Annotated in this window: 103 protein-coding genes, 7 tRNA genes, 1 pseudogene and 1 riboswitch (1 of these 112 cut by a window edge); of the genes and pseudogenes, 41 read left to right on the forward strand and 70 right to left on the reverse strand. The window is 68.9% G+C overall.

The features are described from left to right. Position 1: 1 nt before the first annotated feature. Together E7Y32_RS14365 and E7Y32_RS14370 are read right to left on the reverse strand one after the other, a co-directional pair. Complete coding sequence (locus E7Y32_RS14365; RefSeq protein ID WP_146337715.1) at positions 2 to 1303, reverse strand: FAD-dependent oxidoreductase; 1302 nt, start codon at positions 1301 to 1303, stop codon at positions 2 to 4. Beyond that, positions 1296 to 2654 (reverse strand): aromatic acid/H+ symport family MFS transporter, encoded by a 1359-nt coding sequence (locus E7Y32_RS14370; protein WP_146337716.1) that lies wholly within the window; start codon positions 2652 to 2654, stop codon positions 1296 to 1298. Before E7Y32_RS14370 ends, E7Y32_RS14365 begins: the two co-directional genes overlap by 8 nt. Before the next feature lie 49 nt (positions 2655 to 2703). Here E7Y32_RS14370 and E7Y32_RS14375 point away from each other — a divergent pair, with 49 nt between their 5' ends. From E7Y32_RS14375 to E7Y32_RS14390, 4 genes are all read left to right on the forward strand, one after another. Continuing rightward, positions 2704 to 3525, forward strand: coding sequence for an IclR family transcriptional regulator (locus E7Y32_RS14375; RefSeq protein WP_146337717.1), 822 nt, complete (start codon positions 2704 to 2706; stop codon positions 3523 to 3525). Positions 3526 to 3664: 139 nt separating this feature from the next. Further along, a complete protein-coding gene (locus E7Y32_RS14380) occupies positions 3665 to 4798 on the forward strand; it encodes a cupin domain-containing protein (protein ID WP_146337718.1) in 1134 nt (377 codons plus the stop codon). After that, complete coding sequence (locus tag E7Y32_RS14385) at positions 4795 to 5619, forward strand: fumarylacetoacetate hydrolase family protein (protein WP_146337719.1); 825 nt, start codon at positions 4795 to 4797, stop codon at positions 5617 to 5619. The genes E7Y32_RS14380 and E7Y32_RS14385 overlap by 4 nt, the downstream gene beginning before the upstream one ends. After that, positions 5619 to 6377: a maleylpyruvate isomerase family mycothiol-dependent enzyme gene (locus E7Y32_RS14390; RefSeq protein WP_146337720.1), complete on the forward strand. Its 759-nt coding sequence runs from the start codon at positions 5619 to 5621 to the stop codon at positions 6375 to 6377. The genes E7Y32_RS14385 and E7Y32_RS14390 overlap by 1 nt, the downstream gene beginning before the upstream one ends. Before the next feature lie 206 nt (positions 6378 to 6583). On the opposite strand, the gene E7Y32_RS14395 is transcribed toward E7Y32_RS14390, so the two are convergent. The 5 genes from E7Y32_RS14395 to E7Y32_RS14415 all read right to left on the reverse strand — a co-directional run bounded on the left by E7Y32_RS14395 (position 6584) and on the right by E7Y32_RS14415 (position 11612). Further along, positions 6584 to 7198: a TetR/AcrR family transcriptional regulator gene (locus E7Y32_RS14395; RefSeq protein ID WP_146337721.1), complete on the reverse strand. Its 615-nt coding sequence runs from the start codon at positions 7196 to 7198 to the stop codon at positions 6584 to 6586. Positions 7199 to 7226: 28 nt separating this feature from the next. After that, the gene (locus E7Y32_RS14400) at positions 7227 to 8453 is read right to left on the reverse strand and encodes an NAD(P)/FAD-dependent oxidoreductase (RefSeq protein WP_261382459.1); all 1227 of its coding nucleotides are present in this window, start codon (positions 8451 to 8453) and stop codon (positions 7227 to 7229) included. Further along, the gene (locus E7Y32_RS14405) at positions 8453 to 8647 is read right to left on the reverse strand and encodes a ferredoxin (protein ID WP_146337722.1); all 195 of its coding nucleotides are present in this window, start codon (positions 8645 to 8647) and stop codon (positions 8453 to 8455) included. The genes E7Y32_RS14400 and E7Y32_RS14405 overlap by 1 nt, the downstream gene beginning before the upstream one ends. Continuing rightward, a complete protein-coding gene (locus E7Y32_RS14410; RefSeq protein WP_146337723.1) occupies positions 8644 to 9816 on the reverse strand; it encodes a cytochrome P450 in 1173 nt (390 codons plus the stop codon). The genes E7Y32_RS14405 and E7Y32_RS14410 overlap by 4 nt, the downstream gene beginning before the upstream one ends. Before the next feature lie 62 nt (positions 9817 to 9878). Beyond that, the gene (locus E7Y32_RS14415) at positions 9879 to 11612 is read right to left on the reverse strand and encodes an MFS transporter (RefSeq protein WP_146337724.1); all 1734 of its coding nucleotides are present in this window, start codon (positions 11610 to 11612) and stop codon (positions 9879 to 9881) included. A 255-nt stretch (positions 11613 to 11867) separates the two neighbouring features. On the opposite strand from E7Y32_RS14415, the gene E7Y32_RS14420 reads away from it, so the two are divergent. The 6 genes from E7Y32_RS14420 to E7Y32_RS14445 all read left to right on the forward strand — a co-directional run bounded on the left by E7Y32_RS14420 (position 11868) and on the right by E7Y32_RS14445 (position 18726). Beyond that, entirely contained in the window at positions 11868 to 12875 is a 1008-nt protein-coding gene (locus tag E7Y32_RS14420) for a phosphotriesterase (RefSeq protein WP_146337725.1), read from the forward strand. A 47-nt stretch (positions 12876 to 12922) separates the two neighbouring features. Further along, positions 12923 to 13876: a phosphotriesterase gene (locus tag E7Y32_RS14425; protein ID WP_146337726.1), complete on the forward strand. Its 954-nt coding sequence runs from the start codon at positions 12923 to 12925 to the stop codon at positions 13874 to 13876. 76 nt (positions 13877 to 13952) lie between these two features. Continuing rightward, complete coding sequence (locus tag E7Y32_RS14430) at positions 13953 to 15092, forward strand: NAD(P)/FAD-dependent oxidoreductase (RefSeq protein WP_146337727.1); 1140 nt, start codon at positions 13953 to 13955, stop codon at positions 15090 to 15092. A 4-nt stretch (positions 15093 to 15096) separates the two neighbouring features. Beyond that, positions 15097 to 16035, forward strand: a complete 939-nt coding sequence (locus E7Y32_RS14435; RefSeq protein WP_146337728.1) for an alpha/beta hydrolase — start codon at positions 15097 to 15099, stop codon at positions 16033 to 16035. Positions 16036 to 16043: 8 nt separating this feature from the next. Next, positions 16044 to 17000, forward strand: coding sequence for an MBL fold metallo-hydrolase (locus E7Y32_RS14440; protein WP_261382460.1), 957 nt, complete (start codon positions 16044 to 16046; stop codon positions 16998 to 17000). After that, positions 16993 to 18726, forward strand: a complete 1734-nt coding sequence (locus E7Y32_RS14445; RefSeq protein ID WP_146337730.1) for a CocE/NonD family hydrolase — start codon at positions 16993 to 16995, stop codon at positions 18724 to 18726. The genes E7Y32_RS14440 and E7Y32_RS14445 overlap by 8 nt, the downstream gene beginning before the upstream one ends. Positions 18727 to 18761: 35 nt before the next feature. Here the strand turns inward: E7Y32_RS14445 and E7Y32_RS14450 are convergent, their stop codons facing one another. The 5 genes from E7Y32_RS14450 to E7Y32_RS14470 form a co-directional block, all read right to left on the reverse strand. Continuing rightward, the gene (locus E7Y32_RS14450; protein ID WP_261382462.1) at positions 18762 to 19121 is read right to left on the reverse strand and encodes a metalloregulator ArsR/SmtB family transcription factor; all 360 of its coding nucleotides are present in this window, start codon (positions 19119 to 19121) and stop codon (positions 18762 to 18764) included. 4 nt (positions 19122 to 19125) lie between these two features. Further along, positions 19126 to 20355: an MFS transporter gene (locus E7Y32_RS14455; protein WP_146337731.1), complete on the reverse strand. Its 1230-nt coding sequence runs from the start codon at positions 20353 to 20355 to the stop codon at positions 19126 to 19128. 84 nt (positions 20356 to 20439) lie between these two features. Beyond that, complete coding sequence (locus E7Y32_RS14460; RefSeq protein WP_146337732.1) at positions 20440 to 21195, reverse strand: IclR family transcriptional regulator; 756 nt, start codon at positions 21193 to 21195, stop codon at positions 20440 to 20442. 161 nt (positions 21196 to 21356) lie between these two features. Further along, positions 21357 to 22724, reverse strand: coding sequence for an FAD-binding oxidoreductase (locus E7Y32_RS14465; RefSeq protein WP_261382463.1), 1368 nt, complete (start codon positions 22722 to 22724; stop codon positions 21357 to 21359). A 62-nt stretch (positions 22725 to 22786) separates the two neighbouring features. Continuing rightward, entirely contained in the window at positions 22787 to 24481 is a 1695-nt protein-coding gene (locus E7Y32_RS14470; RefSeq protein WP_146338747.1) for an L-lactate permease, read from the reverse strand. 353 nt (positions 24482 to 24834) lie between these two features. Here E7Y32_RS14470 and E7Y32_RS14475 point away from each other — a divergent pair, with 353 nt between their 5' ends. The 5 genes from E7Y32_RS14475 (at position 24835) to E7Y32_RS14495 (ending at position 30783) form a co-directional block, all read left to right on the forward strand. After that, positions 24835 to 27021, forward strand: a complete 2187-nt coding sequence (locus tag E7Y32_RS14475) for a malate synthase G (protein WP_146337734.1) — start codon at positions 24835 to 24837, stop codon at positions 27019 to 27021. Continuing rightward, positions 27018 to 27446, forward strand: coding sequence for a heme-binding protein (locus tag E7Y32_RS14480; protein ID WP_146337735.1), 429 nt, complete (start codon positions 27018 to 27020; stop codon positions 27444 to 27446). Before E7Y32_RS14475 ends, E7Y32_RS14480 begins: the two co-directional genes overlap by 4 nt. Before the next feature lie 169 nt (positions 27447 to 27615). Beyond that, positions 27616 to 28422 carry an isocitrate lyase/phosphoenolpyruvate mutase family protein gene (locus E7Y32_RS14485; RefSeq protein ID WP_146337736.1) on the forward strand — a complete coding sequence of 269 codons (807 nt, stop codon included), beginning with the start codon at positions 27616 to 27618 and terminating at the stop codon, positions 28420 to 28422. A 100-nt stretch (positions 28423 to 28522) separates the two neighbouring features. Continuing rightward, positions 28523 to 29065: a PadR family transcriptional regulator gene (locus tag E7Y32_RS14490; RefSeq protein ID WP_146337737.1), complete on the forward strand. Its 543-nt coding sequence runs from the start codon at positions 28523 to 28525 to the stop codon at positions 29063 to 29065. A gap of 182 nt (positions 29066 to 29247) precedes the next feature. Beyond that, entirely contained in the window at positions 29248 to 30783 is a 1536-nt protein-coding gene (locus E7Y32_RS14495; protein WP_261382642.1) for an AarF/ABC1/UbiB kinase family protein, read from the forward strand. Here the strand turns inward: E7Y32_RS14495 and E7Y32_RS14500 are convergent, their stop codons facing one another. From E7Y32_RS14500 to E7Y32_RS14555, 12 genes and pseudogenes are all read right to left on the reverse strand, one after another. Continuing rightward, positions 30784 to 31245 (reverse strand): phage tail protein, encoded by a 462-nt coding sequence (locus E7Y32_RS14500; protein ID WP_146337739.1) that lies wholly within the window; start codon positions 31243 to 31245, stop codon positions 30784 to 30786. A gap of 69 nt (positions 31246 to 31314) precedes the next feature. After that, positions 31315 to 32370: pseudogene (locus tag E7Y32_RS14505) on the reverse strand (DNA polymerase IV). A 31-nt stretch (positions 32371 to 32401) separates the two neighbouring features. Further along, a complete protein-coding gene (locus tag E7Y32_RS14510) occupies positions 32402 to 33061 on the reverse strand; it encodes a dihydrofolate reductase family protein (RefSeq protein ID WP_146337740.1) in 660 nt (219 codons plus the stop codon). Positions 33062 to 33119: 58 nt separating this feature from the next. Then, the gene (locus E7Y32_RS14515; RefSeq protein ID WP_146337741.1) at positions 33120 to 33869 is read right to left on the reverse strand and encodes a lytic transglycosylase domain-containing protein; all 750 of its coding nucleotides are present in this window, start codon (positions 33867 to 33869) and stop codon (positions 33120 to 33122) included. Between the two features lie 62 nt (positions 33870 to 33931). Continuing rightward, on the reverse strand, positions 33932 to 34699 hold the full coding sequence (locus tag E7Y32_RS14520; RefSeq protein WP_146337742.1) for a DUF2182 domain-containing protein: 768 nt from the start codon (positions 34697 to 34699) through the stop codon (positions 33932 to 33934). After that, a complete protein-coding gene (locus E7Y32_RS14525) occupies positions 34700 to 35305 on the reverse strand; it encodes a DUF1326 domain-containing protein (protein WP_146337743.1) in 606 nt (201 codons plus the stop codon). A 33-nt stretch (positions 35306 to 35338) separates the two neighbouring features. Next, positions 35339 to 35698 (reverse strand): hypothetical protein, encoded by a 360-nt coding sequence (locus tag E7Y32_RS14530; RefSeq protein ID WP_186466996.1) that lies wholly within the window; start codon positions 35696 to 35698, stop codon positions 35339 to 35341. A gap of 274 nt (positions 35699 to 35972) precedes the next feature. Continuing rightward, positions 35973 to 36974, reverse strand: coding sequence for an endonuclease/exonuclease/phosphatase family protein (locus tag E7Y32_RS14535; protein WP_261382464.1), 1002 nt, complete (start codon positions 36972 to 36974; stop codon positions 35973 to 35975). A gap of 192 nt (positions 36975 to 37166) precedes the next feature. Then, complete coding sequence (locus tag E7Y32_RS14540; protein ID WP_146337745.1) at positions 37167 to 38081, reverse strand: NmrA family NAD(P)-binding protein; 915 nt, start codon at positions 38079 to 38081, stop codon at positions 37167 to 37169. A gap of 363 nt (positions 38082 to 38444) precedes the next feature. After that, positions 38445 to 39713, reverse strand: coding sequence for an amidohydrolase (locus E7Y32_RS14545; RefSeq protein ID WP_146337746.1), 1269 nt, complete (start codon positions 39711 to 39713; stop codon positions 38445 to 38447). Between the two features lie 61 nt (positions 39714 to 39774). After that, complete coding sequence (locus E7Y32_RS14550; protein ID WP_146337747.1) at positions 39775 to 41286, reverse strand: MFS transporter; 1512 nt, start codon at positions 41284 to 41286, stop codon at positions 39775 to 39777. Positions 41287 to 41702: 416 nt separating this feature from the next. Continuing rightward, positions 41703 to 41784, reverse strand: a tRNA-Leu gene (locus E7Y32_RS14555). 208 nt (positions 41785 to 41992) lie between these two features. Between E7Y32_RS14555 and E7Y32_RS14560 the strand changes: the two genes are divergently transcribed. Then, positions 41993 to 42598: an ANTAR domain-containing response regulator gene (locus E7Y32_RS14560; protein ID WP_056739732.1), complete on the forward strand. Its 606-nt coding sequence runs from the start codon at positions 41993 to 41995 to the stop codon at positions 42596 to 42598. 87 nt (positions 42599 to 42685) lie between these two features. Here E7Y32_RS14560 and pyk read toward each other — a convergent pair whose 3' ends face one another. From pyk to hisI, 11 genes are all read right to left on the reverse strand, one after another. Further along, a complete protein-coding gene (gene pyk / locus E7Y32_RS14565; RefSeq protein WP_146337748.1) occupies positions 42686 to 44185 on the reverse strand; it encodes a pyruvate kinase in 1500 nt (499 codons plus the stop codon). A 92-nt stretch (positions 44186 to 44277) separates the two neighbouring features. Beyond that, positions 44278 to 45735, reverse strand: coding sequence for a glutamate synthase subunit beta (locus E7Y32_RS14570; protein ID WP_146337749.1), 1458 nt, complete (start codon positions 45733 to 45735; stop codon positions 44278 to 44280). Further along, on the reverse strand, positions 45728 to 50344 hold the full coding sequence (gltB, locus tag E7Y32_RS14575; protein WP_146337750.1) for a glutamate synthase large subunit: 4617 nt from the start codon (positions 50342 to 50344) through the stop codon (positions 45728 to 45730). Before gltB ends, E7Y32_RS14570 begins: the two co-directional genes overlap by 8 nt. A gap of 263 nt (positions 50345 to 50607) precedes the next feature. Next, the gene (gene lgt / locus E7Y32_RS14580; protein ID WP_146337751.1) at positions 50608 to 51873 is read right to left on the reverse strand and encodes a prolipoprotein diacylglyceryl transferase; all 1266 of its coding nucleotides are present in this window, start codon (positions 51871 to 51873) and stop codon (positions 50608 to 50610) included. 3 nt (positions 51874 to 51876) lie between these two features. Beyond that, on the reverse strand, positions 51877 to 52719 hold the full coding sequence (gene trpA / locus E7Y32_RS14585) for a tryptophan synthase subunit alpha (RefSeq protein ID WP_146337752.1): 843 nt from the start codon (positions 52717 to 52719) through the stop codon (positions 51877 to 51879). Continuing rightward, a complete protein-coding gene (gene trpB, locus E7Y32_RS14590) occupies positions 52716 to 54077 on the reverse strand; it encodes a tryptophan synthase subunit beta (protein ID WP_146337753.1) in 1362 nt (453 codons plus the stop codon). Before trpB ends, trpA begins: the two co-directional genes overlap by 4 nt. 92 nt (positions 54078 to 54169) lie before the next feature. Continuing rightward, complete coding sequence (trpC, locus tag E7Y32_RS14595; RefSeq protein WP_146337754.1) at positions 54170 to 54985, reverse strand: indole-3-glycerol phosphate synthase TrpC; 816 nt, start codon at positions 54983 to 54985, stop codon at positions 54170 to 54172. A 2-nt stretch (positions 54986 to 54987) separates the two neighbouring features. After that, positions 54988 to 55275 carry an HGxxPAAW family protein gene (locus tag E7Y32_RS14600; RefSeq protein WP_146337755.1) on the reverse strand — a complete coding sequence of 96 codons (288 nt, stop codon included), beginning with the start codon at positions 55273 to 55275 and terminating at the stop codon, positions 54988 to 54990. 126 nt (positions 55276 to 55401) lie between these two features. Continuing rightward, positions 55402 to 56028 carry a Trp biosynthesis-associated membrane protein gene (locus E7Y32_RS14605; protein ID WP_146337756.1) on the reverse strand — a complete coding sequence of 209 codons (627 nt, stop codon included), beginning with the start codon at positions 56026 to 56028 and terminating at the stop codon, positions 55402 to 55404. Then, on the reverse strand, positions 56025 to 57593 hold the full coding sequence (locus tag E7Y32_RS14610) for an anthranilate synthase component I (RefSeq protein WP_146337757.1): 1569 nt from the start codon (positions 57591 to 57593) through the stop codon (positions 56025 to 56027). Before E7Y32_RS14610 ends, E7Y32_RS14605 begins: the two co-directional genes overlap by 4 nt. Positions 57594 to 57683: 90 nt before the next feature. Continuing rightward, the gene (hisI, locus tag E7Y32_RS14615; RefSeq protein ID WP_146337758.1) at positions 57684 to 58076 is read right to left on the reverse strand and encodes a phosphoribosyl-AMP cyclohydrolase; all 393 of its coding nucleotides are present in this window, start codon (positions 58074 to 58076) and stop codon (positions 57684 to 57686) included. 144 nt (positions 58077 to 58220) lie between these two features. Between hisI and E7Y32_RS14620 the strand changes: the two genes are divergently transcribed. The 3 genes from E7Y32_RS14620 (at position 58221) to E7Y32_RS14630 (ending at position 61115) form a co-directional block, all read left to right on the forward strand. Further along, the gene (locus tag E7Y32_RS14620; RefSeq protein WP_146337759.1) at positions 58221 to 58865 is read left to right on the forward strand and encodes a TIGR03085 family metal-binding protein; all 645 of its coding nucleotides are present in this window, start codon (positions 58221 to 58223) and stop codon (positions 58863 to 58865) included. A 191-nt stretch (positions 58866 to 59056) separates the two neighbouring features. Then, on the forward strand, positions 59057 to 59638 hold the full coding sequence (locus E7Y32_RS14625) for a DUF2306 domain-containing protein (RefSeq protein WP_146337760.1): 582 nt from the start codon (positions 59057 to 59059) through the stop codon (positions 59636 to 59638). A gap of 181 nt (positions 59639 to 59819) precedes the next feature. Further along, positions 59820 to 61115, forward strand: coding sequence for an alpha/beta fold hydrolase (locus E7Y32_RS14630; protein ID WP_222433447.1), 1296 nt, complete (start codon positions 59820 to 59822; stop codon positions 61113 to 61115). Positions 61116 to 61148: 33 nt separating this feature from the next. Here the strand turns inward: E7Y32_RS14630 and hisF are convergent, their stop codons facing one another. The 14 genes from hisF to E7Y32_RS14700 form a co-directional block, all read right to left on the reverse strand. Further along, a complete protein-coding gene (gene hisF, locus E7Y32_RS14635) occupies positions 61149 to 61925 on the reverse strand; it encodes an imidazole glycerol phosphate synthase subunit HisF (protein ID WP_146337762.1) in 777 nt (258 codons plus the stop codon). Between the two features lie 44 nt (positions 61926 to 61969). Then, positions 61970 to 62812 (reverse strand): ATP phosphoribosyltransferase, encoded by an 843-nt coding sequence (hisG, locus tag E7Y32_RS14640; protein ID WP_146337763.1) that lies wholly within the window; start codon positions 62810 to 62812, stop codon positions 61970 to 61972. A gap of 104 nt (positions 62813 to 62916) precedes the next feature. Continuing rightward, positions 62917 to 63180 carry a phosphoribosyl-ATP diphosphatase gene (locus E7Y32_RS14645; protein ID WP_123254457.1) on the reverse strand — a complete coding sequence of 88 codons (264 nt, stop codon included), beginning with the start codon at positions 63178 to 63180 and terminating at the stop codon, positions 62917 to 62919. Between the two features lie 82 nt (positions 63181 to 63262). Beyond that, positions 63263 to 63748: a 6,7-dimethyl-8-ribityllumazine synthase gene (ribH, locus tag E7Y32_RS14650; protein WP_146337764.1), complete on the reverse strand. Its 486-nt coding sequence runs from the start codon at positions 63746 to 63748 to the stop codon at positions 63263 to 63265. A gap of 64 nt (positions 63749 to 63812) precedes the next feature. Continuing rightward, a complete protein-coding gene (gene ribA / locus E7Y32_RS14655; protein ID WP_146337765.1) occupies positions 63813 to 64508 on the reverse strand; it encodes a GTP cyclohydrolase II in 696 nt (231 codons plus the stop codon). 22 nt (positions 64509 to 64530) lie between these two features. Next, positions 64531 to 65211, reverse strand: a complete 681-nt coding sequence (gene ribB / locus E7Y32_RS14660; RefSeq protein WP_146337766.1) for a 3,4-dihydroxy-2-butanone-4-phosphate synthase — start codon at positions 65209 to 65211, stop codon at positions 64531 to 64533. After that, on the reverse strand, positions 65208 to 65846 hold the full coding sequence (locus E7Y32_RS14665; protein ID WP_146337767.1) for a riboflavin synthase: 639 nt from the start codon (positions 65844 to 65846) through the stop codon (positions 65208 to 65210). Before E7Y32_RS14665 ends, ribB begins: the two co-directional genes overlap by 4 nt. Further along, positions 65846 to 67000, reverse strand: a complete 1155-nt coding sequence (gene ribD, locus E7Y32_RS14670) for a bifunctional diaminohydroxyphosphoribosylaminopyrimidine deaminase/5-amino-6-(5-phosphoribosylamino)uracil reductase RibD (RefSeq protein ID WP_146337768.1) — start codon at positions 66998 to 67000, stop codon at positions 65846 to 65848. Before ribD ends, E7Y32_RS14665 begins: the two co-directional genes overlap by 1 nt. A 156-nt stretch (positions 67001 to 67156) precedes the next feature. Then, a riboswitch (FMN riboswitch) is annotated at positions 67157 to 67307 on the reverse strand. An 86-nt stretch (positions 67308 to 67393) separates the two neighbouring features. Then, positions 67394 to 68050 carry a ribulose-phosphate 3-epimerase gene (rpe, locus tag E7Y32_RS14675; protein WP_146337769.1) on the reverse strand — a complete coding sequence of 219 codons (657 nt, stop codon included), beginning with the start codon at positions 68048 to 68050 and terminating at the stop codon, positions 67394 to 67396. Positions 68051 to 68113: 63 nt separating this feature from the next. Further along, positions 68114 to 69682: an RsmB/NOP family class I SAM-dependent RNA methyltransferase gene (locus E7Y32_RS14680; RefSeq protein ID WP_146337770.1), complete on the reverse strand. Its 1569-nt coding sequence runs from the start codon at positions 69680 to 69682 to the stop codon at positions 68114 to 68116. Beyond that, positions 69679 to 70599 (reverse strand): methionyl-tRNA formyltransferase, encoded by a 921-nt coding sequence (gene fmt / locus E7Y32_RS14685; protein ID WP_146337771.1) that lies wholly within the window; start codon positions 70597 to 70599, stop codon positions 69679 to 69681. Before fmt ends, E7Y32_RS14680 begins: the two co-directional genes overlap by 4 nt. Continuing rightward, the gene (def, locus tag E7Y32_RS14690; RefSeq protein ID WP_146337772.1) at positions 70596 to 71186 is read right to left on the reverse strand and encodes a peptide deformylase; all 591 of its coding nucleotides are present in this window, start codon (positions 71184 to 71186) and stop codon (positions 70596 to 70598) included. The genes fmt and def overlap by 4 nt, the downstream gene beginning before the upstream one ends. A gap of 70 nt (positions 71187 to 71256) precedes the next feature. Then, positions 71257 to 72102: a cytochrome gene (locus E7Y32_RS14695; RefSeq protein ID WP_146337773.1), complete on the reverse strand. Its 846-nt coding sequence runs from the start codon at positions 72100 to 72102 to the stop codon at positions 71257 to 71259. 86 nt (positions 72103 to 72188) lie between these two features. Further along, positions 72189 to 72260: transfer RNA gene (locus E7Y32_RS14700), tRNA-Val, on the reverse strand. 432 nt (positions 72261 to 72692) lie between these two features. Here E7Y32_RS14700 and E7Y32_RS14705 point away from each other — a divergent pair. From E7Y32_RS14705 to E7Y32_RS14730, 6 genes are all read left to right on the forward strand, one after another. Continuing rightward, a tRNA-Gly gene (locus E7Y32_RS14705) sits at positions 72693 to 72765 on the forward strand. A 46-nt stretch (positions 72766 to 72811) separates the two neighbouring features. Next, a tRNA-Cys gene (locus E7Y32_RS14710) sits at positions 72812 to 72882 on the forward strand. A 41-nt stretch (positions 72883 to 72923) separates the two neighbouring features. Further along, positions 72924 to 72998 (forward strand) — tRNA-Val (locus E7Y32_RS14715). Between the two features lie 56 nt (positions 72999 to 73054). Continuing rightward, positions 73055 to 73127 (forward strand) — tRNA-Gly (locus E7Y32_RS14720). 50 nt (positions 73128 to 73177) lie between these two features. Next, a tRNA-Val gene (locus tag E7Y32_RS14725) sits at positions 73178 to 73252 on the forward strand. 155 nt (positions 73253 to 73407) lie between these two features. After that, positions 73408 to 73680, forward strand: coding sequence for an antitoxin (locus E7Y32_RS14730; protein ID WP_395940428.1), 273 nt, complete (start codon positions 73408 to 73410; stop codon positions 73678 to 73680). 82 nt (positions 73681 to 73762) lie between these two features. Here the strand turns inward: E7Y32_RS14730 and zapE are convergent, their stop codons facing one another. After that, the gene (zapE, locus tag E7Y32_RS14735) at positions 73763 to 74800 is read right to left on the reverse strand and encodes a cell division protein ZapE (protein WP_146337775.1); all 1038 of its coding nucleotides are present in this window, start codon (positions 74798 to 74800) and stop codon (positions 73763 to 73765) included. Between the two features lie 214 nt (positions 74801 to 75014). Between zapE and E7Y32_RS14740 the strand changes: the two genes are divergently transcribed. From E7Y32_RS14740 to ybaK, 3 genes are read left to right on the forward strand one after another with little or no spacing between them, the layout of a single operon-like run. Then, positions 75015 to 75932 carry a sulfurtransferase gene (locus tag E7Y32_RS14740; RefSeq protein ID WP_146337776.1) on the forward strand — a complete coding sequence of 306 codons (918 nt, stop codon included), beginning with the start codon at positions 75015 to 75017 and terminating at the stop codon, positions 75930 to 75932. A 10-nt stretch (positions 75933 to 75942) separates the two neighbouring features. After that, entirely contained in the window at positions 75943 to 76413 is a 471-nt protein-coding gene (locus E7Y32_RS14745; RefSeq protein WP_146337777.1) for a SufE family protein, read from the forward strand. Positions 76414 to 76421: 8 nt separating this feature from the next. Further along, positions 76422 to 76919 (forward strand): Cys-tRNA(Pro) deacylase, encoded by a 498-nt coding sequence (gene ybaK, locus E7Y32_RS14750; protein ID WP_146337778.1) that lies wholly within the window; start codon positions 76422 to 76424, stop codon positions 76917 to 76919. Here ybaK and E7Y32_RS14755 read toward each other — a convergent pair. After that, positions 76916 to 78172, reverse strand: coding sequence for a S9 family peptidase (locus E7Y32_RS14755; RefSeq protein WP_261382465.1), 1257 nt, complete (start codon positions 78170 to 78172; stop codon positions 76916 to 76918). The two genes, ybaK and E7Y32_RS14755, sit on opposite strands and share 4 nt — an antisense overlap. Before the next feature lie 229 nt (positions 78173 to 78401). On the opposite strand from E7Y32_RS14755, the gene E7Y32_RS14760 reads away from it, so the two are divergent. From E7Y32_RS14760 to E7Y32_RS14800, 9 genes are all read left to right on the forward strand, one after another. Beyond that, positions 78402 to 78893: a hypothetical protein gene (locus tag E7Y32_RS14760; RefSeq protein ID WP_146337780.1), complete on the forward strand. Its 492-nt coding sequence runs from the start codon at positions 78402 to 78404 to the stop codon at positions 78891 to 78893. Between the two features lie 14 nt (positions 78894 to 78907). Next, positions 78908 to 79441, forward strand: a complete 534-nt coding sequence (gene msrB, locus E7Y32_RS14765; RefSeq protein ID WP_261382466.1) for a peptide-methionine (R)-S-oxide reductase MsrB — start codon at positions 78908 to 78910, stop codon at positions 79439 to 79441. Positions 79442 to 79589: 148 nt separating this feature from the next. Beyond that, the gene (locus tag E7Y32_RS14770; RefSeq protein ID WP_146337781.1) at positions 79590 to 80987 is read left to right on the forward strand and encodes a DUF6421 family protein; all 1398 of its coding nucleotides are present in this window, start codon (positions 79590 to 79592) and stop codon (positions 80985 to 80987) included. Further along, positions 80984 to 81718 (forward strand): SDR family oxidoreductase, encoded by a 735-nt coding sequence (locus E7Y32_RS14775; protein WP_146337782.1) that lies wholly within the window; start codon positions 80984 to 80986, stop codon positions 81716 to 81718. Before E7Y32_RS14770 ends, E7Y32_RS14775 begins: the two co-directional genes overlap by 4 nt. A gap of 35 nt (positions 81719 to 81753) precedes the next feature. After that, positions 81754 to 82857, forward strand: coding sequence for a low specificity L-threonine aldolase (locus tag E7Y32_RS14780; protein ID WP_146338758.1), 1104 nt, complete (start codon positions 81754 to 81756; stop codon positions 82855 to 82857). Positions 82858 to 82938: 81 nt separating this feature from the next. After that, complete coding sequence (locus E7Y32_RS14785; RefSeq protein WP_146337783.1) at positions 82939 to 83583, forward strand: DUF3000 domain-containing protein; 645 nt, start codon at positions 82939 to 82941, stop codon at positions 83581 to 83583. 63 nt (positions 83584 to 83646) lie between these two features. After that, positions 83647 to 85035: an HRDC domain-containing protein gene (locus tag E7Y32_RS14790; protein WP_146337784.1), complete on the forward strand. Its 1389-nt coding sequence runs from the start codon at positions 83647 to 83649 to the stop codon at positions 85033 to 85035. Between the two features lie 139 nt (positions 85036 to 85174). Continuing rightward, complete coding sequence (locus E7Y32_RS14795; RefSeq protein WP_146337785.1) at positions 85175 to 86449, forward strand: acetyl-CoA C-acyltransferase; 1275 nt, start codon at positions 85175 to 85177, stop codon at positions 86447 to 86449. Further along, a complete protein-coding gene (locus tag E7Y32_RS14800; protein WP_146337786.1) occupies positions 86446 to 88611 on the forward strand; it encodes a 3-hydroxyacyl-CoA dehydrogenase NAD-binding domain-containing protein in 2166 nt (721 codons plus the stop codon). Before E7Y32_RS14795 ends, E7Y32_RS14800 begins: the two co-directional genes overlap by 4 nt. 435 nt (positions 88612 to 89046) lie before the next feature. On the opposite strand, the gene E7Y32_RS14810 is transcribed toward E7Y32_RS14800, so the two are convergent. The 11 genes from E7Y32_RS14810 to E7Y32_RS14860 all read right to left on the reverse strand — a co-directional run bounded on the left by E7Y32_RS14810 (position 89047) and on the right by E7Y32_RS14860 (position 103667). Further along, positions 89047 to 90540, reverse strand: a complete 1494-nt coding sequence (locus E7Y32_RS14810; RefSeq protein ID WP_261382467.1) for an ABC transporter ATP-binding protein — start codon at positions 90538 to 90540, stop codon at positions 89047 to 89049. A 10-nt stretch (positions 90541 to 90550) separates the two neighbouring features. Beyond that, complete coding sequence (locus E7Y32_RS14815; RefSeq protein ID WP_146337787.1) at positions 90551 to 91303, reverse strand: energy-coupling factor transporter transmembrane component T; 753 nt, start codon at positions 91301 to 91303, stop codon at positions 90551 to 90553. Positions 91304 to 91307: 4 nt separating this feature from the next. Beyond that, the gene (locus E7Y32_RS14820; protein ID WP_146337788.1) at positions 91308 to 92138 is read right to left on the reverse strand and encodes an ECF transporter S component; all 831 of its coding nucleotides are present in this window, start codon (positions 92136 to 92138) and stop codon (positions 91308 to 91310) included. 64 nt (positions 92139 to 92202) lie between these two features. Next, positions 92203 to 93216: a nucleoside hydrolase gene (locus tag E7Y32_RS14825; protein WP_146337789.1), complete on the reverse strand. Its 1014-nt coding sequence runs from the start codon at positions 93214 to 93216 to the stop codon at positions 92203 to 92205. Positions 93217 to 93260: 44 nt separating this feature from the next. Further along, the gene (locus E7Y32_RS14830; protein WP_146337790.1) at positions 93261 to 94238 is read right to left on the reverse strand and encodes an aldo/keto reductase; all 978 of its coding nucleotides are present in this window, start codon (positions 94236 to 94238) and stop codon (positions 93261 to 93263) included. A 76-nt stretch (positions 94239 to 94314) separates the two neighbouring features. Next, positions 94315 to 94533 (reverse strand): hypothetical protein, encoded by a 219-nt coding sequence (locus E7Y32_RS14835; RefSeq protein WP_146337791.1) that lies wholly within the window; start codon positions 94531 to 94533, stop codon positions 94315 to 94317. An 81-nt stretch (positions 94534 to 94614) separates the two neighbouring features. Continuing rightward, on the reverse strand, positions 94615 to 95172 hold the full coding sequence (locus E7Y32_RS14840; RefSeq protein WP_146337792.1) for a hypothetical protein: 558 nt from the start codon (positions 95170 to 95172) through the stop codon (positions 94615 to 94617). A 94-nt stretch (positions 95173 to 95266) separates the two neighbouring features. Then, positions 95267 to 97240, reverse strand: coding sequence for a 1-deoxy-D-xylulose-5-phosphate synthase (gene dxs, locus E7Y32_RS14845; RefSeq protein WP_146337793.1), 1974 nt, complete (start codon positions 97238 to 97240; stop codon positions 95267 to 95269). A 134-nt stretch (positions 97241 to 97374) separates the two neighbouring features. After that, entirely contained in the window at positions 97375 to 100188 is a 2814-nt protein-coding gene (locus tag E7Y32_RS14850; protein ID WP_146337794.1) for an aconitate hydratase, read from the reverse strand. A gap of 159 nt (positions 100189 to 100347) precedes the next feature. Beyond that, on the reverse strand, positions 100348 to 101694 hold the full coding sequence (locus E7Y32_RS14855; protein ID WP_146337795.1) for a class I SAM-dependent RNA methyltransferase: 1347 nt from the start codon (positions 101692 to 101694) through the stop codon (positions 100348 to 100350). Next, positions 101691 to 103667 (reverse strand): APC family permease, encoded by a 1977-nt coding sequence (locus E7Y32_RS14860; protein WP_186466997.1) that lies wholly within the window; start codon positions 103665 to 103667, stop codon positions 101691 to 101693. The genes E7Y32_RS14855 and E7Y32_RS14860 overlap by 4 nt, the downstream gene beginning before the upstream one ends. A gap of 168 nt (positions 103668 to 103835) precedes the next feature. Here E7Y32_RS14860 and E7Y32_RS14865 point away from each other — a divergent pair, with 168 nt between their 5' ends. After that, entirely contained in the window at positions 103836 to 104507 is a 672-nt protein-coding gene (locus E7Y32_RS14865) for a TrkA family potassium uptake protein (protein WP_146337797.1), read from the forward strand. Continuing rightward, positions 104508 to 105278 (forward strand): TrkA family potassium uptake protein, encoded by a 771-nt coding sequence (locus tag E7Y32_RS14870; RefSeq protein WP_146337798.1) that lies wholly within the window; start codon positions 104508 to 104510, stop codon positions 105276 to 105278. Positions 105279 to 105339: 61 nt separating this feature from the next. On the opposite strand, the gene E7Y32_RS14875 is transcribed toward E7Y32_RS14870, so the two are convergent. From E7Y32_RS14875 to dut, 4 genes are all read right to left on the reverse strand, one after another. After that, entirely contained in the window at positions 105340 to 106044 is a 705-nt protein-coding gene (locus tag E7Y32_RS14875; RefSeq protein ID WP_146337799.1) for a DUF3159 domain-containing protein, read from the reverse strand. Continuing rightward, positions 106041 to 106454: a hypothetical protein gene (locus E7Y32_RS14880; RefSeq protein WP_146337800.1), complete on the reverse strand. Its 414-nt coding sequence runs from the start codon at positions 106452 to 106454 to the stop codon at positions 106041 to 106043. Before E7Y32_RS14880 ends, E7Y32_RS14875 begins: the two co-directional genes overlap by 4 nt. Beyond that, positions 106447 to 107163: a DUF3710 domain-containing protein gene (locus E7Y32_RS14885; RefSeq protein ID WP_146337801.1), complete on the reverse strand. Its 717-nt coding sequence runs from the start codon at positions 107161 to 107163 to the stop codon at positions 106447 to 106449. Before E7Y32_RS14885 ends, E7Y32_RS14880 begins: the two co-directional genes overlap by 8 nt. A 78-nt stretch (positions 107164 to 107241) precedes the next feature. Further along, positions 107242 to 107772, reverse strand: coding sequence for a dUTP diphosphatase (gene dut / locus E7Y32_RS14890; RefSeq protein ID WP_146337802.1), 531 nt, complete (start codon positions 107770 to 107772; stop codon positions 107242 to 107244). A 121-nt stretch (positions 107773 to 107893) separates the two neighbouring features. Here dut and E7Y32_RS14895 point away from each other — a divergent pair, with 121 nt between their 5' ends. Continuing rightward, complete coding sequence (locus E7Y32_RS14895) at positions 107894 to 108376, forward strand: DUF3093 domain-containing protein (protein WP_146337803.1); 483 nt, start codon at positions 107894 to 107896, stop codon at positions 108374 to 108376. A 26-nt stretch (positions 108377 to 108402) separates the two neighbouring features. On the opposite strand, the gene E7Y32_RS14900 is transcribed toward E7Y32_RS14895, so the two are convergent. After that, positions 108403 to 108702 (reverse strand): DUF4193 domain-containing protein, encoded by a 300-nt coding sequence (locus tag E7Y32_RS14900; protein ID WP_138769577.1) that lies wholly within the window; start codon positions 108700 to 108702, stop codon positions 108403 to 108405. A 326-nt stretch (positions 108703 to 109028) separates the two neighbouring features. On the opposite strand from E7Y32_RS14900, the gene sepH reads away from it, so the two are divergent. Beyond that, a complete protein-coding gene (gene sepH / locus E7Y32_RS14905; protein ID WP_146337804.1) occupies positions 109029 to 110471 on the forward strand; it encodes a septation protein SepH in 1443 nt (480 codons plus the stop codon). Between the two features lie 71 nt (positions 110472 to 110542). Here the strand turns inward: sepH and E7Y32_RS14910 are convergent, their stop codons facing one another. The 3 genes from E7Y32_RS14910 to E7Y32_RS14920 all read right to left on the reverse strand — a co-directional run. Beyond that, positions 110543 to 111733, reverse strand: a complete 1191-nt coding sequence (locus E7Y32_RS14910) for an alkaline phosphatase family protein (RefSeq protein WP_261382468.1) — start codon at positions 111731 to 111733, stop codon at positions 110543 to 110545. Between the two features lie 79 nt (positions 111734 to 111812). After that, on the reverse strand, positions 111813 to 112556 hold the full coding sequence (locus E7Y32_RS14915; RefSeq protein WP_146337806.1) for a DUF5998 family protein: 744 nt from the start codon (positions 112554 to 112556) through the stop codon (positions 111813 to 111815). 46 nt (positions 112557 to 112602) lie between these two features. Continuing rightward, positions 112603 to 113890 carry the 3' end of a GNAT family N-acetyltransferase gene (locus E7Y32_RS14920; protein ID WP_146337807.1) on the reverse strand. 1418 nt of this gene lie beyond the right edge of the window, so only the last 1288 of its 2706 coding nucleotides appear in the window; the start codon falls outside the window, past its right edge; the stop codon is at positions 112603 to 112605.

The following is a 113890-nucleotide window of genomic DNA, read 5'->3' on the forward strand; positions in this document are numbered from 1 at the left end:
GTTAGGCGGAAACGCGCTCCGCGTGGGCGGCACGGGCCTCGCGGACTGCCGGCACGCCGTCGCCGTCCTGGCCGTAAAGCCAGTCGTTGTAGCGGAAGTCGTTGTCCTTGCGGCTCTTGAACAGCAGGTTCCTCAGCGTCCGGGCCAGCCCGGAGACGTGCCAGGATTCACCCCAGACGCGGGCGGTGCGCTGGACCCGTGCGGTACGGGCGGCACGGATGCTGTTGAACTCCCGGATCGCGCCGTCCCACGCGTCCGGGTTCACGCCGTCGTCGGTGAAGACCGTCCCCACCGTGGCGTCCTGCAGCACGGCGGCGTCCTCAAGCGCCTGGCAGGCGCCCTGGGCCAGGTACTGGAGCATCGGGTGGGCGGCGTCGCCCATCAGGACCATCCGCCCGGCCACCCAGTTTTCGATCGGATCGCGGTCGTACATGGGCCAGCGGATGCCGGTGGCGAGGTTCTTCAGCGCTTCCTGGACCGCGGGGACACAGTCCTTGTAGGCGGCCTCCAGTTCGTCCACCCCGCCGTACTGCTCCTCGCCGCGTTCGAAGGATGCGGACTTGAAGACCGCCACGGTGTTCAGCAGCTCGCCCTTGCGCAGCGGGTACTGCACCAGGTGGCAGTCCGGGCCCAGGTAGACGATGACGTCCTCGAGGTCGGCCTTGGGCGTGTTTTCGGTGATCGGCACGGTGCCGCGGTAGGCGACGTAAGCCGAGGGGACCGGCTCATCGTCGGCGACGAGCGGGCGGAGCGTGGACTTGAGCCCGTCGGCGCCGATCACGACGTCGGCCTCGTAATCCACTCCGGCGGCAGTGTGGGCCACACCGCGGCCGTTGACGGTTTCAACGCTCTCGACCATCACGTCGTTGACCAGCGTGACGCCGGCGGCCTCGCAGCCCTCGAGCAGGACCCGGTGCAGGTCGCTGCGGTGGATCACGACGTACGGGGCGCCGTAGCGTTCGGCGAATTCCCCGCCGAGGCTCTGGCGGGTGAGTTCCTCCCCCGTGACGGCGTCGCGGAAGACCAGGTGCTTGGGCTGGACGCCGATTTCCAGTGCCTTCTCCAGCAGGCCCCAGCGCTGCAGGACGCGGGACGCGTTCGGGGCCATCTGCAGCCCGGCGCCGACCTCGCCGAATTCGGGCGCGCGCTCCACGAGGGTGACGTTGGCGCCGTTCTCACGCAGCGCGAGGGCGCCGGCCAGTCCGGCCATGCCCCCTCCGATGACGAGGACGTCGGTGGACTGGCCGCCGGAGGGCAGTCCGTCGGTAGACAGGGAACCGGCGGACGGGACGTGCTTAGACATTGCTTGCTCCTGATGGTGACGAGGGGATCGAGAGGTTGGATTTGAGTTTCAGGCCGACGGCGACCAGCAGGGCCGCCGCGATGGCGGCCGCGCCGGCGAAGGCGACGAAGTTGGAATTGACGCCCAGTCCGGCCGCCAGCAGGAGGCCGCCCACCTGGGGTGCGGCGACGGCGCCGATCCGGCCGGTTCCCAGCGCCCAGCCCAGCGCGGTCCCGCGCAGGTGTCCGGGATAGTGGCTCGCGACGGCGGCGATGATCAGGCACTGGGTGCCGTGGGTTCCGACGCCGGCGAGGACCAGCATGAGGTAGACGACCGTGACCGGCGGGCCGGTCACGAGGACCACGAGGGCGACGGCGGCGACGGCGGCCGCGGCGATCGCCGTCGGGATCGGGCCGAACCGGGTCCCGGCCCAGGCCGTGATGACCGAGCCGGCCACCGCGCCAAGGTTCAGGGCCAGGGCAAAGGTCAGGGCGGAGCCCAGGTTGTAGCCAGCCAGCTGCATGAGGTTGGGCAGCCAGGTGCCGAGGCCGTACCAGGCGAACAGGGTGGCGATCGTGGCCACGGCAAACAGCATGCTGATCCCCAGGTAGGGGGCCCGGAGCAGGGACGAGAAGCCGGCCGGCTCCTTGATGCCGTGGGCGCCCGCGGCGGCCCGTCGGCCCGCCCTGCCGGCCGCCCTTGGTGCGGCGCCGGCCGGCGCGAGCGTCTCCGGCAGGTACTTGACGCCGAGCGGCACCACGATCACCAGGGCCAGCACGGCCACCAGGAACATGGATTCCCAGCCGAACGCGGGGATGAGCTGGATGCCGACGAGGGCGGCGATGGAGCCGCCGATCGGGACCCCGGACATCATCAGGGTGGCGATGGTGGACCGCCATTTGGTGGGCACCAGTTCCGCGACCAGGGCATTGGCCGAGGGCACCAGCCCGCCGAGTCCGATGCCCGCCAGCAGGCGCAGTGCGCCGAACACGGGGGCGTTAGGCGCGAACGCGCAGAGAACGGTGAAGAGCGAGAAGACGATGGCGCAGCCGAGGATGGTCCGGCGGCGGCCCCAGGAGTCGGCCATCCGGCCGGCGAAAATGGCGCCGATCATCATGCCGACGAAGGCCATGGATCCGATGGTCCCGGCGGTGGCCTTGCTCAGGCCCCAGCCCGTCTCGGAGATCAGCGAGGACTGGACGGTGCCGTAAACGATCAGGTCATACCCGTCGAAGACCACCAGGAGCCAGCAGACGAGGACCGCGGCCGCCGAGCCTTTGGAAAAACGGGAAGCGGGCCCGTCCGCGCCGGCGGAGGCGGCAGTCCCCGGCGCGGACCGTTGCGGCGCTGCAACAGATGGTGTGTGATTCATGCCACTCACTGTCCTAGCCCCTGCAGGTGAACCACAATACAATTCTGATGTGCAGAATGAGCCAGCGCCCAGGTCAGCCCGGAAGCCCGTGCAGAAGCGGCCCACCTATTCGATCGAGGCGGTCGACAACGCCCTGCAGCTCCTGCAGCTGCTCCGCGACGGCGGAGCGCTGCGGCTCAAGGACGCCGCCGAGGAGCTGGGAGTGGCTCCGTCCACCGCCCACCGCCTGCTCGCCATGCTCGTATACCGGGGCTTCGCCGTGCAGGACGAGACCCGCCGGTACGTCCCCGGCCCGGCCATGGGCGTCGGCCCGGCCGGGCTCGCCTGGACGCGGCTGCTGCGCACCCTCGCCCAGCCGCACATGGAATTGCTCTCCGCCCGGCTCAACGAGACCGTGAACCTGATGGTGCGCGTTGGCACAAAAGTGCGGTTCCTGGCCACGGTGGAGGGAAACAACGTGTTGCGGGTGGGTGACCGGCAGGGAACCGTGATGCCGGCCAACAGGACCTCCGGCGGCAAGGCCATGCTCGCGGAACTGGATCCGCCGATGATCGAGCAGCTCTTCCGCAGCAACAACGCCGAGATCGGCGGGGACACCATCCCGGACGCCGAGTACCCGGCCTTCCTGCGCGAGCTGGAGTCGACCCGCAGCAACGGCTTCGCAGCCAATTTCGAGGGCACCGAGGAAGGGGTGAGCGCGCTCGGCATGGCCCTGCACAACCGCCGCGGCCTCGTTGTGGGGGCGCTCAGCGTCGCCACTCCGGCCACCCGGTTCCGCCGGGTGTTCGACGCCGGGCTCGTCCCCGCGCTGCGGGAGACCTGCCGGCAGCTCGAGATCGACATCGCCGCGAACCCGGCCGAGCCGGACTGAGCCGGACTGAGCCGCGGGCGGCGAGCCCGGTAGCCCCCGCGAGCAATTCTGACCAGCAGAATATGTTGGAGGTCACACCCGGGGCTCCGTATGGTCGAACTACGCCTAAAACCTGTTCTGACCTACCGAGGAGGCCCACGTGTCCATCAGCGCCGAGAACACGACCCATGAATCAGTGGCTGCGGGCCACACAGCCCCCGAACCCACGCCCGAAGAGGCCGCGCAGCTTCAGGAGCTGTACCGCGACTTTGACCGCGAGAACCTGATCCCGCTCTGGACCGAGATCGCGGACCTCATGCCGATGGTCCCGAGCCCGAAGGCCGTCCCCCACGTCTGGCGGTGGAGCGACCTGTACCCGCTGGCGGCCCGCGCCGGCGATCTGGTCCCGGTGGGCCGCGGCGGCGAACGCCGCGCCATTGCCCTCGCCAACCCGGGCCTGGGCAACACCCCCTACGCCACCCCCACCCTGTGGGCAGCCATCCAGTACCTCGGGGCCCGCGAGACCGCCCCGGAACACCGCCACTCGCAGAACGCCTTCCGCTTCGTCGTCGAAGGCGAAGGCGTCTGGACCGTGGTGAACGGTGACCCGGTGCGGATGTCCCGCGGCGACTTCCTGCTCACCCCGGGCTGGAACTTCCACGGCCACCACAACGACACCGATGAGCCGATGGCCTGGATCGACGGCCTGGACATCCCGTTTGTGCACTACGCCGACGCCGGCTTCTTCGAGTTCGGCACGGAGAGGGTCACCGACGAAGCCACCCCGGACATCTCACGTTCCGAACGGCTCTGGGCCCACCCGGGCCTGCGCCCGCTCTCCGGACTGGACGACACCACCAGCTCCCCGATCGCCGCCTACCGCTGGGAATACACGGACCGCGCCCTGCGCGAGCAGCTGCTGTTGGAGGACGAGGGCCACCCGGCCACCGTGTCCCAGGGCCACGCCGCCGTCCGCTTCACCAACCCCACCACCGGCGGCGACGTGATGCCGACCATCCGGGCCGAAGTCCACCGCCTCCGCGCCGGCGCCGGCACCGAGACGGTGCGCGAGGTCGGTTCCAGCGTCTGGCAGGTCTTCGAGGGCCGCGGCTCCGTGGTCCTGGACGGCGAGACCCGGACCCTGGAAAAGGGCGACCTGTTCGTGGTCCCGTCTTGGGCGGCCTGGTCGCTCCAGGCCGAGAGCGAGTTCGATCTCTTCCGCTTCAGCGACGCCCCCATTTTCGAACGGCTGAACTTCAACCGCACCTACATCGAAGGACGCAAGAACGCATGAAACTCCTTACCCTCCGCACCGGAAACGGCTCGACCAAGGCCGTGCGCCAGGACGGCGACACCTTGACCGAGATCGACGGTTTCGCCGACGTCGGAGCCCTGCTCCGCACCGAAGGCTGGGAAGCGACCGCTCGGAACGCCGACGGCGCCACCCACCCGCTCGAAGGCGCGGACCTCGACGCCGTGGTCCCCTCCCCCGGCAAGATCATCTGCGTGGGCCACAACTACCGCAACCACATCAAGGAAATGGGCCGGGAAGTCCCGGAGTTCCCCACCCTGTTCGCCAAGTACGCCGAATCCCTGATCGGCCCGAACGACGACCTGGCCCTCCCGCAGGAATCCGACACGGTGGATTGGGAGTCCGAACTCGCCGTCGTCATCGGCAAGAAGGGCCGCCGGATTTCCGAAGCCGACGCCGCGGACCACATCGCCGGGTACGCCGTCCTCAACGACGTGTCCATGCGCGACTACCAGTTCCGCACCGTCCAGTGGCTGCAGGGCAAGACCTGGGAGAAGTCCACCCCGTTCGGCCCGGCCCTGGTCACCAAGGACGAGTTCAGCGGCGGCCTGATGACCACCGCCGTGGACGGCGAGATCCAGCAGAGCACCCCCACCGGCGACGTCGTCTTCACGCCGGAATTCCTGGTCTCCTACATCTCCACCATCATCACGCTGAACCCGGGGGACGTCATCGCCACCGGCACCCCGGGAGGCGTGGGCCACGCCCAGGACCCGAAGCGCTACCTGCAGGAGGGCCAGCTCCTGATCACAAGCATCGAGGGCCTGGGCGAGCTGAAGAACCGCGTGGTCAAGGAAGCCTGATGGTTGCCCGCCACGACCAGACGACGGACCCGGAGCTGCTGGCGGCCCTGCTGCAGGCGCGCCGGGGCACGGCGTTTTTCGCCCGCAAGCTCAACGAGCTCTCCGACGCGGACCTCGACGGCGACTCGCTGCTGCCGGGCTGGACCCGGCGCCACATCACTGCGCACATCGGCTACAACGCCCGGGCGATCGCCCGGCTCATCGAGTGGGCGGCCACCGGCGTGGAGACTCCGATGTACGCTTCCACCGACGTCCGGGACCACGAGATCGACTTCGGGGCCACGCTGAGTCCGATCGCGCTGCGGCACCTGTTCGACCACTCCGCCGTGCACCTGAACGTGGAATGGCGGGACCTGCCCGAGGACGCATGGCACCACAAAGTGCGCACCATCCAGGGCCGGGAGGTTCCCGCCACCGAGACGGTCTGGATGCGCAGCCGGGAAGTCTGGATGCACGCCGTCGACCTGGCCAACGGCGCTGCCTTCCGTGACATTCCGGTCCCGGTCCTGGAGCGCCTGCTCAAGGACATCACCGGGGCGTGGAAGACCCGCGGCACCGACGCGGGACTCGTGGTCAAAGTCACCGACCACGATCTGACGTTCGGGGACACGGCGTCGGCGTCCCCGACCGTGGTCTCCGGGCCGCTGGCGGGCGTCGTCGAATGGGCCGCGGGCCGCGGCAACGGCGGCGTCACCGCCGTCGTACCCGGCAGTGAGTCAACCAACGCTCCGGTTCCGGCCGCGCCGAAGTGGATCTGAGCAGCACCAAACGACCGATAAAGCGCGAGGCCTCCCCGCCTGAACATTTCAGGTAAGGAGGCCTCCCGCTTGTGCTTAATTTCCGCGGTCAGGGGGCACTTTCAGGGCCAACGTTCGACGCCGGCGCCCTGGCTCACGGCGAGTCCGCGCCAAAGTGCCCCCGGAGTGCAACCGAGGCCGGCGGACGCGAAGATCTTTGGCCCGGATCAGCCCTCGTCGCACAGCAGGTGGAACCAGTTGTCGGCCAGGATCTCGAGGGCGTGTTCGCGGTTGGGTTCGAACTTCCGCCGCGTCCAGAGGGTGGCCACGTAGTCGAGCGAGGTGAAGGCCAGGGTCCCGCGGATGTGGCGGGTCTCCTCCGTGAAGCGGCCCGCCAGCTCCATGCCGCGGACCAGGTCGGAAATGACCTCCTCGTGCCAGCCCTCCACCATCTCGCGCACCTCGCGGTCGACGGCGGCGGCCTCGTCGAGGACGTCGAGGTAGGGCCGGAAGACCGGCCAGAGCGCCGCCCGGGACTCCAGCCAGGCCAGGATCCCCGGGAGCTCCCCGGCGTGCACCACGTCCACCAGGTCCGGCGCGGTCGATCCGCTCTCCGGGCCGTCAGCACGGTCCAGCACGGCGTTGACGCGTGCCATAAAGTCCCGCATCAGATCGCTGCGCGACGGGTAGTAGGCGTAGAACGTCACCCGGGTGGTGCCGGCCGCGGCGGCGATCTCGTCGATGGTGGTCGCGGCGTAGCCCTTCTCGGTAAAGAGTTCCAGCGCCCGTTCCACGATCATGTCGCGGGTGAGTTTCTTCTGGGCTTCTCGCAGCGACGACATGGATCAATCCTAACGGTGCCGTGTGCTGTCAGACCCGGGCAGGCGCCGCCGGGCGCGGCGCGGCCGGGGCGGCACCGGCCGGAGCGGCGTCGGCGAGCCGGCGCAGTTTGGGGATCGGGATCCGGTAGTTGACCGCCGCAGCGGTCCCGGATCCGTCCGGGTTGCTCCAGCGCAGCAGCACCGAGCCGTCCCCGCTGCCCGGCTCGCAGTAACCGGGGGCACCCTCCACCGGGGTGGGGCCGACCGCTTTGAGCGTGAGCCCGAAGCCCTCGGTCCAGAAATAGGGCCGGAAGTTGAGCTCCGGCGCCGCATCGCCGTGCAGCAGGCCGACGGCCGCGACCTTCGCTTGGTCGATGGCGCTCGTCCACAGCGGAACCCGTTGCACGCCGCGGCCGGTGGGGAAGAACGCCACGTCCCCGGCGGCCACGATGTCCGGCCGCACCCTGCCGCGGGAGTCGACGCGCAGCGCCCCGCCGGTGAGCAGGTCCGTGCCGGCCAGCCAGCCGATGTTGGGCTCATCGCCGACGGCGGTGACCACCAGGTCCGCTTCCAGGACGGTGCCGTCGGCCAGGGCAACCCTGGCCCGGTCACCGTCGCCTGCCAGGCGGGCCTTCCCGCCGTGCACCACCCGGAGTCCGTGGCGCAGCGCGGCGGTTGCGAAGATGTCCGCCAGGTGGCCGCCAAGCTGGCGCGCCAGCGGTACGCCGTCCGACACCAGTGTGACCTCGCAGCCCATGTGCAGGCACCCGGACGCGACCTCCATGCCGAGGGGTCCGCCGCCGATCACGATGACCGAGGGCCGGGCTGCGACGCGTTCCCTGAGCAGGACCGCGTCCTCGATGGTGCGCAGGGTCAGTTCCCGGGGGCCGGAGGCTGGCCCGGGCGTCTCGGCTCCCGGCGCGGTGTCCAGGCGCTTCGCCCGGGAGCCGGAGGCGATGACCAGGCCGTCGTAGGGCAGTTCACCGCCTCCCTCCAGGTGGACCAGCCCGGCGTCGGCGTCCAGGCCCGCGGCGCTCACGCCGAGCAGCTCGGTTGCTTCGTGGCCCGGTGCCGGGAGTTCGTGCGCCTGGAGGCCGCCGGCATCGTTCCCGCCGTCGCCGTGCAGGAGCGCTTTGGACAGGGCAGACCGGCTGTAGGGCTGGTGGCGTTCGGCGCCCACCACCGTGAGCTCGCCGTCGAAGCCGGCCGAGCGCAACGAGTCACAGGCGGTGAGGCCGGCGATGCCGTTGCCGACCACCACTATCCTGCGCATCATCAGGCGGCGGCCAGCCGCAGCGCGGCCACCGGGCAGACCCGCACCGCGGCCTTGGCGGCGTCGAGCCCGTCGCCGTCGACCTCGTGCACATCGATCACCAGTTCGCCGTCGTCGTCGAGGTGCATCAGCTTCGGTGCGGCTTCCTCGCACAGGCCGTGGCCCTCGCAGCGCGGCCGGTCCAGTTCGATCCTCACGCCGCCACCACCTTTTCGACCTGCAGCGACTCGTGGCTCCGGGTGATGTTGCTCGGCTCCCGGACCTCCGTCGAGATCTCCAGCGACTTCACCCGGCGGGCGAGGGCCTCGATGATCGCGTGCGCCTCGAGTTTCGCCAGGCCCTGGCCGGCGCAGCCGTGCGGGCCGTAGCCGAAGGAGAGGTGGTCCACCGGGTTGCGCAGGATGTCAAAGGTGTCCGGATTCTCGTAGTGCCTCGGGTCGCGGTTGCCGGCGCCAAAGAGGATGCCCACCTGGGCGCCGGCCGGAATGGTGACCCCGTCAATCTCGACGTCGCGGGTGGCCTTGCGGCCCCAGATGTGGACCGGCGCCCAGTAGCGCAGCACCTCGGCGAAGGCGGCCGGAACGAGGTCGGGGTTGTTCCGGACCAGTTCGAACTGCTCGGGGTGGTGGCCGAGGAGCGCAACGATGTTGCCGATCGAGGCGATGGTCGTGTCCACGCCCGCCCCGAGGTACTGGTGGATGATGTGCCCCGCGGAGCCCTGGGGAATATCGCCGCGAGCCTCGGCGTCGAAAATGCCGCGGCCGATGGAACCGGGGGCAAGGTCCCCGGCGGTAACGGACGAGCACCAACCGTAGAGCTCGCCGGCGATCGGGAAGCTCTCCTGGGTGCGCTGGTTCATTGGGCCAAGGACCTGCATCGCGGCCTGGCCCCAGCGCAGCATGTTGTCCTTGACGTGCCCCTGGAAACCGATCAGGTCGGCAACGATTTCGATCGGGAAGGCCCGGGCCAGCGAATCGATGGCCTCGAAGCTGCCGCTGTTGGCCAGTTCGGCGACGAGCTTGTCAGCCTTTTCGTCGATGACGACCTTCAGGCCGCGCAGCGCGCGGGGGGTGAGGTTCTGCGACAGCGTGGCGCGCAGCTGCGTGTGGACGGGCGGGTCGGAGGCCAGCGAGGTGCCCTGCAGCGCCTCGTTCACCATGGGGTTGAAGCCGATGCTGGTGGACGAGAACGTTTCCGGATCCGCCAGGGCGTTGCGGATGACGTCGTAGCGGGTCAGGACGTACAGCTCGTTCTTGGGCAGGTGGACCACTGCGGCCTGCTCGCGGAGCGCGGGGTAGGTGGGGTACGGGTCGACCAGGATGGCGTCATCCCAGATGTCGATGTCGGATTCGAGGGGGGCAGTCATGGTGTTCTCCTAGGGAAGATTCGGTGGTGTGAAAGAGCAGTAGTGGGTCGGGGCCGTCAGTCTCAGACGGCGGCCGCGGCGCTGGCCTCGGCATTGGCTTCGGTGGTTTCCGCGACGGCGTCGGGCGTCGGCGCCGTCGACCGTCCCGAGATGAAGAGGGTCAGGACGGCGGAGAGGGCTGCGGCGATGCCCGCAACAAGGTAGACGGCCTGGAAGCCCTGGCCGAGGGAGGTGCCGGCGGCGCCCTGGATCTGCTGCTGCGCGGAGCCGAGGGCCTGGACCATGCCGTCGACGGCCTGGGCCGGGGCTCCGGACGCCGCTGCCTGGCCGGAGAACTGCGCGATGACGCCGTCCCAGCCGGAGAGGTAGCCCAGCGGCGGCACGTTCGAGAGCCCCGCGACGGCGTCGGCGGGCAGCCCGGCCGCGCCGAGGATCCCGGCGAGGGGCCCGGCAAAGACGGTGGCCCCGATTCCGAATGCGATGGCCGACCCGATGACCGGGCCCAGGGCGAAGCCGAGGTCGCGCAGCAGGTTGGTCGTCGCGGAGGCCATGCCGATGTGCTGCGGCGGGACGGTGTTGATGGCGACGGCGGTGATGGAGCCGACCGTCAGGGCGAACCCGATGCCCAGCATCAGGAGCGGCGGAATGAACGCGGTCCAGGGCGTTCCGCCGAACGCCTCCGGTGTGCCGAGGGCGTAGGTCGAGAGCCAGAAGGCGGAGACGGCCACAAAGGCGAAGCCGGCCGTGAGGACCCAGCGCGGGGCCACGTGGTGGATGAGCCAGCCCACCACCGGGATGAAGGCAAAAGCGGGCCCCTGGATGAAGACGAACAGCACGCCCACCTTCCAGGCTTCGGCGAGGGCGAGGCCGCCGACGGCGACGCTGGTGCTGTAGCAGACCGCGAGGAAGGCGAACATGCCGGTGACGGCAACAATGCCGGTGATCGAGTAGGCGCTGTTCCGGAACAGGGAGAGATGGATCAGCGGCTGCTTGGTGCGCAGCTCGATGACAACAAAGGCGACAAGGAGGGCGCCGCCAGCAACGTAGCTAGCGACCACCTCGGCGCTGCCGAAGCCGGCGTCGACCGCCTGGACGGTGGCGAACAGGACCGCGATTAGGCCGAGCGCGAGCGTCACCTGGCCGGGCAGGTCCAGCTTGCGTCCCTCGGCCGCGGCCGAGTCCTTGGCGCGGACCGCCACGATGAGGACGGCGACGGCGATCGCGGCGGCGACGTAGTAGGCCACGCGCCAGCCGCTGAAGGCGTTGGGGGCGCCCGCGGCGGGACCCGCCACGGTGAAGGCCGCCGCCGTCACGCCTGCAAGCATCGGTGAAATGACCGCGCCCAGGGACAGGAAACCGGCCCAGGTGGCGATGACCTTCGCCCTGGCCCGGTGGTCGGGGGTGATGGCGGCGATCATCGACAGCGAGATGGGGAAGAGTATGCCGGCACCGATGCCGCCGACTGCCTGGGCCGCGATCATCATCTCGGTGGTGGTGGCCAGCGCCGCGAGGACGGAGCCTGCGACGCTGATCGCGGCGCCCGCGTAGAGCAGCTTCTTGCGGCCGAACAGGTCACCGAGGAGTCCCCAGCTGAGCTCGAACACCACGATGCCCATCATGAACATGCCGGCGATCCAGGTCAGGCCGGCGCCCGAGGTGTGGAACTCCACCGCAAAGGTGCCGTTGAGGGCGCCCGGCAGTGCGTTGGTGATCTGGGCCAGCGTGACCGCGCTGTAGGCGGCCACGAACGTGGCTCGTACAGATCCGCGGCTCGGCACCGGTGTGCTCTGACTCATCGATGAAACTCCTTTGTTTCGGAAGTGATGTGGCGTTCACCACAGTGTGGAGTCAAGCTTTACAGACTGTCAAGAGCGCATACGCAATGTTTCGTTCATGAACGTTCCGATGGCCGCTTGACCGTACGTGCCGATTATTTCCTTGACACGATGTAAAGCATTGTGTGATGCTGGCAACACCGCAACGGAGCGCTGGCACGCAAGGCTCCGCGGCCCCCCTGCACACTGCACCCGATCTTCAAGGGAGAAGCCCCCGTGAGTCACCCCAGCCCCGCCACCGCCGCAGCGCTTGTTGCCCCCGACGGGCGCACCGTCAACACGGTCCTGGGCCCCGTGCCCGCTTCCGACCTGGGGGCGGTGGCGGTCCACGAGGCCCTGCTCTCGGTGCTCCCCGGCGCCCAGTACGCCCCGGATATCTCGATGGACCGGGCCGACATTTTCGACGTCCTGGCGGCGAAGCTCACGGACTTCCGCGAACACGGCGGACAGACGATCGTCGACAGCACCGGCATGTTCCACGGCCGGGACCTCAAGCTCTACGAGGCGCTCTCCCGCTCCACCGGCGTCCACATCGTCGCCTCCACGGGCCTGGGACCGGAGGAAGAACTCGGCGGCTACTTCCTGACGCCGCAAACCAACCCGCCCACGCCGTGGCCGGCGGACAAGTTTGGTGACCTCTTCGGCAAGGAGGTCACCGAGGGAATGGTGGTCCCCCGCGTCGAGCGCCGCGCCGCGGCCGGCATCGTCGCCACGATCGCCGACCGCGCCGGCATGACCCCCACCGAGGAAAGCCTGTTCCGCGGCTCCGCACGCGCCGCCAAGAGCACCGGCGTCCCGCTCTCCATCCGCTTCGGCGCCGACGCCCTGCACGACCTCGACGTCGTCCTGGACGAAGAGCTCGGCCCCGACCGGGTGCTCGTCGGGGACCTGGACCGCAGGGACGCTGCCGGGTCCGCTGCCGGGGTGGCCGGCCGGGGGGCCTTCGTCGGCATTGACCACGTTGGCCTCAATGACGACCCGGACCACCTCACCGACCACGAGCGCGCCGCCCTGGTCCTCGAGCTCGTTGCGGCCGGCCACGCCGACAAGATCATCCTCTCGGGCAACTCGATCGGCGTCGCCAAAGGCCTGCCGGAGTACAACCTGCCATACAGCCACGTCCTGTCCACGTTTATGCCGTTCCTCCAGTCCCAGGGCCTGAGCGATGAGGACGCCCGGCGCATCCTCGTCGACAACCCGCGGACCCTGCTGGCCGTGCGCTGAGCCCGGCGCACCACACCCATTTAGCTTTCGAACCCTGAGGTGAAGAAATGACCAAGGTCAACACGGTGCTGGGAACCATCCCGGCCGAAGAACTGGAAATCGTGGCGGTCCACGAACACATCGGCTACGGCATGCCCGGGTCCGAGCTGGACAGCCGGTGGTGGAAGTCGCCGGAGCAGGCCTACGAGGAGACGGTGCCGAAGTTGCGGAAGTTCCGTGACTACGGCGGCGGCACCTTTGTGGACGCCACGGGCATCTGCAACGGCCGCGACGTCGACTACTACAAGTCGCTGTCCGCCAAAACCGGCGTGCACATCGTCGCCTGCACCGGCTTCGTTGGCGGGGACACCGCTCTGCCGCACTTCTCCCGCGCGTCGGTGGACTACCTGACTAAGGTCTTTATCCACGAGATCACCGTCGGCATCGGCAACACCGGCGCCAAAGCCGGCGTCATCAAGGTCGGCGTCAGCCGCGGCGGCCGCATGACGGACCTGGACAAGCGCATCTACCGGGCCGCGGCCCGCGCCGCCGTCGTCACCGGCGCCCCGATCCTGACCCACCTGGCCATCGATCCCGAACCGGCCGTCACCATCTTCAACGAGGAGGGCCTGGCGCTGGACCGCGTGCTCTTCGGCCACGCCGACGACGGCCTGAACGCACCGATCACCCCGCACGACTGGATCTACGAACAGGGCGGCCGGATCGGCTTCGACACCTTCGGCTACGACCTCGAGCTCCCGGACCCGCCGTTCTGGGGCCGCAAGCGCGCCGAACGCATGGAGCACTTCGTCAAGCTCGTGAACAAGGGCTACGCGGACAAGCTCCTGGTCTCCGCCGACGCGAACTGCAGCCCGCTGGGCTGGCCGGGCGTGAAGGGCCACACCATCAACTACATCTTCGAGGACATGATCCCCGACATGCGCGCGGCCGGCATCGACGACGCCACGCTCAAACTCCTGCTCGAGGACAACCCCGCCGACTTCCTGTCGCTGAGCGCCTGAGCCGCGCAGACCACCACCCCGTACCGTCCCCCTGACCGGCCTCGGCCACGTCAGAGTCAAGAAAGAGGCTTACCCAATGAAGGCTGAAGACATCAAAAACCTCAAGATCGCCATCGTCGGCGCCGGCTACGGCGGCGCCGCTGCCGCCAAGGCCCTGAGCCTGCTCGGCGCCGACGTCACGGTCTACGAACAGGCTCCGCAGATGGGCGAGGTCGGCGCCGGGATCGGCCTGCGCCCGGCCACCATGGCCCGGTTCCGCCAGTGGGGGATCTTCGACGCGGTCGCGAACGTCAGTTCACCGAGCGACTACTTCGAGATCCTCACGGCCACCGGTGAACCGATCATGAAGGACACCTGGCCGGAGTTCGGGGACCAAAAGCAAACCCACCTCATCCACCGCCGCGACTTCATCGAGGCACTGCTCGGCGTGCTTCCCGACGGCATGGTGAAGCTCGGCCACCGGCTGCAGAGCATCGAGGACAAGGGTGGCCGCTCCGTCCTGACCTTCGCCAACGGGGAGAGCGTCGAGGCCGACCTGGTGGTCGGCGCCGACGGCATCAAGTCCGTGGTGCGCGAGCAGCTCTTCAGCACCAAGGGCCCGGTGTTCTCGGGCGAACACGCCTACCGGGTGGTGATCTCCGCCGACGACGCCCACGGCCTGGTGGTCGACGACAATCTGCGGATGTACATGGGCCGGGGCACCAAGGTCTACCTGCTGCCGCTGCGCCACCGCAACCAGATGTCCTTCGACATCACCGCCCTGAACCCGGACGGCACCTGGGCGCCGTCCATCAGCAAGGAAGACCTGCTGAAGACGGTGGAAGGCTTCGACGAGCGGATCGTGGGGATCGCCCGCGGCCTGGACATGGACACCGTCAACATCCGCGCGGTCTACGACATCGACCCCGTCGACACCTGGCACACCGACTCGGTGGTCCTCATGGGCGACGCCGCCCATTCCATGCTGCACCACCAGGGCCAGGGTGCGAACTCCGCCATCGAGGACGCCGGAGCCCTCGCCGACGCCCTGGCCCAGGCTCCCTCGGTCAAGGAGGCGCTGGCCCTGTTCCAGGCGACCCGCAAGCCGGTGACGGACGAGCTGCAGCGCATCTCGCGCCAGGGCTGGTCCGAGGAAGAGGTCAACGACGTCTTCCCCGGCCAGAAGCCCTCCTCCCAGGAACCCTCCACCCGGCAGCCCGCCGCGGCGAAGGCCTGACGCCATGACCATCCACCCCGAAATCGCCAAAATCCTGGCCACACTGCCGGCACCCGATGGTTCCCCTTTGGACCCCGCCGCCATGCGCGCGGGCGAGGCCGCCCAGGTCCCGCCGCTGCAGGAGCGTCTGCCGGTGCACAACGTCCAGGACGCCACGGCCGCGACGCCGTCCGGCGACGTCCCGGTGCGGATCTACACCCCGGCCGAGGCAGATTCCTACGGCCTGCTGGTGTACTTCCACGGCGGCGCGTTCTTCCTCGGCAGCCTGGACACGCACGACCACGTCGCGCGGGCCCTGGCCAAGGAAACCGGCCACAAAGTCATCTCGGTCGGCTACCGCCTCGCCCCCGAGGCCGCCTTCCCCGCCGGGCTCGACGACTGCTACGCCGTGGTCCGCTGGGCCGCCGAACAGGCCGCCGAACAGGGCGCCGCGCTGAAATGGGACGGCAAGACCCTCGCCATCGCCGGCGACAGCTCGGGCGGCAACTTCGTCGCCGCCGTCGCCGCAAAAGCCCACGACGACGGGTTCTTCGGGATCACCCACCAGGTGCTCTACTACCCCTCCCTTGACCTGGACTTCGACGTCGAACGTTACGCCTCCCTACGGGAGAACGCCGAAGGCTACGGACTCGAGACGGCCGGCCTCAAACCGTTCAACGCGTTCTACCTCGACGGCGGAGCGGACCCGGCGGACCCGCTCGTCTCCCCCATCAAGCGCCGGGACCTCGCCGGCCTGCCGCCCGCCCTGGTCATCACCGCCGAGCATGACCCGCTCCGCGACGAGGGCGAACTCTACGGCCGGCGACTCAGGGAAGCCGGCGTGGAGGCCACCGTGAGCCGCTACGCCGGCGCGAACCACGGCTTCGTCGCCAACTTCTCCTGGATTCCGGAGTTCTACGCGGCCATCGAGGAAACCGCTACGTTCCTCGGCGGTGGACAATGACCGGGCCGGTGGCCGTCCACCCCCTGGTCTCCCCGTGGGGACGGTTCGGTCTGTACAGCTTCTTCATCGATGCCCCGGAGCCGGCGATCGTGGACACCGGCATCGCTTCCTCGCCGGCCGAAGGGATGGTGCCGGCCCTTGAGGCGATCGGCCGCCGGATCGAGGATGTGCGCTGGATCCTGCTCACCCACGGGCACATCGACCATATCGGCGGTGCCCATGCCCTGTGGGAGCTCACCGGCCGGCGGGCGCAGGTGGTGATCCACGAGGCCGACGCACCGATGCTGCGCTCGCGCCGGGCCCACGTGGACGAATACCTTGCCGGGCGGGGGCAGTACCTGAACGACCCGGGCGGCGAGGCCGGCCTGGCCGCCGCCGCCAACGCCGTGATCTCCGGCGAGCTGGAGCCCGACGTGCTGGTACGCGGCGGCGAGAAAATCTCCCTCGGCGGGGACGTCACCGTGTCGGTCCACTCGATCCCGGGCCACACCGCCGGGTCCGTCGCCTACGTCCTGGACGGCCAAAACGACGTGTTCGTCGGCGACGCCGTCCAGGTCCACGGCGCCGCCAACGGCTTCCCCGGATTTGTGGACCCGGCCGGCTACCGCTCGTCCCTGAACTACCTCAGGGACACGGTCCGGCCGCGGCACCTCTACCTCGGGCACCCGTACCGCCGCGCCGACGGCACCCCCTACGGCGTCGAGCTCGACGCCGTGCAGGCGCGGGAAGCGCTCCAGGGAAGCCTGGACATTGAAGCGCGCGTCAGCGGCGCGGCCCGCGGCGCCCTGGCCGCCGGGCTGCAGGACACGGACTCGCCCTACTCGCCGTTCGCCGGCGCCGCCGAGGAACTCGGCTACCAGGGCGACCCATGCCTGGAGCCGTCCCCGTTCTTCACGACCCTGCACGGCTACCGCACAACGTTGGACCACACGACCGAAGATGAGGAGCTGCGTGCTCATGGATGACTTTCAACTGGTAACTGCCGGCGGCGAGAAAATTGCCGCCCGCAAGGACCTCCGGGTCCCGATGCGCGACGGCGTCGAACTCGCCGCGGACGCCTACCAGGGCGCCGAGGACAAACCGCGGCCGGCGCTGGTGGCCCTGAGCCCGTACGGCAAGGAACTGCAGGCCCTGGCGCTGACCACACCGCCGCAGCGGCGCCCCAGCCCGATGTGGGACGGCTGCATCGAGGCCGGCGACATCGCCCGCATCGTGAAGGAGGACTACGTCCACGTCATCGGTGACCTGCGCGGCTCCGGCCACTCCGGCGGCGAGCACATCGGCAACTACAACGCCGGCGGCGTTTCCCTGGGCCAGGACGCGTACGACTTCATCGAGTGGGTCGCGGCGCAGCCATGGTGCGACGGCAACGTCGGCATGGTGGGCATCTCATACTTCGGGTCCATGCAGGTCCTGGCCGCCGCCGAGCGTCCGCCGCACCTGAAGGCGATCTTTGTCTCCGGCGGACACTTCGACTTCTACGAGACCACCTACCACGGCGGCATCATGTGGTTTATGCCCCGCGCCGCCCGCGAGGGCCGCGGCGGCGACTCCGGCTGGGCGTTCACCGACGGGGTCAAGTCCCGCATGATCGAGCAGTACTCCCCCGCGCAGCTCAAGGACCTCGTCGCCCAACGGCTTCAGGATCCCGACGTCGCCGCCTGGCCGAACCTGGTCCATGTCCTGCACTACCCGAAGAACCACGAAGCATGGTTCGACATCGTGATGAACGAACTCGACGGCGACTGGTACGAGGAGCGCAACCCCATCACGCTGGCCCCAAACATCGACATTCCGGTCTGGCTGCAGATCGACCAGGGCCGCGGCTGGACCATGGACGGCACGATTGAGCTCTTCAAAGCCCTCAAGGGTCCCAAGAAGCTGGACATCGGCCCGTACCCGCCGATGCAGTCGCGGCCCTTCATCGAGGAGCACGACAAGATGTTCCGCTGGTACGACTACTGGATCAAGGGCGACGACAACGGCGTGATGGACGAACCGGCCGTGAGCGTCTTCGTGGAAGGCTCCCGCGAGCTGGTGACCGCCGGGGCGTGGCCGCCCAAAGACATCGAGTACAGGCCGCTCTACCTGCGTCCGCGGCGCAAACTCTCGGCCGAGCCGGAGCTGATGGGGGCCGAATACGCGGCCCCGGACGGCTTCTACCAGGCGCCGTTGACCGTGACGGACAAGGTGGAGATCCTCAGCTGGTCCACGCCGCCGTTCGAGGAAGACACGGAAATGATCGGCACCGGCGCCGCGCACATCTTCGCCGAAATCGACCAGCCGGATACCAACTTCATCCTGCGTCTGTGGGACTACGCCCCCAACGGGAAGCGGCAGCTCATCACCAGCGGCTACCTCAAGGCCTCGCACCGCGAGCTTGACGAACGGAGCACCGAAGGCAGCCCGGTCCATCCGCACACCCGCGCCGTTCCGGTGGAACCGGGGACGATCGAGGAATACGTGCTGCGCCTCTACCCCTTCGCGAACACGTTTAAGCCGGGCCACACCCTCACGGTGGAGCTGTCCAATGACGAGCCGCTGGCCGACGAGCACAATGCCCTGCTGCCGCCGGACGCCTTCCACCTTCCGGTGGGCCGGCCCGTCACCCACAAGATCTACCGCGACGCCGCGCACCCGTCCCGGCTCCTCCTGCCGTTCACCACGCAGAAGCCGGCCGCGGACGGCTGATCCCGGCGCAGACCACGCTGACCAGGCGCGGACCCTCAGTCGTGCACGGGCTCGCCCGTGACTCGATGGTCCGCGTGGTTCAGGCCCTCCATCACCAGGCGGGCCAAGTGTCCGCCGGCGATGCTGTACACCACGCGGCGGCTGTCCTTTTGGGTGCTCACGAGCCCGCTCATGCGCAGCTTGGCCAGATGCTGGCTGACGGACGTCCTGGACGCGCCGGTGCGCTTCACCAGGGAGGACACATCGGAGGGTTCCTGGGCGAGGAGCCAGAGGATGTGCAGCCGGGTCGGGTCCGAGAGCATCCGGAAGGTGGCCGTGGCGGCGTCGAGGCGCCGGGCGTCAGGTGCCGAGTTATGGTGCAGGCTGGGCTCGTTCGCCCGCTTTACGCTGTCCACCCGTTCACCCCTTCGTGGATGCCGGCGCGTGGCTGGTCTTCGCGGTCGCGGGCCAGAATGCCAGCCCGGCCACGGAGCCGAGGGCCGCCACCGCCGCGAGGGCGGCGGCCGCGGCCGGCTGGCCCGCTGTGGCGCCGATCCAGCCGGCCGCCGGGTAGGTGAGGATGAAGCAGGCGTGGGAGAGGGAGAACTGGGCGGTGAAAATGTAGGAGCGGGTGCTGTCCGTCGCGGCACGGCGCAGCAGCCGGGCCGACGGTGTGTTGATCATGGACGTTCCGGCTCCGAGCAGCACCCACAGGCCCAGCAGCACGGGCCACGGCCCCGAGAAGGCCAGCAGCACGAAGGCCCCGGCGAGGCCGACGGAGAGCAGGACGGCCCCCATGGCCATCAGGGTGCGGTCAGCGGTCCGGTCCAGGATCCTGGGCGCCGCCAGGGCGATCACCATCGATCCGGCGCCGAAACAGGCCAGAGCGACGGCGACGTCGGCGTTGGACCCGCCGAACAGCTCCCGGGCGTACACCACGGTGTTGACCAGCACGAGTGCCGTGGCAGCGGCCACCACGAGGTTCAGCGCCATCAGGCCCCGCAGTTCCGGAGTCCTGGCAAAGATCCGGGCTCCCAAGGTGGTGCGGTGCCACAGCGAACCCTCCAGCGGAGCTGCGTGCGCGGCCGGCAGCGCGGTGGTGATCACCAGCGCCGCCGAGACCAGGAACCCGGCCACGGTGCCGAGGAACAGTTCGTGGAAGGACAGGACCGTCAGCAGGGCTGCAGCGAGGGCGGGGCTGAGCAGGGATTCGAGGTCGTAGGCAAGGCGCGAGAGTGACAGGGCGCGGGTGTAGTGCCGCTCGTCGGGCAGGACCACCGGGATCAGCGCCTGAAAGGCGGGGGTGAACGTTGCCGAGGCACTCTGCAGCACGAAGACCAGCACGTAGATCTGCCAGGCCTGGTCAACCGCCGGCAGCATCAGAGCGATGCCCGCACGGATCAGGTCCGCGCCAACCAGCACCGCCTTCTTGGGCAGCCGCTCCACGAGGGCGGCCATCAGGGGCGCCACAAAAACGTAGGCGAGCATCTTGATGGTCAACGCAGTCCCCAGCACGGCGCCGGCGTCACCGCCGGCCAGGTCAAAGGCCAGCAGACCCAGGGCGACCGTGAGGAGACCGGTGCCAAGCAGGGCAACGATCTGGGCCGAAAAGAGTTTCCGGTAGGCCTTGATGGCCAGAACTTCAAACAACGGGGCTCCCAGTCAGGTTGGCGAAGCGTTCAACGCGTGCACACGTGTGCACTCAATAGCCTACCCGGGAGACGCCCGGCCGGGTCAGCCGAGGCTCAGCTCGTCCGAGATGGCCCTGGCCGCCTCACGCAGGAGCGGAACCGCGCGGTCCGCAAAGGCCTGGTCCACCCGGGACACCGGGCCGGAGACCGATATGGCCATCGGGGTCGGCGCGTTGTCGACGGCCATGGCGAAGCACCGGACGCCAAGCTCCTGCTCCTCTTCGTCGACGGCGTAGCCCCGCTGCCGGATCGTCTCAAGGTCCCGGAGCAGGGAGTCGATGTCCCCGATGCTTTTGGGCGTGGGAGTAGGCATACCGCTGCGCGACACAATCCCCCGGACGGTCGCGTCGTCGAGCTGGGCCAGAATCGCCTTGCCCACGCCGGTGGAATGCATATGCGCCCGGCGGCCCACTTCGGTGAACATGCGCATCGAATGCCGCGACGGTACCTGGGCGACGTAGATGATCATGTCCGCGTCCAGGACAGCCATGTTGGCGGTCTCCCCCAGCCGGTCCACGAGGGACTTCAGCTGGGGCCGGGCCAGGACACCGAGTTGTTTGTTCGCGCCCTCGCCCAGCCGGATCAGCCGCGGCCCCAGCGAGTACCGCCGGTTGGGCAGCTGCCGGACATAGCCCAGGCTGACCAGCGTGCGCAGCAGCCGGTGGATGGTCGGGAGCGGCAACGAGGTGGAAGAGGAGAGTTCGCTCAGCATGACTTCGCCGCCGGCGTCGGTGATGAGTTCCAGGAGTTCAAAAACACGCTCGACCGACTGGACGCCTCCGGGGGCTTTTTCAGCCATCTCGCTCTGTCTCCTGCCGGTCCCTGCCGATATCGAATATCCGCATCGTGAAATTTTTTGCCTGCCGAGTCAAAGATACAACACGGCCGCCTCGGCTCCCCGGGCTCTGCCGCCGCCTGCGCGCACGGCCGCGCGGGCGGCCGTGTGCGCAGGCGATCGTCCTAGATGGCCTTCCCGGGGTTGAGGATGCCGAGCGGGTCGAAGACCTTCTTGATGGCGTGCTGCAACTCGAGGGACTCGCTGCCCAGTTCGTCCCGCAGCCAGTCGCGCTTGAGGATTCCGACGCCGTGTTCCCCCGTGAGGGTGCCGCCGAGGCTACGGGCCAGCTCGAACATCTGGCCGAGTGCGGCCTTGGCCGGGCCTTCCGTGGAGGGCTGGCCGGGCTCAAGCACGATCATCGGGTGCAGGTTGCCGTCGGCGGCGTGGGCGACGGTGAAAATCCGCACCCCGGTGCGGTGCGAGATTTCCTCGATCCCGGCGACCATCTCGGCGAGCCGGCCGCGGGGCACACCGACGTCGCCGATGCAGACGTCGCCGAGCAGTTCCAGGGAAGGAATGGCCTCCCGGCGCGCTTTGAGCAGTTCGGCGGTTGTTTCCGGATCCGTGGCCTTTTCGTAGGACGAAGCGAGCGGTTTGATGGCCTCGATCAGCACCTCCTGTTCCAGGAATGCCCCGTACCCGTCAGTCTGGGCAAGGAGGAAGGCTCCGCCGCGGCTTCGGTAGTCGGTACCCAGTGCCGCGTCGACGGCCGCCAGGGTCGGTCCGTCCATCAGTTCCAGTACGGACGGGGTCACGCGCGACGAAATGATGGCGGAGGCTGCCTGGGCGGCGGCCACGATGTCCGGGAAGAAGGCCGCGACGGTCGCCGTCGCCACCGGAAGCGGGCGGAGCCGCAGCGTCGCTTCCACCACGACCCCGAGGGTCCCCTCGGAGCCGATCATGAGCGCGTTGAGGTCATATCCGGTGACGCCCTTGATCGTTTCCCGGCCGGTCTTAAGGAGCCGGCCGTCCGGCAGGACAACCTTCAGCGCCAGGACGGATTCGCGAGTGACGCCGTACTTGGCGCACCGCATGCCGCCGGCGTTGGTGGCGATATTTCCGCCGATCGAGCAGATGGCCGTGCTGGCCGGATCCGGGGCGTAGAAGAGCCCGTGTTCGCCCGCCGCGGCGTTGACCTCCGCGTTGAGGATGCCGGGCTCGACGACGATGATCTGTTCCAAGGGATCCAGCCGCAGGATGCGGTTCATGCCCGAGACGTCGAGGACGATCTCGCCCGCCTGCGCGGACGAACCCGCGGCCAGGCCGGTGCCGGCACCGCGGGCCACGATCGGCACCCGCGCCGCCGTCGCACGGACCATGGTGTCCACCACGTCGTCGATGCTGGTGGCGTACACGACGCCGTCCGGCAGCGTCTCGGGGGTGTAGCCCGACCGGTCGGTGTTGACGTCCCTGCGGGCAGCTTCCGCCGTCGAACCGTGCCGGGCAGCGGCGACCAGCGTCGCCCCGGCCCCTGAAATGGTCTCACTCACGTTGGTACTCACAAGATCTGCTCTCTATCGGTTACTTCGGTTTCTCGATCGGTGCCGGTTGCTTAGGGAACCATCCAGCCCAGCACCGGGGTGGACTGCAGGACAATAAGGATGGTCAGGAAGGCCAGCAGTGCCAGGCTCCAGCCGATGAGCTTCCGGAACAGGACGCTCTCGGCCCCGTCCAGGCCCACGGCAGCCGAGGCAACGGCCAGGTTCTGCAGGGACAGCATCTTGCCGAGGACCCCGGCGGAGGAGTTGGACGCCGCCATCAGCGTCGGCGACAGGCCCGTTTGCTGGGCTGCGGTCACCTGCAGCTGGCCGAACAGGGAGTTGGACGAGGTGTCCGAGCCGGTGAGCGCGACGCCGATCCAGCCCAGCAACGGGGACAGGAAGGCGAAGAAACCTCCGGCGGACGCCAGGGCAATGCCGAGCGAGTTCGTCTGCCCCGAGACGTTCATAACAAACGCCAGGGCCAGCACCGAGGTAACGGAGACGATCGTCCAGCGCAGCTGGAACAGCGTGTCGCGGTAAATGCGGAGTCCCCGCAGAGGTGCCAGTTTGTACAGCGCCATGGTGATGATGCCCGAGATCAACAGCAGCGTGCCGGTGGCCTTGAGGTGGTCAAGCTTGAACTTGTGGGCGGCAACCGGTTTCCCGTTGGGATCCACCGCGTCGAGCCCGGGCCATTCGAACGTCACCGAGCCCACTGCTGTGAGCCAGTTCTTCACACCCGGCAACTGGGCAATCGAGAACACCGCCATGATGATCAGATAGGGGGCAATCGCCATCCACACTTCGCCGTTGGCAGGCCTGACCGCGGCGTCGCTGCGCTCTCCGGCTGTGCCCGCCCCCGCGGGTGCACCGTTGCGGCTCACGCCACCGAGGCCGGAGGACGTTCCGTAGCCGGTACCGGACTGCGCACCGACGCTGGCCAGTTCGGCGTCGGCGGCCTCGCTGTCGGCGAGGTCGTGCATTCCGATGATCTGTGCCGGCTGCCAGTACTTCAGCATGACCAGAACCACCGCCACGGTGGCGATGGCGGCGACGACATCGGTGAGCTCCACAACCAGGAAGTTCGAGGCAACGAACTGGGCCAGGCCGAAGACGATGCCCGAGACTACGGCCACCGGCCAGGTTTGCCGGACGCCGCGCTTGCCGTCGACGATGAAGACAAGGATGAGCGGGACGATGACGGCGACAAAGGGCGTCTGGCGGCCGGCCATGGAGCTGAGGTCGTGAAGTGGGATGCCGGTGACACCGTTAAGGGCAATGATCGGCGCGGCCATGGCTCCGAACGCCACGGGGGCCGTATTGGCCAGCAGCGCCACGATGGCTGACTTCAGTGGCTTCATGCCGGCCGCCATGAGCATCGCACCGGAAATTGCCACCGGGGCGCCGAAGCCTGCCAGGGCCTCCAGCAGCGCCCCGAAACAGAACGCGATCAGGATCGCCAGGATGCGCAGGTCGTTGGAGATGGAGCGGATGGTCCGGCCCAGTACCTCGAACCAGGGCGTATCCACCGTCAGCTTGTAAATCCAGAGCGCATTGATGAGGATCCAGAGGATCGGGAAGATGGCATAGAAGGCGCCCTGGCCGGCGGCGCTGAGCACCTGGCCAAAGGGCATCTGCCAGCCCACGACTGCGAGCACGATGGACAGCAGCAGGCTCGCGATGGCCGCCTTGGGCGCCTTGACCCGGAAGACGCCCAGCAGGACAAACAGCAGCAGCAGCGGCAGGGCGGCGACCACGGCTGACATGGCGAGGGAACCCGCTATTGGATCGATGACTTGCTGGAACGGCTCAAACCTGGGACTCACAAAAACTCCTTCGTTTTCTCCGAGCTATCGGTGGGCACTGCGGTGGCAGCGTGCGGCAATCCGCTCAGCCTGCGAGAACTATTCCGCATAGTGGAACATATCTTTTGTTCAGTGATATTCAGTGACTGAGAGTATGTGCGATCCAGATCACAGTCAACCGCCCCTCCCGGCGCGCCGCCCCGCAGCGGCGGGGCCCTCGGGCGCCGTTGACATGCAGCAGCGGCGATGGGTAGGTTTTATATATTGGTATTTAACTTCCACAATACGAAATCTGATCCTGAGAGGTGGCCGGTATGCCGAATCACGTGGAGACAAACGGGCTGAGCGTCGCCGAAGAGCTCTACGCCTTCGTCCGGGACGAAGCACTGCCGGGGACGGGAATCGAGGCTGAAGGCTTCTGGGCCGGCGCCGCCGCGCTCATCACCGAGTTCTCGCCAAAGGTGCAGGAACTGCTGGAGGTCCGTGACCGTATGCAGCAGCAGATCGACGAGTACCACCGTTCCCGTGGCGCGGCGCCCGTGGATCCGGAAGAGTACGAGGCATTCCTCCGCTCGATCGGCTACCTCGTCGAGGAGCCCGGGGACTTCTCCATCTCCACTGAGCGCGTTGACCCCGAGATCGCGACCGTCTCCGGCCCGCAGTTGGTGGTACCCCTGCTGAACGCCCGGTTCGCGGCCAACGCCGCCAATGCCCGCTGGGGCTCGCTCTACGACGCGCTCTACGGCACCGACGCCATCGACGACGCGGACGGGCGCAAGCACGCCGGCGGTTACAACCCGGTCCGCGGTGCCGCCGTCGTCGCCCGCGGGCGGCAGTTCCTGGACGCGAACACGCCGCTGGCAGGCGCATCGCACACCGATGTCACCGCCTACCGGATCGCCGACGGCGCCCTCCTGGCCGAGACGCCGGACGGCGCGAAGCCGCTGGCCGAGCCGGGCCAGTTCGTGGGCTTCCGGGGAACCGCGGAGGAGCCCGAGTCCGTGCTGCTGGTGCACCACGGACTGCACGTGGAGATCCAGATTGACCGGGGCCACCCGATCGGCTCGGGCGACGCCGCCGGCGTCAAGGACATCGTGCTGGAGTCCGCCATCACCACCATCATGGACCTCGAAGACTCCGTCGCGGCGGTAGACGCGGGCGACAAGGTGGCGGGCTACCGCAACTGGCTGCAGCTGATGCAGGGCACCCTGAGCGCCGACGTCGAAAAGGGCGGTCGGACGTACACCCGGCGGCTGAACGAGGACCGTGGCTACACCGCCCCGGATGGCTCCGAATTGACCCTGCCCGGCCGCTCGCTGCTGCTGATCCGCCAGGTGGGCCACCTGATGACCAGCGATGCCGTGCTCGACGCCGCCGGCGCACCGGTGCCCGAGGAAATCCTGGACGCCCTGTTTACCAGCCTCGGTTCCGTGCATGACCTCCGCGGTCCGCACGCCGGCCGGAACTCCCGCGCCGGATCGGTGTACATCGTGAAGCCGAAGATGCACGGACCGGGCGAGGTGGCCGTGGCCTGCGCCCTGCTGGCCGGCACCGAGGCCGTGCTGGGGCTCGAACCGCTGACCCTCAAGATCGGCATCATGGACGAGGAGCGCCGCACGTCGGCCAACCTGAAGGCGTGCATCTGGGAGGCGCGGGAACGGGTGGCGTTCATCAATACGGGTTTCCTGGACCGTACCGGAGACGAGATCCACACCTCGATGCTGGCCGGCCCCATGGTCCGCAAGGCCGAAATGCGCAACTCCAGCTGGATCAAAGCCTACGAGGACGCGAACGTTGACATCGGACTGGAGTGCGGCTTCAGCGGACGGGCCCAGATCGGCAAGGGCATGTGGGCGGCACCGGACAACATGGCCGACATGCTCGTTCAGAAGGTCGCGCACCCGCTTGCGGGCGCCGACTGCGCTTGGGTTCCTTCGCCCACCGCCGCGACGCTGCACGCCACCCACTACCACCAGGTCGACGTGGACGCCCGGCAGGCCGAACTCGCCGGGAAACGCCGCTCGACCCTGCGGCAGCTGCTGACCATTCCGGTTGGCGACCCTGCCGGGTGGGACGCCGATGCCCGGCGCAACGAGCTGGACAACAACATCCAGAGCAGCCTGGGCTACATCGTCCGCTGGGTGAACGACGGCGTCGGGTGCTCCAAGGTCCCGGACATCAACGGCACGGCGCTGATGGAGGACCGCGCCACCTGCCGGATCAGCTCGCAGCACGTGGCCAACTGGCTCCAGCACGGCGTCGTGACCCCGGAGGAAGTGGAGGCATCCCTGCGGCGCATGGCCGCCGTCGTCGACGAACAAAACGCCTCGGACCCCGGTTACACGCCCATGTCCCCCGCGTTCGACGGCGAAGCCTTCCTCGCCGCCCGCGAGCTGGTGCTGGAGGGCGCCGCCCAACCATCCGGCTACACCGAGCCGGTTCTGCACCGGCGCCGCGCTGCGCACAAGCACACCGAGAACCTGGCAAGGAGCGCATCATGACCCTGACACTTGAATCAGCCCAGTCCATCATCAGCGACGCCCTCGCGGCCGGGGCGCGGCACGGCTTCAAACCGCTCACGGTGGTGGTTCTCGACGCCGGCGGCCACGTGATCGCCGCCGCGCGCCAGGACGGCGCCTCGAACAACCGCTTTGAGATCGCGCAGGGCAAGGCCTACGGGGCGCTGGCACTCGGGATGGGCTCCCGCGCCATCATGGAGCGCGCCGAACAGCAGGCCTACTTCATCGCTGCGGTGACCGCCGCCGTGGGCGGCCGGCTCATTCCGGTGCCCGGCGGCGTGCTGGTCCGGGGGCAGGACGGCACGGTCCTGGGTGCTGTCGGCATCACCGGCGACACCTCGGACAATGACGAGACAGCGGCGACGACGGCGATTGAGGCCGCGGGCCTGACAGCCCAGGCCGCCTGATCCTGAGCCGCCAACGCGTGGCCGCCTCAGCGTGGCCGCCAAACGGCCATGGCCGGTCCCTTGGACCGGCCATGGCCGTTTGCAACGGCAGGAGGAGAACCTCGCCGCCACCCCGGCCGAGTTTGTAGACTGGCCGGGAAGTCACCTCTTCGGATGGCAGGGGATGGGAATGCACACGGCTACGTTTCAGGAACTCCACCACGCCGCGGCCCCGCTCCTGCTGCCCAACGCATGGGACGCCGGATCCGCCGTCGCCTTCGCGGCAGCGGGCTTCCCGGCGATCGGAACCACCAGTTTTGGCATTGCGGCAAGTGCCGGCATGCCGGACGGCGGCCGGAGCAGCAAAGCGGCAACCGTGGCGCTCGTGGGACAGCTGTGCCGCCTGCCTGTCCACGTCACGGCGGACATCGAAGACGGCTATTCAGACAGCCCTGCCGAGGTGGCGGAACTTGTAGCCCGGCTGTCTGCCATGGGCGTGGCCGGGGTCAACCTGGAGGACAGTACGGCCGGGCACCTCATCGATCCTGCGGCCGCCGCCGGCAAGATTGCAGCCATTAAACGACGCAGCCCGGAGGTGTTCATCAACGCCCGGGTGGACAACTTCTGGTTCCACGAACAAGCCAGCGTGGATGCCGTGCTGCTCCGTGCCGGCGCCTACGCCGAAGCAGGGGCGGACGGGATCTTCGTCCCCGGGCTGGTGGTTCCGGAGGACATCCAGACACTCGCCGCCGGCATTGGGCTGCCGCTGAATGTTCTGGCCCATCCCTCCCTGACGGTCGCCGAGTTGGGCGAACTGGGAGTCCGGCGGGTGAGTTCAGGCTCCCTGCCGTACCGCGCTTCTGTCGACGCCGCCGTGAACGCGGTCACCGCCCTGCGCGAGGGCAAGCCGGCGCCGCAGGCAACTTCATACTGGGAGATGCAATCGCGGCTGCTGGCCTTCAGCCAGCGCCCGCCGCTCCCCCGAAGCCTCCCCTGATCCGGCACGGCGGCCGTCGTCCGACGCGGCCTGGCTCTGGTTTTCGGGTATATCGGGACGTATCGTTAAGTATCGTTCGTGATCCACCGAGGAGAACACCATGCGCAATTCACACCCGATGGGCGGCTTCGGCGGCCCCAACATGGACAACATGTGGCAAGCAGTCGAAGATCTGCGTTCAAGGTTCGAGAAGCGTGCAGGCACCCGTGCCGGGCGGGGCGAGGTGCGCTCGGCCGTGCTGGCCCTGCTCGCCGAACGGCCCATGCACGGCTACCAGATCATCCGCGAAATCGAGGAGCGCAGCAACGGCAGCTGGAAACCGAGTGCCGGCTCCGTCTACCCCACACTGCAGCTGCTCGCCGACGAGGGGCTGATCCGGGCCGAAGAGTCCAACGGACGCAAAATCTACTCGCTGACCGACGCCGGGCGCGAGGAAGTGGCGCACGCCGACGCGTCAGCGCCCTGGGAGGAAACGGGACCCGCCTCCGGCCCGGGCTTCGCGGCACTCCCCAAGGCCGGCGTCGAGCTCGCGCAGGCCGCCGCGCAAGTGGGCCGCACCGGCTCCCCCGAGCAGGTGAAGCAGGCGGTGGCGGTGCTCGACGAGGCACGCCGCCGGCTGTACTCGATCCTCGCCCAGGACTGACAGGGGTGCCGGCGGCCGGTCGGGCCCGGGCAGCTCCGGTGCCAGGCGCCGGGAACACCCGCGCGCGCTACCGCCGCATCCTGCGCTTCGCCGCGTGGCACCTCGCGGTCACCTGGTGGTTCGAGCTGCTCCTCCCCCGCGTCGGCCTGGGCGGAATTGCCGGGCGCACGCGGACGAAGCGGATGCAGAACTTCGCCCGGCGCTTCCACGCGCTCGCGGTGGAACTGGGCGGCCTGATGATCAAGGTTGGACAATTCCTCTCCTCCAGGCTGGATGTGCTCCCGCCCGAGATCACCAAGGAGTTGGAGGGGCTGCAGGACGAGGTCCCGCCCGTCCCCTTTCCGGCCATCCGGGCCCTCGCCGAGGCGGAGCTGGGCGCGCCGCTGGAGCAGGTTTTCGCCTCCGTTGAAGAAACACCCATCGCCGCAGCTTCCCTCGGGCAGGCCCACCGGGCGCAGCTCCTGCCCGCCAATGCCGCCGACGCCGGGCTCCACAGTGTGGTCGTGAAGGTGCAGCGCCCGGGGATCGAGGAGATCGTCGACGTCGACCTGGCGGCGCTGCGCAAGGTGGGCGGCTGGCTCAGCCACGTCCGCCTGGTCTCCGACCGCGCGGACATGCCCGCCCTGGTTGAGGAGTTTGCGCAGATCTGTCTCGAGGAGATCGATTATTTGCATGAGGCGGCGAACGCCGAGCGCTTCGCGGCTGATTTCGCCGACGACGACCGGGTGGATGTGCCCCTCGTCGCCTGGGAATGGAGCACCCGCCGGGTCCTGGTGCTCGAGGACGTCGCGGCGATCAAGATCACCGATGCGGTGGCCCTTCGTGCGGCCGGCATCGATCCGGCCCAGGTGGCTCCGGTCTTCGCGTCGGTGATGTTCGACCAGCTGTTCGCCAACGGCTTCTTCCACGCCGACCCGCACCCCGGCAACATCTTTGTCACCCCGGTGCCTGATTCTTCCGCCGGGCACCCCTGGAAGCTGACGTTCATCGACTTCGGCATGATGGGCGAGGTTCCGCCGGGCACCCGACGGGGGCTGCGGACGCTGCTGATCGCCGCGGCCTCGCGTGACGGCAAGGGCCTGGTCGGCGCGATCAGCGACGTCGGCGTGCTGGTGCCGTCGGCCGACAGGGTGGAGCTTGAGCGGGCGATGACGCAGCTCTTCGCCCGCTTCGGCGGGATGGGTTTCGCCCAGCTCCGGGAGGTGAACCAGCGGGAGTTCCTCGAGTTCGCCGTCGAGTTCGGGGACCTGGTCCGCTCGCTGCCGTTCCAGTTGCCGGAGAACTTCCTGCTCATCATCCGGGCCATGTCGCTGACCTCGGGGGTGTGCAGTTCGCTGGATGCGGAGTTCAATCTCTGGGACTCGGTCGAACCCTATGCGGCACGCCTGCTCCGCGACGAGAGCGGCAACGTGGTGCAGGACGTGGCCCAGCAGGCGCTCGACGCCGCCGGGACCGCCCTGCGCCTGCCGAAACGCCTGGACGGGCTGGTCACCCGGATCGAGGAGGGTTCACTGGCCGTGGCCAATCCGCGGCTGGAGCGCCAGCTGGCACGGCTGGACCGCACGGTGCAGCGGTCAGTCTCGGCGCTGGTCTTCGCCGCCCTGCTGATCGCGGGGTCCGTGCTGCGGACGGACGACGCCGTCCTCGGCAGTGTGCTGATGCTCGCGTCGTTGGTTCCGCTGCTGCACGGGCTGTGGGTGGGGCGCCGCGGCCTGTGATCAGTACTCGCCCTTGATCACGAAGTAGGAACCGCGGATCACACCGGCCAGCTTCGATTTCTGCCGGGCGAACTTGAATGCTGCCAGTTCCTCCGGGACCTCCATGCCATCGGACAGTTTGAAGCCGACGGCACGCTTCCCGCCGTCCTCGATGCTGTACATAACGTTGATGGACAGTCCGGACTCGTAGAAGACGTAGTCCATCCTCAGGCCGTCGACCTCGAAGCCGGTGGCTTCGAGCGGCCGCGAGCCGATGACGATGCCGCGTTCTGTTTGGAGGATGCGGCTCACCCGGTCCACGACCTCCGGAACCTCGCCGGCCGGGCTCACGGTGAAGGCGTGGTCATATTTATTGCGGTAGTAGCGGGCCTCGTTGGCGCGCAGTCCGGCCAGCGCCTCGGCAACCGGGGATGTTTCCAGGCCCACGGTGGAAACGTTCTGGAAATCAACGACGTATGGCATGCGCCCTCCCGGGGTAGACGTGTGGTGGACTAACGATAACGCGGCGCCCGGCTGAAGGCGGCGGCGCCGTCACCAGCCGCCGCGGGTGGGCGTATGCCCCTTGCGGGCATCGTCGGGCATGGCCATCTCGGCCCGCAGGCCCAGGAGCCGGACCGGACGGCCCGCCTCGATTCCGGCGGCCAGGTCCAGGGCCCGGGCGAGGACTTCGCTGCGGTCAAAAGTCTCCGGTATCTTCCGCGCGTGGGTCGTGGTGACGAACGGGGCGTACCTGATCTTCAGGGTCAGTCCAATCACGGGCCGGCCCTCAGCGGCAACATCCTCAAGGACCCGCGCCGCCAGTTCCCGGACGGCGTCGTGCACCTGCCCGGGGTCGGTCAGGTCCTGTTGAAAGGTGGTCTCGCGGCTGTGCCCGCGCGGGATCCACGGGGTGTCATCCACAACTCTGGTGCCGTCTCCGCGTCCGAGTTCCGCGTACCAGGGGCCCATCCGGGGGCCGAACTCCGGGACCAGGCCTTGGGGGTCGGCCGCGGCGAGCTCGGCGACGGTGGTGATGCCGAGTTTGGCCAGCCGGGCGGAGACTTTGGTTCCAACTCCCCACAGCTCCCGGGTGGGCCGGGCGCCCATGACCTCGAGCCAGTTCGCGGCGGTGAGCCTGAAGACTCCGGCCGGTTTGCCGAATCCGGTGGCCACCTTGGCCCGGACCAGGGTGTCGCCGATGCCGACGCTGCAGTGCAGCAGCGTGTGCTCCAGGACGGCGGCCTGGATGTGCCGGGCTTAGGCTTCCGGATCCGCCGTCTCGATGCCAACAAACGCTTCGTCCCAGCCCAGCACTTGGACCGTCGCGCCGGGCTGGGCGCGCAGGGTCGCCATCACCGTCTCAGACGCCGCGAGGTAGGCCTCCTGATCGACGGGCAGGATCACGGCGTCGGGCACTTTGCGGGCCGCCACGCGCAGGGGCATTCCGGAGCCCACGCCGAACGCCCGGGCTTCGTAGGAGGCGGTCGAGACCACGGCCCGTTCGGAAGGGTCGCCCCGGCCGCCGACAATGATGGGCCTGCCCGCCAGTTCCGGCCGCCGCAGCACCTCGACCGCCGCGATGAACTGGTCCAGGTCGACGTGCAGCACCCACCGGATTGCGCTCACGGCACCAGTCTGCCTAATGACGGGGGCGACGGGTGAAGATCATGTGGACGACTCCCGCCGGGGACGGAGTCGTTTCGATGTCGAAGCGCTCTTCGAGTCCCTCGAGGGAATCCCAGAGCCGTTCACCCCGGCCCAGGATGATCGGCACGACAACAATGTGCATGTGGTCGATCAGATCGGCCTCGAGGAACTGCCGGACTGTGCTGACGCCGCCGCCGATCCGGACGTCGAGGTCACCGGCCAGGGCTTGTGCCTGCTTGAGCGCAGTGACCGGGTCGGCGTCCACGAAGTGGAAGGTGGTTCCGCCGTCCATTTCCAGTACCGGCCGGGGATGGTGGGTCAGCACAACCACCGGGGTGTGGAAGACAGGGTTATCGCCCCACCACCCCTTCCATTCCTCGTCCGCCCAGGGGCCGCGCTGCGGGCCGAATTTGTTCCGGCCCATGATCTCCACACCGACACCCGGCCCCCAGCCGCTCGCAAACGCCTCGTCGACGCCGAACGACCCGTCCGACTCCCCGTGGAAACCCATCTGGCGGAAGGTGCGCGTCTCGAAAGCCCACTGCATCAGCCGCGAACCTGCATGGCCGAACGGAGCGTCGAGTTCCTGGCCCTCGCCGGTGCCGAAGCCGTCGAGGGAGATCGAGAAGTTGTGCACGCGGACGAGGGACATATCAGCTCCTGGGGTGCTCGTAGGTTGGAGTCACCTTATGGTGATCGCACCCAACGACTCAAGAGGTGCCCGTCTTGGCGGCGTAGTCCGCCGCCTGGTCCCGCACCTGGCGCAGGTAGGAACCGGACTGGTTGTAGGCGTAGACGGCGTCGGTCCAGCCTTGCGCGGTGGAAAGGTCACGGCCGTGCGCGCACAGATAGGCCGCCGCGCTGAGGGCGGCGTCGTCAATATTGAACGGGTCCGCGATTCCGTCGCCGTTCCCGTCCCGGCCCGCGAGCTGCCACGTGGAGGGAATGAACTGCATGGGTCCGACGGCGTGGTCCCAGCGGACGTCGCCGTCGAGGGCTCCGCCGTCCGTGTCGGCGATGGCGGCGAATCCGGCGCCGTTGAGGCTCGGGCCAATGATCGGCCCGCTCGCCTGCCCTGCGGTGTTGAGGCTGCCGCCGCCGTAGCTTCCGTGGGCCGTTTCGACGAAGCCGACGGCGGCCACCGTGTTCCAGCCGATCCCGCACTTTGGAGTGAGATCGTTGGCCGTGGCCGCTGCGGCAACGTAGGCCCGGAGCGCGCGGGCCGGGATCCCGGTCTGCCCGGCCGCCCGGATCAGCCACTCGGCATCAGCGCTGCGGGTCACGTTGACGGCGGTGGTGAGGCCTGCGGAAGAGGCGGCGAGTTTCGCCCCCGCCCGCGGCGGCGGAGCCAGTGCCCCGCCGGCGTCGGCACCGGGCTGCCGGACAGCCCAGAACGAGAATGCGGTGATGACGCAAAGCGCGAACACGCTGAAGACCAAAAGACGTTTGAGACGGAGCACCGACCAATCAAACCATCCCTGACCGGTGGCCGCCGCCTGGGGGGTGGCTGGGCTGGTTTTCCTCACATGCCCGCGGTCATATAGAGCCCCGGCAGCAGCTCCGGGTGCGCCGGGACGAAGAGCGCGAACACGATCAGGGCGACGCCGGTGACGCGGCTGAGCGCCGGCCCGTACTTCCACGTCTTCTCCAGGAAGATGACGACCGTGATGCCCGCCATCCACGCCAGGTTCATCACGCCAACAGCGATCAGCACCACCATGAGACCCCAGCAGCAGCCCACGCAATACGCGCCGTGGTAGAGGCCGACCCGGACGTCCCGAAGGCGGCCCTTGTACCCCGAGACGTGCAACAGGAATGCCACGGGCGACCGGCAGTGCCTGAGACATAAATCCTTCAGCGGTGTCAGTTGATAAAGGCCTGCCGCCGCGAGCACCCCGGCTCCCACCCAGGGTGCGGCATCTGCCGCGCCCTCAGCGAGCAAACCGGAGAGCTCCGCGGCCGCGTAGGCAACGACCCCGAATCCGATCCACGTCAAGAGATAGCCGCCAACCAGGGCGGTTGTCCGGAGGGCACGGACCCGGCGGCTGCGGACGGCGCGGACCGACCTGAGGTACATCGACGTGAGCGGCGCCAGCGACGGCAGCATCATGGCCGCCATCATCAGCGCCCACACCCCCAGGAATGCCCACAGTCCCAGTCCCATGGTTCCCGGTCCCATGGACATGTCGCCGAGGCCGGAGAACGTGAAATACCACGCCAGAGCGGCGCAACCGATTAGCGCCAGCTCTGCGGCATGGTGGCTGAGCGTCAGGCTGCTCCTGCCCGGCACTTAAGCGGACCAGGCGAAAGGGGCCGAGAAAGAGTTCTTGCCGACGTTGTCCCAGCTCATTCCGAATACGTCCACCCGGGAGGTGCTAGATGTGCCGACTGCCAGCGTGTCGGCCGGGAACCCGACGCCACTGATTTTCACGCCCCGCCCCGTGGGATCCAGGGGAGACACGAAATCCTCGACCACCATGTCGACGGCGCCGCCAATCCGGACCTGGTGAACCCTGCCCTCATCGGCGTAGGCCATGGTGAGGGACTCCATGCCCGCCATTTCACCAATCAAGGGGGCGAGGCCCTCCATCGGTCCGCCGAGCTGGCCACCGAAGACTGCACCGAGCGCTTCGGCCTGCTCGGCTGAGGCGCTGGCGTCCAGGAGAACTCCGACTTTCCAGCCGCCGTCACTCATCAGCGCCGGTGTATCGGCGACAACACAGACTGTCAGACCACCGACGTCGACACCATTCACTTCGCCGGTATCGACGTGGAAGGCCAGTGCCACGTTGCAGCGTTCGTTATCCGCCGGTGCGGTCAGCCCTGACGTTGAACAGGGACAGGCCATGTCGCAATTGCAATTCTCAAAATATGTGCCCTCGATATGCCACGGCATGTCGGGCTCCTTTCGAAGAGGCACCCCCCAAAATTAAGTCTCCTCGCGGCTATGGGTCGGGTCAAGGTCCACGTCGGGCCGGCCGGGCCAGACACGGTCCGCCAGTGAGAGTACGGGCGCAAGTGCCGGGTTGTCCGAGGCCCCGCGCCAGGTCATCCGCAGACAGATCGGCAGCGTCTCGTCAAGCACCCGCAGGAAGCGCACGTGCGGGTCCGTCACGTTCTCCGCCACGGAGGAAACCGGAAGCGAGCACCCGACTTCGGCACCGACCAGGGCCATCGCGGTCCAGGAATCCGGCGCCCTTTGCACGATGTCGGGATCGAACCCGGCTCCAAGGCTGAGCCTGCGCAGCCGGTCGCCGAGGACTGAGCCCTCGTGCGGGGGAAGCGCCACGAAATCCTGCGCATTGGCCGCACCACGCTGTACCGCAAGATGCGCGCCCTGAAAATTGCCGACGATGAACGCATGGTCGCTCCCGGGGCGTAGCCTTCGGGCGGCGACGCGGTCCCCGGCGACTTCGGCGAACCCGGGGGCGTCCGCAGAACGAGGCGTGTTCGCTCATGCAGTAGGCCCGGGGAGCGCCGGCTGACGAAGGGACCGCCGGAACCCGGGCACCACGCGAAGACAGACCACTTGAACAACGGCCGCTAAGCCAGGAGCGTGGGACTTACCCCCGTACCGTGTAGCTCGCCAGAACAGCCTTGTGGTCCGTCGGCCAGGGCACATCCGCCAGCAGGAACGGGTCTTTCCCGGACTCGGCGACCCGCTGATTCCGCACAATCGATTCCCGCGGGCCTACGACCTGCGCATCTTTCAGCTTCAATCGGGCATCCGGGTGGTGGAAGACGTAGTCAATCCGGTCCCGTTCGTCCGCCTCCGGCGCCCAGGTCAGCGATTCGACTGCGGCGTTGTGATTGCTCGCGGGCCACGTGAATCCAGGATGCGTGACCGGGCTGGGGTGTTGGCGCCGATAGGCATCCACGAACCCGGCATCTTCAAGCGCCTGCGTCGAAGCCCAGCGCAGAACTACACCATTGTGGTCGAAAAGCTGCGCAGTTCGGCGCGTCCAATCCAACGTCGAAGGCTCGTTGAAATCACCGCCGAGGATTACGAGGCGTCCACGTTGCCGCTCCTTGCCCGCATCCACGATGAACCGTTCGATCACCTGCGGCCGTCCGGAAGCCGCATTGACCCGGGCAACCGCCGCCACATCGGTGACCGGACCGGTGGGAATCTTGTTCCAGCCGTACCCGGAGTACTCACCGCTGGGAGCGCCCGGGCCATAAGCGCGGGGCAGGTACGTTGCGTACCACTGGTACTGCAAATGGGCCGCATAGGCGGCGATTTCGACAGAGCCCACTGTCACGACCGCCTTCGTCATGTACGGAAGTGCGGTCGCCTCACCGATCGGGTACGCCGAAATGATCGCGTTGTCCCCGGTCCTCCTGTGCTGAAAGTTCAGCCCGGAGGCGTTGAGCTTGGCCACGATATCCGGGGTCGTCTCGCTCGCCTCCGCGATAAAGACCAGAGTTGCGCCGGATTCCTTGATGATGTCAGCGATCATGCCAACACCGCCGGGGACCTGGGTGCCGCCGTGCCAGGCATTGATGACCAGGACCTTGAGCGTGGACTCGGACGACGACGCCGCAGCCGAAGCGGCTCCTGCCATGGACAACGCCCCTAGCGCCGCAGCACCAGTAATTCCTCGGACAACGCTCCGACGTGAGACCTGGTTCATCGATTTCCTTCCTCGCATGGATTGGGTCTCAAACGCTATTGAGCGTGCGTGAATAGGAAGTTCCCTTCGTAGTTGGATTCCGGTTAACGCCATGCGAACGGGCGACGTCGCGGCCGGTGGGGATTAGCGGGTCGGCCCCGACTCCAGCAGGTGCGCTTCCAGGACGTCGCGGACCGAGGTCCATTCGTGGGGCCCGTAGCGGTCGTTGTCGACGTGCCGGAGTTCGGCTTCGCCGCTGAACATGCTGACGAAGTACTGCATGCCCTGCCAGGCGGGGAAGGCCTCGCCTTTGTCTTTGGACAAGCGCCGGCCGACCTTGCTCATCGCCAGCAGGGTCCCGGTCGTTCCGGCCCACTGCGGCGAAAAGGATTCTCCGGTGAGTTCGGTCATGGTTTGGGCGATGCTGCGGGCGGTGACGCGGTCCCCGGCGACTTCGACCACCCGGGGCGCGTCCGCATCGAGGGCCACCAGCGCGACGACGCGAGCGACGTCGTCCTTGGTCGTAAAGTCGAGGATTTGGTCCGGTGAGGACCAGTACAGGACCCGGTGGCGGGAGAAGAGGATCATCGGCGCCTGCCCGGTGAGCATGTCTGCGAACGCGCCGTTGAGCACGGACGTCACGCGAAGAGGTGCGGCGTCGAGTTCCGCGGCGAACTCGCGCCGCAGCTCGAAGTTGCGGTTGCTGCCGGGGGTGATCCGGCGGTAGTCGGCGGAGTAGTCCGACGGGATGAACCGTGGCACTCCGGCTTCGACGGCGGCGGCGAGGAGCGCACGCTGGACGTCGACAATGACCGGGCGCGCGCCGCTGACCGCCGAGACGACGGTGTCGACTCCGGACAACGATGACACAAGGGCGGCCCGGTCCGTGTAGTCGACCTCATGGATCCCCACGCGCTCCTGGCCGCCGTAGATTCCGTGGGCCTTGCCGCTGCCGGGGCGGGTCAGGACCCGGACGAGGGTGTCGCGCCGGAGGAGCTCGCGAACAAGGCGTTGGCCGAGGTCACCGGTGGCTCCGGCGACGAGGACGGTACTGGTCATGGTGTGCTCTTCCAGGTGAAGTTGGTGGCAGGACGCCGGTGGAGCGGCCGATTCGGTCGGCCGGCGGTTACCCGAGACTCTACCCGTGAATCGCGGCCGGATACCGCGCAGCCACCCGGCCTGGACTCAGCATCCGCCCAGTCTTCTGGCCTTCACTTGGGGCGTAAAGTGCATCACCCCCTACCCCGACGGCGGCTGCGCCTGCGCCTGGCCTGGGGAACCCCTGGCTGCCGGAAGACCCGTTAAGGAGTCGTTATACCCCTTGGCGCATTGCGCTGAGCAGAGGTTACCGGACGAGCCTGAGAGGGCGGGCTCCGCAGGTCAATGGTGCCGCCGTGAGGCTGGACGGGTTGCGCCGCCCGATCAGTGTTTCCCGAGCCAGGCCGCTGCGGCGACCACGAGGGCAGCTGTCCCGGAAGTCAGCGTGGGCTGGAGGACGGGTGCGAACTTTGGCGAATGGTTCGCGGGGATGTCCGTGATGATGCGGCCAGCGGCCCCCGCTGCGCGGTAGGTTCCGGGGTCCACGCCGCCGATGCCCCAGTAGGTGTACGGGACGCCGAGTGCGGTGGGGATGTCGCTGAAGTCCTCACTTGCGGTCTGCCGCCCGTAGTTTTCGATGGCTTCGGCCGGGAAGTACTCGGCGAACGCGTCAGCAACCCTGGCGGTGACGTCGGCGTCGTTGTCGGTGAGCGGGTAGCTGTTGTAGAGCTCGATATTTGGCTCCTTGGGTGAGCCCGACGCCACCGACTCGGCCTTGGCGATCCGCTCGATGGCCCTGAGGATCTGGTCCCGGGTGGCCTTGTTGTAGGTGCGGATGTTCAGTTCGAGGACGGCGTGGTCGTCGATGATGTTGCTCTTGGCACCGACGCCGATTTTTCCCACGGTGAGCACCGCGAACTCGCCCGGTTGGACCTCGCGCGAGACGACAGCCTGGAGCCGCACCACGACCATTGCGGCCAGGACTGCCGGGTCGATCGAGAGGTGCGGCATCGAGCCGTGGCTGCCGCGCCCATAGAGGGTGATGTGGATGCTGTCCGCCATCGAGAGAAACGGGCCGGGATACGTGCTCACGGTCCCGGCGGGGTGCGCCAGGACATGCTGGGCGAGAGCAACATCAGGCCGGGGAAAGAGGTCTGCCAGGCCGTCGTCGACCATGCCCCGTGCGCCGTCGCCGAGCTCCTCGGCGGGCTGGAAGAGCACCACAAGGGTGCCGGCCCAGGCATCGAGCTCCTCGCTGAAGAGCCGCGCCGCGCCGAGGAGGCTCGACATGTGGACGTCGTGGCCGCACGCATGCATGACGGCCGTCTGGGTTCCCTGGTCGTCCATTTCCACGGCCGTGCTCGAGTACTCGAGGCCCGTGGCCTCCGCGACGGGGAGCGCGTCCATGTCCGCGCGCACGAGCACGGTCGGTCCATCGCCATTGGTGAGGATACCCACGACTCCCGTGCCGCCGATGTTGGAGTGGACCTGGAAGCCGAAGCTTGTCAGCTGCTCAGCCACGATTCCTGCCGTGCGTTCCTCGCGGTGGCTCAGCTCGGGGTTCCGGTGGAAGTCCTTGTACAGCGATTCCTGCCAGTCTCTGAGGGAATCCTGTCCGGACAGGATCGTGCGTGCAGCTCCGATTGATGCCATTGCTCCTTATGCCTTCCTGTGATCCGCGGCGTCGTCGCGGACACCACTGCTATGTTGCAGGCTACGCCTCGGCGTGCTCCCTGCCTTTGGGGACGGTGGCCATGATCGAGACGACCGCGATGATCACCATGACCACGTTGAACAGGAGCGCGACGACGGCGGCCTGCCGGACCGCAGTGTTGTCGGTGCGGCCCTGGTTGATGAGGACATCGCCGACGAACTGGGCTCCCGAGCTGCTGAAAGCGCTGAAGAGTGCGAGGGAGATCGCGGCCCCGATCGCGCCGCCCAGCGAGGAGGCCATCTTGTAGATGCCGGAGCCGGCACCGGCCTGATCGGCGGGAAGGTTAGCCAGCGCGGCGTCCGTGGACGGCGTTGCGTAGAACGCGAGGCCGAGGCCGAATAGTGCGTAGGCCACGACGGCGAGCCAACGGTACTCGGAGAGCAGGAGGTTGGTGGGCAGCAGCAGAACGCTCGCAACGCCGACGATCAAGGATCCCCAGATCATGGGCTGGCGGGGACCAAAGCGCTGCAGGAGCTTTTCGCCGAGGCGAATGAACGCGATGATCATGATCGCGTAGCCGATGGTCAACAAGCCCGCATCGGAAGCGGTCATGCCTCCGGCGATCTGGAGGAGCTGCTGGGTCACGATGAGCAGGCCGATCGTGCCATTGAGGAGAAAATTCGAGATCGTGGCGCCGGTGAAAGTGCGGTTCTTGAACAGCTCGAAGTTAATGAACGGCTTGACCGCACGGCCTTCGATCCGCACCAGCAAGACAAGGCCTGCGACGGCGACGACGAACAGCCCGATCGTGGTCGGGGTGAGCCATCCAATCTTCGAGCCGAAGATCAGCACGATCATGAGCGCGAGCATCGAGACCATGAAGACCAGTACACCGGCGAGATCGAACGTGAACGTGCCCGTCTGGGCCACCTTGCTCTCCGGCGTGCCGCTCATGAGGAGGATCGAGATGACCGAGATGACGATCGAGGCGATGAAGATCCAGCGCCATCCCACAAACGTCGCCACGTAGCCGCCGAAGATCGAGGCGAGCCCCGATCCGCCCCACGAGCCGATGGACCACATGGATACTGCGCGCTGACGGCCAGGACCGTCCCAGTACGTCTTCACGAGCGCCATGGTGGCAGGCATGATGCACGCCGCCGAGAGGCCCTGGATAGCGCGGCCGCCGAGCAGAAGCGGCAGGGCAACCGGCCCGGCGGCCAGCACGATCATGAGAGATCCAAGGATGCCCAGGCCGTTGCCGATCAAGCTGATCCGGACGCGGCCGATCCGGTCGGCGAGGCCGCCCGCCACCACGATGAACATGCCGGAGAAGAGGGCGGTGATCGACACCGCCAGGTTCATCGCAGCGACATCGACGAGGGGCGTCGCCCAGGTCTTGTGGACCGGGTCTGAATAGGCGCCGTTGATCTCGACGAGGATGTTTGGGGCAACGGTTCCCGTTGTGCCGGCGAACAGCCAGAAGGTGATGACGCCGAGCACGATGCCCAGCAGCAGCTTGTCGTTGCCCTGAAACGTGGTTCGGGCAGGTGCAGGGATGGTGCTTGCCATGACAACTCCTCGTTGCCCTGGCCCAGGCGGACGCGAAATTTGGCTTAGGAGCGTGCTGGACTGGGCGGTACTGCTTGTCGTTGTGAGTTAGGCTCCGGAAGGTATTCTGGGGCGGTGTCTGCCCTCTCGGATGCAGGCGAATTTCAATTGACGGCGCCTGGGCAAACGGGCGCCAACTCATTGGGCTACAGTCCTGATATAGACCCAACCGCCCCTTTTTGCCTAGAGCACACCGGTCCCCCGTGCTTGGGTCAAGCCCGTCCATGAACAGGTACCGCAAGGCAACCCCGTCGACCAACGAGGCAAGGACGCCGGCCTCAGTAAAGGCCCAACAAAAAAGGGCCCCACAGAGGCCCTCATGGGAACAGTCTGTCCACCCCCAGAAGCCCAAAGGCCCCAGACCAATAAAAACACTGTGCCCGAGGTGGGACTCGAACCCACACACCTTTCGATACCGCATTTTGAGTGCGGCGCGTCTGCCAATTCCGCCACTCGGGCGCGGAGTACACCGGCTGTCATATTCGCTTGCCACAGGGGTGCTGTGAGCAACGCGATCGCTTCCGGTGCGCGAAATTACTCTACATGCAGATAGGCTGAATTCCAGAATCGCGCCAGTGACGCCGCATCGATCCCAACCGGCCCCCAGTACCCCGGCGGACTTGCCTACGATGGTCCAGGTCCGCCCGTACCTTTACAAGGAGTTCCCGTGTCAGAACAGACGGAGTCAACCCCCACTTCCCAGCCGGCGCGCCGCGTCGTGGTCGCCGAGGATGAGACCCTCATCCGCCTGGACATCATCGAGATCCTGCGCGGCGAGGGCTACGACGTCGTCGGCGAAGCGGACAACGGCGAGAAGGCCGTCCAGCTCGCCGAGGAACTGAAGCCGGACCTGGTCCTGATGGACGTCAAGATGCCTGTAATGGACGGCATTTCCGCCGCCGAAAAGATCGTCAAGGCTCGGATCGCTCCCGTAGTGTTGCTGACCGCCTTCAGCCAGAAGGAACTCGTCGAGCGGGCCCGCGATGCCGGCGCCATGGCCTACGTGGTCAAGCCCTTCACCCCGGCGGACCTGATCCCGGCCCTGGAGATCGCACTCTCCCGGCACGAGGAAATCAAGGCCCTCGAAAGCGAGGTCAGCGACCTGCAGGAGCAGTTCGCCACCCGCAAGCTCGTGGAACGCGCCAAGAGCCTCCTCACCACCAAGATGGGCCTGACCGAGCCGGAAGCCTTCCGCTGGATCCAGAAGACCTCGATGGACCGCCGCCTCAGCATGCGCGAGGTCGCCGAGACCATCATCAACCAGGTCAACTAAGCCGCCGCCTCGTCGGCAGACAGCAACGAGAAGGGCCCCGCCGCTGGATTCCAGCGGCGGGGCCCTTCTCGTTTTGACGCGGAAGAACTAGATCTTGCTGTTCTTCTTCTTCTTTTCCGGCCAGGGGCCGAGCTTGTCCTTGGCCCCGGCGTTCTCGCCGTGGCTGCCGGCGTCGGCGAGGTCGCCGACCTTGTGGACCTTGAGCATGTTCGTGGAACCGGCCTTGCCGGGAGGCGAACCGGCAGCGATGACCACCATGTCGCCGTCGTCGACGAGGTCCATTTCCAGCAGGCTGCGGTCAACCTGGGCGGTCATCTCGTCGGTGTGGCCCACCATCGGGACCAGCACCGGCTGGATGCCCCAGGTCAGCGCGAGCTGGTTCCAGACGTGCTCCACCGGGGTGAACGCGAAGACCGGACGGATCGGGCGCAGCCGGGACAGGCGGCGCGCGGAGTCACCGGACTGGGTGAAGGTACAGATGTACTTTGCTTCCAGCTGGTCGGCGATTTCGACGGCGGCACGGGTGATCGCGCCGCCGCGGGTCTTAGGCTTGGTGCCCAGCGGCGGGACGCGCTCCAGGCCGTGGACCTCGGTGGATTCGATGATCCGGGCCATGGTCTTGACGGTCTCTATCGGGTACTTGCCCACGCTGGTCTCGCCCGAGAGCATCACGGCGTCGGCGCCGTCGAGCACAGCGTTGGCGCAGTCGGAGGCCTCGGCGCGCGTCGGGCGCGGGTTGTCGATCATGGATTCGAGCACCTGGGTGGCCACAATGACCGGCTTCGCCCAGCGGCGGGCGAGCTCGACGGCGCGCTTCTGCACGATCGGCACTTCCTCGAGCGGGAGCTCCACGCCGAGGTCGCCGCGGGCCACCATAATGGCGTCGAAGGCGTCGATGATTTCCGGGAGCTGCTCCACGGCCTGCGGCTTTTCGATCTTGGCGATCACCGGCACGCGGCGGCCTTCTTCGTCCATGATTTCGTGGACGCGCTTGATGTCCGAGGCGTCGCGGACGAACGACAGGGCCACCATGTCCACACCGCGGCGCATGGCCCAGCGCAGGTCGTCCTCGTCCTTTTCGCTCAGCGCGGGGACGTTGACGGCGACGCCGGGCAAGTTGATGCCCTTGTTGTTGGACACGTAGCCGCCCACGGTCACGGTGGCGACGACCTTGACGTCGTCGACCTCAACGGCGCGCAGGGCGACCTTGCCATCGTCGATCAGCAGTGCATCCCCGGGGTTGACGTCCTCGGTAAGGCTCTTGAGCGTCGTGGAGCAGATGTCCTTGGTGCCGGGGACGTCCTCGGTGGTGATCGTGAAGGTGTCACCGACGGCGAGCAGGTGCGGGCCGTCCACAAAGCGGCCGAGGCGGATCTTCGGGCCCTGCAGGTCGGCCATGATGGCGACGGCCTTGCCGAGCTGCCCGGCGGCCTTGCGCACGTTGTCGTATGTGTTGTCGTGCACGGAGTAGTCTCCGTGGCTCATGTTCATCCGGGCCACATCGACCCCGGCTTCCAGCACGGCGAGCGTGTTCTCGAAGCTCGCGATCGCCGGTCCGAAGGTGGCCACAATTTTAGCGCGTCTCATATACCTACCCTAGTTGTCTCTTGGTTGTTTTAAGTTGTCGCGGGGACGAACGGCCGGTGTCCGGCACGGGCCTGGCGGGCGCCGGGACCGGGCTAGAGGACGGCGATCGCCCGGTCGGTCGGCGCCACGGGCGCCGGGAGAATGGTGCTGCCCATCAGGAACTTGTCCACGGCGGCGGCGCAGGCGCGGCCCTCGGCGATCGCCCAGACAATCAGGGACTGGCCGCGGCCGGCGTCGCCGGCGACGAAGACCCCTTCGGTGTTGGTCATGTAGTAGCCGTCCCGGGCCACGTTGCCGCGGCCGTCGAATTCGGCGTGGACCTGTTCGGTGATGCCGGCGGGTTCGGCGCCGGTGAAGCCCAGGGACAGGAAGACGAGGTCCGCCGGGATGATCCGCTCGGTGCCGGCCTTGGGCAGCCGCTTGCCGTCGACGAATTCGGTCTCCGCGACCTTCACGCCGGTCAGCTTGCCGTTCTCGCCGACGAATTCGACGGTGGACGCCAGATAGGTGCGTTCGCCGCCTTCCTCGTGGGCGCTGGCCACCTCGAACAGGGTGGGGAACGTCGGCCAGGGCTGGTGCGCGGCGCGCTCGGCGGACGGCTGCTTGCCGATCGCGAGTGTGGTCACGGACGCGGCCTGGTGCCGGTGCGCGGTGCCGAGGCAGTCCGCGCCGGTGTCGCCGCCGCCCAGGATCACCACGTGCTTGCCGGCGGCGTTGATCTGGTTCTCCACGGTCTCGCCGGCCACAACACGGTTGGCGGGGACCAGGTAGTCCATCGCGAAGTGCACGCCCTCGAGCTCGCGGCCCGGGATCGGCAGGTCACGCGGGACGGTGGCGCCGGTGGCGACCACAACGGCGTCGTAGCGGCGGCGCAGCTGCTCCCAGGTCACGTCGGTGCCGACGGCGACGCCGGTCCGGAAGCGGGTGCCCTCAGCCTTCATCTGCTCCAGCCGGCGGTCCACGTGCTCTTTTTCCATCTTGAAGTCGGGGATGCCGTAGCGGAGCAGCCCGCCGATCTTGTCGTCCCGCTCATAGACGGCGACGGTGTGGCCCACCCGCGTCAGCTGCTGCGCGACGGCGAGTCCGGCCGGGCCGGAGCCGACGACGGCGACCGTCTTGCCGGACAGGCGGGCCGGCGGCAGCGGGGTGACCCAGCCATTGTCGAAGGCCTGGTCCACGATCGAAACCTCAACCTGCTTGATCGTCACGGCCGGCTGGTTGATGCCCAGCACGCAGGACGCTTCGCAGGGCGCCGGGCAAAGCCGGCCGGTGAACTCGGGGAAGTTGTTGGTGGCGTGCAGCCGCTCCATCGCTTCCTCGCCCTTGTCCCGCCAGACGAGGTCGTTCCACTCCGGGATGAGGTTCCCCAGCGGGCAGCCCTGGTGGCAGAACGGGACGCCGCAGTCCATGCAGCGGCCGGCCTGGCTCTTCAGGACACCCTTTTCCTGGGCTTCGTAGACCTCTTTCCAGTCCATGATGCGGACCGGGACGGGACGGCGCGGCTGGGTTTCACGCTGGCGTACTTTCAGAAATCCGCGTGGATCAGCCACCGGTCACCTCCAGGATTCGAGACCAAACTTCTTCGCCGTCGGGGTCCAGGCCCTCTTCGATGGCGTCAAGACGGGTTTGCAGTACGGCCGCGTAGTCGCGCGGCAGCACCTTGGTAATGCGGGCTGCGGTGTCGTCGAAGTCCTCAAGCAGCCGGGCCGCGTGCTGCGACTCGGTTTCCTCGAGGTGCTTGACGAGCAGTCCACGGACAATTTCGCGGTCCTCGGCGTCGAGTTCGCGCAGCTGCAGTTCGCCGGCATCGAGGGCCTGCTTGTTGACCCGTTCGGTCTGCAGGTCCAGGACGTAGGCGGTGCCGCCGGACATGCCCGCGCCAAAGTTTCGTCCGGTGCGGCCGATCACCAGCGCCTGGCCGCCGGTCATGTACTCGCAGCCGTGGTCGCCGATGCCTTCGACCACCGCGGTGGCGCCGGAGTTGCGCACCATAAAGCGCTCGCCCACCTGGCCGCGGAGGAACAGCTCGCCGCTCGTGGCGCCATAGCCGATCACGTTGCCCGCGATCACGTTCCGCTCCGCGGCGAACACGTTGGTGCGGTCCGGCCGGACGATGATCCGCCCGCCGGAGAGCCCCTTGCCGACGTAGTCGTTGGAGTCGCCGAACATCCGCAGCGTGATGCCGGCCGGCAGGAAGGCGCCCAGCGACTGCCCAGCGGTGCCCGTCAGCGTGATGTCGATCGTGTCGGTGGCCAGCACGTCGGTGCCGAAGGTCTTTGTGACGACGTGGCCGAGCATGGTGCCGACGGAGCGGTCCGTGTTGATCACGTCGACGGCGATCTTCACCGGGGTGCGGTCGCTGAGAGCCTCGGCGGCCATCGCGATAAGGCGCTGGTCGAAGTGCTTGTCCAGCTCGTGGTTCTGGCCCGTCAGGTTGCGCAGCGGGGCGTCGTCGTCGAACTCGAGTCCGTGCAGGATCGGGTCCAGGTCCAGCCCCTCGGCCTTCCAGTGGCTGATCGCCTCCCGGGTGTCGAGCATTTCGGCGTGGCCGATCGCTTCCTCCAGGCTCCGGAAGCCGAGTTCGGCGAGGATTTCGCGGACTTCCTCGGCGAGGAACTCGAAGAAGTTGACCACGAATTCTGGCTTGCCGGTGAAGCGTGAGCGAAGCTCGGGGTTCTGCGTCGCGACGCCCACCGGGCAGGTGTCCAGGTGGCAGACGCGCATCATGATGCAGCCGGAGACCACCAGCGGCGCGGTGGCGAAGCCGTACTCCTCGCCGCCCAGCAGCGCGGCGATCACCACGTCGCGGCCGGTCTTGAGCTGGCCGTCCACCTGCACCACCACACGGTCGCGCAGGCCGTTGAGCATCAGGGTCTGCTGCGTCTCGGCGAGGCCGAGTTCCCACGGGACACCGGCGTGCTTGAGCGAGTTCAGCGGCGAGGCGCCGGTGCCGCCGTCGTGGCCGGACACCAGCACGACGTCGGCCTTGGCCTTGGTCACGCCGGCCGCGACGGTGCCGATGCCCACCTCGGAGACGAGCTTGACGTGCACCCGGGCCGAGGGGTTGGCGCGCTTGGCATCGTAGATCAGCTGCGCCAGGTCCTCGATCGAGTAGATGTCGTGGTGCGGGGGCGGGGAGATGAGGCCGACGCCGGGCGTGGAGTGCCGCGTCCGGGCCACCCAAGGGTAGACCTTCTGGGCCATCAGCTGGCCGCCCTCGCCGGGCTTCGCGCCCTGCGCCATCTTGATCTGGATGTCGTCGGCGTTGGTCAGGTACAGGCTCGTGACGCCGAAGCGGCCCGAGGCGATCTGCTTGACCGCCGAGCGGCGGGTCGGGTCCAGCAGCCGGTCCACGTCCTCGCCGCCCTCGCCGGTGTTGGACTTGCCGCCGAGGCGGTTCATCGCGATCGCGAGCGTCTCGTGCGCCTCCTGCGAGATGGAACCGTAGCTCATGGCCCCGGTGGAGAAGCGCTTGACGATGCTGGAGACCGGCTCGACTTCCTCGAGCGGGACCGCCGGACGCAGGCCGTCCTTGAACTTCAGCAGCCCGCGCAGGGTCATCAGGTTCGTGGACTGATCGTCCACGCCCCGGGTGTAGGCCTTGAAGATGTCATAGCGGCGCTCCCGCGTGGCGTGCTGCAGCCGGAACACCGTCTCCGGGTTGAACAGGTGCGGCTCGCCGTCACGGCGCCACTGGTACTCGCCACCGCCCAGCAGTGGCTGGTGCGGCAGTTCGATGCCGTTCTCCGGGTAGGCCATCCGGTGCCGCGCCGCGACCTCGGCGGCAATCACATCGAGGCCGACGCCGCCGAGCTGGGAATGCGTGCCGGAGAAGTACTCGTCTACCAGGTCCTGGCCGAGGCCGAGCGCCTCGAAGGTCTGGGCGCCGGTGTACGAGGCGACCGTGGAGATGCCCATCTTGGACATGATCTTCAGGACGCCCTTGCCCAGACCCTTGATCAGGTTGTAGACGCCGTCCTGCGGGGTGACCCCGGTGACGTCGCCGGAGGCAATAAGCTGCTCGACCGATTCCATCGCCAGGTACGGGTTCACCGCGGAAGCGCCGTAGCCGATCAGCACGGCCACGTGGTGGGTTTCGCGCACGTCGCCGGCCTCGACCACCAGGGCGGTCTTGGTGCGGTTGGCGCTGCGCAGCAGGTGGTGGTGCACGGCGCTGACCAGCAGCAGGGACGGGATCGGCGCCCACTGGGCGTTGGAGTCACGGTCCGAGAGCACCACGTACTGGACGCCGCGGTTGATCGCGCCGGAGACCTGCTCGCAGATTTCGGTCAGCCGGGCGCGCAGGGCGTGTTCGCCGCCGTCGGGCCGGTACAGGCCGCGGACCTTCATGGCGACCCGGTCGCCGTCGGCGTTCTCGATGTTCGCGATCTTGGCGAGCTGGTCGTTGTTGATCACCGGGAACGGCAGCGAGACTTGCGGCTGGCGGACCTGCTTGGTGTCCAGCAGGTTGCCGTTGGGGCCGATCGCGCAGGTCAGGGACGTGACCAGTTCCTCGCGGATGGCATCCAGCGGCGGGTTGGTGACCTGCGCGAAGGACTGCACGAAGTAGTCGAAGAGCAGCCGGGGCCGTTTGGAGAGCACGGCCACCGGGGTGTCCGAGCCCATGGCGCCCAGCGGCTCGGCGCCGGTCCGGGCCATCGGGCCGAGCAGGATCTTCAGTTCCTCCGTGGTGTAGCCGAAGGTGCGCTGGCGGATGTTGACCGAGGCCGCCGTGTGCACCACGTGCTCACGCTCGGGCAGCTCCTTGAGGTCGATCAGGTTGTCCTTGAGCCACTCGGCCCAGGGGTTAGCTGCGGCGACCTCGGCCTTGACCTCGGAGTCGTCGATGATCCGGCCGGCCTCGGTGTCCACGAGGAACATCTTGCCGGGCGAGACGCGGCCCTTCTTGACCACCTTGGCGGGTTCGACGTCGATCACGCCGACCTCGGAGGCGAAGACCACCAGGCCGTCCTCAGTGATCCAGTAGCGGCCCGGGCGCAGCCCGTTGCGGTCCAGGGTGGCGCCGACGAGGTTGCCGTCGGTGAAGGACACGGCGGCGGGGCCGTCCCACGGCTCCATCAGCAGCGAGTGGTACTCGTAGAACGCGCGCCGGGCGGGGTCCATCGTGGCGTGGTTTTCCCAGGCCTCGGGGATCATCATCATGATCGAGTGCGTGATGGGCCGGCCGGAGAGCCAGAGCAGTTCAGCGACCTCATCGAAGGAGGCCGAGTCCGAGGCGCCCGGGGTGCAGATCGGGTACAGCTCTTCCGGGCTGTCCCCCAGCAGCGGGTTGGCCAGTTGCGACTGCCGGGCGCGCATCCAGTTGCGGTTGCCCTTGACCGTGTTGATCTCGCCGTTGTGCGCGATGGTGCGGAACGGCTGGGCCAGCGGCCAGGACGGGAAGGTGTTAGTGGAGAAACGCGAGTGGACGATCGCGAGCTTGGTCTTGAAGCGGGTGTCCGAAAGGTCCGGGTAGAACGGCTCCAGCTGCGCGGTGGTCAGCATGCCCTTGTACACAATGGTGCGGGAGGACAGCGAGGGGAAGTACACCCCGAACTTGTTCTGCGCGCGCTTGCGGATCCGCCAGGCCCGGGAGTCGAGTTCGTTGCGGGTGAGCGCCTCGCCGGTGCTGGACGCAAAGAACGGCTGGGAGAAGTACGGCATGCAGGCCCGGGCCATGGCGCCGACGAGATCGGCCACGATCGGCACCTCGCGCCAGCCCAGGACGGTGAGGCCCTCATCGGCCGCGAGGCCCTCGATGCCGGCCTTGGCGGCGTCGGATTCGCGCTGTTCGGCGGGCAGGAAGGCGGTGCCGACGACGTACTGGCCGGCGGCGGGGAGCTCGAAGTCGGTGACCGCGCGGAAGAACTCATCGGGGACCTGCATCAGGAGGCCGGCGCCGTCGCCGGTTCCCTCATCGGCGCCGACGGCACCGCGGTGCTCGAGGTTGCGCAGGGCGGTCAGGGCGGCTTCCACGATGTCGTAGCCTGGTTCGCCGCGCAGCGTCGCGATGATGGCGAGTCCGCAGGCGTCCTTCTCCTGCTCCGGGTTGTAGAGACCGGCGGCTTCGGGCAGCGCCGCGAACCGCTTGAACGGCGAGATGGCCGTGGCGGGGTGTTCCGGACCGGACCAGCTGGGGCTGTGCAGGGTTTGGGTCATGGGAGACGTCCTTCCTCCTGATCGTGCGTATGGGAGGGACAACATTGGCCCGAATCGGTGCGCCGGTGTGACGGGCGCAACAACGTGATTTTCCTACTCGAATTGTAGGCCAGCGCCGCTTTCTGCACTAACAGTTACGCGGGCCGCCGGCCCGGGTTTGCATGGCGTCCAGCTGTCTGCTGTCCGTTGCCACCCTGATGCCACGACGCTGTGGACTCGGGCCCAGCCGGCGGTCGCCCTGCAGCCCGATTTCCGGTGCTGAGCTACTTGGTGCCCTCAGCCTCCGGCGCGGTTCCGGAGGCCCGGTGGCCGGGTGCTCCGGCGTCGGGTTCTCCCTGGGCGGCTTTGCTGCCGCCGGTGGATTCCGCGGCGGCAACGGCCGGAGCCGGAGCGCGGCGCGGACCGCTTTGGTTCTCCGGGAGATTATCACGCGACTCATTATCTGAGACAGCAGAGTCCGCATGGCGGACAGGGACCGCGACCTTCGCGTCGTCATGTTCGACGGCGTCCCGCTCGCCGTCGTGTTCGACGGCGTCGGCCCGTTCATCCACCTCCGCGTCGTCGTCGGCGTCGACCTTATCGGCGTCGGTCGCCGCGTCGCTGTCCTCCGTCGCGGCTGCCGGTTCGGGCTCCCGGCCCGGCAGGTAGGGGGTGTCCGGGACGTCACGCTTGCGCAGGCCCAGGACAATGAACGTCACCACGGCTGCGAGGAGCACAAAGATGCTGGTCCAGACGTTGAGCCGGGTGGTGATGCCGAAGAGGTTGATCTGCTCGGCGTCGTCGATCCGCATGGCTTCGATCCAGACGCGGCCCAGCGTGTAGTAGATGGCGTAGAGCCAGAACAGCCGTCCGCGGCGGAAGTGGAAGCGGCGGTCCAGAAGGAGCAGTATGCCGACTCCCACGAGGTTCCAGACGGACTCGTAGAGGAACGTGGGGTGGAACAGGGTGTCGGCGGGCATGCCGGCCGGGAAGTTGGGGTTGTCGGCGTCGATCTGCAGTCCCCAGGGCAGCGTGGTGGGGCCGCCGAAAAGTTCCTGGTTGAAGTAGTTGCCCCAACGGCCGATCGCCTGGGCCAGCAGCAGGCCCGGCGCCGCGGCGTCCACGAACGCGCTGAGCTTCACGCCGGCCCGGCGGCAGCCGATCCAGGCGCCGAAGGCACCGAGTACCACGGCACCCCAAATGCCGAGGCCGCCGCGCTGGATCTGCGGGATCAGGGACAGGTCGCCGGTGCCGTCGAAGCCCGGGCCGAAGTAGGCGTCCGGGGAGGACACCACGTGGTACAGCCGGCCGCCGATAATGCCAAAGGGGATCGCCCAGATGGCGATGTCCCAGACGCTGCCTTCAGGCGCGCCGCGGCGGGCCCAGCGCACCGACGTGAGCCAGAGCCCGGCGATGATGCCGGCGAGGATGCACAGCGCGTAGGCATGGATACGCAGGGACCCCCAGGGCAGCGGGATGTCGAAGCCGGACCAGTCCGGGCTCGGAATGCTCGCGGGAACCATCGCTGCCGCATGGAGGACTGACTGCATTACTTACGCTTCTTCCTTGGTAAGGCCGGTACTGAGCTCTTTCGTCAAGGACGCTACCGCATCCACGCCGCCCTCACCGATTGCCGCGACGAGGGCCGTGCCGACGATTACTCCGTCCGCGTAGGCCGCGATTTCGCGGACGTGGCCGGCATTGGAGACGCCCAGGCCGACGCAGACCCGTTCGGCGCCCGCAGCGTGGGCTGCGGCGACGACGTCCTTGGCGGCGGAGCTGACCGAGGTGCGGGCGCCGGTGACGCCCATGATCGAGACGGCGTAGACAAAGCCGCGGCTGGCATCCACCGTGCGTTTCATCCGTTCCGGCGAGGAGGACGGTGCCACGAGGAACACCCGGTCCAGTCCGTACTTGTCCGAGGCGGCCATCCATTCCGCGGCCTCGTCCGGGATGAGGTCCGGGGTGATGAGCCCCGCTCCCCCGGCTTCGGCCAGCTGGCGGGAGAACTCGTCGACGCCCATCCGGACCACGGGGTTCCAGTAGGTCATGACCAGGACCGCGGCCTCGGTCTTGCTGGTGATGCCCCGGACGACGTCGAACACCTGGCTGACGTGGAAGCCCTTGGCGAGGGCCTCAGTGGTGGCGGCCTGGATGACCTGGCCGTCCATCACCGGGTCGGAGTAGGGGATGCCGATCTCGATCAGGTCGGCGCCGTTTTCAGCCAGGGCAATGCCCGCGGCGATAGTGGCTTCGACACTGGGGTAGCCGGCGGGCAGGTAGCCGATGAGGGCTGCCCGGCCCTGGGCCTTGGCCCTGTCGATGGCTGCCGCGGACTTGCTGGCGCCGGGAGCCGTGCCCCCGGCGCTGGTTTCGGGGCTGTTCTCGGTGCTCACAGCTGCTCCCCTTCCTGAGCGATCTCGGCCTCGGGAGAATCCTTGTCCAGCAGGTTGAACCATTCCGCGGCGGTGGCCACGTCCTTGTCGCCGCGGCCGGAGAGGTTCACGACCACGATCTTGTCCGCAGCCGTGCCCCCGGAGCCGCCGGCCTCCGCGGCGAGCCGCTGGCCGACCTTCATGGCGCCGGCGAGGGCGTGGGCGGACTCGATGGCCGGGATGATGCCCTCGGTGCGGCAGAGCAGCCGGAAGGCTTCCATGGCTTCGCTGTCCGTGATGGGCTCGTAGCTGACCCGGCCGATGTCGGCCAGGTAGGAGTGCTCGGGTCCGACGCCCGGGTAGTCCAGGCCGGCTGAGATGGAGTGCGACTCGATGGTCTGGCCGTCGTCGTCCTGCATGAGGTAGGAGCGGGCTCCGTGCAGCACGCCGGGCTTGCCCAGGGTGATGGTGGCCGCGTGCCGGCCGGTTTCGACGCCCTCGCCGCCGGCTTCGAAGCCGTAGATCTTCACCGAGGGGTCGTCCAGGAAGCCGTGGAAGATGCCGATGGCGTTGGAGCCGCCGCCGATGCAGGCGCAGACGGCGTCCGGCAGCCGGCCGGTCTGCTCCAGGATCTGGGCGCGGGCCTCCTCGCCGATGACTTCGTGGAAGTAGCGGACCATCGCCGGGAACGGGTGCGCCCCGGCGGCCGTGCCGAGCAGGTAGTGCGTGGTGCCGACGTTGGCCACCCAGTCCCGGAGCGCCTCGTTGATGGCGTCCTTGAGCGTCTGCGAGCCGTTGGTCACGGGGATCACGGTGGCCCCGAGGAGCTCCATCCGGGCAACGTTGAGGGCCTGGCGGCGGCAGTCCTCGGCGCCCATGTAGACCACGCACTCCAGGCCCAGCAGGGCGGCGGCGGTGGCGCTGGCGACGCCGTGCTGGCCGGCGCCGGTCTCGGCGATGACCCGGGTCTTGCCCATGCGCTTGGCGAGCAGCGCTTGGCCCAGCACGTTGTTGATCTTGTGCGAGCCGGTGTGGTTCAGATCCTCGCGCTTGAGGAAGATGCGCACTCCCCCGGCGTGCTCGGCGAAGCGCTTGGCCTCTGTGAGCAGGGAGGGCCGGCCGGAGTAGTTTTTGTTCAGGTCCGCGATCTGGGCGGTGAACTCGGGGTCCGCCTTGGCCTTCTCGAAGGTGTCCTCGAGTTCGTCCAGCGCGGCGATCAGGGACTCGGGCATCCAGCGTCCGCCGTAGGAGCCGAAGTAGGGTCCGGGGGCGTGGCGCAGGGACGGCGCGCCAAGCGGACCGCCCTCATCCGGCCGGCCGCCCTCCAGGAAAGCGTCCACGGGGTTTTCGTCTGAGCCGGCTGCTGGCGCATCGACCATCAGTCTCACCATCCTGTTCCACTGCTATCTAGGTCTTCGGTGCCGCACGGGCGTACCGCGGTCTGCGGCCGGTTCCCCGGCCCGGCCGCGGGTCAGGACCGTGCGGCGATTTCTTCGGCTCCGGCGGCCATGAATTCGCCGATCCGTTCCCGCGGGGTCGCGTCGCTCACCAGCGCCTCGCCCACCAGGACGGCGTTGGCGCCGTTGGCCGCGTAGTGCCGGACGTCGTCGACGCCGCGGACACCGGATTCGCCCACAACGAGGGCTCCCGCGGGGATGCCGGCGGCGAGCTCCGCGAACACGGAGCGGTCGACGTCGAGCGTCTTGAGGTTCCGGACGTTGACGCCGATGATCCGCGCCCCGGCGGCGACGGCGCGTTCCACTTCGCCGGCCGTGTGGGTCTCCACGAGCACGTTCATTCCCAGCTCGCGGCTGAGGGCGCTGTACTCGCGCAGCTGCGCGTCGGAGAGCGAGGCGACGATCAGCAGGATCAGGTCGGCGCCGTGGGCACGGGCCTCCCAGATCTGGTACTCGTCGATCATAAAGTCCTTGCGCAGCAGCGGGACGTCCACGGCTGCCCGGACGGCGTCGAGGTCGGCCAGCGAGCCGTTGAAACGGCGCTGCTCGGTCAGGACGCTGATCACGGCCGCGCCGCCGTCGGCGTACTGCACGGCGAGGGAGGCCGGGTCCGCGATGCTCGCCAGCGCGCCCTTGGAGGGGCTGCGGCGCTTGATTTCGGCGATGACCTTGAGCTGCGTCCGGTCCGACGGGCCGCCCAGGGCGGCCCACGCGTCGCGCGCCAGGGCCGCCGCCGCGGCACGGTCTTTCAGTTCGGCGAGCGTGACGAGGCGCTGGCGTGCCTCCATATCCTCCCTGACACCGGCATTGATGTCATCGAGAACACTCACTCCTAGTGGCCGGAGTTCTTCAGCTTGCTGCCGCCGACGCCGTAACCGGCCTTGCGCATGGCAAAGCCCACCACGAGGCCGACCAGCATGACGGCCGCACCGGCGATGAAGATCGGGGTGTTGGCGATCACGAAGGCGATGGCTGCGATGAGCGCGCCGACCAGCATGATGATCACGGTGGTCCAGGCCGCCGGGCTGTTGCCGTGGCCGGTGGGCTCGCTGTGGTCGACGCCGTCGTAGACGCCGGTGCCGGCGGCGGGCTTGGGTGCGGAAACAGGGGCTTTGCTCATGGAATTCTCCTCAGGATCAATACTGCTTACATTCTGCCATTTTTTGGCGGCGCCATTGGCCGCGCTACCGGGCGCCCGGTCCGCGCGCTGCCCGGCGCGTTGCCGGGCCTCGCCCGCGGCCGCGGCTCAGGTGGGGTCGTCGCCGCGGGAGAGCCGGTCCCAGCTGTCGATCTCGTCGGCCGGCTGCGCGGGGCCGGTCACGGCGCCGGTGGCGGCGGCGTCGTACTTCGTCCGGCTCTTCCAGTACCGTCCGGCGGGCACGATCGCGAGGGCGCTGATCCCCAGCAGGGCACCGGCGGCGACGGCGAGGACCGGGAACGCAGTGAGCGCCACCTGGACGTTGCTGCCGCTGATGCCGGTGGCGGCGGCGATGGATCCCTGCGCCGCGGCCAGCGGGTCGGCCAGGACCGTCACGGCAGCGGCGACGATGCCGGCGGCGGCGAGCAGGATGATCGCGGTGATCACCCAGCGGGCGATGCGCCCCGCGATCGATGCGGCGAGTCCGCCGGCCAGGGCCACCAGGGCGAGGGCGGTCACCGTGGTGGCGGCCTTGCTGCCCTGGACCTGCAGGCCGTTCTGGCTGACGCCCTGGCCGAGCTGGCCGGGATCGAGCTGGACCGTCAGCCAGGTCTGGGTGGTGGTGCCGAAGACGGCCAGCGCCAGTGCGGCGATGACCAGCACCAGGGTGGACTTCCGGGCCCAGCGCGGAACGGCCGGGCTGGTGCTCTTGATGGTGCCCGCGGCGCCGGTCATGGCTGCTCCGTCCCGGCGTCGGGAACGGTGTCCGCGGTGATATTGCGCAGTGACTGCGCCGTGTGCACGGCCCGCATTGGGGCGGCGGCCTTGTTGACGGTCTCGAGCGCCTCGGTGGCGTTGACGGAGTCGGCCACGATGCCGCCGCCGGCCTGCACGTAGGCGCGGCCCTCGCGGAGCAGCGCGGAGCGGATGGCGATGGCCATGTCCATGTCGCCGGCGAAGTCGAGGTAGCCCACCACGCCGCCGTAGATGCCGCGGCGGTGGGGTTCCAGTTCGTCCAGCAGGCGCAGCGCGCGCGGTTTGGGGGCGCCGGAGAGCGTGCCGGCCGGGAAGGTGGCCTTGAGCACGTCATAGGCGGTGGCCGTCGGTGCGAGTTTGCCCACCACCGTGGAGACCAGGTGCATGATGTGGCTGAAACGCTCCACTTCCATGAACTGGGTGACGTCGACGGTTCCGGCCACGCACACCTTGGAGAGGTCGTTGCGGGACAGGTCCACCAACATGAGATGCTCGGCGCGTTCCTTCTGGTCCGCGAGGAGTTCCTCGGCGAGGGCCTTGTCCGCCTCGATCGTCTTGCCGCGCGGCCGGGAGCCGGCGATCGGGTGGGTGATGACTTCCTCGCCGGTGACCGTCACGAGGGCCTCCGGGGAGGACCCGACGATCGAGTACTGGCGCCCGCCGGCGTCCTCGAGGCTGAAGATGTACATGTAGGGGCTGGGGTTGGTGTTCCGCAGGACCCGGTAGACGTCCAGCGGGTCGGCGCCGCAGTCCATTTCGAAGCGGCGCGAGATCACCACCTGGAAGACTTCGCCGTCGACGATCGCTTCCTTGCCGCGGTCCAGGGCGGCGAGGTAGTCGTTTTCGTCCCAGCGTTCCTGCACGCTCGAGGCGAAGTCGAGCGCGGCGGGCTGCAGCACGGAGACGGGCTGCTCTGTGGGGGCGCTGACCTTTGCCAGCAGCGCCTTCACCCGGGCGACGGCGTCGTGCCAGGCTTCGTCGACGCGTTCGGAGCTGTTGTTGAAGTTGATCGCGTTGGCGATCAGCAGCACCGTGCCGTCCATGTTGTCGTGCACGGCCATGTCGGTGACGAGGTTCAGCGCCATTTCCGGCAGGTCCAGGTCGTCCTCGGGCGGGCTGGTGAGCTTTTCCCAGTGCCGGACGGTTTCCCAGCCCAGGAACCCCACCAGGCCGGAGGTGAACGGCGGCAGGCCGTCGAAACGCTCGGTGTGCAGCGCCTTCACGGTGTCCCGGATGGCGTCCACCGGGCTGCCATCCAGCGGGACACCGACGGGCGGCTCGCCGAGCCAGTGCGCCTGCCCGTCCTTGGTGGTCAGGGTGGCGCGGGACCGCGCGCCGATGAAGGAGTAGCGGGACCAGGCGCCGCCCACCGCGGCGGACTCCAACAGGAAGGTTCCCGGCTGGCCCTGGGCGAGTTTTCGGTACAGCCCGATCGGGGTTTCGGCGTCAGCGAGCACCTTCAGCCGGACCGGGATGACGCGGCTGTGGCCAGCGAGCTCCCGGAACTCGTCCAGGCCGGGGCTGATGATTCCAAGGTCCTGCATGGCTGTTGTGTTCCGCCTGTTCTCTTGCTCTGTTGCTCGGGAAATGCCGGGGCGCTGGGTGGCCCGGGCCTGCGCCGCGGATGCGGCGGGTCAGTCCGCGTTGCCGACGACGGCGTCCAGCGCGCGCCCGTCGAAGCACGTCCGCGTTCCGGTGTGGCAGGCCGCGCCGACCTGGTCGACCCGGACCAGCAGCGCGTCGCCGTCGCAGTCCAGCGCGAGGGACTTCACCCACTGCACGTGGCCGGAGGTGTCGCCCTTGCGCCAGTATTCCTGCCGCGAGCGGGAGTAGAAGGTGACCCGCCCGGTGGTCATGGTGCGGTGCAGCGCCTCGTCATCCATCCAGCCGAGCATCAGCACCTCGTTGGTGTCGAACTGCTGGACGATCGCGGCCACCAGGCCGGCACTGTCCCGTTTCAGGGATTCGGCCAGGCCGGCAGGGAGCGGAGTTTCGCTGACGGGGGCGGGGGCGGGCTGCTCAGACATCAGCTCAAGTCTAGTGCCTTCGGGCCGGTGGCCGCCCGGCGTTGGCGGCCCCGCGCTTAACATGCGCACCATTAGCCTGCTGCGGCCAAAACGGCGGGGCTTCCTGTGCACACCGGCGGGCGTCTCGTGCTAGTTTCACAAGTGATGCATTTCGTCGATCCGTCCCGAGAAGTCCTGGCCGAAACCCTGCTGGCGGCCGGTCCTGACTCCCCCACGCTCTGCAGGGGCTGGCAGACGCGTGATCTCGCCGCGCACCTGTACCTGCGGGAGCGTAAGGCCCGCGTGGGGCTGGGGCTGCTGATCAAGCGGCTGTCCAAGGCCTCGGACCAGGCCACGGCCGAACTCGCCGCCACAATCAGGACCCCGGAGGCCTACGCCCGGCTGGTCAACACCTTCCGGTCCGGGCCGCCCGCGCTCTCGCCGATGCGGATCAAGGCCCTGGACGAGAGTTCCAACCTGATCGAATACTTCGTCCACACCGAGGACGTCCGCCGCGCGGTGGACCGCTGGGCGCCGCGCGCCCTGGACGAGGCCTACTCCGACGCGCTCTGGGACGAACTGGTCAAGCGCGCCGCCATCCTCTACCGCGGCGTGGACCTGGGCATTGTCTTGGTGAGCCCGTCCGGCCCCCGGCATGTGGCCAAGCGCGCCCCCGTCTCTGTGGCTATCGTGGGCGAACCGGGCGAACTGCTGATGCACGCCCACGGCCGGACCCGGCACGCCCTGGTGACGTTCGAGGGCCAGCCCGACGCCGTCGCACTGCTGCAGTCCGCCGAGGTCGGACTCTAAGGCCCACCAAAAGGGCCCCTGGATCCGGTTGGCCGCCGACTCCGGCGACCAACCGCGTGCCTTGTGACGCGGAGGCCAGCCGAACGTCCGGAAGCAATGCCAGTTCCGTGGCACCCGTTGCCTCTCGCTTATCCGTAGAATGCACGGTACCTTGTGCGTACGGCGGAAGACACCCGCCAGAGAGCTACGCCATGACACCCGAAACTATCCCCCGCTCCCATCCGAAACCGAGAGCCCGGTGGCTGGTGCCCGGAGCCCTCATCCTCCTCAGCCTGGTCCCGGTGATCGCCGGGGCAGTGCGTCTGACCGACCTGGTCGGAGGACGGGTAACGCGGGAGAACACGCGGTTCTTCGACTCACCCGTTCCCGTTCTCATCCATATCCCCGCCGTCACCTTGTACCTGGTGCTCGGGGCGGTCTTCTACGACCTGCCGCCGCTGGACGGGCCGCTGCTTCTCGTCTTTCGCCTGGTTTTCGGCTCCGCCATGGTGACCTGCCTTGTCCTGGGATTCGTCGCCGTACGGCGACGGAACTACGTCCGCCACAGTGAATGGATGTCCCGGGCTTACGCCATCGGCATTGCGCAGGGAACCATCGTCGTAGTAACGGTCCCCTGGATCCTGCTGATGGGACCCGTCGACGAACTGACCCGGGCGCTGCTCATAGGGGCGTCGTGGGTTATCAGCCTGCTGGTGGCCGAGTTCTTCATCTATCGGCGGGCCCACGCACCGGAGGGACAGATCCGCCCCACGTTCCGGGCCCCCAGCTATTAAATTGATCCGTACCGCCCGCCGGTGGAGATCCACGGGAGACACCACTGGATCCGCCACCGACTGAATCGAGCACACAGTGGCCATTAGCCCCGAGGCTCCTCAACCCGGCCCCTCGCCGAGAGTCACAGGCCAAGGGCGGCAGTCGGGCCAGATCCCCGGGGCGGGGCGGCACATCGGCCGGGTGGTCGCCGGCTCGTTGGCCGCCGGGCTCCTCGCCGCCCTGTTCCTTCCGGCCGCCCCTTTTATCAGGGCGCGGGAGAGCGAGCTTGCCGGCGCGGTGCTCTGCGGGTTCGCGCTGGGCTGGGCCATGCTGGCCGTCCTCTCGGTGCGTTTCACTGACCAGCCACAGCGGTGGGCAGCGGCTCCGGCGTTGTTCATGGGCGTGGGCGGTCTTCTCCTGGTGTGGTTCGGCACGTCCGTGGACGGCGTGCTCGCCTGGGTGTGGCCTCCCGCTCTCCTTGCACTGGTGATCTGGATGTTCGGCCGGGCCCGGGGGACGCTTAAGAGCCGGACCAAGGGCTGGCTGGTCTACCCGGTCCTCGCGATGTTGGCGCTTGCCTCGATAGGCGGCGGATTCCAGGCCGTGGGTACAGCGGCCGACGCCATGGCCCACCCGATGCCCGGCCAGCTCATCGACGTCGGAGGGCACAGCCTGCACCTGAACTGCAGCGGCTCGGGAAGCCCCACAGTCGTGCTGCAACCGGGCGGCGGCGAAATGTCCTCGAACCTCGGGTGGATTGCCCCGGCTGTCGCTCGTTCCACCCGGGTATGCGCCTATGACCGCGCCGGCCGAGGCTGGAGTGGACCGGCTGACACCGCCCAGGACGCCACGCAGATAGCCATTGACCTCCACACCCTGCTGCACCGCGGGAACGTCCCCGGACCGTATGTGCTGGCCGGCCATTCCTTCGGCGGCCTCTACGCACTCACTTTCGCCGCACGCTATCCCGACGAGGTTGCGGGCATGGTGCTGGTGGACTCCACGGCACCGGCGGTAGCAGCGAACCCGGGCGCAACGCCGGCGGCCGCGGGGAGCTACGACAGCCTCGGCCGCCTCTCCGCACTGATCTCGGCTTTGGCACGGCTCGGCCTGACCCGCCTGTACGCCCCGCTTGAGGCCGGCAGCCTGCCGCCCGAGTACCGGGACGAGGTCCGCGCCAGCATCGCAGCCCCCGGTACCCTGCGCAGCACTATCGACGAATACATCCAGGCGAACAGCTCGATGGAAGAAGCGGCGTCACTGCATGACTTCGGCAACAAACCCCTGCTCGTGCTGACAGCCGGGATCGGCAGTGACAGCAAGCATCTGGCATCCCAAAACGAACTGGCCGGCTTATCAGCGAATTCGGCACACCGCACCATCGAGGATGCGTCCCACGAATCGCTCGTCGCCGAGGAAGAAGGCGCCTCCTCGACAACCCGGGCGATCCTCGACGTCGTTTCATCCGTCCGGAGCGGCAGCCCGCTCGTCAAGTGATCCCGCGCTGCTTTCAGCCCGGCCGGGGGCGAATTAGCGGACTTCGAAGCCTGCCTCGCGGATGGCGGCCTTGACCTGGGCGATCATGTCCAGCGGGCCGAAGTGGAACACCGAGGCCGCGAGCACGGCGTCCGCGCCGGCAGCCACGGCCGGCGGGAAGTGCTCCGGGCGGCCGGCGCCGCCGGAGGCGATCAGCGGCACCTTCACCGCGGCACGGGCCAGGCGGATGAGTTCGAGGTCGAAGCCGTCCTTGGTGCCGTCGGCGTCGATCGAATTCAGCAGGATCTCACCGACGCCGCGGTCGGCAGCCTCACGGGCCCAGGCGAGGGCGTCGATGCCGGTGCCCTGGCGGCCGCCGTGGGTGGTGACCTCGAAGCCGGAGGGGGTCGGCTGCGAGCCGGGACGGGTGCGCCGCGCGTCGAGGGAGAGCACCAGGACCTGGGAGCCGAAGTGCCGGGTGATCTCGTCGATCACCTCGGGCCGGGCCACGGCTGCGGTGTTGATGGCGGCCTTGTCCGCGCCGCAGCGCAGCAGCTTGTCTACCTCGGCCACGCCGCGGACGCCGCCGCCGACGGTCAGCGGAATGAAGACTTCCTCTGCGGTGCGCCGGACGACGTCGAAGGTGGTTTCGCGGTTGCCCGAGGACGCGGTGACGTCGAGGAAGGTCAGCTCGTCGGCGCCGCCGTTGTCGTAGCGGTGCGCCAGCTCCACCGGGTCACCGGCGTCGCGCAGGCCCTCGAAGTTGATCCCCTTGACCACACGGCCGGCGTCGACGTCCAGGCACGGGATGACGCGGACGGCTACTGACATGACTGCTCCTGCTGTTGACGTGCTGTTCGGGGTCCCCGGGTGAGTTAGATCCGGCAGGCGTGGATGCTGCTGACCAGGATGGCGCGGGCGCCGAGGTCGTAGAGCTCGTCCATGATCCGGTTGGTGTCGCGCTTGGGCACCATGGAGCGGACGGCCACCCAGTCCGAGTCCCGCAGCGGCGAGACGGTGGGCGACTCCAGCCCCGGCGTCAGGGCGGCGGCCTGCTCCACGAGCTCCTTGCGGATGTCGTAGTCCATCAGCACGTACTGGCGGGCCACGAGCACACCCTGGAGGCGGCGGATGAGGACCTCGGTGGCGGGATTCTGCTCGCCCTTGCGGCCGATCAGGACGGACTCGGAGTTCAGGATCGGCTCGCCGAAGATTTCCATGCCGGCGGCCTTGAGTGTGGTGCCGGTTTCGACGACGTCGGCGATCGCGTCCGCGACGCCGAGTCGGACGGAGGATTCGACGGCGCCGTCGAGCCGGACGACCTTGGCGTTGATGCCGCGCTGGGCGAGGTAGCCGCGGAGCAGTCCGTCGTAGCTGGTGGCAAGGCGCTTGCCTTCAAGCTGTTCGATGGCGGTGAAGTCCCCCACCGGGCCGGCGAACCGGAAGGTGGAGGCGGCGAAGCCCAGGGGCAGCAGCTCCTCGGCTTCCACCTCGGCGTCGAGCAGCAGGTCGCGGCCGGTGATGCCGACGTCCAGGGTGCCCTGGCCGACGTAGACGGCGATGTCGCGGGGGCGGAGGAAGAAGAACTCGATGTCGTTGTCCGGGTCAACCATGACCAGTTCGCGGCTGTCGCGGCGCTGGCGGTAGCCGGCCTCAGCGAGAATGGCGGAGGCGGCTTCGGACAGGGATCCCTTGTTCGGGACGGCAACTCTGAGCATGGGAAGGTCTTTCTGATTAGGAAGTCATCGGTGCAGGCACAGCGGGCCACGTGGTGCGCCGGGGTCCGGGCGGATTCGGTTCCGCGGCGGGCGGCGCGACGTGGCTAGAGATGCTTGTAGACGTCTTCCAGGCTGAGTCCTTTGGCGAGCATCAGAACCTGCAGGTGATAGAGCAGCTGCGAAATTTCTTCCGCGGCGGCTTCGTCGGATTCGTACTCGGCAGCCATCCAGACCTCGGCGGCTTCCTCCACGACTTTCTTGCCGATGCCGTGGACTCCGGAATCCAGTTCGGCGACGGTGCGGGACCCCTCCGGGCGGGCGGCTGCCTTCTCACTCAGTTCTGCGAACAGCGACTCGAAATTCTTCACGCCCTCCAGCCTACTTGCTCACGGCAAGACGCCGCCTGCCGGGCCGCCGGATGACGGCCCGGATGTGAGGGAATACACAAGGCTAGGAGTACTGCTTGAGCGTGACGGCAGTGGCCAGGGCGGCCGTGACAGCCTCGTGTCCCTTGTCCTCGGTGGAGCCCGGGAGGCCTGCCCGGTCGATGCCCTGCTGTTCGGTGTCGCAGGTCAGCACACCGAAGCCGACGGGCACGCCGGTGCGGACGCTGACCTCGGTCAGGCCGAGCGTGGCGGCCTCGCAGACGTACTCAAAGTGCGGCGTTCCGCCGCGGATCACCACACCGAGCGCGACGACGGCGTCGAAGTGCGGCGCCAGCCGGGCCGCGGCGACGGGCAGTTCAAAGGTTCCGGGGACACGCAGCACGGTGGGTTCGCCGATGCCGGCCTCCTTGGCGGCGCGCCGCGCGCCGTCGAGCAGTCCGTCCATGATCTGGGTGTGCCAGCTCGCGGCGACGATGGCGAGTTTCAGCCGGGAGGTGTCCTCCGGGCTGAGGGTGGTGAGGTCGATCTGGGGGGCGCCGTGGCCGCTCATGCGTTGTCCTTGCTATGGGGAGGTGTGTGGGAGGGGTGGTGCTGCGGCGGATACCGCGGGCGGCTCAGCCCTGTTCGTGCTCGAAGCCGCCCTGGCCCGCGGCGGGTGCTGCCGGTTCCATGTCCAGGACCAGCCGGTGGTCCATCCGGTCCTTTTTGGTCTGCAGGTAGCGCAGGTTCTGTTCCCGGGACGGCACCTCGGTGGGGACCATCTCGACCACGCGCACGCCGGCCTGGGCCAGCCGGTCCTGCTTGTCCGGGTTGTTGCTCAGCAGGCGGATCTCATGCAGGCCCAGCTCGGCGAGGATCTGCGCGGCGGCCTTGTAGCAGCGGGCGTCCACCGGCAGGCCGAGCTGCTCGTTGGCCTCAACGGTGTCGAAGCCGGCCTCCTGCAGCGCATAGGCCTTGATCTTGTTGGCCAGTCCGATGCCGCGGCCTTCCTGGCCGCGCAGGTAGAGCAGGGTGCCGCCGTATTCGTGGATCATCTCCAGGGCGTAGGCCAGCTGCTCGCCGCAGTCGCAGCGGTAGGAGCCAAACACGTCCCCCGTGAGGCATTCGGAGTGCAGCCGGACCAGGGGCGCCTGGCCGTCCGTGGCCGGCAGCGGGGAGCTGACGGCGAGGTGCTCGGCGCCGGTGGCCAGGTCCGTCCAGGCCTGCGCCACGAAGTCGCCGTAGGCGGTGGGCAGCTGGACGATCGGTCCGCCGCTGACCGGATGCGGCTGCTGCGCCGGGGTAGCCGGCTGCGCTTCAGAAGTCGTCATTGTTTCTCCTCAGTCCAGGGTGTCAGGCGGATTCCGCCGCGGCGCTGCCGGTGTGGCCGGCCTCAAGGTAGGCCACGAGTTCGGCGATCGAAATCAGCGGGCAGCCGTGTTCGAGGGCAAAGCCGCGAACTCCGTCCAGCCGCATCATTTCTCCGTCGTCGTGCACCAGTTCTGCGATCACGCCCACGGGTTGGAGTCCGGCCAGCCGGCACAGCTCCACTGCTGCTTCGGTGTGGCCGGGACGCTCCCGCACACCCCCCTTAACGGCGCGGAGCGGGAAAACATGCCCGGGACGGGTCAGGGAGTTCGGCCGGCTGCTCGGATCGGCCAGGATCCGGGCGGTCAGCGCCCGGTCGGTCGCCGAGATTCCGGTGCTCACGCCGATGGCGGCGTCGCAGGACACGGTGTAGGCGGTGCCCTTGGCGTCCTGGTTGATGGCCACCATGGGCGGCAGTTCCAGCGCGTCGGCCTGTTCGCTGGTCAGCGGCACGCAGATCACCCCGGAGCTGTACCGGATGGTCCAGCCCATCAGGGCAGGGGTGGCGTGCTGCGCCGCGAAAATGATGTCGCCTTCGTTTTCGCGGTCCTCGTTGTCGACCACCAGCACGGGCCGGCCGGCCGCCATGGCGCGGATGGCGTCCTCGATCGGGTCCAGAGCCGGCGCGTCGACGGCGATCCCGGGGGTGTCCTGCAGCCGGTTCATGATGCCGCCGCCTGGGTCTGCGCGGCGGGGGCGAAGGCCAGCAGCCGCTCGGTGTACTTGGCCAGGACATCCACCTCGAGGTTGACGCGGCCGCCCACAGCCTTGGCGCCCAGCCCGGTCTCGGCCAGGGTGGTGGGGATCAGGCCGACTTCGAACCACGGGGCCGGCTCGGGCGCCGGGCTGACGGCGGTGACGGTGAGCGAGACGCCGTCGACGGCGATGGAGCCCTTCTCAGCGATGTAGCGGGCCAGCGGTGCGGGTACGGAGAAGCGCAGCCGGTCCCAGTTCCCGAGGGCCTCGCGTTCGAGCAATTCGCCGACGCCGTCGACGTGCCCCTGCACGACGTGGCCGTCGAGCCGGCCGCCGGCCGGGACGCAGCGTTCCAGGTTGACGGGGTCCCCCGCGGCCAGTGCGCCGATGGTGCTCCGGACCAGGGTCTCGCCCATCACGTCGACGCTGAAGTCCGTGCCGTTGATGTCCGTGGCCGTCAGGCAGACGCCGTTGACGGCGATCGAGCCGCCGTGGGCCAGTCCCTCGGTGCTTTCGGGGGCGTGCAGGCGCAGCGTGGCGCTGGTGTCGCCGTCGCGCTCGACGGAGAGCACCTTTCCCTGTTCGGCGATAATTCCGGTAAACATCAGTTGCCTCCTGCGACGGTGTCCGCGTCGCTGCGCGGGGTGGAATCGGATGAAGTGTTGGTGGCGGGACGCAGGTGGAGCCGCAGGTCGCGGCCCAGCATCTGCACGGCGCCGCCCGAGGCGTGGTCCCAGTCCCAGTGCTGGGCGTCGGCGAGGGTGCCGATGCCGAGGTCGTCCAAGGCGGGGGTGCCGGAGCCGAGCAGCGTGGGGGCCAGGTAGACGATGAGCTCGTCGACCAGGCCGGCGGCCAGGAAGGCGCTGAGGATCCGGGAGCCGCCCTCGACCATGAGGTGCCGGACGCCGGCGTCGAACAACCGGTCCAGGGACTCGCGGGGCTCGCGGGTGGGCAGGTGCAGCACCTTGCCGTCGTCGCCGTTGACCGCGGCGTCCCCGGGAATTCCCCGCAGGCCCATCACGGCGCGCAGCGGCTGCTTGGCGGCGGGTTCGCCGCCCGGGTTGCGGGCCGTGAGCCGCGGGTTGTCGACCAGGACGGTCTGGGTGCCCACCAGGATCGCGTCGATCCGGCCCCGCAGGGCGTGGTTGTCGGCGAGGGACTCCGGGCTGGAGATCCACTGGCTGGTCCCGTCACTGGCCGCGATCCGGCTGTCCAGGGTCTGGGCGATGTGCAGGGTGACGAACGGCCGTTTGGCGGCCACGGCGTCGAACCAGCGGCGGTTGAGGTCCAGGGCGGCGACGGCGCCGAGGCCGGAACGGACCCGGACTCCGGCGGCGCGCAGGGTGGCCGCTCCCCCGGCGGCGGGATCGTGCGGGTCGTCGATGGCGTAGACGACGTCGGCCACGCCGGCGTCGATGACGGCTTGGGCGCAGGGGCCGGTCCGGCCGCAGTGGTTGCACGGCTCCAGGGTGACCACCATGGTGGTGCCCGTGAGGTCCAGCCCGGCGGCCGCGGCCTGCGCGATCGCGTCGGCCTCGGCGTGCGGGGTGCCGGCGCCGCGGTGGTAGCCGGTGACCAGCGGCGTGCCGTCGGTTCCGATCACGACGGCGCCCACCAGCGGGTTCGCCCCGCGCGGGCCCCGCGCCGCGGCGGCTAGGGCAGCGTCCATGGCGGCCGTCTCGGCCGCACTGAAGCCGGCGGCGTTGAAGTCTTCCTGGTCCGGGTGGTGCTGCGGCCCAGCGGCCGATTGGAGGCTCATGTGTCGTCCGCCGCGGCCCGTAGGGCCGCAGAGCCGGCGAAGAGCCATCGCAAGGGGTTCATGTGTGTGTCGTTCCTTCCCTCAAGAACCGCGATGGCTCCGGGGGTATACGACAGCGCAATTCCGCGGCGCCGTGCGGGCGCCGCAGTAACAGCTGTACGTGCTTCTCTCATCCAGACTTTAACTGTCGGTACCGGAGTTCCACCGGTTCAACCGTCCGCCGTCGCCTTCCTTGCGGAAAGTTCCGGCTTTCGGGTCGCGGACTATCACCGCCGGTTCGGACTTACACCGACCCCGGAGCACGTATGTGTGTAGCTATTCTGACACAACCGAGCGTGCTGTCCGCCTATTCCCGCCGGCCGGAGAGCGCAGTTTGCGTCATGTTTCGGCCGGTTAGCGCCGGCCCGCGGCCCGCAGCCGCTCGATCGCGTCGGCCGGGTCATCGGCGCCGTAGACTGCGGAGCCGGCGACAAAGACGTCGGCGCCGGCCTCGGCGGCACGCCAGATGGTCTCCTCGGTGATGCCGCCGTCGACCTGCAGCCGGACGTCCAGTCCGGAGGCGTCGATGGCCGCCCGGGCCCGGCGGATCTTCGGCAGCGTGAGGTCCAGGAACTCCTGGCCGCCGAAGCCGGGCTCCACGGTCATGATGAGGATCATGTCCAGCTCGCCGAGCATGTCCAGGAACGGCTCCACCGCGCTGCCGGGGCGCAACGCGATCCCGGCCTTCGCCCCGCGTGCGCGCAGTTCGCGGGCCAGCTTCACCGGCGCGATCGACGCCTCGGCATGGAAGGTCACCGACGCGACGCCGGCGTCGGCGTAGGCCGGCGCCCAGCGGTCGGCGTGCTCGATCATCAGGTGGGCGTCCAGCGGAATCGGGCTGACTTCCTGGATGCGCTGGACCACCGGCAGGCCGAGCGAGAGGTTCGGCACAAAGTGGTTGTCCATCACGTCCACGTGCACGGCGTCGGCGGTGCTGATCTTGTGCAGCTCGGACTGGAGGTTCGCGAAGTCCGCCGAAAGGATGCTGGGATTGATGCAGCAGTGGGCCATGGGTGTCCTTTGTGGTTGCGCCGGTCGGAAGATCAGGTAGCTGGTGCCAGTATGGCCTGAAGCTCAGGCTTTCTTGTGGATCAGCGCCAGGAACATGGCGTCGGTCCGGTGCAGGTGCGGCCAGAGCTGGGCGGTGAGTTCGTGGCCCGCCTCGAGGTGCCCGGTGAGGCTGACGGCGTCCATGGCCGCGCCGGCGTCCAGCAGTTCAAGGTCGTCGCGTTTGCGCAGCGCGTCGCTCACGACGGCGGTCGTCTCGGCCGGGTGCGGCGAGCAGGTCACGTAGGCCACCACACCGCCGGGCTTGACGGCGTCGAGCGCCGACTTGAGCAGTTCGCGCTGCAGCGGCCCCAGGTCCACGAGGTCCTTGGGGGTGCGCCGCCAGCGGGATTCCGGGCGGCGGCGCAGCGCGCCCAGGCCGGTGCAGGGCACATCCACCAACACCCGGTCGAAGCTTTCGGCCATTTCAGATCCGACCTCCCGGCCGTCGCCGGTACGGACGTGCCAGACCTCGTGCGGCACCGCGGCCAGGGCCTGGCGGACCAGTTTGGCGCGGTGGGGGGCCGGTTCGTTGGCGAGCAGGGTGGCACCGTGCTGACGCGCGAGGGCACCCAGCAGGGCTGCCTTGCCGCCCGGGCCGGCGCAGAGGTCCAGCCAGCGTTCGGCGCCGGCCGTGCCGCCGTCGCCCGCGGAGCCGCCGGCCAGGTCCACGGACGCCAAAGCCCGCGCCACCAGCTGGGAGCCGACGTCCTGGACCCGAGTGCTGCCCTCACGTACGGAGGCGAGGCGGCCCAGGTCCCCGCCGCTGGAGAGGGCGGATCCTTCGACCAGCTCGCCGGGCGTGGCGCCGCTTTCCAGGGCTTCGTCGAGGCTGCCGAGGCCCGGCAGCGCCACGAGGTTCACCACGGGCGCTGCGTTGTCCGCTTCGAGGAGCTCGTCGATTTCGGTGACCGGGCGCCCGTGCGCCACGAGGGACTGCCGGAACGCCCGGACGATCCACTCGGGGTGGGCGTAGCGGACGGAGGCCACCTTGGTCTGGTCCTGCTCGTCGCTGAGCAGCAGGTCGAGCCATTCCTCGAGGGTGTGCGCGGAGACCTTGCGCAGGACGGCGTTGATCAGCCCGGACGGTCCGGCGCCGATCACGGCGCGGGCCAGGCCCACGGTCTCGTCGAGGGCGGCATGCGCGGGCACTCTCATGGCGAGCAGCTGGTGCGCGCCGATCCGCAGCGCGTCCAGGATGGCCGGGTCCAGCTGCTCGAGCGGGCGGTCCACGCAGCGGGCAAGAATCGCGTCGTAGGTGCCCTGGCCGCGCAGGGCGCCGTAGCTCAGTTCGGTGGCGAACCCGGCGTCGCGCTTATCCAGTCCGTGGTGCCGGATCCGGGCCGGCAGGACAAGGTTCGCGTAAGCGTCCTCGGCGGCCACGGCGCGGAGGACCTCGAAGGCCACCAGCCGGGCCGGGTCGGCACGCCGGGTGCGCTGGGAGGGAGCGTTTTCGGTGAAACCGCGCTGCGGGCCGCGGTTCCGTTCCCGGCCTTGCGCGTTCCGCTTCACACCGCCCCGTGGACCCCGGTGGCCCTCGCCGCCGCGGCCGCCGTGCCCCTGTCCGCGGTTGCCGTTGGATCCGGATTCGCTCATTCGAAGACCACGCTTTCCAGTGTTGCCTGTCCGCGCGCCCAGTCAGCGGCGGTCATCATTTTCTTGCCCGCGGGCTGGACCCGGGTGAGTTCAACGGGGTGCGAGCCGGTCCCGACCAGGACGGCTTTCCCGTCCAGGGCCAGCTGTCCCGGGCGCAGCGGTTGCGCCCCTGGCCGGAGCAGCACCGGTTCGAGCTTCACACGCTGCCCCTCCAGCGTGGTCCAGGCGCCGGGTTCCGGCGTGACCCCGCGGGACCGGCGGCCAAGCGCGAGGGCCGGCTGCTGCCAGTCGAGGCGACCGTCCTCGAGGGTGAGTTTGGGGGCCAGGCTGACCTCGCCCTGCTGCGGGACGGCAGCGGCTTTGCCGGCGTCGACGGCCGAAAGCGTCTGGGTCAGCAGCACGGCGCCGCTGTGCGAGAGGCGTTCCAGCAGCTCCCCCGCGGTGTCCTCAGGCCGCACGGCCTCGGTCAGGGTGCCGAACACCGGACCGGTGTCCAGGCCTTCTTCGAGCCGGAAGGTCACGGCGCCGGTGATGTCGTCACCGGCGAATAGGGCGCGCTGCACCGGCGCCGCCCCGCGCCAGGCCGGCAGCAGCGAAAAGTGCAGGTTGATCCAGCCGTGCCGGGGGATGTCCAGGGCCGCCCGCGGGATGAGGCCGCCGTAGGCCACGATCGCGGCGACGTCGGGCGCGGCCGCTTCGATCCGGGCGGTCACGGCGGCGTCGACCTTCGCGGCGTGGATGATCTCGATACCGAGTTCCGCGGCGCGGGCGGCAACCGGCGAGGGCGTCAGCACGCGCTTGCGTCCCAGCGGGGCGTCCGGCCGGGTCAGGACGGCGACGACGTCGAAACCGGCGGCGACGAGGGCGTCCAGCGACGGAACCGCGACGGCCGGGGTTCCCGCGAAGAGGACCCTCACTGGCCGGTTCCGAAGGAGGAGCCGGCGCCGAAGCTGCCGCCTCCGAAGCTGGAGCCAACCGTCTTGGCCCGCTTCGACGTCGTCTGCTCGGTGATGGAGTCGTAGTTAGCGTTGCGGATGGCGCGGAGCGCCGCTTTGCGGTCCTCGCCCTGGAGCCGGTCGGTGAAGAGGATTCCGTCCAGGTGGTCGGTCTCGTGCTGGAAGACGCGGGCGAGCATTCCCTCGCCCTCCAGCTCCACAGGGTTGCCGTGCACGTCGACGCCGGTGACCCTGGTGGCGCGGTGCCGGCGGACCGGGAAGCCCAGGCCCGGGATGGAGAGGCAGCCTTCCACCTCGTCCGGCTGGAAGTCCTCGCTGTTTTCCAGCACCGGGTTGATGATGTGGCCCTCGACGCCGCGGATGCGGTAGGTGAAGACCCGCTGGCTGATGCCGACCTGCGGCGCGGCCAGGCCGGCGCCCTCCACGTCCTCCATGGTTTCGGTCATGTCGGCAACGAGCTTCTCCAGCTCAGGCCCGAATTCCGTCACGGGATCGGCAACTGTGCGCAGCACAGGGTCCCCGATGATGCGGATATTCAAAATGGCCATGGGTAATCGGTCCTCACGGTGGGCGGCTACAGGGTTCCGTCCAGTTTAGTGGCAGGCACCGGTTTCCGGCTCAGCGGGCCGCCGGCGGAGCGATCGGCAGCAGGGCGGGTCCGGCGGCCACCGTGTCGGCGGACATCTCCCAGACGCGGCGCAGGGCGCAGAACTTCCACCAGTGGTGCTTGAGCACCTCCGGGTTGGCCCGCTGCGGCCGGACCTCCGTCTCGCCGATGGCGACGGCGAGGAGGAGCGGGGAGTCCCCGTGCTGCCAGGGTTCCCACTCCCCCGCCACCGGATCCACCAGGCTTTCCTCGGCTTTCATGCCGGCCACCAGCTGCATCACCACCTTGTCATCGAGGGGCTTGACCGTGCCGTCGCGGCTGGTTCCCTTGGTCTTGTAGTCGATGAGGCAGGTGCGGCCGTTGATCCTGGCGACGAGGTCCAGGGTCCCCGCGTAGCCGACGGTTTTGTTCCACACCGTGATTTCCGGGGCAATCGGTTCCACCTGGAACAGTTCCCACCACTCGTCAAAGCGGGCGGCGAAGGCTTCCTCGCCGTTGGCCGCCAGGGCCTCCCGGGTTTCCTTCATCAGGTGCGGCCGGCCCAGGGCACGGAGGGCCACCTGCTCGCAGTAGTTGTGCACCCGGTCGCCGCGGGCGGCGGCGTCGTCGCGGTAGGTTTCGGCGGCCTTGGCGGCACGGCTGACCGCCTGGCGCACCTTGGCCGGGCTGCCCAGGATGGCCGGCAGCGTGGGATCCGCGGCCAGGCTGTTCGCACCCATGTAGCCGAACCATCCGTCCAGGCCGTGGGGCTGCTGGCCGATCACGGTGGTGATGGAGGGGACGGAGAACTGCTCGGACGTGGAACGTGCGTACATCCGGCCGTAGTCGGTGGCGTAGGCGAGGAGCGGGGCGGTCATAGAAAGACTCTTTCACGGGGGTCGGACGCTGGCGGAAAACAAAATGGCCCGCCCCGCTCTGTGAGCGGAACGGACCATCTTCCAGGTGGGCGATACTGGGTTCGAACCAGTGACCTCTTCGGTGTGAACGAAGCGCGCTACCACTGCGCCAATCGCCCCGGTGCCATTGAATGCTAGCCCACCCCGGCGGAAATCCGAAATCGGCGTTTTCGACGGCGGCGCGGCGGGTTCGGCGACCCGGCCCGCACTTCGCCCGCTGGACAGAGATGGCCGCTTCCCGGGCTCGTTTAGTGGCCACCATTGGCGAATCGGTGGGGCGGGGCGCGGAGGGCAGGTCAGTGCCGCCCCAGGCCGCGCGCCTGGCGCCGTCGTCGTCGGACGCGCCGTCTGCCACCCTGCCCAGGCGACGTAAGGATGGGGGTCGAATTACACATCTGTAATTAGCAAAATCCGCTAGTTTGCAGGGAAGGGCGGGGGTATCCCGGCGCGGAGGGCGTCCCGATTTGTAGATTGCCTGAACCTCCTATAGAGTTCTTACTCGTTGGAACGCGAGGAAATGCCGATTACGGCAGCGAATCGCAGGCAACATTGCGGACGTAGCTCAGCTGGTAGAGCACCACCTTGCCAAGGTGGATGTCGCGAGTTCGAATCTCGTCGTCCGCTCGCAGGACACTGTCACGGCAACAGTTCTTCGGAATTGTGTCTACACGGTGGGTTGGCCGAGAGGCGAGGCAGCGGCCTGCAAAGCCGTATACACGGGTTCGAATCCCGTACCCACCTCGGTGAAAACCCTGGTTTCCGGTCCCGGCCGGATACGAAAGGGGCGATTGGCGCAGCGGTAGCGCGCTTCCCTGACACGGAAGAGGTCACTGGTTCGATCCCAGTATCGCCCACCAAAGCGAGGAAACTCGCTTGACCCAGTACCACCGGCCTTGCCGGAACGGACTAAAATGCGGACGTAGCTCAGCTGGTAGAGCACCACCTTGCCAAGGTGGATGTCGCGAGTTCGAATCTCGTCGTCCGCTCTCTTGTTTCAAAAGTTTTACACATTTCCACTCCGGATCCTTCCGGTTGCGGGCGATTGGCGCAGCGGTAGCGCGCTTCCCTGACACGGAAGAGGTCACTGGTTCGATCCCAGTATCGCCCACCACACTAAGCAGCTCCCCCCCGGGGCTGCTTTTTCGTATCCCTGGCCGGCACTGCGCACAGAGTCTTTCTCCTCTGGGCGTACACCCTTGGCACCTCCCCGTCCGCCAGTTAGGATCGAAAACGCTAGGAGCGATCTGGCTCCGCGACTGAAGGGAGGTGCCCGTGGGATTACTTGACGATCTAAAGGGCAAGGCTCAGCATCTGATTGGTGGCAACGAACAAGCCATCAAGGACGGTATCGAAAAGGCGGGTGATTTCGTCGACTCGAAGACCGGCGGAAAGTACGCCGACAAGGTCGATGCCGCCCAGCGAGGCGCCTCCGACTTCGTGGACAACGCGGACGGCCGGCCGGAAACGGCCCCCGCCGCAGAGCCGCACGTCGCGGAAGAGTCGCCCGTCCCCGGGGAACCCCGGCAGCCGGGCCTCTGACCCAGGTACGTCAGCGAGGTGCCGGTCCCGCCGAGAGGCGGCGCCGGCACCTTCGTCGTTTAACGACCAACGCAATCAAGCGCTAGGACGGCTCGTGGTTTTGACCCTCCCGGGCCAGGGCGGTAAGCCGGGAGACGGCGCGGAAGTACTTCTTCATGTACCCTCCGGTCATCATCTCCTCGGTGAAGAGCTGGTCGAACGGCACGCCGCTGGCCAGGATCGGCACGTCCTTGTCGTACAGCCGGTCGGCGAGCACAACGAAGCGCAGCGCCACGGCCTGCTCGGTGATGGTCTCCACGTTGCGCCAGACGACGCCGTCGATCCCGTCGATCAGCTGCCGGTAGCGGCTCGGGTGGACGCCGGCCAAGTGGTTGATCAGCGTGCTGAATTCATCCTTGGCGACCGTCTTACCGTCAAACTCCGCCTGCATGTGGCGCGCGAGCTCGTCGTTGCGCAGCGGCGCCGGCGCCTTCGGCAGGCCGCGATGGCGGAAGTCCTCGCCGTCGATCCGGACGACGTCGAACTGGTCGGCCAGGACCTGGATCTCGCGGGCGAAGTCGACGGCGGCGAACCGGCCGTCGCCGAGGGAGCCCGGCAGCGTGTTGGAGGTCGCGGCGAGTTTGACCCCGGCGTCGGCCAGTTCGCGCATCAACCGCGACATGAGGACCGTGTCGCCCGGATCGTCGAGCTCGAACTCATCGATACAGACCAGTTTGTAGTGGCTAAGCGCCTCCACCGTCTTGCGGAAGGACAGGGCTCCCACCAGGTTGGTGTACTCCACGAAGGTGCCGAAGGCTTTGGGGCCCGGGGCGGCGTGCCAGAGCGAGGCGAGCAGGTGGGTCTTGCCGACGCCGAAGCCGCCGTCGAGGTAGATGCCCGCCCGCGAGGTGTCCTTCTTGCCGAAGAGCCGCTTGAACAGGCCGTCGCCGTCGCCGGCTCCGACGCCTGCCGCGAATTTTTGCAGGGCATGGACCGCGTGGGCCTGGCTGGGCTGGGCCGGGTCCGGCCGGTAGCTGGCAAAGGACACCTCACCGAAGCGCGGCGACGGATAAAAACCGTTGAGGAGTTCATCCACGGAAACCGCCGGTGTTCTGGCGGCGAGCTGTTCGATCTTTACCAAGGTGGTCCGTTCTGCTGGTCTCGTGTCCCCAGAAAGGATACCGGCAACTGCCCCCTTCCCTTCCGGACGCCGGAACGGACGTGACCAAGGCCATATTTCCGAGTATGTAGGCCGGGGAAGCAATCCTGCCGGGGCGTGGTTAGTGTGGAGGCAGGCCCGGCGCCGCGCACCACCATGGCCCGGCCTCCCGACCGCCCAGTGAAAGGCCATCTTCATGCCCTACCCCGTTGAGCAGAACGAGAAATTCGCCGCCTACGCCCACCCGGAGCGCCTCGTCTCCACCGAATGGCTCGCCGCGGCGATTGACGGCGGCGCGCTCGACGGCGGGAAACTGGTGGTCGTGGAATCCGACGAGGACGTCCTGCTGTACGAAACCGGCCACATTCCAGGCGCGGTCAAGATCGACTGGCACACGGACCTGAACGACGAGGTCACCCGCGACTACGTGGACGGGGCAGCGTTCGCCGCCCTCGCCGCGGCCAAGGGAATCTCCCGCGACAGCACCGTGGTGATCTACGGCGACAAGTCCAACTGGTGGGCCGCCTACGCCCTGTGGGTCTTCACCCTCTTTGGCCACGAAGACGTCCGGCTGCTCGACGGCGGCCGCGACAAGTGGATCGCCGAAGGCCGCGCCCTCACCACGGACAAGCCCGCGGTCACGCCGGGCGAGTACCCCGTCGTGGAGCGCAACGACGCCCCGATCCGCGCCTTCAAGGACGACGTGCTGGCCCACCTCGGCAAGCCGCTGATCGACGTCCGCTCCCCCGAGGAATACACCGGCCAGCGCACGCACATGCCCGCCTACCCGGAGGAAGGCGCCCTGCGCGGCGGCCACATCCCCACCGCGGCGTCCGTCCCGTGGGCCCGCGCCGCGGCGGAGGACGGCACCTACCGCAGTCGCCCCGAACTGGAGGCCCTGTACCTGGACGAAGCAGGACTCAAGGAGGGCGACGACGTCGTGGCCTACTGCCGCATCGGCGAGCGGTCCAGCCATACCTGGTTCGCGCTCAAGTACCTGTTGGGCTTCGAGACCGTGCGCAACTACGATGGCTCCTGGACCGAGTGGGGCAACGCCGTCCGGGTCCCGATCGTCAAGGGCGCGGACCGCGGCACCGTTCCCGCAGGCAAGTAAACTGGGAGCGATGACTACTTCTGCCCTGCCCCCCGCCCTGGCGGACATCGTTGACGATTTCCAGGCCCTCGAGGAAGCCGAGCGGCTGCAGTTGCTGCTGGAGTTTTCCCGCGAACTGCCGGATCCTCCGGCCCGGCTCCAGGACCACCCCGAGCTGATGGAGCAGGTGGTGGAATGCCAGTCGCCGCTGTTCCTGACCATCGAAACGGAGCCGGCCGGTGGTGCGCAGTCCGGCGGTCCGCCGGAGCGCGTGCGGCTGTTCTTCAAGGCCCCGCCGGAGGCGCCCACCACCCGCGGCTTCGCCGGCGTGCTGCACGAGGGGCTCGACGGGCTCAGCCCGGCCGAGATCCTGGCCGTCCCGGACGACATGCCCGAACTCCTGGGCCTCACCCGGGCGATCACCCCGCTGCGGATGCGCGGCATGACGGCCATGCTCGGCCGGATCAAACGCAAAGTCGCTGCCCTGCCGCAGCACGGCTAGGCAGTCCGGTGGCCCGCAAACAGGCGTCCCAGGGAACCCCGGCCACCGCGGCACTCGCGGCGGCCGGGGTTCCCTTCGTTGCGCACCCCTACAGCCATGACCCCGCCGCCGCCAGCTACGGGCTGGAGGCCGCCGAAATGCTTGGGATCGATCCCGCCCGGGTGTTCAAGACGCTGATGGTCGACGTCGACGGGCGCCTCGCCGTGGGCGTCGTGCCGGTCAGCGGAAACCTGGACCTGAAGGCGATGGCCGCCGCCCTGGGCGGCAAAAAGGCCGCCATGGCGGACCCGGCGACGGCGGAGCGCCGCACCGGCTATGTCCTCGGCGGCATCTCGCCGCTGGGACAGCGCCAGCCCTCCCCCACGGTGCTGGACGAGAGCGCACTGGGACTGACGACGATCCTGGTTTCGGGCGGGCGCCGCGGACTGGACCTGGAGCTCAGCCCGGCCGAGCTCATCCGGCTGACCGGCGCGCGTACAGCCCGGATCGGCACTTCCCGCAGCTAGCCAGCCGGAGTTTTCCGGGGCGCGAGCTGCTGCCGGAGCCAGGCCGTGACCAGAGCCTCCCAGCGCTCCGGGTCTACGTTCCATTCCTTGGTGTGCCGGGCCGTGCTGAACGTCTCGAACGTCACCATCTCCGGGTTCTTCTCGGCGAGGGTCGCGGACGGGCCGTAGGGGACGTATTCGTCGTCGACCGAGTGCAGGATCAGCGTCGGCGTCCGGAGCTCCACGGCGCGGGACACCCAGTCCATCGCCTTCAGGTCCACCGGGGCGGCCAGCCCGGTGAGCCGGCGGCCCAGCGGGTGGCTCATCATCAGCTGCCCGTAGCGTCCGACGGCGGACGGGATCCGGTTCAGCTCGGCATGATGCGCCAGCACGTTGACCCAGTTGATCACCGGTGCATCCAGCACCATCGCCCGGATCAGGTGGTGGTAGCGGGAGAGGTCCGCGGTCTGCAGGCAGATCGCCCCGCCCATTGACCAGCCGAAGAGCACCACTTCGCGGGCGCCGTGGTCCAGCGCGTAGGCGATTGCAGCCTCGACGTCGCGCCACTCGGTGGAGCCCAGGCCGTACCGGCCGTCCTGCGCCGAGGGGGCCAGTCCGTCATTGCGGTAGGAAATGAGCAGGCTGGACAGGCCCAGGTCGCGAGCCACCCGGACGGCCCGGAGGCCCTCCTGCCGGCTCGCGCCGCGCCCGTGCACCATGATCGCCCAGACGTCCGACGGCGGCGTTGCGCCCGCCGCTCCCGCCCCTTCGGCCGGCAGTTCCGCCGGCAGGCCGGCCTGCGGGGCGGCGCGGACCAGCCAGGCGGGCGCTGTTCCGCCGTCGACCTCGATCTGCACCTCTTCGGCCGGCAGTCCGAGCGCCGCGGGATCCGGGTGCACGGCCCCGCTCCAGTAGCCACGCCGCGCCGTCGTCAGGTCCCCGCTGTAGACGGCCTCGACCTCCCGCAGCACCGTCTGCTCGGCGGGCGAATAGGACAGGATCCGACCGAGCCGGGCGTGCCCGCGGCCGCCGTCGAAAAAGAACCCGTAGACCCCCTCGACCGTCGAGTCCGGGGTCGCTTTGAGGATGACCTGCAGCTCACGGCCGTCGCGGATCACCGCCAGCACCTCCTGGTCCTCCTCCCGCACCCGGACCGGGGTGATGACACGCCGCGCGAAGTACAAGGCCAGCGCCGAGGAGCCCGCGGCGAGCAGCCCCGCCGCGGCGCTCCCGCCGATGATGCCGCCCACGGCCCACTTGGCATTCCCGTGCACCAGGGGATCGGGCGCTCCGGTTTCCCGAATGCCCGCCGGCAGGGCCCGGGGGCTCCTTCGGGCAGGGGGTATCCGTGGCGGTGGCGGGCGGAAGCGCAGGGTCGAAGCCATGGCACCATTCTTACCGAACCAGCGGCCAACCCCGGCATCCGGCGCACCCGCGGCTCCGTCCGGCCGGGGCGGTGGCCCGGTCCGTGCGGGGCGCTGGCCCGGGGGCTAGGCTGGGGGCATGAGCGACCCAATCGTCATCCTTACAGAAGAGCCCCTCGGCGCGGACGACCGCGTCAACATCGAGACCCTCGTGGCCGACGGCGATTCGCCGCTGGTGGTCCTGGTCCCGGCGAACACCGAGCGCCACCTGCTGGTGGACTTCCTGGAGAACTTGTCCATGCTCGAAATCGCCAAGGCCTTCCGGGAACTGACCGCCCGGCACCCCGACCCCGACGTGGAACGGGCGGCAGCTGCCGAGACCTTGGCCGCCTCGCTCACCGCGCTGGGCGGACTCGGCGGCGGCGTAACCGGCGAAATCGTCGAGGGCAAGGCCGTGGACGGCCTCGTCGCCAAGGTCAAGGAACTCAATGCGGGACAGGCCGTGGTGATCACCCGCCCGCACGCCGTGGCGGACACCTTCCACACCGACTGGGCCAACGAGGCCCAGGACAAGCTCGGCCTCCCGGTGCTGCATCTGTACGCCGGATCGGGATTTATCGGCGACTCCTGAGCGTTGTGGACGTCATGAGCATCTTTAGCAACAAGCCCAAAGTCCAGCCCGTCTCCTCCCCTGCCACCGGGGCCGCAGGGGACACCGCAGCGGCCGCGGCCGGACAAACCGGCGCCACCGAAGCGGGCCCGGTGGAAAAGACCGACCAGCAGTGGCGCGAGGAGCTGACCCCGGAGGAATACCGGGTGCTGCGCCAGGCCGGGACCGAGCGGCCCTACACCGGCGAATACTGGGACACCCACACCGAGGGCGTCTACCAATGCCGGGCCTGCGGCACCGAGCTGTTCACCAGCCGGGAAAAATTCGATTCGCACTGCGGCTGGCCCTCCTTCTGGGCACCGCTGGCGGAGGGCACGGTGCGCTACATCCACGACCGCACCCTCGGGATGGAACGCATCGAGGTGCGCTGCGCGGCCTGTGACTCGCACCTGGGCCACGTCTTTGAGGGCGAGGGCTACGGCACCCCCACGGACCAGCGCTACTGCATCAACTCCGTTTCCCTGAAGCTCGTCCCCGCGGCCGACGCCACCGAAGGCCCCGAAGCCTGAGCCAGCCCCCGCCCGGCTGGAGCTGGATGCCACCCGCCGGGCCGTTTGCCTCAGACATTCTTATGCTCGACCTCTTTTTGAGTTAGCGCTTCTGTTTGCTTGCTACGCTCGCCGTAGACGTTTCCAGCAACCAGAAAGGCGAGCAACGATGACCGTAACCGCCCTCACCGCCCCTGCCCGGATCACTGCCGATTCCCCGGAATGGCAGCAGCTCAAGGCCGCCGCGACGGCCCTGCAGGCCCTCCAGGTCAAGGACGGTTCCGTCCCCGACGCCGCCGACCACCCGGCCGCCGCGGACCTCGTCGCCACCCTCACTGCAGCGGTGACTGCCCTGGCTCCGGCCTTCCCGCACGACGCCGCCTACCTGGCCCTTCTCGTCACCGACTTCCGCCGCTGGGCCGACGCAGGCTTCGGCGTCCCGGACTTCCTCGACTCCCTGCAGGCCTTTCAGCCGCAGCAGCACCGCGTCAACGGCCTCCAGCACCTGGTGGTTTTCCCGATGTACACCCAGAACGGCAGCACCAACCGGCTGGTCGAAGCGGTGCTGATCGAGGTCATCTGGCCGGAATTCATTGACGGCCTGGAGGCGGGCGAATACTCCAACAAGCTCTTCGTGCCGATCCGCTTCCTCGACTTCACCCCCGGCTACGACACCAACTCCGCGGTGCTCTTCCCGGAGACCGTCGCCGTCCGCGAGACCCCCACCTTCACTTGGGGCGCCATCTTCGCCGACCGCGAGGCGGCCCGCTTCCGTCGGGTGCTGCGCGCCGCCGCGGACATCACCTCCCTGGAACTGCCGGCTGACGCCGCGGCCCTGCTCGAGGACCAGGACCTGACCCAGGAAACCTTCGTGATGTGGGACCTCATCCACGACCGCACCCACATGCGCGGCGACCTGCCGTTCGACCCGTTTATGATCAAGCAGCGCATGCCGTACTTCCTGTATTCCCTGGAGGAACTCCGCTGCGACCTGACCGCTTTCCGCGAGTCCGTGAAGATCGAAAAGGACGAGGACGCCGATCCGGAGGCACGCCGGCACGCCAAGCTGGTCCAGTACGCCGTCATCTTCGACCGCATCTTCCGCTTCGCCATCACCGGCAGCCGGGTCCGGAACTATGACGGCCTCGGGGGCCAGCTGCTCTTCGCCTGGATGCACCAGCACCACGTGCTGCACTGGACCGACAGCAAGCTCAGCATCGACTGGGACGAAGTTGCCGACGTCGTCGTTGAACTCGGCGCCAGGATCGAGGAACTGTACTGGCGCTCGATCGACCGCCCCAAGACGGCCCACTGGCTGGCCGCCTACGAGCTGATCTCCGGCACTGTCACTCCCAACCCGGCGTCGGTCTGGGCCAAGGGGCCCGACGCCCTGCCGCTGGACGGTCCGCCGCGCGGCCTGACCGATCAGGTGCTCGACGACGAGTTCCCGCTCTCCATGTTCTACGAAGCGCTGGAGAAGAAGATGCGCACCGTAATCGAATCCACCGCAGGCATCACGGGGACGTCCGATACGGGCTCGACTAACGCTGCACTGAACGCCGGATGAGCGCCGGCCGCACACTGAACGTGCTGGTCGCGGGCGGCAGCGGTCCTTCGGGGATCGCCGTCGCCCGCGCCCTGCGCAACGCCGGACACGCCGTTTTCACCGTGGGCTCGGACCGGGCCCGGATCGAGGCCGCCGCGGCCGAGGCCGGCAGCGGTGTGGTGCCGATGGTCTGCGACCTTGCCGATCCGGCGGCGGTCCGGTACCTCCGCGCAACACTCACGGAACAGGCCGGGCGCGTCGATGGCGTGATCCACCTGGTGGGCGGCTGGCGCGGCGCGAAGGGCATCACGGACCAGAGCGATGAGGACTGGGACTTCCTGGAACGCAACGCCGTCACCACCCTCCGCAACGTCAGCCGGGCTTTTTACGACGACCTGGCCGCCTCGGACACCGGGCGCCTGGCCATCGTCTCGTCCACCGCGGTGGCCAGCCCGACGGCGGCCGGCGCCAGCTACGCGGCGGCCAAGGCGGCCGCGGAAGCCTGGACCCTCGCGGTGGCCGACGGGTTCCGCCGCGCCCAAGCAGGACACAAGGAGGAGCCCGTGGAGCAGCAAAGCGCCGCCGTGATCTTCGTGGTGAAGGCCCTCGTGGACGCGGGCATGCGGGCGAAGTCCCCGGAACGCACCTTCCCCGGCTTCACCGACGTCGAAGACCTGGCCGCTGCCGCCGTCGGTCTCTTCACCGCCCCCGCCGCGGAACTGAACGGCCGGCGGCTGCCCCTTAGCCGGTAAGCCGGCACCTCTAGACTGGAAGTGTGAGTAACGAGATGACCAGCACGGTCGAAAAAAACATAGTTGACACTGCCCCGGCCAGCACCACGGAGCGGCTCCACGACCCCTCCGTCCGCGGCTTCGCCTCGGACAACTATTCCGGAGTGCACCCGGAGGTCCTGGCGGCCCTCGCCGCGGCCAACGAGGGCCACCAGGTTTCCTACGGCGAGGACGATTACACCGCCCGGCTGCAGCAGCTGATGGAGGAGCACTTCGGGACGGGCATTGAATGCTTCCCGGTCTTCAACGGCACCGGCGCCAACGTGCTCTCGCTGCAGTCCCTGCTGCCGCGCTGGGGCGCCGTCATCTGCGCCTCCACCGCCCACATCAACATGGACGAAAACGGCGCCCCCGAGCGGATCGGCGGCATCAAGCTGCTCCAGGTCCCTACGGAGGACGGCAAACTCACCCCCGCCCTGATCGACCAGGAAGCCTGGGGCTGGGGCGACGAGCACCGCGCCCAGCCGCTGGCCGTGTCCATCACCCAGACCACCGAACTCGGCACCTGCTACACGCCCGAGGAGGTCCGCGCGATCGCGGAGCATGTCCACTCCAAGGGAATGAAACTGCACATGGACGGCGCCCGGCTGGCCAACGCCGCCGCCCACCTCGGCGTGCCGCTGCGGGCGTTCACCCGCGACGCCGGCGTGGACATCCTCTCCTTCGGCGGCACCAAGAACGGCCTGCTCTTCGGCGAGGTTGTGGTGGCGCTGAACCCCGACGCCGCCCACGGCCTGGTCTACCTGCGCAAGATGAACATGCAGCTCGCCTCCAAGATGCGTTTCATGTCGGCCCAGTTCATCGCCCTGCTCGAGGGTGATCTGTGGCTGCGTTCGGCGTCGCACGCCAATGCGATGGCGGCCCGGCTTCGCGCCGGCGTCGAGTCGATCCCCGGCGTCGAGCTGAGCCAGAAGACCGAGTCCAACGGCGTCTTCGCCGTCCTGCCCGCCGGTGTGGCGGACCGGCTGCGGAAGTCCTTCCGCTTCTACGACTGGAACGAGGCGGCCCGCGAGGTCCGCTGGATGTGCTCCTTCGACACCACCGAGGAAGACGTTGATTCCTTTATTGCCGCGATCAAGCGCGAGCTCGCGGACGCCTGACCGCAAGGCTGCGCACCCGTCCGGCCCGGCAGGGCGGCGAGCCTGCGGGGCCGGGACGGCGCCCGTGCATACCCTGTCACTGTGAACGCCCTCGACCAGGTTCCGGCGGATTTCCTCTTCGCTTTGGGAACCCTTCGAAAAGCACGGTGCCGCAGCGAGTTGCGCCTCGACGAGATCCCGGCGCCCGGCCGGCTCGCGCCCTTCGCCGTGGCGCTCGGCGCGGAAGTGGTGGTCCCCGGCGACGGCGCCTCCGGAGCGGTCCACGGCCCGGCGGCCGCCGCACTGGCCCCCGCGGCCGGCAGCGACGACGTCGAACTCGCCACCGGCCGCTTCATCCTCCTGCACGACCCCGACGGCTCCGCGGTCTGGGACGGCGAATTCCGGATCGTCACCTACATCCGCGCCCAGCTGGAACCGGACATGGGCAACGACGAGATGCTCGGCTCCGTCGCCTGGACCTGGCTGGTGGAAGCACTGGAAAACCACCAGGCCGACTACCGTTCAGCCGGCGGCACGGCCACCCGGGTGCTCTCCGAGAGCTTCGGCACGCTGGCGGACCGGCCCGGAACCATCGACATCGAACTGCGCGCCTCATGGACGCCGGCCGGCCGCGACATCACCGCGCATCTGGAGGCGTGGTCGGACATGGTCTGCACGTTTGCCGGCCTGCCGCCGCTGCCAGAGGGCGTCTCCGCACTGCCGCGCCGGCGTCCCCGGCTGGCATGACCGGGCCCGGCCATGCACCGCTTCGGCCTGCAACGATGGCAATGTCGGTAAACTGGAGTCATCATGACCCCTCATAATCCGGAAATCACCACGGCCAACACAGCCGCAGCCACCAACCCTGCCGCCAGTACGGCCAGCGCTGCGGACACGGCAACCCACATCACGGTGGAAGGCTTCGACAGCCTGGTCCCCGAGGTCATTGATCTCGACGCCCCGCGTGACGGCGTTCCGCTCGTCATCGAAACCCGGGCAGGACTGGAGCGCTGCGCGGCAGCCCTGGCCGCGGGCCACGGCCCCGCGGGGGTCGACGCCGAACGGGCATCCGGATTCCGTTACGGCCAGCGCGCTTTCCTGGTCCAGATCCGCCGCGAAGGCGCCGGCACCTGGCTGATCGACCCTGAGCCGTTCGGCGACCTCAGCATCATCAACGACGCACTGCGGGGCGTCGAATGGATCCTGCACGCCGCCAGCCAGGACCTCCCCTGCCTCTCCGAACTCGGCATGTGGCCGGACAAGCTCTTCGACACCGAGCTCGCCGCCAGGCTGGCGGGTCTGCCCCGGGTGGGCCTCGCCGCCGTGATCGAGCAGCTCCTCGGCTTCGGACTGGCCAAGGAACACTCCGCCGCCGACTGGTCTACCCGGCCGCTGCCCGAACCGTGGCTACGCTACGCCGCGCTCGACGTCGAGGTCCTCACCGAGCTGCGCGAGGAGCTGATCGAACTCCTCACCGCAGACGGCAAGCTCGAGTACGCAGAGCAGGAATTCGCCGCGATCCTCGAGGCCGGCCAGGCCCCGCCGCGCGTCGACCCGTGGCGCAAAACCTCCGGGCTGCACCAGATCCGCGACCGCCGCCAGCTCGCGGCCGTCCGCGAACTCTGGCTGGAGCGCGACTCACTCGCCCAGAAGCGCGACGTCGCCCCCGGCCGGCTCATCCCCGACTCCTCCCTCGTGGCCGCCGCGAAGGCCATGCCCACCACCGTGCCGCAGCTGCTCGGCACCAAGGGCTTCCACGGCCGGGCCGCGCAGCGCGAGGCCCCGCGCTGGCTGCGCTGCATCAGCACCGCCCGCAGCCTCGAGGAACTGCCGCCGCTGCACCTTCCCACCAACGCTCCCCCGCCGCCGCGCGTCTGGGCCGACCGGGATCCGGAAGCCGCGGCACGCCTTGCCACCGCCAGGCCCCTGCTGCAGGCCCGGGCCGAGGAACTGAACCTGCCGGTCGAGAACCTGCTCACTCCGGACTACCTGCGCCGCGTGGCATGGCGCCCGCCGGCCGAGATCAGCGAGGAAGGCATCGCCGAGGAGCTCCAGAACCTCGGGGCCCGCCAGTGGCAGATCCAGCTCACCGCCCCGTTGATCGCCGAAGCGTTCCTGAACCCGCAGCCGCTGCCGCCGAAAGAGGCCAAGGCAGCCGCCACCGGAACGGCCGACGCCCCGTCCGAAGCCCCTTCCTGACCCGCCGGCTCCGCCTCCTTGCCAGCTAAGTTACTCATGAGTAACATTGCTGGTGATGTCGCCTGGATCATTCGAGCCCGTCCCGACCCCTAGGGCCCGGGCAACGATCCGGCACCCATGTCTCAATGAGGAGTAATACGTGAGCCAAGCCAGCAGCGCCCAGCCGGCCACCGGACGAAGGAACACCGTCCGCGACGTCGTTTTCGTCGACGGCGTCCGCACCCCGTTCGGCCGCGCCGGCGAGAAGGGCATTTACGCCGGAACCCGTGCCGATGACCTGGTGGTCAAATGCATCCGCGAACTCATGCGCCGCAACCCGTCCCTGCCGGCGGAGCGGATCGACGAGGTGGCCATTGCCGCCACCACCCAGACCGGCGACCAGGGCCTGACCATCGGCCGCACCGCGACCCTGCTGGCCGGGCTGCCGCGAACCGTTCCCGGGTTTGCCATCGACCGGATGTGCGCCGGCGCCATGACCGCGGTTACGACGACGGCGAGCGGAATCGGCTTCGGCGCGTACGACGTCGTCATCGCCGGCGGCGTCGAACACATGGGCAACCACCCGATGGGCGCGGGCGCGGACCCCAACCCGCGCTTTATGTCCGAACGGATCGTGGACCCCGCCGCCCTGAACATGGGCAACACCGCGGAAAACCTGCACGACCGCTTCCCCGCCATCACCAAGGAGCGCACGGACGCCTACGCCGTAGCCTCCCAGGACAAGCTGGCGGCCGCCTACGCCAAGGAGCAGATCCAGCCGGACCTGGTCCCGGTAGCCACCATGAAGCCCGGCCGGGGCTGGACCGTCAACACCGTCGATGAGCCGCCGCGCCCGGGCACCTCGGTGGAGGACCTCGCCGCCCTGCGCACCCCGTTCCGCGCGCACGGCCGCGTCACCGCCGGCAACGCCGCCGGCCTCAACGACGGCGCCACCGCTGCGCTCCTGGCCTCGGCCGACGCCGCCGAGGAGCTCGGCCTGCCGGTCAAGATGCGCCTGGTCAGCTACGCCTTCGCCGGCGTCGAACCCGAGGTCATGGGCATCGGCCCGGTCCCGGCCACAGAGAAGGCGCTCAAAAACGCCGGGCTCGGCATCGGGGACATCGGCCTGTTCGAAATCAACGAGGCCTTCGCCGTCCAGGTGCTCAGCTTCCTGGACCACTTCGGCATCGCCGACGACGACCCCCGGGTCAACCGCTACGGCGGCGCGATCGCCGTCGGCCACCCGCTGGCCTCCTCCGGCGTCCGGCTGATGAACCAGCTGGCCCGGCAGTTCGAGGAGGACCCCAGCGTCCGCTTTGGCATGACCACCATGTGCATTGGCCTGGGCATGGGCGCCACGGTCATCTGGGAAAACCCGCACCACGCCGATTACGGCACCGACTACACCACCACCGAGACTGGAGCCGCAGCATGAGCGCCGCCGATTTCCGCAAACTCGCCGAACTGTTCCCGGGCGAGACCGTGACCCACTCCTACGTTCAGGACATCCAGCTGCCCGCCGTCAACGGCACCAGCCCCGGCACCTTCGCGCTGGTGACGCTGGACAACGGCCTGGACCACTCCAAGCCCACCACCCTGGGACCGAACACCCTGATCGAGCTCGGCACCGTGCTGGAGGGGCAGCGGGAGCGTGCCGCGCGCGGGGAGATCGTCGGCGTCGGCGTCACCGGTAAGCCCTACTTCCTGGTCGCAGGGGCGGACCTGTCCACGGTCAAGTCCGTCAGCGGCCGGGAGCAGGGCCTCTGGATGGCCCAGCTCGGCCATGACGTCTACGCCACCCTGGCAAACCTCGGTGTCCCCAGCTTCGCGTTCATCAACGGCCTGGCCCTGGGCGGCGGGCTGGAGATCGCCCTGCAGTCCACGTACCGCACCGTCTCCACCGGGGCCGGCGCGCTGGCCCTCCCGGAGGCGTTCATCGGGCTGATCCCTGGCTGGGGCGGGGTCTACATCCTGCCGCGGCTGATCGGGCCCGAGCACGCCGTCCAGGTGATGATCGAGAACCCGCTGAGCAACAACCGCACCCTGACCGGCCCGCAGGCCTACGACCTCGGCGTCGCGGACGCCATCTTCGAGCCCGCCGACTTCGTCGAGCAGTCTGTCGCCTGGGCCGCCCGGGTGATCGCCGGCGCCGAGACCCCGGCACGGGCCAACGCCGTCGACGCTTCCGCGCCGGACGTCGCAGAGCGCTGGGCGGCCGCCGTGGCCGCCGGCCGCGCCTTCGTCGAGGCCAAGACTTCCAACGCCTCCCCTGCCCCGGCCAAGGTGCTGGACGTGCTGGAAGCCAACCGGACCCTGACCCAGGCAGAGTCGGCGGAGCTCGAATGCCAGACCCTCGCGGACCTGATGCAGACCGACGAGTTCCGCTCCACCGTGTACGCCTTCCTGGACCTGGTCCAGCGCCGCTCCAAGCGCCCCGCGGGCGCCCCGGACCGCAAGCTCGCGCGCCCGGTCACGAAGATCGGCGTCGTCGGCGCCGGCCTGATGGCCAGCCAGCTCGCACTGCTGTTCGCCCGCCAACTCAAGGTGCCGGTGGTCATGACCGACATCGACCAGGCCCGGGTGGACAAGGGCGTGGACTACGTGCACGCCGAGGTGGACAGGCTGCTGGCGAAGAAGCGGATCAGCCCGGACGCCGCCAACCGGACCAAGGCCCTGGTCAGCGGCTCGGTGTCCAAGGAGGCCTTCGCGGACGCGGACTTCGTGATCGAGGCCGTGTTCGAGGAGCTCAACGTCAAAAAGCAGGTGTTCAAGGAGGTTGAGGCGATCGTCTCGCCCGAATGCATCCTGGCGACCAACACCTCCTCGCTGTCCGTCACCGCGATGGCCGAGGACCTGCAGAACCCCGAGCGCCTGGTCGGTTTCCACTTCTTCAACCCGGTGGCCGTGATGCCGCTGCTGGAGATCGTCCGGGCGCCGAAGACCGACGACGCCGTGCTGGCGACCGCCTTCGAACTGGCCAAGGGCCTGAAGAAGTCCGCGGTGCTGGTCAAGGACGCCGCCGCGTTTGTGGTGAACCGGCTCCTGCTGCGCCTGATGGGCGAGGTCATCGCCGCTTTTGACGAGGGCACACCCGCCGAGGTGGCGGACAACGCGCTGCGCCCGATGGGCCTGCCGATGACGCCGTTCACCCTCGGCGCCATGGTGGGGCTGCCGGTCGCGCAGCACGTTCAGGAATCCCTGCACGCCGCCTTCGGGGACCGCTTCACGGTGTCGAAGAACCTGCAGGTGCTGATTGACAACGGCATCAAGTCGCTCTGGGACCCGGCCTCCGTCAAGGCCGGCAAGCCCGAGATCCCGGCCGAAACCCTGGCACTGTTGTCCTTCGGCGATTCGCCGTCGACCGCCGAGGAAGTGCTGCGCCGCACGCAGGACGCCCTCGCCGAGGAAATCGGCCTGATGCTGGCCGAAGGGGTGGTGGCCGGGCCGGAGGACATTGACCTCTGCATGATCCTCGGCGCCGGCTGGCCGATGTTCCTTGGCGGCATCACCCCGTACCTGGACCGGGTGGGCGCCTCCGAGCGGGTCAACGGCAAGAAGTTCCTGGCACCGGGCGTGGCCTCCGAGCCGGCCGCCTGAGCCGCCGGCTTCCCTGCGGAGCGCCGCCGTCCCCGCCGAAAGGCAGGGGCCGTCACGGATCTCCGTGACCTCCGTGCCGGTGCCCTGCACGTGGACATGGGCCGCCTCAATATCCGCCGTGTTGAGGTGGAAGGCGGGGACGCGGAACACCGCGTCCGCCGAATAGATCTTGCTGTCCAGCACCAGCCCCGCGCCCCGCATCGGCAGCACATACAAGTGCCCGAAGAGGATGTCACCGTCCGCCGGGATGCCCAATAACGAGCAGTACCAGTCCCGGGCCTCGGCGATGTCCTTGACCGGCACGAACACCGTGCCGATCTCCGGGGTTATGGGGTTCATCAACGGTTCCTCCTGGTCACTCATGCCTGCCCGGGTGCGGGAAAACTCCAAGGAACATAACGCGCCGGGCGGTATTTGGCCCGCAACCGGCGCGTGTCAGACTTCCCGCAGGCTCCCGCCGTCGAGCGCGAGTACGCGGTGGGCGCCGGCGCGGGCGTAGGCGAGGTCGTGGGTGACCATGACGACGCCGGCGCCGCGCGCCGCCGCGGCGGCAACGGCATCGGCGAGGTGTTCGAGGCCGTGCCGGTCCAGTCCCACGGTGGGCTCATCCAGGGCCAGGATGGCCGGCCGGCGGGCGAGCACCGTGGCCAGGGCCAGCAGCCGCTGCCGGGAGGAGGGCAGCTCGGCCGGGTGGTCCTGAGCCGCACCGGAAAGCCCGACGGCGGCCAGCGCTTCGAGTGCCCGCCCGGGCGCCTCCGCGCCCGCCAGGCGGCGCAGGCCGAAGCCGACCTCCCGCAGCGCCGTCCGTTCAAAGAGCTGCTCGCGCGGCTGCTGGAACAGCAGGCCGACCGAGGCGGCGGTGCGGCCCGCCGGGGTCCGGCCGATGCTTCGTCCCAGCACCCGCACCTCGCCGGCGTGCGGCCGGATCAGCCCGTTGAAGTGACGCAAAAGCGTCGATTTGCCGGCGCCGTTGGGGCCGGTGATCGCGACAATTTCTCCCGGACGGACGGTGAGGTCCAGGTTCCGCAGCAGGCCGCCGGTCCGGTAGCCGAAGCCGATTCCCTGCAGTTCAAGGACCGGCGCCGCGGCGTCTGCCGGGGCCGGGGGCACTGTCCGCCGCGCTGCGTCGGCGGCGCTCTCCGGCACGACGCCGGTGTCCCGCAGGCGGGGGCCTGCCGCCAGTTCGGCGGGTGCGCCTTCCGCCGTCGCCGTGCCGCCCTCCAGTACCAGCCAGTGCCCGGCGCGCCGGGCCAGGGAATCCGCGGACTGGCTCAACAGCACGACGGCGGTGCCGGCGTCGACCAGCTGCTCCACCAGCGTTAGGAGCCGGCTGGCGCCGGCAGCGTCGAGGGAGGCCAGCGGTTCGTCGAGGACCAGCACCTCCGGTTCGGCGATGACCGCGCACCCGACCGCCAGCCGGCGCAGCTCGCCGCCGGAAAGCTCGGCCGGATTCCGCTCGAGCAATCCGGACAGCCCCGTCAGTTCCGCGGTCCGGGCCACCCGCCGGAGCATCTCCAGGCGTGGCACGGCCCGGTTCTCGAGGCCAAAGGCGAGTTCCTCGGCGACAGTGGAGCGCACCGTGGAGAGCATGGTGGCGGCATCCTGGGGCACGTAGCCCACCCGGCCGGACCAGGCCGCCGGGTTGATCCGGGGGTCGCCGCTGGCGCCGGCGAACTCCAGCACGTCCGCGCCAAGCGCCAGGCTGCCGCGCAGGACTCCGGAGTGGCCGGCCCGCAGCCAGCCGGCGAGGACCTTTCCGAGCGTGGTCTTGCCGCTGCCGGAGCCACCCAGCACGGCGGTCAGGGAACCGGGCTGCACGGAGAGCCGCACGTCCCGCAGCGCTTCCCGGTTGTCACCGTGGAAGCTGAAGCTGTCGATCCGCGCGGCGGCCGCCGGCAGCGCAGCGGTCGCGCGTCTTGCCCCGTTCACGCCGGCCCCGTCACGCCGGCACCGCCGCCGGCCAGGCCGTGACGAGCCGCAGCACAACGGCGGCCGCGGCGAGCAGGAGCGCCGCGGCCCTGAAGATCCGCTGCCTTGGCGGGTCCTCCAGCTGCCGGTAGCTGGTCCGCGGGCCAGGTCCGCCGAAACCGCGCGCCTCGAGGGCCTGCGCCCGGACCCCGGCGTCCTCGATCAGGCCCAGCACCAGCGGCACCGCCTGCAGCCGGGCCGCGGCCAGCCGGGTCAGCAGTCCGCGCCGGACCACGAGCCCGCGCGCCTCCTGGGCGTGCCGGATCCGTTCCAGCCGGCCGGCCATGGCCGGGACTAGGGTGAGCGTGGAGGCGAGGACAAAGCTGAATTGCGGCGGGATCCGCCGCGAGGCCAGTGCTGCCAGGAGATCCGGGACGCTGACGGTGAAGGAGAACAGCAGGAGCACCAGGACGGACGCGGCCGTCCGAGAGGCCAGCTCAAGGGCGAAGCCGAGACCCTCGGCGGTTACCCGGGCCGGACCCCACTGCGCCAGCACCGTGTGCCCTTCCGGGAAGAACAATCCGTGCAGCACCAGCAGGGACAGGCAAAGCGGCGCCAGGATGACCCCGGCCGCCGCCAGCACCCGCATCCCCGCGCCCGCGCGTACGGCGAGCAGCGCGGCGGCCAGAGCCACCGCGAGGGACAGCGGCCAGCTGCCGGCCGCCGTCGTGATGACCGCGGCGCAGCCGGCCGCCGTCAGGGCCGTCAGCGGGTGCAGGCGCATGGTCCTAGGCGGTGGGGACCGCCGGGGCTTTGCCGGCGAGCACCCGGAAACGGCGGACGAAGGGGAACTGGAAGGTGGTGCGGCGCGGCAGGGCGTAGGCCAGCAGGGCGGCGATCGTGAAGACGATGGCCTTGTCCATCGGGTCCGAGATGAGGGCCTGCTTGGTGATCGCGGCCAGCAGGGTGTCGCCCATGGCGCGGAAGGCGCTGACGACGGCGCCGGTGCCCAGGCCGGCGGTTCCGCCGTAGACGAAGGCCGCGATCGGGGCGGAGACGACGCCGGCCAGGATGCCGGTGAGGAAGCCGGCCACCGGGGCGAGGTAGAAGCGGCGGAACAGGCCGCCGCGGGCGGCGAGTCCGGCGAGGAATCCGATCAGGGCCGCGCCGGCGGCGAAGGGCAGCACGGTGGGGTTGAAGAAGGACCAGACGATGCTGCCGAGTACTCCGGTGGCGGCGCCGGCGGGCGGGCCGGCCAGGACGGCGATCAGGACCGTGCCGATCGCGTCGAGGTAGAACGGCAGGCCGGTGCTGCCCATCAGCTGGCCGAGGACCACGTTGAGCACGATCGCCACCGGCATGAGGACCAGGGTGGAGGTGGGGAGTACGGGCAGTACGGCGATGAGCAGCAGCACCGCGCCGAGCAGGAATCCGCCGAGGGCGACGAGGGCGGAGAAGCTGGCCAGGCCGTCGGCGAGCTCGACCGGCTGGGTGAGGACCAGGAAGATGTAGGTGGCGGCGATGGCCGCGGCGCCTGCGGTCTCGAGCAGCCGGCGGCGGCGCAGGGCTGTTCCGGGCCGGGCGTCGGCGTCGGGGAGGGTCAGGGACTGCTGTGACATGGGAAGGGTCCTTCGGCGTGGGTTTGGAACATCCGCCTCATGTCACCTCGGCGCAGCTTACATCCTAGCGGTCCAGCGACCGGGCCAGGGCGCCCACCGAGGAAATGAGTTCGTCGAAGCACTGCTCGGGATCGTTGCCGGTGACAATCCTGGCGTTCGGCGGCAGGCCCCAGAGTCCGCGGAAGTCGGCCACGGTGGTGCCAACCAGCAGCGGTGAGACGGTTTCGACGTCGACCGTGGCCAGCCGGGTGCTGAACGCCGTGCGACCGACGGCGGCGCACGCGGCGAAGGCGTCATGCATGTGGGCCACGTAGCCCTGGTCGTAGTGCCGGTGGAACTCCATGTAGAACCGGATCGCATCGGACAGGCACGCGACCAGCGGGTTGCCTGAGCCGCTGCGCTGCCCTTCGGGCTGGTCAGGGAGCACCAGTTCGGGGGCGGCGGCCCCGGCAGCCTCGCCCAGCCTGCGTAGGTGTTCGGGCAGCATCTCGATCCGCTCCGTCGTTTCCAAGGCACAGACCACCGGCAGTTTGTCCTCGGGCAGCCCGCGGTAGGCCTCGAAGACCTCCTTGGCGGCGTGCGGGTCCACCGACGTGTTCCACTCCGCTGTCGGCGTGGTGTTGCCCTGGTAGTAGAAGCTGCCACCCATGATGACGAGTCCCTTGAGCAGCCGCGGCAGCTCAGGTTCGCGGCGCAGGGCGAGGGCGAAGTTGGTCAGCGGCCCGGTGATCAGCCCGGTGATCTCCCCCGGATGCGCCCGGACCTCCTCCACCCAGACGTCGACGGCGTGCCGCTGGGAGATCTGCTGGGCGGGGGCGGGCAGCTCGGCGTAGCCGATCCCCTGCGGCCCGTGGGTCTCTTCGGTGGTGACCAGCGGGATTTCAAGCGGGACCTCGGCGCCAACAGCCACCTCGATCCCCTGCCGGCCGCACAGCTCCAGCAGCGACAGGCTGTTCACCGCCACCTGGCGTGCCCCGACGTTGCCCGCGGTGCACGTGATGGCCTGCAGGTGGACCTCCGGCCGGGACAGCAGATAGACGATGGCCAGGGCGTCGTCGATGCCGGTATCGACATCCATCAGGATCAGGTGTTCGGCGTCCGGGGCGCCGGGTGTTTCCGAGCTCAGAAGAGTGCGACCTTCGGCGTACGCGGAAAGATCTCGTCCAGTTCGGCGAGCTCCTTGGCGTCCGGCACCCAGGCGACGGCCTCGGCGTTCTGCCGGACCTGTTCGGGCCGGGTGGCGCCCGCGATCACGCTGCTGACCGAGGGCTGGGCGGCGAGCCAGGAGAAGGCCACCTGGATCTCGGTCAGGCCCCGATCGGCGGCAAAGGCGGAGAACGCACCCAGCTGCTTCCAGTCGGCGTCCTGGACCAGGTTGGTGCGGGTGTGGCTCAGGCGCGATCCCTCCGGCGCCTGGCCCGCGGAGTATTTGCCGGTGAGCAGGCCGTTGGCCAGCGGGAAGTAGGGCAGCACGCCCAGGCCGTAGGCTTCGGCGGCCGGGGTGACCTCCAGCTCGGCGCGGCGGTCCAGCAGGTTGTAGTGGTTCTGGCTGGAGATGAAGCGTTCGCCGCCTTGGGCGCGGGCCACGAACTCGGCCTCGGCGATCTGCCAGCCGGCCCGGTTGGAGTGGCCGATGTAGCGGACCTTGCCGCTGGTCACAAGCTCATCAAGCGCCGCGAGGGTCTCGTCGATGGGCGTCAGCGGGTCCGGGGTGTGGAACTGGTACAGGTCGATCCAGTCGGTTCCGAGCCGGCGCAGGGAGGCCTCGGCGGCCTTGATGATGTAGCGGCGGGATCCCCGGGCGCCGAAGTCGTTGCCGTTGGTCCCGCGCATGTCCATGCCGAACTTGGTGCCGATCACGGCGTCGCCGCGGCGGGACCCGAGCGCCTTGCCGAGCATGGTTTCGCTGAGGCCGGGCTCCCGGCCGTAGGCGTCGGCGACGTCGAAGAAGGTGATGCCGGTGTCCAGGGCCGCATGCACGACGGCGTCGGTGCCCTCCTGCGTCTCGGTGGCGGTATTAGCCCGGCCCAGGTTGTTGCAGCCAAGTCCCACGACAGAGACAGTCAGTCCGGAATTTCCTACGCGGCGGTATTCAGTCATGGGATTCAGCCTATAACGGCCGACGGCGGCACCGCGGCAGCGTGGCGCCAAGGCCGTGCGGACCGCCCCGGCACCCCTACCCTGCAGGCAGTTCAAGTCCGCGTTCGTCCAGGGCATCCTCAAGCTGGGCCAGGGTCCGCGGGCAGACGCCCGGCATCCCGGCCAGCCGGCGCCGGCCAAGCCGCACGAGGTGTTCGAGCGTTTCCACGCCCGCGTGCGCGAGGGACTTCCGGGCCGGGGCCGCCAGTCCGGCGGGAAGTGGAGTGCTGCCGGGTCGAGGGGTTTTTCGCGTCATTGCGTTGCCTTCCTGTCGCTTGCCCCCAAAACTGGTGTGAGCCGTGTCCGGCTCCCTGCAGGTACTCTCCAGGCCCCGTGCCTAGAGCGTGAAGCTGTTGGCCGGTTTGGCCGAGTGCTTCAGTTTGAAGTCCGTCCCGCCGAACGGAGCGGCGCCGATGCTGAGCTTGGTGAAGTCCAGGTCCTCGCCGCGGATGCAGACCTTGATCGCGTTGACCGTCTTGTTGACCTCCGGGGTAAGGCAGAAGATGTTGAGCTTGGCGTCGGAGAATTCGGAGCGGTCCACCACGCCGAGCCCGCGCCACGCCAGGTGGCTGATCAGGGCGTCCTTGGCCTTCTCCTCGAGGTAGCGGTCGCGGCTGGTGCCGTCCTTGGTCTTGAGCGCGTACTGCGCCACCACCCAGAACTGCTCCTCATCCGGAATCTCGGCGTAGCCGTCCTCGGTGCACTGCGCGGCGAAGGCTTCCATCAGGCCCTCCCCCGCGGCCGCGTCGGCGGCTTCGGTCTCCTCGGTGGTGCTCTGGTGCCCCACGACACCGTGGTTCATCACGAACTCGTGGTACTCCTCGTCAATCCAGGCTTCCCTGAAGTGCAGGACTCCCTCGTCGTCGCGCTTGTAAACCCGGATAATGCCGCTCATGGCTGTCCCTTCGTAAACCGTCCGCGGCGGGTGCCGGCGAAGGGTGGTTGTGGTGCCTTGACGGCGTGGTCGTTCCGGTCCAACGTCGGGACTCTCACAGGATCGGCAGGCTGCCGGTGCTGGGGTGCGCCTGACCGGGCAGCGGCCGCGCGAACGGCACCTTGGTCCCGAGGACCTGGGCGACGACGTCGTGGGTGATCTGCTGGGCGGTCAGTCCGACGCGCTCCAGCACCTGGCTGCGGCTCCCGTGGTCCAGGAACTCCACCGGGAGGCCCACCTCGTTGAGCGCGGTGTCCACCCCGGCGGCCCGCATTTCCTGCCGGATCCGGGAGCCGACGCCGCCGGCCCGGACGCCGTCCTCGATGCAGATGACGAGGCGGTGGTGCGAGGCGAGGGCGATCACGGACTTCGGGACCGGCAGGACCCAGCGCGGGTCCACCACCGTGGAGCTGATGCCCTGGGCGCCGAGGCGGTTGGAGACGTCGAGGGCGAGTTCGGACATCGCGCCGACGCTGACGATCAGGACGTCGTTGTCGCTGGACCCGGCGGGCCGCCGGGCCAGCACGTCGACGCCGTCGCTGAGCCGTTCGAGTGCTTCCACTTCGGCCCCGACGGTTCCCTTGGAGTAGCGGATCACGGTGGGGGCGTCCTCGACGGCGACCGCCTCGCGCAGTTCCTCGCGCAGCCGGGTGGCGTCGCGCGGCGCGGCCAGGTGCAGGCCGGGAACGATCTGCACCATGGCCATATCCCACATGCCGTGGTGGCTGGCGCCGTCGGGCCCGGTGACCCCGGCCCGGTCCAGCACCACGGTCACACCGGCCTTGTGCAGCGCGACGTCCATCAGCAGCTGGTCGAAGGCACGGTTCAGGAAGGTGGCATAGACCGCCACCACAGGGTGCAGGCCGCCGAAAGCCATGCCCGCAGCGGAGGTGAGGGCGTGCTGCTCGGCGATGCCGACGTCGAACACCCTGTCCGGGTGGCGGGCAGCGAACTTGTGCAGCCCGACCGGGATCAGCATGGCTCCGGTGATGCCGACGATGTCCTTGCGCTCGTCCGCGATGTCGGCGATCTCATCGGCGAACACCGAGGTCCAGGACTTCGCGCCGCCGGCCTCGGTGGGCTCGCCGGTTTCCGGGTCGATGATCCCGACGGCGTGGAACTGGTCCGCCTCATGGGCGCGGGCCGGCGCGTAGCCGTGGCCCTTCTCGGTCATGGCGTGGACGATCACCGGGCCGGCGTAGTTCCTGGCTGTGGACAGTGCGTGCTCCATGGCCTGGAGGTTGTGGCCGTCCACCGGGCCGATGTACTTCATGCCCAGGTCCTCGAACATGCCCTGCGGCGCCCACCAGTCCTTGATGCCCTTTTTCATGGCGTGCAGGCTCTTGTAGGTGAACTGTCCCACCGGGCCGCCGCTCTGCAGCCGCTTCTTCCACCAGTCGAGGGCGCCTTCGTAGGCGGGCGCGGCGCGGAGCGAATCGATGGTGGGGCGCAGCGAGGCGAGGTAGTCGGCGACACCGCCGACGGTCGGGGCGTAGGAGCGGCCGTTGTCGTTGACCACGATCACCACGCGGCGCTTCTTGTCCGCGGCGATGTTGTTGATGGCCTCCCAGGCCATCCCGCCGGTCAGGGCGCCGTCGCCGACGACGGCGATCACGTACCGGTCGCCGTCGCCGGTGAGCCGGCGGGCGCGGGAAATCCCGTCGGCCCAGGACAGCGAGGAGGAAGCGTGCGAGCTTTCGACGATGTCGTGCTCGGATTCGCCGCGGTCCGGGTAGCCGGAGAGCCCGCCCTGCTGCCGGAGCGTGCTGAAATCCTGGCGGCCGGTAAGGAGCTTATGCACGTACGACTGGTGGCCGGTGTCGAAGACGATGCTGTCGCGGGGGGAATCGAAGATCCGGTGCACCGCGATGGTCAGTTCAACGACGCCGAGGTTCGGCCCGAGGTGGCCTCCCGTCTGGGAAACGTTGCCGATCAGGAACTCCCTGACCTCGGCTGCCAGCTGTTCCAGCTGCGCCTCGGACAACTTGCTCAGGTCCTGCGGACTCCGGATGGTCTCCAAGATTCCCAACGGCCCCTCCTTGCGGGTAGTAGACATGCCTTTTAACTCTAACGCCTTCGGACCGGGCCGGGTGCCGGAAACGGGGAAAGCCCCGGTCCGTCGGTGACGGGCCGGGGCTTTCCCGTGGTGCTGCCGGTCGGGGCCTAGTTGGCCGAGATCTGGCGCAGCACGTACTGCAGGATGCCGCCGTTGCGGTAGTAGTCGGCTTCACCCGGGGTGTCGATGCGCAGGACCGCGTCGAACGAGGTGGTGGAGCCGTCTTCGGCCGTGGCAGTGACCTTGAGGGTCTTCGGCGTGGTGCCTTCGTTGAGGGCGGTGACACCCTCAACGGCGAAGGTTTCCGTGCCGGTCAGGCCCAGGCTGGCGGCGTTCTGGCCGGCCGGGTACTGCAGCGGCAGGACGCCCATGCCGATCAGGTTGGAGCGGTGGATGCGCTCGTAGCTTTCCGCGATGACAGCCTTGACACCCAGCAGTGCGGTGCCCTTGGCGGCCCAGTCACGGGACGAGCCGGAGCCGTACTCCTTGCCGGCCAGGACAACCAGCGGGGTGCCGGCGGCCTGGTAGTTCTGCGCGGCGTCGTAGACATAGGCCTGCGGGCCGTCGGCCTGGGTGAAGTCGCGGGTGAAGCCGCCCTCGACGCCTTCCAGGAGCTGGTTCTTGATCCGGATGTTGGCGAAGGTGCCGCGGATCATGACTTCGTGGTTGCCACGGCGTGAGCCGTAGGAGTTGAAGTCCTTGCGCTCCACACCGTTGGCCAGCAGGTACTGGCCGGCCGGGGTGTCGGACTTGAAGGAACCGGCCGGGGAGATGTGGTCCGTGGTGACGGAATCGCCGAGCTTGAGCAGCACACGCGCCCCGGTGATGTCCTGCACGGGCTCCGGCTGCGCCTGCATGCCCTCGAAGTACGGGGGCTTCCGGACGTAGGTGGACTTCTCGTCCCAGGCGAACGTGTCGCCGGCCGGGGTGTCGAGTGCCTTCCAGCGCTCGTCGCCCTCGAAGACACCCTCGTAGCCGCGGGCGAACATGCCCTTGTCAATCGAGGAGTCGATGACCTGCTGGACCTCTACCGGGTTCGGCCAGATGTCCTTCAGGAAGACGTCGTTGCCAGCCTCGTCCTGGCCCAGCGCGTCGTTTTCGAAGTCGAAGTCCATGGTGCCGGCCAGGGCGTACGCGATGACCAGCGGCGGGGAGGCCAGGTAGTTCATCTTGACGTCCGGGTTGATCCGGCCTTCGAAGTTGCGGTTGCCGGAGAGCACGGCCGTGACGGAAAGGTCGTTGGCCTGGATGGCCTCGGAGATTTCGGCGTCGAGCGGGCCGGAGTTGCCGATGCAGGTCGCGCAGCCGTAACCGACGATGTAGAAGCCGAGCTTCTCCAGGTACGGGGTCAGTCCCGACTTGTTGTAGTAGTCGGTGACAACCTTGGACCCGGGGGCCACGGAGGTCTTGACCCACGGCTTGGAGGTCAGGCCCTTGTCCACGGCGTTGCGGGCCAGCAGGGCTGCGGCGAGCATCACGGACGGGTTGGACGTGTTGGTGCAGGAGGTGATCGAGGCGATCGACACCGCGCCGTGGTCCAGTTCGAACTCGCGGCCGTCGGCGGTCTTGACCGCGACGGTCTTGGACGGGCGGCCGTTGGACTTCGGGCCGTGCGCGTGCGGCGCCTGGTCGGTGAGGTGCGTGCCGGAGGCGGTGAAGGACGGGGCGTCCGACGCCGGGAAGCTCTCGTCGATCGCTTCGTCCAGGCTGCCGTCGGCGAGGTCTTCCTTCACGTAGTTGCGCAGGTCCTCGCGGAACTGGGCCTTCGATTCGGTGAGGATGATGCGGTCCTGCGGGCGCTTCGGGCCGGAGATCGACGGGACAACGGTCGAGAGGTCCAGCTCGAGGTACTCGGAGAACTTGATCTCGCGGGAAGGGTCGTGCCAGAGGCCCTGTTCCTTCGCGTAGGACTCCACGAGGGCAACGTTCTCGTCGGACCGGCCGGTGAGGCGCAGGTAGTCGAGGGTGACGTCGTCGATCGGGAACATCGCGGCGGTGGAGCCGAATTCGGGGCTCATGTTGCCGATGGTGGCGCGGTTGGCCAGCGGCACGGCCGCGACGCCTTCGCCGTAGAATTCCACGAACTTGCCGACCACACCGTGCTGGCGCAGCTGCTCGGTGATGGTGAGCACAACGTCGGTGGCGGTGGCGCCGGCCGGGATGGACCCGGTCAGCTTGAAGCCCACGACGCGCGGGATCAGCATGGAGACGGGCTGGCCGAGCATGGCAGCTTCGGCTTCGATGCCGCCGACGCCCCAGCCGAGCACGCCCAGGCCGTTGACCATGGTGGTGTGCGAGTCGGTGCCGACGCAGGTGTCCGGGTAGGCCCGGAGCACGCCGTCAACTTCACGGGTCATGACGGTGCGGGCCAGGTATTCGATGTTGACCTGGTGCACGATGCCGGTTCCCGGCGGGACGACCTTGAAGTCGTCGAACGCGGTCTGGCCCCAGCGAAGGAACTGGTACCGCTCGCCGTTGCGCTGGTACTCGATCTCCATGTTGCGCTCCAGTGCGCCGGAGTTGCCGAAGGCGTCGATCTGCACGGAGTGGTCGATGACCATTTCCGCCGGTGCCAGCGGGTTGACCCGCTTGGGGTCGCCGCCGAGTTCCTTGACGGCCTCACGCATGGTGGCGAGGTCAACAACGCAGGGCACGCCAGTGAAGTCCTGCATGATCACGCGCGCCGGCGTGAACTGGATTTCAGTGTCGGGCTCGGCGTTGGGATCCCAACCGGCCAGTGCGCGGACGTGATCGGCCGTGATGTTGGCGCCGTCCTCGGTCCTCAACAGGTTTTCAAGCAATACCTTGAGGCTGAACGGAAGGTTTTCTGCACCTTCAACGGAGTTCAACCGGAAAATTTCGTATTCGGTACCGGCTACATTAAGTTTGCCTTTTGAACCGAAGCTGTCCACAATGCTCATCGCAGGACTCCTCTCGCAACAGTTTCATCTTTGTCGCGCCGCAGACCCCTTGCTAGTTAGGCCAGCCTAACTAAGACATGAGTGATGATTTCTCAACAGTGATTTCTCAAAAGTGACTGCAATGCGCGATGTCGGACTACTCCGCCCATCCTAGTGGCCTCAGCCCCGGGGAGTCAGTAACGCCACAGTCTCCAGGTGGTGGGTGTGCGGGTACAGGTCGAAGGCGCGCAGTCCCGCCAGGGCCCAGCCGGCCTGCTGGAAGTACCCCACGTCCCGCGCGAACGACGCCGGATCGCAGGAGACATACGCGATGGCGCGGGGCTGGGACGCCACCAGCTGGTTCACGACCGCCTTGCCGGCACCGGCCCGGGGCGGGTCCAGGAGCAGGGCGTCGAAGCTGCGGGGCTGCTGCCGCAGCACGCGTTCGACCTTGCCCTGGATGATGTCGACCTGGGGCGCGCCGTGCAGGTTCTTCCGCGCATCCCGGCTGGTGCCCGGCGCCCCTTCCACGGACAGCACGGACCCGGTGACGCCGACGGCGTCGGCCAGCGGCGCGGTGAAGAGCCCGGCGCCGGCGTAGAGGTCCGCCACCACCGACCCGGCGGCAAGGTAGCCGCCCTCGTGCAGGAAGCCGGTGACGGCCCCCACCAGCGTCTCCGGGGCGTCGCGGTGGATCTGCCAGAACCCGTCGCCGGTGACACGGTACTCGTGCCCGGCTGCGGTTTCCTGCACCCAGGTGCGGCCGCGCAACTGCGTCACGGCGCCCGTGCCGGGGTCAACGGCCGCCACCGAAACATCATCCGGCAGCTGGGCCGCAATGGCGCCGAGCCGCTTGGCCCGGGTTCCGGCGGACGGGACCAGGAGCACCAGCGGCCGGGAGCCGTTGGCCGGGGCTGCGACCTCCACCCGCTCGATGCCCTGCAGGTCGATGTCCCAGAGTTTGAGGGCGTTGATTGCTTCGACGGCCAGCGGCATCTCGCGGACCGGGAACACGGCGTCGGAGCGGTGCGCGTGCATGCCCAGCTTCCCCCCGGTCGTCACGGCGAAGCCCGCCCGGGTCCGCCAGGCCAGGCCGGTGCCGGCGGCGCCGGCCGCCTCCCCCACCGCTTCGACCGGAACGGAAAGTTCGACGCCGGCGAGCCGGTGCAGTTGATCGGCCAGGACCTCGGCTTTGAGGCTGCGCTGGCGCTCCAGCGCGACGTGCCCCAGCTCGGCGCCGCCGACCGGCGGGTGGCCGTGGGACCAGGCCCGCTGCGCGTCGGCCGCGTGCCAGAAGTGCTCCACCCGGTCCGGTGAGGGCTCCAGCACCTCGACGACGTCGGCACGCCAGAACTTGGCGGATTCGCCGTCGTCGGTCAACCGGATCCGGACCTTTTCGCCGGGGATGCCGTGCCGGACGAAGATCACCCGGCCCTCGTGCCGGGCCACGCAGTGGCCGCCGTGGGCGACCGGGCCGACGTCGACAATCAGCTCGGTGCGGGCGGGGGTCCGGGTGTCGGTGCTCATTGGATGTCCTGCAGTTTCTTGGCTTCTTCGGAGGATTTCAGCTGCCATGGCACGCTGGCGACCATGACGCCGGGCTCGAAGTGCAGCCGGGTCTTGATCCGCAGCGCCGTCTGGTTGTGCACCAGCTGCTCCCACCACTTGCCCACGACGTATTCGGGGATGTACACGACGATCAGGTCCCGCGGGGAGTCGCGGCGCATGTTCTTGATGTACTCCATGATCGGCGTGACGGTCTCACGGAACGGGCTCGCCAGTACCGTTAGCGGCACCGGGATCTCCAGTTTCTCCCAGTCCGCGAGGGTCTGTTCCGTCTCCTCCGGGCTGATGTCCACCGTGATGGCGTCCAGCCGGGAGGGCCGTGAGGCGCGGGCGTAGGCCAGCGCCCGGAGGACGGGTTTGCGGACGTGCGAGACGAGCAGCACGGCGTGCACCCGGGTGGGAAGAGCGCGCGGCGAGGAGTCCTCATCGACGGCGAGCTCCTTGGCCACGTTGTCGTAGTGCGCCCGGATGCTCCACATGATCAGGAAGAGGATGAACATGGCCAGCAGGGCGATCCAGGCACCCTGTTCGAACTTCGTGATCAGCACAATCACCAGGACCAGGCCGGTCATGCCGAAGCCGATCGTGTTGATGGTGCGGGACTTGAGCATCCGCAGCTTCGTGGCGGCGTCCTTGGCGAGCTTCAGCTCGCGGCCCCAGTGCCTGATCATGCCGAGCTGGCTCAGGGTGAAGGAAATGAAGACGCCCACGATGTAGAGCTGGATGAGCTTGGTGACATCCGCGTCGAAGGAGATGATCAGCACCAGCGCGCCGGCGGCCAGCGCCAGCACACCGTTGCTGAACGCGAGCCGGTCGCCGCGGGTGCGGAGCTGGCGCGGCAGGTAGCCGTCCTGGGCGAGGATCGAGCCGAGGACCGGGAAGCCGTTGAAGGCGGTGTTGGAGGCGAACACCAGGATCACGCCGGTGGCGGCGACCACAATGTAGAACGGGATCGAGCCGGCGCCGAAGACGGTCTGGGCGATCTGGCTGATCGCCGGGTTCTGGATGTAGTCCTCGGGCAGCGGCTTGCCGTCCAGCAGGAACTCCTTGGCCGGGTCCAGCACAATGTGCACCTTGGTGGCGTTGGCCAGGTAGATGATGCCGGCCAGCATGGAGGCCGCGATCACGCCGAGCAGCAGCAGCGTGGTGGCCGCGTTCTTGCTCTTGGGTTTCTGGAAGTTCGGCACACCGTTGCTGATCGCCTCGACGCCGGTCAGGGCGGCGGCGCCCGAGGAGAACGCCCGGAGCAGCAGGAACGCGCCCGCCAGGCCCACCATCCCCTCGTCGAAGCCGGCGGCCGGGACGATCTCGAACGCGGCCGACGGCGCCTGGCCCAGCTGGCCGGTGGCGGCCTGGAACATGCCGACGGCGGTCATGCCGAGGATCGAGAACATAAAGATGTAGGTCGGTACCGCGAAGACCGTGCCGGCTTCGCGGATGCCGCGCAGGTTCACCAGGGCCAGGATGACGACGCCGATCGTGGCGATCGCGGCTTGCTGTCCGTGCAGCGAGGGCACGGCAGTGGTGAGGTAGGCCGCGGCCGAGGACATCGACACCGCGACGGTGAGGACGTAGTCAACCAGCAGGGCCGAGGCGACGGTGAGGCCGGCGTACTTGCCCAGGTTTTCGTTGGCGATCTCGTAGTCGCCGCCGCCGGAGGGGTAGGCGTGGACGTTCTGGCGGTACGAGGCCACCACGGTCAGCAGCACCACCATCACGGCCAGGCCCACCCAGGGCGAGAAGGCCACGGCGCTGACGCCGGCCAGGGCCAGGGTCAGCAGGATTTCGTCCGGTGCGTACGCCACCGAGGAGAGCGCATCGGAGGCGAAAATGGGGAGCGCGATCCGCTTGGGCAGCAGGGTGTGGGCCAGACGGTCGTTCCGGAAGGGCCTGCCTACCAGCACCCGTTTCACGGCATTGAAAATTGTCAGCACCAGACAAAGCTAGTCTGATTCGGGTCCGATGTCATGACGGCGGAGCCCGCTCACCAGCGGCCCGCGGCCCGCGCCGGTCAACAAGGGCTGCGGGTCCGCTCCGGCCGGTACAGTTTTACGCAGCAGCAAACCGCAGCAGCACAAGAGAGAACGCTTGAGGAGGCACGTGTGGCGCACTTCGTGATCATGGGTTGTGGCCGTGTTGGGGCGACCCTGGCGCACACACTGGAGGACGCCGGCCATTCGGTCGCGATCATCGACCAGGACGACCGCGCTTTCCGCCGGCTGCGGACCGGCTTTTCCGGCCGCAAGGTCACCGGCGTCGGCTTTGACCGGGAAACGCTCAAGCAGGCCGGCGTCGAGGAGGCCTACGCCTTCGCCGCCGTGTCCAGCGGTGACAATTCCAACATCCTGGCCACCCGGGTGGCCCGCGAAACGTTCCACGTCCCGCACGTCGTGGCGCGGATCTACGACCCGGGCCGCGCGGAGATCTACCAGCGGCTCGGCATCCCCACGGTCGCCGCGGTGCGCTGGAGCGCGGACCAGGTGCTGCGCCGCATCCTGCCCGAGCAGCACCTCGCCGGCGACTTCCGCGACCCGTCCGGCCGGCTGGTGCTCGCCGAGGTGGACGTGGACGCCGGCTGGATCGGCCACCCGCTCTCCGCGATCGAAAAGGCCGCCGACATCCGCATCGCCTATCTCACCCGCTTCGGCGAGGGCATCCTCCCCGGACCCGGAACCCTGTACCAGGACGGCGACACCGTCCACGCCATGCTAAGCGTGGACCGCACCTCCGAGGTCGCCCACATTCTTGCCAAATCCCCCGCCAAGGAGTCCTAAGTGAAAGTCGTCATCGTCGGGGCGGGCAGCGTCGGTTCCTCGATCGCCCGTGAACTGCTGGCCCACAAACACGAAATCCTGCTGATCGACCTCAAGCCGGAGGTGATCGGCCGCAGCGGGCTGCGCGGCGCGCACTGGCTGGTTGGCGACGCCTGTGAACTCAGCACGCTCAAGGACGCCCGGCTGGAGGACGCCGACGTCGTGGTGTCCGCGACCGGCGACGACAAGGTGAACCTGGTGGTGTCGCTGCTGGCCAAGACCGAATTCGGCGTCGGCCGGACCGTGGGCCGGGTCAACAACCCGAAGAACGACTGGATGTTCGACGACTCCTGGGGCGTCGACGTCGCGGTCAACACCCCGCAACTGATGACCGCGCTGGTGGAGGAAGCCGTGGAAATCGGCGACCTGGTCCGGCTGCTGACCCTGCAGACCGGGGTGTCCTCGCTGGTGGAGTTCACGGTGCCGCACGACTCCCACGTGATCGGCCTGACCGTGGGTGATATCGACTGGCCCGAGGACGCCACCCTGGTGGCGATCCTGCGCGACCAGGCGCCGATCACGCCCAGCCGTGACGATGTGATTGACGGCGGCGACGAGCTGTTCTTCGTCACCACGATCGCCGCGGAGGACGGGCTGCGCGGCCTGCTCTCCGCTCCGGAGTCCGACGTCGACACCGCCGGGGAGCCGTCCGGTGCGGGCCAGCACCCGGCCGCCGTCGAACCGCACGGCCGCGAGACCCAGCCCGCCGGCGACGACGGCTTCGAGGGCTGATCCGCCCAAACAGCCCGCAGTTGGTGCCGCGTCCAGGGCTGGAAACGGCAACAGCTGCGGGTCAGCTGGGTTCGACCGGCTCCTCGGCGGGGGCCGGCGCGGGGCGGGTGAGCAGCCAGGCCACCCACATGCCCAGGATGTACAGCGGTGCGCCCATCAGCAGGCGGGTGGTGGCGAGGCCGGCGAGGCCCTGCTCCCCCATGAAATACAGCGGGACCTGGACGAGCAGGCGGAGGACCAGCACCGAGATGATCACCCAGGTGCCGATGCGGTACGCCTTGACCCTGGCCGGGTGCTTGCGCCAGTCCAGGCCTTCGTTCCGGATGAACCCGAAAAGGAGCCCGGCGAACGGCCACCGCACCGCGATCGAGATGGACATCGCGACGATGTACCCGAGGTTGGTGAAGAACCCGAGCACGTAGAAGTCCTCGGCTTTGCCGGTGGAATTCGCCAGCCAGGCCGAGAGCCCGACGCCGACAATGCCGGCCAGCGCCTGCGTCAGCGGTTTGCGCTGGAGAAGCCGCGCGACGGTGAACGCCGCGGCCACGGCCAGCGCGGCGACGAGGGCCAGCGGAAGGTCGCGGGCGACGGTGAATGCGACCAGGAACACCAGCCCGGGCAGGATGCTCTCGGCGATGCCCTGGACGCCGCCGGCGCTCTTGAGCACGTCAATGTTGCCGTTGCCGGAGCGGTGCAGGCCTGCCTTGGCCGCATAGCCTTCGGCGAGCTGGGCCACGGTGGGCTGCTGGTCTTCGGGGGTGCTCATTGCTCCTCCTGGCGGGAGAGAATTTCGTAGCGCGGATTGAACATGGTGGGCAGCCCGTCACGCACCGTGACCATCCCCTCGAGCCGGAGCTCCAGGCCGGCCTTGACGCCGGGGATCCGGCGGCGGCCCAGCCAGATCACGCGGAGCCGGTCCGCGGCGACGGCGGGTCCCTTGCGCCGGACCCCGGCCTGGCCTGACGGCCCGGCCTGCCCGGCCGCTCGGACGGCTGCGGGGCGGGCCTTGGGCGGCGGGGCGTCATGGTCGGTGATGATGGCGGTGAAGGCGGCCACCTCGCCGGCCGGGGCATACGTCACGGACTCGATGAAGCCGCGGCACAGCACGCGGCCGCGCTCCGGGAGCCCCCGCACCGGGACGGCGGCGGCTGGTTCCTTGCCGGAGGCATCAACCAATCTGGGTAATCTCCGGTCCGCGCTCGGGCTGGTCAAACTCGGGGGCACCCTGCGGCGCCGCGGCGCCGGAGTCGCGCGGCAGGCGGAGCTGCAGCAGGTCGCGCGGGGGCATCGGGTTCTCGCCGCGCACCACAACAATCTGGCGGAAGAGGTCCTCGAGTCCGGCGGCGGCGTTGCGGTCCAGCGCGGCTTCCCCGCCGAGGACGCCGCGGAGGAACCAGCGGGGGCCGTCGACGCCGATGAACCGGGCCACGCGGTAGCCCTCGCTGCCGTCGCCGGCAGGCAGCTTCGCGACGAGTTCAATGCCGAAGTGGCCCTCGATCTCGTCGACCTGGCCGCCCTGGCTGCCCACGGACTGGCCGATCTGCTCGCGGATTTCGTCCCAGAGGCCCTCGGAGCGGGGCGCTGCGAAAGCCTGCAGCTGCAGGCTGGAGCCTTCCAGGTCCATGGTCACGGCGACGACGCGCTGGGTGGCTTCCTCGACTTCCAGCCGGAGCTGCAGTCCTTCGCGCGGGGCAATCAGCAGGGCGCCGAGGTCCACGTAGCCGTCCTGGTTGTCGATTTCCGAGGCGTCATACGGGCCGGACCCGCGGACGGCGCCGTCCGTGGCCCCGGCGGGTGCACCGGCGTCCACAGCGTCGGCCTCCCGGGTCTCGCCGGTGTCCGTCAACTGCTCCTGCTTGGCTTTCCTGCCACGCCCAAAAACCATGGGGTTGTCTCCTTAGTTGTGATCCTGCGCGAAGTTCCTGTCCCCGCGCGGGGAACAGCTGTGTGAAACGGCCGGGGTTCAGGCCCCGGGGGCGCCGAATCCGCCGGTGGAGCCGAAGCCGCCGTCACCGCGGACGGACTCGCTGAGTTCCTGGACGGGCACGAAGTCGGCGTACTCCACACGCTGGATGACCATTTGTGCAATTCTATCGCCGCGGCGCAGTTCAATCGCCTGCTCGCGGTCGGTATTCAGCAGTGTCACGGCGATCTCGCCGCGGTACCCCGCGTCCACCGTGCCGGGAGCGTTCACCACGGTCAGTCCGTGCTTGGTGGCGAGGCCGGAGCGCGGGTGGATCAGGGCCACAAAGCCGTCGGGAAGGGCGATGGAGACGCCGGTGGGCACCAGCCGCCGCTCCCCCGGCGCGAGCACAACGTCCTCGCGGGCGCGCAGGTCCGCGCCGGCGTCGCCCGGGTGGGCATACGAGGGCGGCTCCAGGCCGTCGTCGAGCATTTTGAGCTGCACCTTCAGGGTGGGGGCTCCGAACGCGGAAATGCCGCCGGTTGCGGGCCCTGCCGGCGGGGCGGTCACGGCCGTCGTTTCTTCAGTCACAGTTCCCCACTGTAACGCCCGCGGGGAGGAACGGCCTACCGGGCCGCCGCGGCTGCCGCGCGCCGGTCGGCCGCCGCTTGGCCAAGGTGAAAAGGCCCGGAAAAAGTGGAAAGCTGGAGCCATGCCCGAATCCAGCGCCGCCGTGCCTGCCTCCAACACCCCCCACAACGCCACCGTCCTCTTTAGTGAGAAGCTCTGGCCCAGTTTTTGGATCTGGCTGGTGGCGGCGGGACTGGCCGGGGCCGGCATCCTGGTGTTCGCGCCGATCAGCATCGCCGCGGGGATCACGGCCGCCGTGGTGCTCTTCGTTATCCTGGCCGTGCTTTTGGTCCTGTCCACGCCGACGATCTCGGTCACCGCCGGAACCCTGCGCGTCGGGCGGGCCACGATTGACCGGGGCTTCGTTGGCGCCGCCGAGGCCTTCCGCGGGGCGGAGGCGACGGCGGAGCGCGGCACCCGGCTCAACGGCCTGGCGTTTATGTGCATCCGGGGCTGGATCGATCCGGTGGTCCGGATCGAGATCACCGACCCCTCGGACCGCACGCCGTACTGGCTGGCGTCCTCGCGGCACCCGGACCAGCTCGTCGCGGTCCTGAACGGCTAACCCGGGACCAATAAACCCCGCGGCGCTTAGCCCTCGCAGTCCTTGCAGTACTTCAGGCCGTCCTTTTCGCGGGCGATCTGCGAGCGGTGGCGGACGAGGAAGCAGGAGGCACAGGTAAATTCGTCTGCCTGGGCGGGCAGGACCCGGACCAGCAGCTCCTCGCCGGACAAGTCAGCGCCCGGGAGTTCGTAGCCTTCGGCGAGGTCGGTTTCGTCTTCATCGACCACCGCGGAAGGCTTGTCCGTACGCCGCGACTTCAGTTCCTCGATGGAATCCTCGTTGAGGTCTTCTTCAGTCTTGCGCGGCGCATCGTAGTCTGTCGCCATTAGTTGTTGCTCACACTCCGCATTCGTTGGGTTGAGTCGCCGCCTCCGCACCGGCGGGGGCTGGTAGCCCCCGGTCCCGGCCGGGTTCGGTTCACCGATGTCAACGCCGGGCAAGCGCTTTTTGTGCCCGATGTCGGGCCATTTTTACGCGCATCCCCGCCGGAACACCAGAGGCCTGCGGTCCGGGGGCCGCGCGGCCTTCCGCGGGCGCCCCGAATGGGGCGTAAAGTCGCGGAAAATCACGGCGCGCCCGCCCTCCTAACCGGAATAGCTGCCTATCGGTGGCAGAGTTTCGAATGTTAGTAATGCCAGGGTGGAGGATTTGTATGCAGGATCTACGGCTTGTAGGCGTCCACGACGACGGGGAGCATCTCCTGTTGAGTGGCACCGGCGGCGAGATGTTCCAGCTGCCGATCGATGAGGCTCTTCGGGCGGCTGCCAGCCGGACGCCGGCGAAGGCCGCTTCCGGTGTGGGCACCGCGCCTATTGCCATGTCCCCCCGCGACATCCAGGCCAGGATCCGCAGCGGCGCCACCGCCGCCGAAGTGGCAGAGCTTTCCGGCATCCCGCTGGCCAAGGTCCAGCGTTACGAGGGTCCCGTGCTGGCCGAGCGCGAGTACGTCGCGCAGCAGGCCCGCAAGATCGAGGTCGCTTCCCCGTCCGCCGGGCACGACAGCTACCGTTCCTTCTTCGGCGACCAGCCCGCAATGCTCGATGACATGGTCACTCACCGGCTCCGCGCCCACGGCGTCGAGCCCTCCACCGTGGAATGGGATTCCTGGCGCCGCCCGGACGGGAGCTGGAACGTGGTGGCCCGCTTCGACGCCCCCTCCGGTGCGCACGCCGCGATCGGCGAAGAGCCGCCGGCCATGTGGACGTTCAGCCCGGCGCGGAAGTCGCTGCAGAACGCCAACCGCTGGGCCCAGCAGCTCAGTGAACTCGAACCGATCGACGGCCCGGTCCCGGCCCGCCGGCTCTCCGCGGTCTCTGACCGCCCCTTTGATTTTGAAACCGACGCCGAAGCCGCGGCACGCACCGCCACCGCGCAGCTCAGTGTGGTGCATCCCTTCACCGGCCCGCAGGAAAAGGACGCCGACGGGCTGCTGGACATGCTGCGGTCACGCCGCGGGCAACGCCTGGGCCTGGACGAGGACGCCGACGACGCCCTGGCGCTGCTGCTGACCAACGGCGTTCCGGCCGCCCACCCCCGCCCCTCCGAGGTCCCGCCGCCGGAAGACACCGGCGACGACGAGGCCGAGGTTCCCGGCGAACCCGCACCGGCCCCGGAGGAACCGGCACCGGCAGCGAAGACGGAACCGCATGCGGTTCCGGATGCCTTCGCCCGGCGCCGGGACGCCCGGCCCTCCATGCTCTCCCGGCTGAGTCTGGCGCCGCGGCACCAGGACACCGACGGCGACGACGCGCTGACGCTGCATGACGGGGTCAGCACCGAAACCCGTGAAATCACGATCGCGGCCTCGCAGCTGCGCCCGGTCCGCACCGGTCCAACGTCCAGCCCCGGGCTGGACGAGCTCCTGGGCGGCGGTCCGTCGCGGCGCGCCCAGGCCGACTCCCCCGCGGCCCACGGCCAGGATTCCACCTCCGGCGAGACGCGCGGCAGCGAGCCGTCCGACGCGACGGCGTCGTCCCGCACCGACCCGGCCCGCGGTGACCGGGAGCCGGAAACACCCGAACGCCAGCCGTCCAAGCCCAAGCGCTCCAGCGTTCCCAGCTGGGATGAAATCGTCTTCGGCACCCGCAGCGACTAAGACTTCCGCCTGGCGCGTCACCGCCCGTCAGGCTGCGGCCGAAACAGAAAACAGCCCCGCCAGGGAGCGGCTCAGCGCTTCGGAGCCTTCCGGGCCGCCTTGGCTCCGGCCTTCCCCTCGGCCTTGAAGCACAGCAGCGGGACCTCGCGCTCGGCCTTGGTCAGCGAACCGTGCTGGCCCACCACTTCCATCGCCCTGGCCTGGACCCGGCGGGTGTCATAGAACGCCAGCGCGTCACGGGCGGCAATCATCACATCCCCGATCCGCGCGCTCACCGGGCCGCGGACATCTCCGAACAGCCCCGCAGCCACGGCCTCGTCGCGCGTGAAGGCCCAGATCCGGTCGCCGAAGCGTGCCCGCCAGGCCTCCAGCAGCCGCCGCCGGCCGGCGTCGTCCGCTCCGTCTTCAAGGTAGAGGTGCACCATCCGCGGCTCCCCCGCCGTGTGCCGGACCCCGGCGATCAGTTCCGGGGCGGCTGAGTAGTCGATCCGCTGCGATTCCGGCACGTCCAGCATGCCGTGGTCGCCCGTGACCATCACCGTGGTGCCGGCGGGGAGGGTGGCGTTGAGCCGGCGCACGGTGGCGTCCAGCTCTTCGAGCTGGTGCTCCCACTGCGGTGACTGGCAGCCGTAGCGGTGCCCGGCCTTGTCCAGTTCGTGGACATAGAAGTACATCAGCGAGCTCTCGGCCCCGGCCATGGCTTCCGCCGCGGCCGCCGTCCGGGCGTGCGAGGTGGTTCCGGCCAGGAAGCGGCCGCCGCGCAGTGCGGCCCGGGTCATCGCGGAGTCGCTGAACCGCGGCAGCGCGACGGTGCTGACGTCGACGTGTCCGGCGGCCCGCTCAAAAACGGTGGGCATCGGCTGCCACTGCTGCGGGTCGACGCCGTCGTCCCAGTTGCCCAGCATGTTGACCACGCGGTCCTGGTCCGGGTCGAGGACGTCGTAGCCGACCATGCCGTGCTGCCCGGCGGGCAGTCCGGTGCCGAAGCTGGCCAGCGACGCGACCGTGGTGGACGGGAAGGCCGCGTCGAGCCCGGCCGGCACGGCGCCCTGGCCGGCCTGCAGCACCGAGCGCAGGAACGGGGTGTGGGCGGACTTCTGTTTGAGCAGCTGCCGGCCCAGGCCGTCGGCGAGGACCACGCAGACGTGCTTCGCGGCGGGGAGCTTCAGCCGATTCTCGAAGCCCGGCACTCCCAGGCTGGCCGCGGCGCTGCTGAGTACTTCGGCGATGGAACGCTCCCCGTAGGCCGGCGGCACTGGCATGGCCGGCTGGCCGCCTGGCGACGCCAGGGGCGCCTGCGGCGGCGGAACCGGGGACTCTGAGGCGCGGACCGGCACCATCTCAGCGCTGGTGGCCGCGGCTGAGGCGGTTCCCGAATACCCCGGCGCGGGGACGCTGGGGCAGGGCCGAGACCCCGTGCGAGGCCGGGGCGGTGGAGCCGGTGTTGACGGCCCGGAGCGCCCGGGCGAAAAGCTTGGCGTCCTGGACGGCCTGCAGGCCGTCCGCCTCGGCGCTGATCCGCAGCACAATGTCCTCCTGCGCGATGGTGCCGCTGTAGCCGTGGTCGGCCTCGCACTGCGGGTCGCCGCAGCTGGCGGGGCCCATGTCGAGGCGCTGGCCGCCGGACCAGGCGATGGAGAGGGTCAGCTCCCGCACCGGGTCCGAGGGCTTGTAGTCCTGCGGCTGCGCGTACACGTAGCTGAGCACCACGGAGCGGATCTGCGTGACCGGGACGGATTCGGTGGAGACCTGGGCGACGATCTGTTCGCCGGCCTCGTCGAGCTGCTGGTCGTCCACGTGCGTGATGACCAGCATGTCCTCGGTCAGCACCAGCACGGTGATGTGCCGGCGCACCTCGGCCCGGTCGAAGTGCGTCTCGAGGTGCACCAGGTGGGCCACGCAGTCGCGGCCGTCCAGGGCATCGGCGACGACGTCGGCCACCAGGCGGGGATAGAAGCCGGCCTGCTGGAGGGCCCCTTCCAGGCTCTGGCCCTGCGCGCTGTGGTCATGCAGGCCGTGGGGCTGCGAACCGTGGCGGGCGGGGACCGGCGCCTGGGGCTTGGATGCTGGAGGCTGGGAGCTCATGGCTTCCATTTTCACAGATCGGCTGGGCACTTGCTAACTGCGCCGGCTAACTGCGCATCGCCCGTCTGGCGGTGTCGGTGCGCTGGGCGGCGTTGGCGATCCGGACGTCCGCGGCCAGGATCACGGCGCCGTCGGGACCGGCCAGGACCGGGTTGAACTCCACCAGGACGATCTCCGGGTGGTTGTCTTTGAGCCGGGTCAGCCGGGCCGCGAGGTCCTCGAGCGCGGCGGCGTCGACGGCGGGCAGGCCCTGGTAGCCGAAAAGTTTGCGCGCGGCGCGTGGGGCCCGGATGAAGTCGTGGACGTCCGAGCCGGAGAGCGGCGGGACCCGGTGGGCCCAGTCATCAAGCAGGTTCACCGCGTCCCCGGCCAGCCCGAAGGAGACCACGGGTCCCAGCAGCGGGTCCTCGATGGCGCGGAATGTGCAGGCCTGCCCCACCGGGGCCATCGACTGCACCTCCAGGGCCGGCGAACCGTAGCGCTGCAGCGACTTGCGCATCTGGACGATGTTGCGCCGCAGCGAATCGGCGTCCTGGATGTCCAGGCGGACCCCGCCGAGGTCCAGCCGGTGCCGCAGCGCCGGGTCGGTGGTCTTCAGCGCCACCGGCCAGCCGAGCCGGTCGGCGGCGGCAACGGCGTCGTCCTCGCTCTCGAAGCCCTCGGAGGGCAGCACCCGGATGCCGTAGAAGCCCAGCAGCTTGGCGGCCGCTGCCGGATCCAGCCGGACCAGCTGCTCGCCGCCGACGGGCCGGAGCAGTTCCTCCAGGTCCTCGTGGGCGCCGTCCGGGTCGCAGCCTTCGGGCTCGACGAACAGGCCCTGGTCGCGGACCACCCACTGGGAGTAACGCACCACCGCGGCGAGGGCGGCGACGGCGGCGCCCGGGTTGGAGTAGCAGGGCACCCCGGCGGCGGCCTCGGCGCCGTCGTCCTCCGCGGCCCCCACCATACCCTCGACGTAGATGGACGGGTCCAGCAGGCCGGTGAACGCCGCCACCACCGGTTTGCCGGCAGCGGCCGAGCACTCCGCCAGCACCGCGCCGATCTTCTCCACGGTGAGCCCGCGGGCCGGCAGCAGGGCCACCACCACCGCGTGGACCGAGTCGAGGGTCAGCGTCTCCTGGAGGCTGCGCCGCAGCGCCGGCAGCGCCCGGGACATGCCGGTGTCCAGGTCGACGTCGGCGACGATGCGCTGCACACCGAGTCCGGCGGCGGCGGCGTTGTCCGCCACCACCTTGCCGAGCGCCCCGGAGTTGCTGAACACGGCGATGCCCGGCCCCTGGGGCAGCGGCTGGCTGGAGACAATCTGGGCAACGTCCATCAGCTGCTCGATGGTT

This window comes from Arthrobacter sp. UKPF54-2, assembly GCF_007858535.1.
Lineage (GTDB): Bacteria > Actinomycetota > Actinomycetes > Actinomycetales > Micrococcaceae > Arthrobacter.

Coding starts and splice junctions, on each gene's coding strand:
- E7Y32_RS14365 (WP_146337715.1), bottom strand. CDS start 1,303: ATGTCTAAGCACGTCCCGTCCGCCGGTTCCCTGTCTACCGACGGACTG.
- E7Y32_RS14370 (WP_146337716.1), bottom strand. CDS start 2,654: ATGAATCACACACCATCTGTTGCAGCGCCGCAACGGTCCGCGCCGGGG.
- E7Y32_RS14385 (WP_146337719.1), top strand. CDS start 4,795: ATGAAACTCCTTACCCTCCGCACCGGAAACGGCTCGACCAAGGCCGTG.
- E7Y32_RS14390 (WP_146337720.1), top strand. CDS start 5,619: ATGGTTGCCCGCCACGACCAGACGACGGACCCGGAGCTGCTGGCGGCC.
- E7Y32_RS14395 (WP_146337721.1), bottom strand. CDS start 7,198: ATGTCGTCGCTGCGAGAAGCCCAGAAGAAACTCACCCGCGACATGATC.
- E7Y32_RS14400 (WP_261382459.1), bottom strand. CDS start 8,453: ATGATGCGCAGGATAGTGGTGGTCGGCAACGGCATCGCCGGCCTCACC.
- E7Y32_RS14410 (WP_146337723.1), bottom strand. CDS start 9,816: ATGACTGCCCCCCTCGAATCCGACATCGACATCTGGGATGACGCCATC.
- E7Y32_RS14415 (WP_146337724.1), bottom strand. CDS start 11,612: ATGAGTCAGAGCACACCGGTGCCGAGCCGCGGATCTGTACGAGCCACG.
- E7Y32_RS14425 (WP_146337726.1), top strand. CDS start 12,923: ATGACCAAGGTCAACACGGTGCTGGGAACCATCCCGGCCGAAGAACTG.
- E7Y32_RS14430 (WP_146337727.1), top strand. CDS start 13,953: ATGAAGGCTGAAGACATCAAAAACCTCAAGATCGCCATCGTCGGCGCC.
- E7Y32_RS14435 (WP_146337728.1), top strand. CDS start 15,097: ATGACCATCCACCCCGAAATCGCCAAAATCCTGGCCACACTGCCGGCA.
- E7Y32_RS14445 (WP_146337730.1), top strand. CDS start 16,993: ATGGATGACTTTCAACTGGTAACTGCCGGCGGCGAGAAAATTGCCGCC.
- E7Y32_RS14460 (WP_146337732.1), bottom strand. CDS start 21,195: ATGGCTGAAAAAGCCCCCGGAGGCGTCCAGTCGGTCGAGCGTGTTTTT.
- E7Y32_RS14470 (WP_146338747.1), bottom strand. CDS start 24,481: ATGTCAGCCGTGGTCGCCGCCCTGCCGCTGCTGCTGCTGTTTGTCCTG.
- E7Y32_RS14475 (WP_146337734.1), top strand. CDS start 24,835: ATGCCGAATCACGTGGAGACAAACGGGCTGAGCGTCGCCGAAGAGCTC.
- E7Y32_RS14480 (WP_146337735.1), top strand. CDS start 27,018: ATGACCCTGACACTTGAATCAGCCCAGTCCATCATCAGCGACGCCCTC.
- E7Y32_RS14485 (WP_146337736.1), top strand. CDS start 27,616: ATGCACACGGCTACGTTTCAGGAACTCCACCACGCCGCGGCCCCGCTC.
- E7Y32_RS14490 (WP_146337737.1), top strand. CDS start 28,523: ATGCGCAATTCACACCCGATGGGCGGCTTCGGCGGCCCCAACATGGAC.
- E7Y32_RS14495 (WP_261382642.1), top strand. CDS start 29,248: ATGCAGAACTTCGCCCGGCGCTTCCACGCGCTCGCGGTGGAACTGGGC.
- E7Y32_RS14500 (WP_146337739.1), bottom strand. CDS start 31,245: ATGCCATACGTCGTTGATTTCCAGAACGTTTCCACCGTGGGCCTGGAA.
- E7Y32_RS14510 (WP_146337740.1), bottom strand. CDS start 33,061: ATGTCCCTCGTCCGCGTGCACAACTTCTCGATCTCCCTCGACGGCTTC.
- E7Y32_RS14525 (WP_146337743.1), bottom strand. CDS start 35,305: ATGCCGTGGCATATCGAGGGCACATATTTTGAGAATTGCAATTGCGAC.
- E7Y32_RS14535 (WP_261382464.1), bottom strand. CDS start 36,974: ATGGCAGGAGCCGCTTCGGCTGCGGCGTCGTCGTCCGAGTCCACGCTC.
- E7Y32_RS14540 (WP_146337745.1), bottom strand. CDS start 38,081: ATGACCAGTACCGTCCTCGTCGCCGGAGCCACCGGTGACCTCGGCCAA.
- E7Y32_RS14545 (WP_146337746.1), bottom strand. CDS start 39,713: ATGGCATCAATCGGAGCTGCACGCACGATCCTGTCCGGACAGGATTCC.
- E7Y32_RS14550 (WP_146337747.1), bottom strand. CDS start 41,286: ATGGCAAGCACCATCCCTGCACCTGCCCGAACCACGTTTCAGGGCAAC.
- pyk (WP_146337748.1), bottom strand. CDS start 44,185: ATGAGACGCGCTAAAATTGTGGCCACCTTCGGACCGGCGATCGCGAGC.
- gltB (WP_146337750.1), bottom strand. CDS start 50,344: ATGACCCAAACCCTGCACAGCCCCAGCTGGTCCGGTCCGGAACACCCC.
- lgt (WP_146337751.1), bottom strand. CDS start 51,873: ATGCAGTCAGTCCTCCATGCGGCAGCGATGGTTCCCGCGAGCATTCCG.
- trpB (WP_146337753.1), bottom strand. CDS start 54,077: ATGGTCGATGCGCCAGCAGCCGGCTCAGACGAAAACCCCGTGGACGCT.
- E7Y32_RS14600 (WP_146337755.1), bottom strand. CDS start 55,275: ATGAGCAAAGCCCCTGTTTCCGCACCCAAGCCCGCCGCCGGCACCGGC.
- E7Y32_RS14605 (WP_146337756.1), bottom strand. CDS start 56,028: ATGACCGGCGCCGCGGGCACCATCAAGAGCACCAGCCCGGCCGTTCCG.
- E7Y32_RS14610 (WP_146337757.1), bottom strand. CDS start 57,593: ATGCAGGACCTTGGAATCATCAGCCCCGGCCTGGACGAGTTCCGGGAG.
- hisI (WP_146337758.1), bottom strand. CDS start 58,076: ATGTCTGAGCAGCCCGCCCCCGCCCCCGTCAGCGAAACTCCGCTCCCT.
- E7Y32_RS14620 (WP_146337759.1), top strand. CDS start 58,221: ATGCATTTCGTCGATCCGTCCCGAGAAGTCCTGGCCGAAACCCTGCTG.
- E7Y32_RS14625 (WP_146337760.1), top strand. CDS start 59,057: ATGACACCCGAAACTATCCCCCGCTCCCATCCGAAACCGAGAGCCCGG.
- hisF (WP_146337762.1), bottom strand. CDS start 61,925: ATGTCAGTAGCCGTCCGCGTCATCCCGTGCCTGGACGTCGACGCCGGC.
- hisG (WP_146337763.1), bottom strand. CDS start 62,812: ATGCTCAGAGTTGCCGTCCCGAACAAGGGATCCCTGTCCGAAGCCGCC.
- ribH (WP_146337764.1), bottom strand. CDS start 63,748: ATGAGCGGCCACGGCGCCCCCCAGATCGACCTCACCACCCTCAGCCCG.
- ribA (WP_146337765.1), bottom strand. CDS start 64,508: ATGACGACTTCTGAAGCGCAGCCGGCTACCCCGGCGCAGCAGCCGCAT.
- ribB (WP_146337766.1), bottom strand. CDS start 65,211: ATGAACCGGCTGCAGGACACCCCCGGGATCGCCGTCGACGCGCCGGCT.
- E7Y32_RS14665 (WP_146337767.1), bottom strand. CDS start 65,846: ATGTTTACCGGAATTATCGCCGAACAGGGAAAGGTGCTCTCCGTCGAG.
- ribD (WP_146337768.1), bottom strand. CDS start 67,000: ATGAGCCTCCAATCGGCCGCTGGGCCGCAGCACCACCCGGACCAGGAA.
- rpe (WP_146337769.1), bottom strand. CDS start 68,050: ATGGCCCACTGCTGCATCAATCCCAGCATCCTTTCGGCGGACTTCGCG.
- E7Y32_RS14680 (WP_146337770.1), bottom strand. CDS start 69,682: ATGAGCGAATCCGGATCCAACGGCAACCGCGGACAGGGGCACGGCGGC.
- def (WP_146337772.1), bottom strand. CDS start 71,186: ATGGCCATTTTGAATATCCGCATCATCGGGGACCCTGTGCTGCGCACA.
- E7Y32_RS14695 (WP_146337773.1), bottom strand. CDS start 72,102: ATGACCGCCCCGCTCCTCGCCTACGCCACCGACTACGGCCGGATGTAC.
- E7Y32_RS14740 (WP_146337776.1), top strand. CDS start 75,015: ATGCCCTACCCCGTTGAGCAGAACGAGAAATTCGCCGCCTACGCCCAC.
- E7Y32_RS14745 (WP_146337777.1), top strand. CDS start 75,943: ATGACTACTTCTGCCCTGCCCCCCGCCCTGGCGGACATCGTTGACGAT.
- E7Y32_RS14760 (WP_146337780.1), top strand. CDS start 78,402: ATGAGCGACCCAATCGTCATCCTTACAGAAGAGCCCCTCGGCGCGGAC.
- msrB (WP_261382466.1), top strand. CDS start 78,908: ATGAGCATCTTTAGCAACAAGCCCAAAGTCCAGCCCGTCTCCTCCCCT.
- E7Y32_RS14770 (WP_146337781.1), top strand. CDS start 79,590: ATGACCGTAACCGCCCTCACCGCCCCTGCCCGGATCACTGCCGATTCC.
- E7Y32_RS14775 (WP_146337782.1), top strand. CDS start 80,984: ATGAGCGCCGGCCGCACACTGAACGTGCTGGTCGCGGGCGGCAGCGGT.
- E7Y32_RS14780 (WP_146338758.1), top strand. CDS start 81,754: ATGACCAGCACGGTCGAAAAAAACATAGTTGACACTGCCCCGGCCAGC.
- E7Y32_RS14790 (WP_146337784.1), top strand. CDS start 83,647: ATGACCCCTCATAATCCGGAAATCACCACGGCCAACACAGCCGCAGCC.
- E7Y32_RS14800 (WP_146337786.1), top strand. CDS start 86,446: ATGAGCGCCGCCGATTTCCGCAAACTCGCCGAACTGTTCCCGGGCGAG.
- E7Y32_RS14815 (WP_146337787.1), bottom strand. CDS start 91,303: ATGCGCCTGCACCCGCTGACGGCCCTGACGGCGGCCGGCTGCGCCGCG.
- E7Y32_RS14820 (WP_146337788.1), bottom strand. CDS start 92,138: ATGTCACAGCAGTCCCTGACCCTCCCCGACGCCGACGCCCGGCCCGGA.
- E7Y32_RS14825 (WP_146337789.1), bottom strand. CDS start 93,216: ATGGATGTCGATACCGGCATCGACGACGCCCTGGCCATCGTCTATCTG.
- E7Y32_RS14830 (WP_146337790.1), bottom strand. CDS start 94,238: ATGACTGAATACCGCCGCGTAGGAAATTCCGGACTGACTGTCTCTGTC.
- E7Y32_RS14835 (WP_146337791.1), bottom strand. CDS start 94,533: ATGACGCGAAAAACCCCTCGACCCGGCAGCACTCCACTTCCCGCCGGA.
- E7Y32_RS14840 (WP_146337792.1), bottom strand. CDS start 95,172: ATGAGCGGCATTATCCGGGTTTACAAGCGCGACGACGAGGGAGTCCTG.
- E7Y32_RS14850 (WP_146337794.1), bottom strand. CDS start 100,188: ATGAGCATTGTGGACAGCTTCGGTTCAAAAGGCAAACTTAATGTAGCC.
- E7Y32_RS14855 (WP_146337795.1), bottom strand. CDS start 101,694: ATGAGCACCGACACCCGGACCCCCGCCCGCACCGAGCTGATTGTCGAC.
- E7Y32_RS14875 (WP_146337799.1), bottom strand. CDS start 106,044: ATGAGCACCCCCGAAGACCAGCAGCCCACCGTGGCCCAGCTCGCCGAA.
- E7Y32_RS14885 (WP_146337801.1), bottom strand. CDS start 107,163: ATGGTTTTTGGGCGTGGCAGGAAAGCCAAGCAGGAGCAGTTGACGGAC.
- E7Y32_RS14895 (WP_146337803.1), top strand. CDS start 107,894: ATGCCCGAATCCAGCGCCGCCGTGCCTGCCTCCAACACCCCCCACAAC.
- E7Y32_RS14900 (WP_138769577.1), bottom strand. CDS start 108,702: ATGGCGACAGACTACGATGCGCCGCGCAAGACTGAAGAAGACCTCAAC.
- sepH (WP_146337804.1), top strand. CDS start 109,029: ATGCAGGATCTACGGCTTGTAGGCGTCCACGACGACGGGGAGCATCTC.
- E7Y32_RS14910 (WP_261382468.1), bottom strand. CDS start 111,733: ATGCCAGTGCCGCCGGCCTACGGGGAGCGTTCCATCGCCGAAGTACTC.
- E7Y32_RS14915 (WP_146337806.1), bottom strand. CDS start 112,556: ATGAGCTCCCAGCCTCCAGCATCCAAGCCCCAGGCGCCGGTCCCCGCC.